Source organism: Pseudactinotalea sp. HY160 (assembly GCF_009372055.1).
In the GTDB taxonomy this organism is placed as follows: domain Bacteria; phylum Actinomycetota; class Actinomycetes; order Actinomycetales; family Beutenbergiaceae; genus HY158.
Map to the genome: position 1 here is coordinate 1 of NZ_WHMT01000011.1, position 100,269 is coordinate 100,269.

A 100,269-nucleotide genomic window follows, 5' to 3' on the forward strand; every position below is an offset into this window, starting at 1 on the left:
CGGCGGAGTGCCCGTGGCCGAGGCGACGTTGTGCACGCTGCCCGCATCCACATCCGCCTGCGTCAGCGTGTACGTCGCCGTCGCGGTGACGGACTCACCCGGAGCCAGCACACCCTCGCCGGTCGCGGCCGACCAGTCATAGGACAGCTCCGACAGACCCGCCAACGGATCCGTGATCACGACGTCGGTCAGGGTCACGTTCCCCGCATTCGACGCGGTGAAGGAGTAGGTGACGACGTCGCCCACGTTGCCCTGGCCCGCGAGGTCGGCGTCCTTGACCAGCGTGATCGCCGGCGCCGGATCCGTCGTCGGAACCGTGGCCGGGTCCTCATCCTCGACCGGATCGGAGGGAATCGGCGTGCCCGGGTCCTCCGGATCGAACGTCGGCGGCGGGGTGCCCGTGGCCGAGGCGACGTTGTGCACGCTGCCCGCATCCACATCCGCCTGCGTCAACGTGTACGTCGCCGTCGCGGTGACCGACTCACCAGGCGCCAACACACCCTCACCGGTCGCAGCGGACCAGTCATAGGACAGCTCGGACAGACCCGCCAACGGATCGCTGATCTGCACATCCGACAGGGTCACGTTCCCCGCATTCGTCGCGGTGAAGGAGTAGGTGACGACGTCGCCGACGCCATTCCCGTCGGTGGTCTCACCCGACTTGATCAGCGTGATCGCCGGCTGCTGGTCGAGGGGGACGGAGGCCGTGTCCGTGTCGTCCACGTCGGGTCCGGACGGCGGCGTGCCGACGACCGTGGCGGTGTTGTCGATCGATCCCGCATCGACGTGTTCCTGGGTGACGATCAAGGTCGCCGTCGCCGTCACCGTCTCCCCCGGCGCCAGCTCACCGGGCGCGCCCGGCCAGTCGGAATAGGTGAGGGTCGACAGCCCCGGCAACGGGTCGCTGATGTCGACCCCGGTGAGGAGCACGTTGCCCGTGTTCTCGGCGGCGAAAGTGTAGGTGACCGTGTCCCCGACGACGAGCGCGCCACCGTCGGAGACGGTCTTCGTCAGCGCGATCGACGGCGCGTGCGCCTCGTTGGTGATCGTGCACACGACGTCGGCACCGGCCAGCGCGGAGGGTTGGGTGACGGTCCAGGACGGCGCCTCGCCGCTCGTGCTCACCGTGCCTTCGGTGGCTGCGTCGACACAGGAGATCGTGCTGATGTAACCGGCGAGGTCGGCGCCGCCGGCGGCCGCTTCGGAGAGCGTGAACTCGTCTCCGGGCTGAGCGAAGAACGCGCCGACGGTCTCGGCCTGAATCCCGGGCGAATCACCCGTGGTGGTCGCCGTGGAATCGCTCGGCAGATACGGCTGACCACTCGCGCTCAACTCGAACTGGTCCCCCGGGTTCTGGCGGTCCCCGTCGATGTTCTTCTGCAGGGTGAGCATGCTCGGCGACGAGCAGCTGGCCATGTCCGTGGGGCTGAAACCGGTCGGCATGTCTGTCGAATCGACCTGCACGCCGGTTGCCGGGTTGACCTCGTAGATCTTCGATGACGTCGAGATGAACAGGTTTCCCTGGGCGCCGAACGCGATCCCGTTGCCCTCCGTGCCTTCCGGGAGATCCGCGAGGAACGTGGTGCTCAGGTTGCCGGTCCCGGCGGCCGTGGGCATGGCGCCGTTGACGCGATAGATATTGCGATCGGCGACGATGATGAGCTGGCCGCTCGAGGTGAAGGCGAGGTCACCGTTCGCACCGTTCATTCCGGTGATCCAGCCGGCCTGGAAGCTTGCGCCGGTGCTCGGGTCATAGGCCCCGAGGAACACCGGCCCACCGCCCACGCCCGGCGTATCGGTGTAGTAGTAGATGCCCGTCTGGGGGTTGACGCCTCCCCGGATCAGATAGCGCGCGTCGGCGCCGTCCGTGAGCGTCACATCCGGAATGAGAGTGGTCCCCGTGACCTGGTCGTGGACGCGCAGACCCTTGGCGGTTCCCGCGGGGACATTGTCGGCCGTATAGACGTAGCGCCCCTCGGCGGAGACCCCCAGGCCGTTGTTCTTCTGACCGGTGATGACGGCGGCCGCGCCGAGGGTGCTGGCCGTCGTGTCGAACGCCCGGACGTTCCCGAAGTCGTCCTGCACATAGACGGTCGAGCCGTCGCAGACCAGCGGATCCGCGGCATACGCCGGCTCCGCATTCATGACAGTCCCGACGGCGACGAACGAGGCCGCGACAACTGCCGTCGACGCCGCCATCCCCACCAGCTTCTTCAGCAATCTTCCCCGATTGCGCGTGAAATTATGCAAGGCACAGCCCTCTCAACCCTCGGATCCCGCCGATTTATACTGCGAGCGTAGCAGTTCGCAACGGTTCGTCCAGCTTGCATTCGGTTTGAGAACTGTCAAGGACGGTTGAGAATCGTTAAGAACCGGGAGCGAAATCCGGTTCGAGGCTCGCCGCGAGCGCGAGCAGGAGATCCTCCCGGCCCGTGCGGGCGCCGAGCATGGCGCCGAACGGGAGCATCGGCCCGGCGGGTTCGGCAGGTTCGGCAGGTTCGACAGGGCCGGCCGCACCGCCGCCGACCCGGGCCCGGTGCACGGGCAGGGAGATCGCCGGGGCGCCGAGGATGTTCCAGGTCGAGGTCCACGGGGTGTAGGCGCACTGGTCCTCGAAGTCCCGGGCCGGATCGGCGTCGTTGCGGATCGAGCCGATCAGCGCGGCCGGCTGGGCGAGCGTGGGTGAGAGCACGAGGTCGACGTCCGCCCAGGCGGAGGCCGCCTGCCGCTGGAGCTGCTGGCCGTTCGCGATCGCGTTCGCGTAGGCGACGCCGCCGACGCCACGGCCCCGCTCACGCATCCACCGCGTCAGCGGCACGAGCAGGTGCTCCCGCTCGGGCGGGATGGGGGCCTGCGCGGCCATGACCGACCAGACGTCCTTGAAGGGCTGCCACTGCTCCGCCGGGAACGGCACGCCCACCTCCTCGACCCGGTGACCCCGGGCCTCGAGGAGCGCGATCGTCTTCTCGACGGCGCGGATCGCCTCGGGGTGCACGGGCGCATCCGGGGTGATGAACGGGGTGAGCACGACCCCGACGCGCAGCTGCCCCGGGTCGGTGTCGCAGGCGGCGAGGAACGACCCGGCGGCCGGGCGCGGCAGCAGCCGGTCGTCACCGGGCCAGGGTCGGGCGAGCACGTCGAGCGCGAGCGCGGTGTCGCGCACGTCCCTGGTGAGCACCCCGCTCGTGGCCAGCGCCGCGCCGTCCACCCCGTTCGGTCCCGTGCTGATCCGCCCGCGCGAGGGCTTGAGCCCCACGAGACCGCACGCAGCGGCCGGGATCCGGATCGATCCGCCCCCGTCGCTTCCCTGCGCGATCGGCACCATCCCACCGGCGACGGCCGCCGCGGCGCCGCCGGAGGAGCCGCCCGGGGAACGGGTCTCATCCCACGGGTTGCGCACCGGCGGGGCGATGTCGGTCTCGGTGTACGGCGGCAGCCCGAGCTCGGGGGTGGCGGTCTTGCCGACCATGACCGTGCCGGCCTCGCGCAGGAGCGTGACCACGCCGTCGTCGACCGGAGCCACGAAGTCCGCCAGGGCCGCACTGCCGGCGGCCATCGGCACCCCGGCGACCATGTTCAGGTCCTTGATCGGCACGGGCACGCCGAGCAGCGGCGGCACGGGCCCGTCCCCGGCGGCCGCGAGCAGCCGGTCGGCCGCACGCGCCTGGGCGAGCGCGAGCTCGGGCGTGACGCGAACGAAGGCCGCGAGGGCGCCGTCCCTGCGCTCGATCCGCTCGAGGGCCGCCTCGGTGGCCTCGACGGCGCTCGCCTCGCCCACGCGGATCGCCTCGGCGAGCCGGCGGCCCGTGAGATCCATGAGTTCGCTCATGCCCCGAGCCTACGTCGCAGCTCAGTCGTCGAGGATGAACGTGACCTCGAGAACCACGTGGTAGGTGGTGACGATGCCGTCGACGAGTTCGACCTTCTGCTCCTTGACCCAGGCGCCGGAGATGTTCCGGAGGGTCTCGGCGGCGCGTTCGACCCCCTCGCGGATCGCGTCGTCGAAGCCGACGTCGGAACGGACGGTGATCGTGGTGACGCGGGCGACGGAGACGGCCATGGATCCTCCTTGATCGGGCCCCCATCCTGGCCGGTCCGCGGGCCCGGCGCAATGGGACTACAGGAGGCCGGCGGCGTCGAGCGCCAGCTCGCAGAACATCATGTTCGCCCAGGAGAACCACTCGCGGGTGAACGTCGACGGGTCCCCGGCGTCGAAGCTCTCGTGCATCCAGCCCGTGCCGCCGTCGGTGTCGATGAGCAGGTGCAGGAGCCGCCGCTTCTCGGCCTGGTCGGTCGTGGTCAGCCCCTGCACTGCGAGCGCGATCGGCCACACGTGCCCAGGCGGGGTGTGCGGGCTGCCGACGCCGGCCGCGGCGGGCCCGGAGACGAAGTGCGGGTTGGCCGTGGACAGCACCCGGCGGCGGGTGTTCTGGTAGATCGGGTCGCTCACCCGCAGGTCGCCGAGAAGCGGCAGGCCGAGCAGGCTGGGCAGGTTCGCGTCGTCCATGAACAGCGCGCCGCCGAGACCGTCGACCTCGTACACGAGGTGGGCCCCGGGTTCGCCGTGGATCCGGCCGTCCGTCACGCGGCCTGGGCTGAGCTCGGCCCCCTCGTACAGGCCGTGGCGAGCGACGCCGTCCAGAATCTCGAGACGAAGGTGCTGCGCCTCGGCCGCGAGCGCCGAATCGGAGAAGCCGAGCACGGCCAGATCCGCGATCTGGCGCAGCGCGCGGGCGGCGAAGAGCTGGGCGGGGATGTTGTAGCCGTAGGTGCAGGCGTCGTCGGAGGGCCGGAAACCCTGCCAGGTCATGCCGGTGTGGGCGACCGGGGTGCCGCGACCGTCCCGGGCGAGGGTCTCGGTCGGGGGCATTCCGGCGCGCACGAATCGGTACGCGGAGGCGTCGTGGCGCTGCTCGAGGCGCCACGTGCGCACGATCGCGAGGATCGCCTCGTGCAGGGTCGGGGTGAAGAACTCCGAGGGTCGGATCACGTGCCCGATGAGGTGCCAGGTGCGGTGGGCCAGGTCGACCGGGAACGCGAGGGAGTCGATCTCGTACTTGCGCTCCCACAGGTGCGGATCGGAGTCGAGGTCGCCGGGGTGATAGGCGGCGCCGGTGGGGCCGTCGTTGAACGCGTTCGCGTACGGGTCGTGGCAGATGAACCCGAACTGGCTGCGCAGCACCCCCTGCACGAGTTCGCGGGCCTGGGCGCTCGCGGCCATGAACGGCAGCAGCGGCCACAGTTGGGCGCTCGAGTCGCGCAGCCACATCGCCGGGATGTCGCCCGTGATCACGAAGACGCGGCCCGCGTCGCCGGCGGTCATCGTGCGTTCGACCGTGTCGCGCGTGTAGGTGCTGAACCGGGCGGCGATCTCCGCGCCGAGCCGCGGGGCGTCCGGCCATGCCTGCTCGATCCGACCGGCCGCGCGATCCAGTTCGCGGGCGAGGTCTCCTTCGATGTGCACTCTTCACCTCATAGCTTGCGGCACGGGTCTCGGCCGCGCGGGTGGATGGGGCCGGGCTTCGACCATGGCAGGCTACCTGAGAGAGTAGTGCCAGCACTGGGCCGCCCGGCGGCCGTCGCCATCCTGAGGTCGTGAGGAGACCCGCGTGAACGCACCCCGCTTCGGAGTCAACTACACCCCCCGCTCGGGCTGGTTCCATCACTGGCTCGACTTCGACGCCGCCGAGGTCCGGGCGGACCTCGAGGTGATCGCCGCACTCGGTATGGATCACGTGCGGATCTTCCCCATCTGGCCGTACGTGCAGCCCAATCGCACCCTCATCCGCCCGCGCGCCCTCGATCAGCTCGCGGAGGTCGTGACGATCGCCGGTGCGGCGGGCCTCGACGTGAGCGTCGACGGCATCCAGGGCCACCTGTCCAGTTTCGACTTCCTGCCGGCGTGGACCCAGACGTGGCACCGGGCGTCGATGTTCTCCGATCCGGCGGTGATCTCCGGGCTCGCCGCCTATCTCGAGGCGATCGCGGGGCGGCTCGCGGACCTGCCGAACTTCCTCGGCATGAGCCTGGGGAACGAGGTGAGTCAGTTCTCCTCGACCGAGCATCCCGAGCCGCACATGGCGACCCCGGCCCACGCCCACGCGTGGGCCGAGCGGATGCTCGCGGCGTGCGAGGCGGGCGCGCCCGGCAGGGAGCACCAGATCTCCGAGTACGACCGGGCCTGGTTCTCCTCGGACCATCCGTTCACGCCGGCGATGGCGGCCCGGCTCGGGTCGGCGACCACCATCCACTCGTGGGTCTTCAACGGCACGGCCGCCCGGTACGGCAACCTGTCCGAGGAGAGCGTGCGCCTGGCCGAGTACCTCATCGAGCTCGGCCGGGGCTGGGCCACCGACCCGGCGCGGCCGATCTGGCTGCAGGAGATCGGGGCGCCGATGCCGCCGCTCGCGGCGGACCAGCCCGTGGAGTTCCTCGAGCGCAGCCTCGCCCACGCCCTCGACACCGAGCGGCTGTGGGGCGTGACCTGGTGGTGCTCCCACGACGTCTCCCGCGAGCTCGCGGACTTCCCGGCGCTCGAGTACGACCTCGGGCTCATCGACTCGCAGAACCGGGTCAAGCCGGTCGGGCGCGCGTTCGCGGCGGCCGCGGCCACCGCCCGGAAGCAGGCCGCGGTCCCGGCCCCCCGCAGCACCGCCGTCGTGCTCGACGTGCCCGACCTGGAGCCGGGGGCCGGGTACAGCGCGAACGGGCGGGAGGTCTGCGCCCCCGGCGGGGAGTTCTTCGAGGCGTGGATGCGGCTGGCGATCGCGGGCGGGCGGCCCACGGCCGTGCTCGCTTCGCGTGTGGACGACGCAGCTCACCTCGCGCAGCGAGGCATCACCGAGGTGGTCCACCCGGCCGATCTCGGCTGAGATGACCGGCGGGCTACTCCCACACCATCACGAAGCAGTCCGGCCGCCCCTCGCATTCGGCAGGCAGGTCCCAGGCGGCCGAGGGGGGCCCGTGAGCGCCGCCCGCCGTCAGGCTGTGCCCGAACCTTCAGCCCGTGCGGGCGGGCGTCCTGCTCGTCGAACACGGGCGCGACGACGGCGCCCGGCGCGCGGGCCTACGGCCGGCGACTGTCGTCGTCCGAACGCCCGAACATCCCGGTGGCGATCCAGGCGAGCGCGACGATCGCCCCGCCGACGGCCGGATAGCCGTCGACGTCTCGGAACAGCGTGAAGCCCGCGCCGTAGAGGATCGAGATCGCGAGGGCGACGAAGGCGAGGATGCGACGGCTCATCCATCCATTCTCCCGCACTAGTGTGACGTGCGTGAGTGATCCCTTTGCATGGCTGGAAGACGTCGACTCGGACGAGGCGCTCGCGTGGGTGCGCGAGCGGAATGGTGAGCGGGCCGCCGAGCTCGCCGCCGGGGCGGGGTTCGCCGCGCTGCAGGAACGGATCCTCGGGATCCTCGACTCGCGGGACAAGATCCCGAGCGTGTCGAAGATCGGCGAGCACTACTACAACTTCTGGCGCGACGAGGACCACGAGCGCGGGCTGTGGCGGCGCACGAGCCCCGAGTCGTACGCGAGCGAGGATCCCGACTGGGAGGTCGTGCTCGACCTCGACGAGCTCGGCCGGGTCGAGGGCGAGAACTGGGTGTGGCACGGCGCCTCCGTCCTGCGGGGGGCGGGAGAGTACCGGCTCGCACTCGTCAGCCTCTCCCGGGGCGGCTCGGACGCCGACGTCACGCGCGAGTTCGACCTCGTGGCCAAGGACTGGGTCGAGGGCGGGTTCCACCGCCCGGAGTCGAAGGGCGGCATGGGGTGGATCGACGCGGACACCGCGTTCGTGTACACCGACACCGGCCCCGGCTCGATGACCGCCTCGGGGTATCCACGCCTCGCACGGCGGTGGACGCGCGGCACCGACCTCGCCGCGGCGCCGATCGTGTACGAGGGCACGCCGGAGGACATGTACGTCGCGGCCCTGCACGACTCGACCCCCGGGTTCGAGCGGGACCTCGTGGTGCGGACGATCGACTTCTACTCCTCCGAGGCGTTCCTGCTCGCGGGCGGGCGGTTGACGAAGATCGACGTGCCGGACTCGGCGGAGATCGACCTGCATCGCGAGTGGCTCACGGTGGAGCTGCGGGAGGAGTGGGCCCCGGGCGGCGAGGCCGGCGCGCCGGTCCACGCGGCCGGCTCACTGCTCGCGATCCCGCTCGAGGACTTCCTCGCCGGGGCGCGGGACTTCCGCGTGATCTTCGCGCCGACTCCGGCCACCGCCCTCGTGGGGGCCGCATGGACCCGGTCCCACCTCGTGGTCAACGTGCTCGAGGACGTGAAGACGCGGCTGCACGTGTGGACCCCGACCGGCGGCGCGTTCGTGCGGGGCGAATTCCCGGGGGTCCCCGACGTGGGGACCGTGGGGGTGCGGCCCGTGGACGAGAAGTTCAGCGACGACGTCTGGGTGGTGACGACGGACTTCCTCACCCCCACGACGCTGCAGCTGGCGACGGTCGGCGGGGCGCCGAGCCCGCTCAAATCCCAGCCGCGCTTCTTCGACGCCTCGGACCTCGTGACCACGCAGCGGTTCACTCGCTCGGCCGACGGTACCCGGGTGCCCTATTTCCTCATCCACCGCCGCGAGATGCCGCTCGACGGGTCGACTCCCACGCTGCTCTACGGGTACGGGGGCTTCGAGATCTCGTTGACTCCGTCCTACTCGGGGGTACTCGGGGCCGCGTGGCTCGAACGGGGCGGGGCCTACGCGCTCGCGAACATCCGCGGCGGCGGGGAGTACGGCCCCACGTGGCACCAGGGCGCACTCCGGGAGAACCGGCACCGCGCCTACGAGGACTTCGCCGCGGTCGCCCGGGATCTGGTGGCCTCGGGGCTCACGTCGCGGGAGCACCTGGGGATCCAGGGCGGGTCGAACGGCGGCCTGCTCACGGGGAACATGCTCACCGGGTACCCGGAGCTGTTCGGTGCCGTGGTGATCCAGGTGCCGCTGCTCGACCTGAAGCGCTATTCGCACCTGCTCGCGGGGGCGTCGTGGATCGCCGAGTACGGCGACCCCGATACCGACGACTGGGAGTTCATGGAGTCGTTCTCGCCGTATCACCAGATCGATCCCGAGCGCGCGTATCCGCCCGTGCTGCTCACCACCTCGACCCGCGACGACCGGGTGCATCCGGCGCATGCCCGCAAGTTCGCGGCGGCCCTGGCGGCGGCCGGGCAGGACGTGACCTACTTCGAGAACGTCGAGGGCGGTCACGGGGGCGCCGCCACGAACGCGCAGGCGGCGCACATGGCGGCCCTCGCCTACGAGTTCCTCGCGACCCGACTCGGGCCGGTCTGATCGACGCGTCTGCGGGGCACGATCCGTCGGCACCTCGCCGCTGCTGATCACCGAGCGGGGAGGATCCACCACTCGCGCGGTGGCGAATCCTCCCGACTGCGGGTGGTCAGGAGCGGTGGGCCGCGCGACGACGCAGCGTGAACACGGCTCCGGCGATGAGCAGGAGGGCCGCGAGCGCGATGCCCGTCGGTTGTACTCCCGTGTCGGGCATGGCTCCCGGCGCCGGATCGGCCCCGTCGTCCACGCCCTCGGCCGCATCCGATCCGGCGTCCGCGCTCGTGGCCGCGGCTGCCGCCTCGGTGCCGCCGGACTCGGGATCGGCGCCCGTCTCGGTGCCCGCAGCGTCTGCGCCGCCCGAATCCGCGCCACCCGAATCCGCGCCGGCACCCGCGTCCGAGCTGCCGCCGGCATCCGAGCCACCCGTGCCCGCGTCGCCGTCGGCGCCGGTATCAGTGTCGCCGCCGTCCTCGGCGGCCACCTCGATGATCACGGTGCCCGCGACCTCCCCGACCGGCACGGTCCCGCGCACGGCGAGCTCGTAGGTCCCGGCCTCGGCGAACTCCGGAAGCTGGGCGTATACCTCGATGAGCGAATTCATCACGCGGCCGGTCGTGCGGCCCTCGTCGGTGTAGTGGAACCCCCGCTCCATCGCGAGCCGCACGGGAACGTCGACGCCCGCGAGCGTCGCGGTGACGGTCGCGTCCGCCACCTCCGCGGTTCCGGGGGCGGCGACGTAGCCGACGAGTACCTCGCCGCCGGCCTGAGACACGTCCGCGACCGGCGCGGGGGCGAAGCTCGAGTACCAGTCGGTGACCTCGGGCACGAGTTGGAACGTCGCGTCCTGGGTCAGCAGCGACACGCCCGCGGCCGGGACGCGACCGGTGAAGTCGGCGAAGCTGCGCCGCGCCTGCGGCGTCCAGCCGACCTCCGCGTGGGCGAGGAGCCGGGGGAACACGAGGAACTGCAGGTCGTGCAGGGTGCGCAGGTGCTCGGACCACATGGGCCCTTCGACCCCGAGCACCCCGGCCTCGTCGACCCCGGCCATCGAGGTCGGGTTCCAGTTGTAGAAGTCGTCGATCCCGCACGCGGTGCCGCCGCAGGCCCAGCTCGGCCCACTCAGGTCGGTCGTGGGGATCTGCGGGTAGTAGGCGTTGCCCACCTGGGACAGGAGGATCTTGCCGCCGCGATTCTCGACGAGATCCCGGGTGCCCTGGCTGATCCCGCCGTTCCACTGCTGCACCACCGTGCCGTCGGGCAGGGCATCGGGTGTCGAGGTCGCCTCGTTCCACACGATCGGAAGCCGACCGGTCTCCGTCACGATCTCGGTGACCCGCTCCATGTAGTGCGCGTAGTCGTCCCCGGTCGTCGTGGCCGACTCGTCCCCGCCGATGTGCAGGTACGGCGATGCCGGAGCGAGCGCCGCACCGGCGCCCTCGGCTGCGGCGACCCCGGCGATCGTGTCGTCGACGAGCTGGGAGAGCACGTGCGTCAGGAACGTGTAGGTGGCCTCCGAGCGGGGGTCGAGCGTGGTCTGCGCGAAGGTCGACTCGTCGAAGGCGTCGACCCGGGTGTTCCCGGCGGCGGGCTTGGGGAAGGCCCCCGCGGTGTTGAGTTCGTCGATCGCGTGGAGCATCGAGTTCGCGTGGCCGGGCCCGTCGATCTCGGGCACGACCATGACGCCGCGCTCGGCCGCATAGGCGACGAGTCCGCTGAACTCCGCGCGGGTGTAGAAGCCGGTCCGGCCCGCCGCGGGCGCGTAGTTCGACTTGCCCGCCATGTAGGCGGTCGCACCCGAGCGCTCGGTCAACTGGCTGTAGTCGATCGTGTCGGCGTCGGCGCGGCCCTCGTTGTCGACCGCGATCCGCCAGCCCTGATCGTCGGAGAGGTGGACGTGGAGCACGTTGAGCTTGAACTGGGAGATGAGGTCGATCAGCTCCTCGACCTCCTCGACCGGCCAGAACGAGCGCGCGGGGTCGAGCATGAGTCCGCGCCAGGCGTACCGCGGAGCGTCCTCGATGTGCACCGCCTCGAGCGTCGGCGCCACGTCGAGGGCGACGGGGGCCTGGGCCCACGGTCCGAGGAGTTGCACGAGCGTGCGCACGGCCCAGAGAGCGGCTCGGGGGCTGTGCGCGACGATCCGCACGCCGTTCTCGTCGACGTCGAGGGTGTACGCCTCCTCGTCCCGCCCCGCTCCCACGCTCAGCGACTCGTCGATGGCCAGGGAGACGGCGCAGTCCTGCCCGGTCGGCAGGGTGAGCCCGGTCGAAGTGCCGATGGCCTCCCGGAGCCGGTCCGCGACCGCCTCGAGGGAGGCGTCGGAGAGGGAGAGGCACGAGTCCGCCGCGAGGGTGAAGCCGGTGCCGCCGGTCGCCGTGGCCTCGAGCGGCAGCGGCACGAGGGAGGCGTCGAGCGGCACCGCATCGACCGGGGGCTGCCCGATCGGCGTGCCGAGCACCTCGATCTCCCATATCGCGAGCGCCCACTGCTGGCTCTTGCCCGAGATCTGCAGGCGCAGGTGGCTCCCGGTCGCGGGCTCGTCGAGCTCGGTCACCACGATGCCGTCGCGCACACCCGTGATCCCGGTCGCGATCTCCTCCCAGCGGACCCCGTCCTCGGAGATCGAGAGCGCATAGGGGTCGCCGAAGGTGTTTCCCCAGTCGACCGCGACCTCGGAGACCGCGGACTCCTGGGCGAAGTGGATGTCGATCCACGCGTCGTCGGAGTTGTTCGCGCTCCATCGGGAGGAGTCGGGCGCATTGTGCACGGTGGGATCGGAGCGGTTCTCCGCGGGCCCGTGGTCACCGTCGATGGTCAGCCGGGGCCCCCACCGGTCACCGACCTCCTGGCCGGAGGCGGTGACGATCGAGGCGAGGGACAGGTTCTCGGGATCGCCGGTGTCGGCCGCCGCCGGGATGACCATCGCTCCCGCGAGGGCGAGGCTCGCAGTGGCCGCGAGCACCACGGTCGAGGCGCGGCCATGAGCGATCTCCGCGCGAAGTGTCTGGTTCGTCATTGAAGAACTCCGTTTCAGGCGCGCCACTACGATGCGCCGCGATCTAAAACGATCATAACTGCTCAGGAATGACCGATGCAACCTGCGCAGTCGGCCCGTGACCCACGGGCGTTCGCGAGCGTTTGCGGACTCGTCGCGGGTACGGGCGCGACCATATGCGCCGGCGCGCCGGCGCGACGGCGCAACCGTCCTACCGTCCGCCGCGAGGCCGCCCACCGCAACGCGCACGCGATCCGGACCGGGCGCCGTCCACGCGCACGTGCGGATCCGCGCGCGACGGCACGGGATCGACAGCGGCGACGGCGCGGCGATCGCTAACGGATGGCGCGCTGCCCGGAGACGTCCCACCAGTGATGCACGAGGTCGTGCAGGGCGTACTGCAGCAGGGTGACCACGGTGAACCGGGTGCCGTCGCTGCGCAGGCCGGTGCGCTCGTACTCACTCGCCGGCACGGCGTGGATCGCGACGGCGAGGGCGTGCGCGGAGTGCTGCAGCTCCTCGGCCACGGCCCGCGGCGCGCGGCTGCCGTAGCCGCCGTCGACGGCCGCCCGGTTCTGGTCCCAGTCGGGGAACTCCGGGTCCACCCGGATGAGGATGAGGCCGAGTCGGCGGTCGAACACCTGACACACCTCAGCGACGTGGGCCGCGTACTCGATCGGCGACCAGACCCCGGGTGCCGGGCGCCGGTGCAGATCCGCGCTCCCCGAGGTGAGCAGGCCCTCGAACGCGGCGGCGATCCGTGTGGCCGCGTCGGCCACCTGAACGGGCTCGAAGTCGGCCGACGTGAGCCCGCAGTCCGGGCAGGTCCGGCTCAGCACCCAGGTCCAGTCCTGCGTGTCGACCGGGACCTCGGGGCCCTGGGCGTGCTGGGGTGTGTCGGCGCTCATGCCGCCCAGCGTAGAACGATCGGCGCGGCCACGGTAGGGCACGGGCGGGCACGGCGGGGCTGCTCGGGGCGGTCAGCGCCCCTGACGCCACACGACGAGGGCCCGCGAGGCCCCCTCGGCGCGCCGCAACCGCGTTCCGAGCGGGAGGGCCACGACGTCGCCGCTGCTGCTCGCCGCGAACACCCGCTGTGAGGTCGCCTGCCGCTCCCGCAGCCGGGCGTTCTCGAGCTCGAGTTCCTCGTTGCGGACGGCGAGCTCGAGGATGCGCTTGATGCCGGCGAGGTTGATGCCCTCCTCCTGCGAGAGCCGTTGCACCTCCCGCAGCACGTCGACGTCGCGCGGGGAGTACCGCCGTCCCCGCCCGGCGGTGCGCTGGGGCACCACCAGGCCGAGGCGGTCGTAGCTGCGCAGGGTCTGCGGGTGCATCCCGGCGAGGTCGGCCGCTATCGAGATGAGGTAGATCGGGGCGTCGTAGCGAGCCATGGGACGACCCTCAGGCCTGCGCCGCTTCGGCCAGGCCGACCCGCGGGTCGGTGCCGTCGCCGGCGGCCTCGAAGTCCGCGAGCGCGCGCGCCGCATCCTTGCCCAGCTTCCGGGGAACGGCCACCTCGACGGTGACGATCAGGTCACCGGCGCCCTTGGCCGACTGCACGCCCCGGCCCTTGACGCGCAGCCGGGTGCCCGACTGGGTCCCCGCGGGCACCTTGAGCCGGACCGGCTCGCCGCTGAAGGTCGGCACCGAGATCTTCGCCCCGTTGACCGCCTCCGGGAACGTGATCGGCACCGTCATCGTCAGGTTGCGGCCGTCGATCCCGAACACGGGGTGCGGGTCGACGGCGACCGTGACCACGAGGTCACCGGCCGGTGCACCGCCGCTGCCCGGGCGGCCCTTACCCCGCAGACGGATCCGCTGGCCGTCGTGCACGCCCGCCGGGATCCGCACGTTGAGGGTCCGGCCGCCGCTCATGGTCAGCGCCACCTGGGCGCCCTCGACCGCCGCACGGAAGCCGAGCGTGGTCGAGGCGGCCATGTCGGCCCCCCGCTGCGCCCCGAAGCCGGCGGGCGCGCCGCCGCCTCCGAAGAGGCCGCCGAGGAGGTCGTCGATCGGGACGCCGCCGCCGGTGGAGTAGCCCATGCGGCTCCCCCCGTGCGCGCCGCCCGCGAACATTCCGCCGAAGAGGTCCTCGAAGCCGCCGGCGGCCCCGCCGGGGCCGGAGGCGAACCGTGGTCCGCCCCCGGCCATGGCGCGCAGGGAGTCGTACTGCTGGCGCTGCTCGGCATCGGAGAGGACGGCGTACGCCTCGCCGATCTCCTTGAACTTCGCCTCGGCCGCCTCGTCACCCGGGTTCTGGTCCGGATGGTACTGGCGCGCCAGCTTGCGGTACGCCTTCTTGATCGCGGCGTCGTCGGCGTCCTTGGGCACGCCCAGCGAGGCGTAGAAGTCCTTCTCGATCCAGTCCTGGCCGGTCATGCCCCACCTCCTGCTCGCATCACGTTCACTCCGGTCCGGCGACCCCGACCCGCGCGGGCCGGACGACCCGGTCGCCCACGCGGTAGCCGGGCTGCATCACGACGTCGATGACGTCGGTGGCGACGTCCTCGCTCGCGCGGTGCATGAGCGCCTCGTGCACGGTCGGGTCGAACTCCTCGCCGACCTGCCCGAACCGTTCGACGCGGTAGCGCTGACTCAAGGTGGTCTCGAGCTTCTCCGCGATCGACGCGAACGGGCCGTGCAGCTCGTCGTGCCGGCGTGCGAGCTCGATGTCGTCGAGCACCGGGATGAGCGCCTCGACGGCGTCCGCCTGCCCGCGCCCGAAGGCGTCGGCGGCATCGGCCTTCGACCGCTGCACGTAGGTGTTGAATCGCTGGTCGAGGTTGTACAGGTCGGCCTTCGCCCGCGCCAGGTCGTCGGCGAGGTCGAGCGCCTCGGCCCGCACGGTGGCCAGTTCCTCGGACTCGGGTGCGGCATCCTCCGCGCCGGCGGCCCCGGGGGCGGTGGCGCCGCCGGCTGCGGCGGCGCCACCCTCCCGAAGTTCGCCGGTCACGGGGTCCAGCTTCCGCTTGTCACGGATGACCGGCTCCTCCTGATCGGCTGGGGTCACTTCTTCTCCTCGTCCTCATCCACGATCTCGGCGTCGACGACGTCGTCATCGTTGCTGCCACCGGCGGGGGCCTCCCCCGTCGCGCCCTCGGCTCCCGCCGCACCGTCCGCGCCCTCGGCCTGACCGGCGGCGTAGAGCGCCTCACCGATCTTCTGGGACTCGGTGGTCAGCTCGCTCTGGGCGGTCTTGACCGCCTCGAGGTCCTCGCCCTTGAGCGCTTCCTGCAGCTTGGTGACGGACTCGCGAACGCTCGCTGCGACGTCCTCAGGCAGCTTGTCGGCGTTGTCGGTGAGCAGCTGCTCGGTCGAGTAGACCTGCTGCTCGGCCGTGTTGCGCACGTCGGCCTCCTCGCGGCGCTTGGCGTCCTCGGCGGCGTGGGCCTCGGCCTCGGCGACCATGCGGTCGATCTCCTCCTTGGGCAGGGCCGAGCCACCGGTGATGGTCATCGACTGCTCCTGACCGGTGCCGCGGTCCTTCGCCGACACGTGCACGATGCCGTTCGCGTCGATGTCGAAGGCCACCTCGATCTGCGGCATGCCGCGGCGGGCCGGGGCGATGCCGGTGAGCTCGAAGGTGCCGAGCGGCTTGTTGTCGCGGGCGAACTCGCGCTCACCCTGGAACACCTGGATGAGCACCGAGGGCTGGTTGTCCTCGGCGGTGGAGAACACCTCGGAGCGCTTGGTCGGGATGGCCGTGTTGCGCTCGATCAGCTTGGTCATGACGCCGCCCTTGGTCTCGATCCCGAGGGAGAGGGGGGTGACGTCGATGAGCAGCACGTCCTTGCGCTCGCCCTTGATGACCCCGGCCTGGAGGGCCGCACCGACCGCGACGACCTCATCCGGGTTGACGCCCTTGTTGGGGTCCTGGCCACCGGTGAGCTCCTTGACGACCTCGGTCACGGCGGGCATGCGGGTGGAGCCGCCCACGAGGACCACGTGGTCGATGTCGCTCAGCGCGATGCCGGCGTCCTTGATCACGTTGTGGAACGGGGTCTTCGTGCGCTCGAGCAGGTCCTTGGTCATGTCCTGGAACTGCGCGCGGGTGAGGCGCTCGTCCAGGTGGATCGGGCCGTTCTCGCCCATGGAGAGGTACTGCAGCGAGATCGTGGTCGAGGTGGCCGAGGAGAGTTCCTTCTTCGCGGTCTCGGCGGCCTCGCGCAGGCGCTGGAGGGCGATCTTGTCCTTGCTCAGGTCGACCCCGGTGCCGTTCTTGACCTGGGTCACGAGCCAGTCGACGACGCGCTGATCCCAGTCGTCGCCGCCGAGGCGGTTGTCGCCGTTGGTGGCGCGGACCTGGATCGTGGAGAAGTCGTCCTCGTCCTTGCCCACCTCGAGCAGCGAGACGTCGAACGTGCCGCCGCCGAGGTCGAATACGAGGATGAGTTCGTCCTCCTTGCCCTTCTCGAGGCCGTAGGCCAGGGCCGCCGCGGTGGGCTCGTTCACGATGCGCAGCACGTTGAGGCCGGCGATCTGCCCGGCGTCCTTGGTCGCCTGCCGCTCGGCGTCGTTGAAGTAGGCCGGCACGGTGATGACCGCGTCGGTCACCGGCTCGCCGAGGTAGGACTCGGCGTCCTTCTTGAGCTTGCCGAGCACGCGCGCCGAGATCTCCTGCGCGGTGTAGGTCTTGTCGTCGATGTCGACGCTCCAGTCGGTGCCCATGTGGCGCTTGACCGAGGAGATGGTGCGGTCGACGTTCGTGACCGCCTGGCGCTTGGCCACCTCGCCGGTGAGCACCTCGCCGGCCTTGCTGAATGCGACAACCGACGGCGTCGTTCGGGCGCCCTCGGCATTCGCGATGACGGTGGGTTCGCCACCTTCGAGAACGGCGACCACGGAGTTGGTGGTGCCGAGGTCGATTCCGACCGCTCGTGCCATGTTGCGTACTCCTTGTTGCTTGACTGTCGGGGGATTGAGTGTGTGTCACTCAAGTCTTGAACTGCGTTCAGTGTGCGCCCTGAGTCGGGTGCTGTCAACTCGAACCTGAGTCCACTCGGCTCAACCCTGACTCGCGGGGGACTATTCCCGTGTCGACGTCAGACCCCGGGCTTGAACACCATCACCCAGGTCGCGACCGCAAGGAGCGCGACGATCACCCGGCTACCCCAGGACCAGCGGCGCAGGTGGCGCCCGGCCTCCTCGAGCCGGTCGGCCTCCGCAGCCCGCTGCGCTGCGATCGCGGCACGGCTCTGGAAGACGGCCCCGACCAGGAACGCCGCCCCGAAGAGCACGAAGGACGCCGCGATCCACCCCTGCCCGAACGTCACCGAATCGCTCAGCAGCACGATCCACACCCCGAGACCGATGACCAGGATCGGCGCCGGAGCGAACACCGCGGGCCCGATCACCCTCAGGCTCGCGATGAACCTGCCCACCCCGGAGCCCTCGCGCAGGACGTGGGTGGCGAGGGCGCTGAGCGTGAGCGCCCCTCCGACCCAGACCATCGCGGCGATGATGTGCACGAACAAGAGCCAGCTGTACATGTGGATTCCCTTCCTTGCGTTGAGCGTGTGTCGGGGCGATCGGGGCACGCGGGTGCGCACGGAGGCGCACGGACACGTGCGGGTACGCACGGATGCGTGCGGCCGGACCGCGGCAGGTGCTGCCCCTCGATCGGATCAGGGCCGGTCGCGCGTATCCGGTCGATCTGTGGCGGCTCGTCGGTGCGTGTCGCCCGGGGCGAGGCCACGCAGTGCGGGGATGGCGGCCGCGAGGATTGCGATCGTGTCCTCACTCCAGGCGCCCGGAGCGATCACGACCGCGTGCTCGATGCCGAGTGCGGCCAGCTCGGTGCAGCGGCGGATGAACTGCTCGGGGGTTTCGCCGGGAGAGAGCCGGGTGCTGACGGTCTTGTCGATCTGGTCGTAGGGTCGGCCGACTGCTCGGCAGTGGTCCGCGAGCACGTCGAGCTTGTGGGTGAGCGTCGTTCCGCCGTCGGGAATGTCGAACAGGTTGCAGGCGTCGGCGTAGGCGGCGACGAGTCGCAGGGTCTTGCGCTCCCCCATGCCGCCGACCAGGATCGGTGGATGCGGCCTGGTGAGCGGCCTTGGGCTGGCGATGGGCCGTGCGAGCTCGTAGTGGTCGCCGCTGAAGGCGGCCGCATCGCCGGCGAACATCTGTCGGGCGAGCCGAAGCACGTCCTCGAGGCGTTCAAATCGTTCGGCGACCGCCGGCAGCGGAAGGCCCATCGCGCGGGCTTCGTCCTGCTGATATCCGGCCCCGAGCCCGAGCCACGCACGCCCACCGGAGAGAACGTCGAGGGTGATCGTGGCCTTGATCAGCAGCGCGGGCGGCCGGTAGGTCGCGGCGCTGACCATCGTGCCGAGCCGGACCCGCCGAGTCTGACCGGCGAGGAAGCCGAGCGTGGTGTAGGCCTCGAGCATCTCCGCATCGGGGGTGCTGTTCGGGTCGGCCTGCACGAGGTGATCGGCGACCCAGACCGTGTCGACTCCGGCGGCATCGGCCGCGCGCACGACCGTCGTCAGTTCCTCCGCGAGTCGCCCGCGCCACGAATAGTCGGTGATGTTCACGCTCACGCGCATCATGCACCCGTCCCGGTCCCGGCCGTGGGCACCAGCCGGTAGAACACGGGCATCGGCCCGACGTCGTTGGCACGCAGGTTCGACAGCACGTAGCTGCGGAACGTCCGCTTGCCGAATTGGCGGATCGCGAACACCGGCAGGCTGACATCCCAGCGCGCGAAATTGACGAGCGGGTAGTCCCCCGGGCCGACCGGCATCAACGGCGTGGAGTTGTCCATCCCGGTCTCGGCGACGTACCAGGCCGCGAGCCGCTCCCACAGGGCCAGGGCCAGGTCTGGATCGGCCCCGGCGAAGTAGTTGAACAGGTACAGGCCCGGACGGGTGGTGTCGACGTCCGCGATCCGGCGCGGGCACCGTGCGGCCATGACGTGGCTGTCGGTCGCTGCGGCGCCGACCGCATCGAGGAGCCGGCGGTAGGCCCCGGCCCCCTGCACCCGCGCGAGGCCGTCGAGCGAGACGGTCTCGATCAGCACCGCGACGTCGTAGCGGGCCAGGTGGGCGTTCTGTCGACGCGCGATCGCGGTCGGCGGCGGCATGAAGATCGCGCGGAAGAGGGTCACGCGGGTCACGTCATCGAGACGCTCCAGATCGGGAACGAGGCCCGTGAGCCGTTGCAGCAACGCGGCGCGGCGCCGACTGGGGCGCACGAACGGCGGCCCCTTCCCGGGCGGGTCGACGGCCGCGGCCACGTGCAGGAATCCCGCGGAGGGCGACTCGAGGAACGGCGGCGTGCCGTAGCGCGGGTCGGGGTTGACGATGGTCGGCCGATGCTCTGCTGCGTAGTGAACCATCAGTCATTCTAATCACTCGAACCGTTCGCGTACAAAGGGTTCGTTCACGATGCGATACGCTGCGTGCGTGACCGCCCCCGAACACTCCCCGATCGGCCGCGACCTGACCCGCGTGGCGAAGCTGGTCGGCCGCTCCTTCGACGACGCGCTCACTGCGGTCGGCGGCTCGCTGCCGCAGTGGCTCATCCTCATCGCCCTCAAGTCCGGGCGCGCGGCCAGCCAGCGCGCGCTCGCCGACGACATCGGAATCGGGGGCGCCACCCTGACCGTCCACCTCGACGCGATGGAGGCCGACGCCCTCCTCACCAGGCGGCGCGACCCGACCAACCGGCGTGTCCACCTCGTCGAGCTCACCGATCGCGGCGAACAGGCCTTCCGTCGGCTGCGTCGCGCCGCCGGCGATTTCGATCGCCGACTCCACGCCGGGCTCAGCGAGGCCGACATCACGACCTTGCGACGCCTGCTCGCGCAGCTGCAGCACAACGTCCGGGCGGCGGACGACCAACGGTCGCCTGAGGGGCCGGTCCGCGGCGGGAGCGTGCGGTGAGAACGCCGAGGATCCGGGAGGGTTGCGATGCGCGATCACCGCGGTCGAGAGTCGCCACCGAGACGCCCGCACGATTGGCCCGTCCAGCCGGTGCGGCGGCCCGATCACGGCCCCGGCCCGCCCCGCGTCCGCGGTGTGGATGCTCGGCGGGGATCTCGTGCAGGTCCGGGCGCCCGGGGGTGCCCCGCCCATGCGCTCGCCGTCGCACTTGATTGACTGCCGTCATGACTGCTCATGGACGGCGCCGCTCACGCCCGCGCACCCTGTCGGCCCTGGCGGTGGTCGTCGGGGCGGGGCTGGCCCTGCAGACAGTGCGCCATCTGGCCGGATCGGACGTGGCGGGCACCGTGCTCTTCGCCGTGGCGGCGGTGCTCCTCGTGGCCGCGCTGCTGCCGCGACTCGGTGCCGCCGGCGCCGCGACCCTCGGCGCCGGCATCGCGCTCGCCGTCGAATTCGCGCAGCTGACGCCGCTGCCCGGGCTCGTGGTCGACCGCGTTCCCATGACCCGGCTCGTCCTGGGCAGCTCCTTCGATGTGGCCGACACGCTCGCCCTGCTCGCGGGCGGGATCGTGGCCTGGCTGCTCGTGCGCACACTCGACGGCCGTTCCCGACGCGCATCCGCGGCGCCCTCGACCTGAGCCCCGGCTCCATCCCGACCCGGGTCCCGGTGGGGCCGGATCCCTACCCGACGACGTCGTAGGTGCGCAGCCGCCGCCTATCGGCCTTCGCGGTGGAGTTCTGCAGGCTGAGCAGCTCGGCGTAGATCCCCCCGGAGGCGGCGAGCTCGGCGGGCGGGCCGAGCTCGTCGATCCGGCCGTCGCGCAGGGTGATGATCCGATCGACACCCGCGATCGTCGAGAGCCGGTGGGCGATGATGAGGGAGGTGCGCTCGGCCATGAGATCGTCGAGCCCCACCTGCACGAGCCGCTCGGACTTGGTGTCGAGGGCACTCGTGGCCTCGTCGAGCACGAGCACCGGGGCGTCCTTGAGCATCGCGCGGGCCACGGCGATCCGCTGCTTCTGCCCGCCCGAGAGCTTCATTCCGCGCTCGCCGATCACGGTGTCGAAGCCGTCGGGGAACTTCCGCACGAATTCGTCCACGGCGGCCCGGCCCGCCACCTCGGCCACCTCCTCGTCGCCGGCCCCGGGCGCCCCGTAGACGATGTTCTCGCGGATCGTGCCGGAGAAGAGCGACGCGTCCTGGAACACGACGCCGATACTGCGGCGCACCTCGTCCAGATCCGCGGTCGCGACGTCGAGGCCGGCCACCTCGATCCGCCCGGAGCGCATCCGGTAGAGCCCGAGCAGCAGGTTGACGATCGTCGTCTTCCCGCCCCCCGACTCCCCCACGAGCGCGATCTTCTCCCCGGGCGCGACCTCGAAGCTGATGCCATCGATCACGTTCGGGTCCGTGTCATAGCCGAACCGGACGTCGTCGAAGCTGATCATGGACGCTCCGGACCCACCGGAGCCGCCGGACGTGCGGGCCTCACCCTCCTCGACGAGCGCGGGCTCGGCGAGGGGCGCACCCGAGGCGGGCTGCGTCGTCCCCACGCTCGCGGGAAGGGCCGCGGCGAGAACGGCGGGATCGAGTTCCATGACCTCGAAATAGGACTTCGAGCCGGCGATCGCGCGCTGGGCGGAGTCGACGACCCAGCTCAGGCTCGTGACGGGGTCGCGGGCCATCGCCATGAGCTGCACGAGCATGACCATCTGCCCCACGCTCAGGTGGCCGCCGACGGTGCGCACGAAGATGAGCGCATAGAGCCCGAAGAAGATGACGTTGAGCACGCCGCGGCGCAGGGCGTCCATCCGGTGCCAGTACACGGACTGCTCGCGGGTGAGATCGACGGTCGCGTCGAAGTGATCGGTGAAGCCGGCCAGCTCGCTTCGCTCGCGCGTGAAGGACTTGACCACCCGGATCTGCCCGACCACCTCGTTGAAACGGCCGGAGGCGAGGTCGACGTGGGAGTTCTTGCGGCCCTCGAGGCGTTGCCAGCGGCGGGAGGTGAGCGCCGTGAGCCACAGGTACACGGGGTAGGCGATCGCGAGCAGGACGGCCAGCGGCCAATAGTGCCAGGCCGAGATCGCGAGCACGGCGATCGTGGTGAGGGTGAGGGTGGCGAACATGTTCGAGACCGTCTTGGCGAAGTTGGCGATCTCGTTGATGGAGCGGTTGAGGCGGGCGACGATCGTGCCGGTGAGCTCGTTGTCGAAGTAGCGCTGCGGCAGGCGCAGGAGCTTGTCGTAATAGCGCACCGAGAGGATCGTGCGCATCCGCGCGCTCATGACATCGCCCCAGTAGCCGCCGATGTTCGAGACGACCGAGTTGAGCAGCTCGGCCGCGAGCACGGCGGCGGCGATGAGCACGACGGTGCGGACCGCGGCGCCGACCTCTCCGTCGCCGTCGATGGTGGCCACGATGACGTCGGTCGCGTGGCCCGTGAGGAACGGCACCGCCAGGGCCGCGCCGGTCGTGATCGCGGCGACGATCATGATCCCGATGTAGTAGGGAGTGAGCGAGCGCGTGAAGCGCAGAATGCGCGCGAGTGCAGACAAGACGATCCCTCCTCGATGCCGTGACCCAGCGTAGGCGAGCGGGCCGACACCGGCCGGCACAGCATCGCACGCGGTGCGTCCTGTGAGCCGTTCGGGGGTGGCGAAAACGCGTCCCCCATGACAAGATAGTTGAGAATTTGACTAGATGGGAGTGCGAGATGGGCGAGCAGGCCACCTACGTCGAGTCCGGCAAGGAGTTCACGCGGGACATGAACTACATCCCCGACCGGATCACGGCGACCCCGGGGGTCTCGGCCGACCCCCTCGACGAGACCGCCGATCGCGGGTCCGCCCGGATCGACGTGCCGACCTGGCCGGTGGAGCCGGGGCGCTATCGGCTCGTCGCCGCGAAGGCGTGCCCGTGGGCGAACCGCTCCCTCATCGTTCGTAATCTCCTCGGCCTGCAGGACGTCGTCTCGGTCGGGATGCCCGGGCCCACCCACGACGCCCGCAGCTGGACCTTCGACCTCGACGAGGGCGGGGTCGACCCGGTGCTCGGCATCGAGCGCCTCCAGCAGGCCTACTTCGCGCGCTACCCCGACTACCCGCGCGGCATCACGGTGCCGGCGATCGTGGACGTCCCGACGGGCCGGGTGGTCACGAACGACTTCCCGTGGATCACCCACGACTTCTACTTCGAGTGGCGCGAGCACCACCGCGCCGACGCCCCGGACCTGTGGCCGGTCGAGCAGCGCGAGGAGATGGAGCGTGTCATGCGCCGCGTGTTCACCGAGGTGAACAACGGCGTGTACCGGTGCGGTTTCGCCGGGTCGCAGGAGGCGTACAACGACGCCTACGACCGGCTGTGGACGGCGCTCGACTGGCTCGAGGATCGGCTGCGGGGGCGCACCTACCTCATGGGCGAGAACCTCACCGAGGCCGATATCCGCCTGTTCACCACGCTCGTGCGCTTCGACGCCGTCTACCACGGGCACTTCAAGGCCAACCGGAACAAGCTGACCGAGATGCCGAACCTGTGGCGCTACGCCAAGCACCTGTACAACATCCCCGAGTTCGGCTCCACGGTCGACTTCGACCAGATCAAGGAGCACTACTACGTGGTGCACCGCGACGTGAACCCCTCGGGCATCGTGCCGAAGGGTCCCGACCTGAGCGTGTGGACGGCGTAACACGCCTCGCTCGGGGAAGCCTGCTGGTCCGGGACGACAGCCAGTCTCCCCGGGTGCAGCCACGCACCACGGCCGGGGAAGCTTGCTGTTCCGGGGCAACAGTCAGTCTCCCCGGGTGCGGCCACGCACCACGGCCGGGGAAGCCTGCTGTTCCGGGGCAACAGTCAGTCTCCCCGATCGGCGTGACGTCGCGCTCCGGCACGTGGTCGCGGGCCGGAAGGATGCTCAGCGCCGGCGGGGGCGCAGCGTCACCGCCGGCAGCTCCGGGCCGGGGATGTGATCGCCACCGTGACCGGGCACGGTTCCGAAGCGGCGCGGCCGGCGGGCCGGATCGCCGGCGGGTACACCGGTCGGGCCCGGGGCCGCATCCGGGCCCGCGGCGCCGCCGTCCCAGTCGGCCGCCCAGTCCGCACTCGCTCGGGCGACGTCGTCGTGGGAGCGCCCCACGAAGTTCCAGAACATGACGACCGGCTCCTCGAAGGGCTCGCCCCCGATGAGGATCACCCGGGCGCCCTCGTCGCCGGCCGTGAACTCCAGGTGGTCCCGGTCGCCACCGAAATAGACGAGGTTCCCCGCGCCGATGCGGCCCCGGAGCACGTCGGCGCCCTCGCCCTCATCGACACCCGCCCCGACGGCACCGCCACCAACGCCGTCGCCGCCCCGGGTTCCCGCACTGCTCTGGGCGCCGCCACCACCGACCACCCGGCCGGACGGGGAGCGGTCCGGGACGTACTCGTCGACCGGCTCGGCCGGCTCGATCCCGCCGGCGAAGACGAGCAGGCCGTGCTCCCAGCCGCGCTCGACGGCGAGGCGCACGGACGCGCCCGGCTCGATCACGCCGTCGGCACCCACGAGCGGGCTGAACACTCGCGCGGGCGAGCGGGCACCCGCGAGTTCACCGATGAAGACCTCGAACCGGTACCCGGCTCCGGAGACGGCCGGCAGCTCGGTCACCTGCTCGAAGTCGGGCGGCCCCGAATCCGGCCCGCTCGGGGAGGCGAGCCACAGCTGCACCCCGGCCAGGGGGCTCCCCGCCTCGGAGAACTCCGAGTGGGAGACGCCGCGGCCGGCGGTCATGAGGTTGAGCTCCCCCGGGTTCACGTGCACGTCGGATCCGAGCGAGTCGCGGTGGCGGATCCGCCCGGCGACCGGCCACGTGACCGTCTGCAGTCCGGTGTGGGGATGCGGCAGTACCGTCATCGCCGCGGCGCCGTCGCCGCCGTCGAACTGGTCGAGGAAACACCAGGCGCCGATCGTGGGCAGCCGGCGGTGCGGGAGCGTGCGCCGCACCGGGATCGCGCGGATGCCCCCGAGCGGCACGGTCCGCGGGGCGAACACCTGCAGCTGCCTGGGGCAACGCACGTCCGGCTCCGCGACCGTCTCGCCCGGATGCGCCTCGAGGTTCGTCATGGCCTCAGACTGCCACGCCCGCCCGGGCCGGCTCGAGCCCGCGCGGGCGGATCTCGATCAGGGTGGCCCAGGGGTCGCGCACCTGGAGGCTCCCGTCGACGGTGCGATGATCGACGCCGTTCCGGCCGAGCCGGTGCGCGATCCGCTCGATCTCCTCGCCGGCGGGGACCTCGATCGCGACCTGCCCGAGGCCCAGCGAGGCGGCGCGCGGTCCGGCGCCCCGGGAGTTCCAGCTGTTCAGGCCGATGTGGTGGTGGTAGCCGCCGGCCGCGACGAACAGGGCCTGCGATCCGAATCGGCTCGTCACCTCGAAGCCGAGCACCCCGGCGTAGAAGTCGCGGGCGAGGTCGATGTCGCCGACCTGCAGGTGCACGTGGCCCACGGATGCGGCCGCGTGCTGAGCGCCGGTCATGCCCGCGTCGTCGAGGTGATCCTGCAGGTAGGTGTTCGGGTCGAGGAGGTTCGTGGCCATCCGGACCGAGCCGTCGGCGGCGTAGGTCCAGCTGCTGCGCGCACGGTCGGTGTACAGCTCGACGCCGTTCCCCTCGGGGTCGTCGAAGTAGAACGCCTCCGAGACGAGGTGGTCGGCCGAGCCGGTGAACGCGGCCGGGGCGTGCCGCACCGTGGACAGGACGGCGGCGGCCAGGTCGGCCTGCGTGGGATAGAGCACGGCCGTGTGGAAGAGCCCCGCGTCGCCCCGGTCGAAGTCGGGCAGATCGGACTCACGCGTCAGGCGGACGACCGGATTCCCGCTCCGGCCGAGGGTCACGGTCGGCCCGGCCTGGCCCAGAACGGCGAGGCCGACGCCGGCGGTGTAGAAGGCGACCATCGCATCCGGGTCGCGCACGAGCAGGTCGACGACGCCCATCGAGGTGTCCGGAGCCAGTGTCCGAGTCATGAGGCCTCCCAGTAATTAAGTCTTCAACTATTGTACCGGATGGATGCTCCGATGGCACGAACCTAGGCCGCGAACACGTCCCGGCCCGGGAGATCGCCGCGCACGCGCCGGAGGCGACGCCCCCGGCCCACTGGGTGACCCGCGGCGTATCAGCCCTCGAGAAGGACGACGCCGAGGGGGTCGACGTGGACCTGGACGACGTCGCCGGGCGCCGGGCGATCGGGGCCCCCCGCGGACGCGGGCCGCAGCAGCGCCCGCACCGTGCCCCACCCCGGCACGTCGAGCCGGGCGGCCGGCTCGCCGCGCTGGAAGCCGAGCGAGCGGATGCGGCCCGTGCGCGGGGCGATCGGGCCCGCGGCCGGCGCGGACGACTCACCCGGCGCGGTGACCCAGAGCGCGCGTGGGCCGAGCGCCCAGGTGCGGTCGTCGTCGTCGGAAATCACGGCGAAGCCGAGGAAGGCGGCGACCGGGGCATCGGCCGGGCGGCTCCAGATCTCGGCCGGGCGGCCGACCTGCACGAGCCGGCCGGCGCGCATGATGCCGACGCGATCGGCGATCGTGAAGGCCTCGTCGTGGTCGTGGGTGACGTACAGGGCGGTCGCCGCGGCCCTGCGCAGGATCGTGGCGAGTTCGACCGTGAGCCGTTCGCGCAGGGAACGGTCGAGGGCCGAGAGTGGTTCGTCGAGGAGGAGCAGCCGGGGCCGGGGTGCGAGCGCGCGCGCGAGAGCGACCCGCTGCTGCTCGCCCCCGGAGAGGGTGGCGGTGGGCCGGTCGCCGTAGCCCGCCAGGCCCACCAGATCGAGGAGCTCGCGCACCCGTTCGCGGCGCGCGGCCCGCGGAACGCGGTCCATGAGGAGTCCGAACTCGACGTTGCCCGCGACGCTGCGATGCGGGAACAGCTGCCCCTCCTGGAACATGAGACCGAAGCCGCGCCGATACGCGGGCACGCCGGCGAGGTCGCGGCCTGCCCAGGCGATCGTGCCGGCGCTCGGGAGCTCGAGACCGGCGATGGCCCGCAGCAGGGAGGACTTGCCGCATCCGGACGGCCCCAGGAGCGCGAGCACCTCACCCGCGCGGACGTGCAGATCGACCGTATCGACGGCGGGGCTCGCCGCCCCGGGGTAGCGCACCTCGACCTGTGCGAGCCCGAGCGCGATCGGCGGGTCGGCGGTCGCGGCCGGATCCGGGGAGGCGGCGGGGCCGGCGTCCGAGCGCGCCGAGGGCATCGGCGGACGGACCGGCGGACGGGGGCCCTGGGGGTCCGGGGCGGGCACGGTGTCGTCCATGGCGGGCACGGTGCGGGTGGGTTCAGAAGTCACTGGAGTGCTCCCCTCGCAGGCGTTCGGCGAGCGTCATGATGGTGGCGGTGAGGATCGCGAGGATGACGGCGGCGGCGAGCGCCATGCCGTAGTTCTGCTCGCCCGGGCGGCCGATGAGCCGGAAGATCACCACGGGCAGGGTGGGACGTTCGGGCCGGGAGAGGAAGCTCGTGGCCCCGAACTCCCCGAGTGAGACGGCGAACGCGAACCCGATCGCGGGACCGAGGGCGCGCAGCAGGAACGGTCCATCGACGTAGCGCAGCACCCGGCCCGGGGCGGCACCGAGCACGGCCGCGGCCTCCCGCAGGCGCGGGTCGATGGCGCGCAGCACGGGGGCGACGGTGCGCACCACGAGCGGGATCGCCACGACCGCCTGCGCGATCGGGATGAGGATGAGACTCTCCCGCAGATCGAGCGGCGGCCGGTTCAAGGTGATGAGGAATCCGAAGCCGACGGTCACCGCCGAGACCCCGAGCGGCAGCATGAACGCGGCGTCCAGCCCGGCGGCCCCGCGCCGCAGCCACGGCCGGCGGGGGGACCGGCTGACGACCACGGCCACGAGGGTACCGATCGTCACCGCGAGGAGGGTCGCATCGACGGCGACCCGCAGCGAGTTCGCGGCGGCCTGCCACACGCTCACCGAGAGCGCCGAGTGCTCCCCGGTGCCACCGAGGGCGAGGTAGTTCCCGAGCCCCCAGCCGTCCGGGGTGCGCAGCGAGGCCAGGAGCAGATGCGCCATCGGCAGCACGTGCAGGATCGCGACGGTCACGGCGGTCACGGCGATCGCGGCACCGTCCCCGCCCCGCCACCGCAGCGGCCGGGGCGCGACCGTGAGCCCGGTGAGGCGCAGCGCCACCTCCCGCCGGCGGCGGGCGACGTTCGAGCCGATGAGCGCGCCGATCACGATGACCACCTGGAGCACGGAGAGCACGGCCGCGGCCCGCAGGTCGAGGAACTGTGTCGTCTGGATCCAGATCTCGGTCTCGATCGTGCCCACCCGCGGGCCGCCGAGCACGAGCACGATCCCGAACGCGGTGGCGCAGAAGAGGAACACGAGGCTCGCTGCCGACGCGATCGCGGGCACGAGCGAGGGCAGGGTCACGGTCCGGAACACCCGCCACGGGCTCGCACCGAGCGCCGCCGCCGCCTGTTCGGCGCGCGGATCGAGCCGCTGCCACAGGGCACCGACGCTGCGGACCACCACGGCGTAGTTGAAGAACACGAGCGCCGCGATGACCGCGGTCACGGTGCCGTCGAGACCGAGGAAGCCGAGCGGTCCCCCCTCGGCGAGCAGCGCCCGGAACGCGACGCCGACCACGACCGTCGGCAACACGAACGGCACCGTGACCAGGGCGCGCGCGACGCCCTGGCCGCGGAATCGCCGTCGATACAGCACGTACGCCCCCGGCAGTCCGAGGGCGACCGAGAGCGCCGTGCCCACGAGCGCCTGGCCGAGGGTGAGCCCGAGGAGCCGCCAGGTGCGGGAGCGGCCGAGCACGTCGGCCACTCCGCCCAGGTCGAGGTGGCCCTCCGAGACGAAGCCGGTCGCGATGAGCGTGCCCGCCGGATACACGAAGAAGATCGCGAGGAACACGGTCGGCACGGCCACCGCGACCGTCCACGCCGGCACGCCCAGCCGGCCGCGAGCGAACCCGCGGGGCCGGCCCGGCCGCCGGTCCGGCTCCTGGCCCGACCCTTGGCCGGGCCGCTTGCCAGGCCCCTGATCGGGCCCCGCCGGCGGCCCGGTCCGGGTGGGTGCGGCGGTCATCAGCCCACGACCTGCTCCTGCCAGGTGCGCAGCCACTCGTCCAGATGCGCATCGATGTCGGCCTGGGGCACGGTGATGGGATTCGGCGCGAGCGGGGCGTGCGCGACCCAGTCGGCGGGCAGGCGGACCGTGTCGTCCACCGGGTACATGAACATCTGCCCGGGGATGTCGGCCTGCACGGGCGCGCTCAGGAGGAAGTCGAGGAACGCCTGGGCGCCTGCGGGATTCTCGGCGCCCGCGAGCACACCGGCGTATTCCACCTGCCGGAAGCAGGTCTCGAGCAGGGCGCCCGTGGTGGAGTCGCCGTCGTCGGTGAGCGTGAAGGCGGGCGAGGTGGAGTACGACAACGCGATCGGGCGCGTGCCGCCCGCGCCCTCGGCGGCGGTGAAGTCCGTGTAGTACACGTCCGACCACGAGTCCACGATCTTCAGGCCGTTCTCGTCGAGCCGCTGCCAGTAGTCCACCCACTGATCGCCGTACTCGCCGATCGTCGCGAGCAGGAACGCGAGCCCGGGCGAGGAGCGCGCGGGATTGGAGACGACGGTCAGGTCGGCGTACGCAGGCAGCGTCAAGTCGTCGAGGGTGACCGGTTCGTCGAGGTCGTGGTCGGCGAACCACTGATGGTCGACGTTCATGCACACGTCGCCCACGTCGATCGGCGTGAGCGCGGCCGAGTCGCCGTCGACCGCGTAGGCGGCCGCCGAGGCGGGCAGGTCCGCCGGGGTGTAGTCGGCGAAGACGTCCTCGGCGAGCGCCCGGCCGGCGAAGGAGTTGTCGATGCCGAAGGCGACGTCCCCGAGCGGGGAGTCCTTCGTGAGGATGAGCTGATTCACGAGGGTGCCGCCGTCGCCCGGCGCGGAGAACTCGAGCGTGTATCCCGTCTCCGCCTCGAAGGAGTCGAGCAGGGCCTCGTCGAGATTGAACGAATCGTGGGTGACCACGCGGACCGTCGTGGGCTGGGAGACGGATCCGGCGGGCTCGGGTGCGCCGCCGCCGGCCAGCGAGCACCCGGCGAGGGCCGCTCCGGTGAGCGCGGCAAAGGCGGGCAGGGCCACCCGGGTGCCGAGTCTTCCCTGGTGTCCGCCGGGGTGACGGCCGGGGTGTGGGTCGGGGTGACGGCCGGAGTGTGGGTCGGGGTGACGGCCGGGGTGATGTCCCGCGTGTCGGACCTCGTGTCCGTTCTCGTGACGGTTGAGGTGTCGGCGTCCACGCCGGGGATCCGACGCCACCACCTGCGGGGCGGATGACGCTGCGGGGGCTGCTGCGGCAGGCGCGGCGGATGGTGTGCTGTCCGGCTGAGGCCGGAAGTCCTGGGTCATGGGTTGAATCCTCCTCAAGTGATGAGAAGGGGTTCCGGATGGAAGAGAAGGCTCGACTCCCTTCGCCGGTGCTAGCCGGATCAGGTTCGAGGGTCTGCGGGTTGCTCCGCACTCTCAGCGCTCTGGGGCGCTCCCCTGTCGTTGTTCTGGGAAGTCTACATCGGTGGGCAGCACCGGCCCATCTCCTCTAGGCTGGGCGTACGGCAACGGGGAGGACAAGCGTGAATTCGCAGAAGCTCATCAATATGGCCATCGTGATGGGAGCCGGCTTCGCGGCCACGAAGGCGATCTCTCTCGCGTGGAAGGGGGTCACCGGTCACGAGCCGCCGAAGGAAATCGACGACGACGGCGAGATCTCGATCACCGAGGTCGTCATCTTCGCGGCCGTCTCGAGCGCGGCCGCTGCACTCGTCAAGGCCTACGCCTCGAAGGGCGCCAAGCACCTCACGGCCCGCCCCGCCGACCGCTGACCCGGAGCTCGGGCTCGGGTTCAGGCGATCCGTGGGTCCGGTCGTCACGGCACGTCCGCCCCGGATTCCGCTCTCGGTTCGATCGCCGCTGTCGCCCGAACCGGCTACCGCTCTGCCATCGGCTCAGCCGCCGCCCGAGCGCATCCCTCGCCGCCGCCACTGCTGCCCGCACGCGTCCCTCGCTGCCGCCGCTTGCACGCATCCTTCGCCGCCGCCCGCACGCATCCCTCGCCGCCGCCCGCACGCATCCTTCGCCGCCGTCGGCACTGCCGCCCCGCCGAGCAGGGTGAATCCCGTGAAATCGGACCACGATCCAGCGGTTTCGCCCTGGTCGACGCGGACACCGGAGGTTTCGCCCTGGCCGACGTCGATGCCGGCAGTTTCGCCCTGGTCGACGTCCAACCGATCACCCGCCGCACCGCCACCGGCCACCGGCTCCCTCGCAACTACCGCCATCTGCCCTGTCGCCGTCACCGAGCAGGGTGAATCCCGTGGAATCGCACCACGATCCAGCGGTTTCGCCCTGGTCGACGCGGACACCGGAGGTTTCGCCCTGGCCGACGTCGATGCCGGCAGTTTCGCCCTGGTCGACGTCCAACCGATCACCCGCCGCACCGCCACCGGCCACCGTCTCCCTCGCAACTACCGCCATCTGCTCTGTCGCCGTCACCGAGCAGGGTGAATCCCGTGGAATCGCACCACGATCCAGCGGTTTCGCCCTGGTCGACGCGGACACCGGAGGTTTCGCCCTGGTCGACATGGAAACCGGAGGTTTCGCCCTGGTCGACGTCCAGGCGATCACCCGCCGCACCGCCACCTGCCCTCGCCCCGTCGCCATCGGCGCCGCCGCCACCATGGGCTCCACCGCCGAGCAGGGTGAAGTCGGCGGAATCGGACCACGATCCAACGATTTGGCCCTGGTCGACGCGGAAACCGGAGGTTTCGCCCTGGTCGGCACGCAGACCGGAGGCTTCGCCCTGGTCGACGCGCCAGGGTGAAGCGGCGGCGGCCCGCGGCCGTCAGCTGGAGGAGTCCGGCTCCCGGGCCGCGTCGAGGTCGTCGCGCAGTTCGTCCACGATGAGCAGGTCGGAGGGGATCTTCTTCGTGCGGTAGCCCGAGCGGCCCACGAGGTGCGCCGAGACCGGTGAACTGATCATCTGCAGGGCCACGACGAGCACGACCTTCCAGGCGACCTGCACCTCCTGGAACGAGAGCGCGAGCCCGCTCATGAGCAGCGTGATGCCGAGTACCTGGGGCTTCGTGGCGGCGTGCATGCGCGACAGCAGGTCGGGGAAGCGCACGAGGCCGATCGCCGCGACGAGGGTGAGCAGGCTGCCGGTGATGAAGCAGATCGCGGCGAGCACCTCGATGATCTGGTCGATCATTCGCGCGGCCTCCCCTCGGGACCCATCCGGCGCCGGGCGTCACGCTGCTCGGACTCCATCCGGGCGCGCACGCGGGCGAGCCGCTCCCGGACGGCCTCGATCCGCGCCGCCTCGGCGTCCTCGACGGAGGGCGGATCGACGGCGGCGAACCGGGCGAGGGTGACCGAGCCGATGAAGCCGACCGAGGCGAGCACCACGAGGATCACCGTGAGATCCCGCCGGCCCGTCGACGCCGACCAGATGGTGAGCGTGGCGATGACCACGGCGACGAGCACGTCGAGGGCCACGATGCGATCGAGCATCGAGGGGCCGCGTTCGAGCCGGAACAGCACGGTGAGCGCGGCGGCCGTGAGCAGCACCCCGCAGACGATCATGACGATCTCGTTCATTCCCTCGCTCCCTCCCGCGGCCTGGCCACCCGGAACACCCCGCGCGGCGGATAGCCGGCGGCCTCGATCTCGGCGTCGGAGGCCAGCGCGTACATGATCCGCCGTTCCTGCTCGAGCACGGTGGCCTTCGCCGCCTCGATCCCGCCGGAGATCTCGGCGTCGAACACGTGCACGTACACGACGCCGCTGAGCCGGTGCGCCTCGACGACCACGGACCCCGGCACGAGCGAGGTGAACTGGGCGGTGATCGTGAGCAGCACATCCGAGTGGGTCCGCAGCCGCACCCGCACGACCGCCCCGTGCGGGGTGGGATCGCGCCGGAGGGCGTAGGAGGCGATCTGGTAGGAGGCCACGACCACCTCCCACGCGAACCTCGACAGCAGCACGAACACGCCCGGCAGCCAGACCCGGCCGTCGAAGCCGACCTTCGGCATGGGCAGCAGCCACATCGTCAACACGGCCAGCACGAGGCCGGCGGCGATGTTCCCGGGCGTGAACGACCCCCACAGCAGCACCCAGACCACCGTGAGCCACAGCGCCATCGGCCACCGGGTCCACCAGCGGCGGCTCACCTCCTGCGGGCGCGGATGGGTGGCGGGGCTCATCCGCCCTCCTCCGCGGTCAGGTCACCCGCGCCGCCGAGCACGGCCGTGATGTAGGGGCTGCGGGCCGTCAGGTCGGCGGCGGCGTGATCGGTGTAGTTGTAGAGCGGCCCGGCCGCGACCGCGATGATCAGGCCGAGCGAGGCGAGCACGGCCGTGGGGCCGAACATCGACCGCGGCACGTGATTGCGCGGCAGGTCCGCCGGGGCCGACTGCCAGAACGCCTTGTTCCATGCCTTGACGATCGCGTAGAGGGTGAGCAACGACGTCAATAATGCCGCCGCGACCGTCGCATAGGCGAGGCCGCTGCCCACGGCCGCCCCCGCCTCGATCAGCCCCATCTTGCCGAGGAACCCCGACATCGGCGGGATCCCGGCGAGGTTCATCGCCGGCACGAAGAACACGATCGCCAGCGCCGGGGCGAACTTCGCGAGCCCGCCGAGCCGTTCGAGCGAGGTGGTGCCGCTGCGGTGCTCGATGAGCCCGGCCACGAGGAAGAGCGCCGTCTGCACGGTGATGTGGTGGATCACGTAGAAGATCGCCGCCGACAGGCCCGCCTGGTTGGCGAGCGACATCCCGAAGACCATGTAGCCGATATGGCTCACGAGGGTGAACGAGAGCAGCCGCTTGAGGTCGTCCTGCGCGACGGCCCCGATGATCCCGATGACCATCGTCACGAGCGCCGCGATCATGAGCAGCCGGTCCATCCGGGGGTCGTCGAAGAGGAGGGTCTGGGTGCGGATGATCGCGTACACGCCGACCTTCGTGAGCAGTCCCGCGAAGACCGCGGTGACCGGGGCGGGCGCCGTGGGATAGGAGTCGGGCAGCCACGCCGACATCGGGAACACCGCGGCCTTGATGAGGAACGCGATGAGCAGCATCGCCTGGAGCACGAAGGCGATGTCGGGATCGATCTCGCCGAGCCGCACGGACAGGTGGGCCAGGTTCAGGGTGCCGGTGGCGGCGTAGATGAGCGCGATGGCGATGAGGAACAGCACCGAGCTGAGCAGCGAGACCACGACGTAGATCGACCCGGCCCGGATCCGCTCCCCGGTGCCCCCGAGGGTCAGCAGCACGAAACTCGCCGCGAGCAGGATCTCGAAGCCGACGTAGATGTTGAACAGGTCCCCGGACAGGAACGCGTTCGCCACGCCCGCCGCGAGCACGAGATAGGTCGGGTGATAGATCGCGACCGGCGCGCCCTCGTGGCCCTCCTGCAGCCCCTCGGCCAGGGAGTACAGCAGCACGCACAGGATGACGATCGCCGAGACGAGGAGCATGAGCGCCGAGAGCCGGTCGGCCACGAGCGCGATCCCGATCGGCGCGTCCCAGCCGCCGACGCTCATCACCTGCGGCCCCTCGGTCTCGGCCAGCACGACGAGCGCGGCGGAGGTCACGAGCATGATCGTGATCGCCGCGACCGAGATGACGCCCTGCGCCTTGGACCGCCGGCCGAGCGCGAGCGCGAGGCCCGCACTCACGAGCGGGACGACGACGGGCAGCGGGATGAGCCAGGTCATCGCTTCCCCTCCTGCGTTCCGACGACGTCGCTCTCCTCGGTCTCGTCCCTCGCCTCGGCCGCTTCTGTCTCCAGGTCGGAGTCGTCGGTGCGGGTGTCCACCTCGGCGCCCTCGAGCAGTCGGGCCGCGAGCCGGCGATCCTCGAGGTCGTCCTGCACCTCGTCGTGGCCGTGCAGCTGCCAGGAGCGATAGGCCATCGCGAGCACGAAGGCGGTGAGGCCGAGGGTGATGACGATGGCGGTGAGCACCATCGCCTGCGGGAGGGGATCGGCCATGTCCTCCGCCGGCCCGGAGCCGTTGAGCGGGGGGCCGCCGGCCCGGCCGCCGGCGATGAGGAAGAGCAGGTTGACGCCGTTGCCGATGAGCGCGATGCCGATGATGACCCGGGAGAGGCTCCGTTCCAGCAGGAGGTAGACGCCGGTGCCGACGAGCACGCCGACGGCCACCACGAGCGCGAGACTGGGAGTCATGTCGCATCTCCTCCAGGGGCTGACGGCGGGGCGGACGGCGGGGCTGCCGGCGGAGTGGACGACGCGGCGACCGCGGGTGGGCGGGCGTCGTCGGCGGTCACGCGGGGCGAGTCGTGCGGGATCTCCGGGGCGGACTGGCCGGCGGCCTCGCCGTGGCGGTCGACCTCCGCCCCGAGGGAGCGGAGGATGTCGAGCACGAGTCCGACGACCACGAGGTAGACCCCGACGTCGAACACGAGGGTCGAGACGAGGTGGATGTCACCGAAGATCGGCGCGGTGAGGTCGAGCTTGAACGACTGGAGCATCTGGCCCCCGAAGAACATCGGCACGATCCCGGCACCGACCGAGAGGAACAGGCCGCCGCCGAGCAGCGCACCGGGAAGCACCGGGGCCGCCTCCCCCAGCTCGTAGCGCCCACCGGCCAGGTACCGCAGCGTGAGCGCGATCCCGGCGACGATGCCGCCGGCGAAGCCCCCACCGGGCGCGTTGTGCCCCGAGAACAGCAGGAACAGGCTGAACACGAGCATAGTGTGGAACACGAACCGGGTCGTCACCTCGAGGATGACGGACCGGCGATACGGGGTCATGCCCTGCGGGCCGGCGAGCCAGCGCCGCCCGCGGCCGGCACGCAGCTCGCCCGGAGGCGTCCGCCAGTACACGCCGCGCGGGTCCCGGGCGGCGGCGGCGTCGGGCCGGGCCTCGGCCAGGTCGCGGGCCCGGTCCACGTGCCCGGAACGGGACCGGATGAACACGAGGGAGGCGACCCCGGTCGCGGCCACGAGCAGCACGGAGATCTCTCCCATCGTGTCCCAGGCGCGGGTGTCCACGAGCGTGACGTTGACGATGTTCCGGCCGTAGCCGAAGTCGAGGGTGACGTCGGGGAACGCGGTCGAGATGGGCTCGGCGATCCGGAACGCCGGCACGGTCAGGGCCAGGTACATGACCAGCAGCGCGACCGAGACGGCCACGAGCACGCGCCACCACCGGTCCCCGCGCAGCCACCGGTGGGAGAAGTAGGGGGGCAGGCGCCGCAGCACGAGGATGAACACCACGAGGGTGACGGTCTCCACGAGCGCCTGCGTGAGCGCGAGGTCCGGCGCACCGTGGAGGGCGAACAGGCTCACCACCCCGTAGCCCGTGATCCCGAGCAGCACCGCCGCCTTGAGCCGGCGCCGGGACCGGGCGGTGAGGATCGCACCGATCGCGATGACGACGACGATGACGGCCTGGGGCAGGTTGTCCCACGGCCGGACCCCGTCCGGGCGGACCCCGCCGGCCAGGAGGGTCCCGGCGGCGAGCGCGACCGTCGTGATGAGGATGAGCGCGAGGTACAGCGGCAGGGAACCGCGTTGAGTGCGCGCGGTGATCGTCACGGCCACGCGGTCGAGGCGGCGCATGAGGCCGCGATAGGTCAGGTCCGCGTCGGGCCCGCCCGCGACGGCGCCCTGCGCCCGCTCGACGTGCCTACGCCCGGCCGCGAGCGCCGTCCCCACGCCGATGACGACCGCCGTGAGCGCGAGCGGCAGGCCGAACCCGCCCCAGAGCGTGAGGTGGCCCGGCTCCCCGGCCGCGTAGGTGGCGGCGTAGGGCCCGAGGAGGCGCTCGCCGAGCCCGGGCAGCAGGCCCGCGACGAGCCCGGCCAGGGCGAGGACGTTCGGCGAGACGAACAGCCCGGGTGCCTCCGGGGTGAGCGGGGTCGGGGCGATGCCCGGCTTCGTGGCGAAGGCGCCCCACAGGAACCGCATGCCGTAGGCGAAGGTGAGGACCGAGCCGACGACCACGGCGACGAGGAGCACGATCCCCGCGGGATCGGCGGTGCCCGCGAGCGCCTCGAGCACGGCCTCCTTGGCCACGTAGCCGGCGGTCGGCGGCAACCCGACCATCGAACAGACGGCGAGCACCCCCGGGATCGTGGCCCACGGCAGTCGCCGGGCGAGGCCGGACAGCTCGCGCACGTCACGGGTGCCGGCGGCGGCGTCGATCGCCCCGACCGTGAGGAACAGGGCGGCCTTGAACATCGCGTGGGCGCCGATGAGGGCGAGGCCGGCGAGGGCCACGGCGCGGTCGCCCTGACCCACGAGGAGGATGAGGAAGCCGAGCTGGGAGACCGTGCCGAAGGCGAGCAGGAGCTTGAGGTCGTCCTGGCGCAGGGCCCGGTACCCCCCGATGATCAGGGTGGTCGCGCCGAGGCCGAGCACGAGCCAGCGCCACACGGGATCGTCGGCGTAGCCGGGCGCGAACCGGGCCACCAGGTACACGCCCGCCTTGACCATCGCGGCCGCGTGCAGGTACGCGGAGACGGGCGTCGGGGCGGCCATCGCCGACGGCAGCCAGAAATGGAACGGCACCTGCGCCGACTTGCTCAGCGCCCCGAGGAGCAGGCACGCGAGCGCCACCGGCACGAGCGAGGAGTCCACGGGGTTCGCCACGAGCTCGCTGATCGAGTACGAGCCGCCCTCGGCCTCGCCGAGGATCGCGATGCCGGCGAGCATGGCCAGGCCGCCGAACGTGGTCACGATGATCGCCTGCATGGCCGCGCGGCGCGAGCCCTTGCGCTCGAAATAATGCCCCACGAGCAGGTAGGAGAACACCGTGGTCAGTTCCCAGAACACGTAGAGCACGATCGTGTTGTCGGTGGTGACCAGCCCGAGCATCGTGCCGGCGAAGGCCACGAAGATCGCCGCGAATCGGCCCAGCGCCTTGGCGCCGGACGCGAAGTACCAGGCGCAGTAGGCGAGCACGAAGAAGCCGATGCCGCCGACGAGCAGCATCATGAGCCAGGAGAGCACGTCGAGGCGGAAATCGAGGTTCATCCCGAGGGAGGAGACCCACTCGACCTGGACCGCGGGCCCGCGCCCGTCGAGCACGCGGGCCGTGTTCGCGAGCGCCCAGATCGCCACCGAACCCGGCACGAGCGCCAGCACGAGGAACCCCTTGCGCCCCAGCCGCCCCATCAGCCACGGCGCGACAAGAGCCGCGACGAGGTGTGCGATGAGAAGCTGCAGCACGTCCGCTCCGGGGTGGGCGTGAATGTGGGTGGCCGAATGCCGCGGGCCAACCCGTGTTCACCCGCAACGAAGCGGCTTCAGTCTATCCGGTCGCCGCGGTCCCTCCCGGAGGCGCTCCGCGGCGGCGGCCCGTTAGGATCGGGCCATTATGCCTGAACAACGCCGTCGTGCCGGCATGGTCCTGCCGTTGCTCGGGATCCTCCTCGTGGCGATCAACCTGCGGCCCGCGATCACCTCGGTCGGGCCCGTGCTGCCACTGCTCGGGGACGACCTCGCGCTCGACGCCTCCGCGCTCGGGCTGCTCGGCGCGCTGCCGGTGGCCGTGTTCGGGATCGTCGCGGTGGTCGTGGCCCCGCTCGTGCAGCGCTTCGGGGTGGAACGCACCACGGCCGGGGCCCTCGCCCTCCTGACCGTGGCGACCGTGCTGCGCTCCTGGCCCGGCCCGAGCGCGAACCTGTGGATCGGGACCGTGCTCATCGGGGCGGCGATCGCGGTCGGGAACGTCGTCGTGCCGGTGATCGTCAAGACCTCCTTCCCGCGGTCCACGGCCCTCGTGACCGCCGTCTATGTGGCCGTGCTGGGGATCTTCGCCGGGCTCGCCGCGGCGCTGGCCGTGCCGCTCGCGGAGGGCTCGCGGCTGAGTTGGCGATTCTCGCTCGGCGTGTGGGCGATCCTCACGTTCGCCGGGCTGTGCTTCTGGACGGCGCGCGCCCTCCGCGCCCGGTCACCCGGCGCCGGCGGCGTGCTGCCGGTCGGCGCGGCGGGTTCCGCGAGTGCAGAGCGCCCAGCGCACCCTGCGCTGACGGAGCAGCGGGCCCAGGAGGCGCAGAAGGCGGGTGGGGCGGGCGTGTGGCGACGCGCGACGGCCTGGCAGATCTCGGTCTACATGGGCGTGCAGTCGAGCGTGTTCTACGTGGCCCTCACGTGGCTGCCGACCGTGGAGCAGGAGCTCGGCGTGGACCCGGTGGCCGCCGGCTGGCACATGTTCATCCTCCAGGTCGCCGGCGTGGTCGGCAACCTCGCGGCCCCCGCCCTCATGCGGATCGGCGGGGACCAGCGCGTCGCGGCCGTACTCCCCGGGATCGCCCACCTCGTCGGGCTCGCGGGAATCGTCTTCGCCCCGGGCTTGATCGTGTTGTGGGTGGCGATCCTGGGGCTGGGTACCGGGAGCGCGTTCGTGGTGGCGCTCAGCCTCATCGCGATGCGCGCCCACGACCTCACCACCGCGGGCCACCTGTCGTCGATGGCCCAGGCGGTCGGCTACGTGATCGCCGGCCTGGCCCTCTTCGTGGCCGGGCCCGTGCAGAGCTGGAATTCACTCGCGGTGCTCGGCGTCATCGCCCTCGTGGCCGTGGGGGTCCTCGTGTCCGGAGCCCTCGCCGGCCGGCACCGGATGCTCACCCCCCGGGAGGTCACGCCGCAGCAATCCGACTGAACTCGCTGAACCCGCTGGGCCGACCGGGCCCAGTGGGCCGATCGGGCCGGCTCGCCCAGGCGATCAGTCCGGGCGATCAGCCCAGGGTGACGAGGAACCCGTCGTCGTCGCACACGATCGCCCGCTCCACGCCGCCGAGGGCGCTGCGCACGGCCCAGGCGCAGTTCTCGATCACGGCCACGACCGCCGGGTTCGCGAGCGATTCCTCCTGGGCCGCGAGCCACGCCGCCCGCTCCTGCGGCTCGAGCTCCGGGACCGGTGGGGGCGCGTAATACCGCACCTCGTAGACGTACGCGGTCGCCCCTGCCCAGGCGGCATCCGCCACGACGATCGGCGTGACCGGCGCCTCATCGACCGTGAGCACGACGAGACCGCCGTCGGCCTGCGGCGCGTGCACGGAATAGGACTCGCTCCCCGGCCCCGGCTCGGCCAGCGCGTGGGCGTCGAAGGCATCCGCCTCCGCGTGCAGCCAGCGCCGGTGACCGTCGTCGAGCCCGTGCTCGACCACCTCGGGAACGGTGGGCCGCGGCGGGGGGCCCGCGGCGTCGTCCCCACGGACCGTGACGAAGGGAGCGAGCGCGGCCCGCGCCGCGGCCGGCTCGAGCCGAGTGTCGGAGAAGAGCAGCAGATCGGGGATCGGCGGGGCGCCCACGAGTCGGCCCGTGCTCGTGCGCACGGCACCGCCGAGACGCCGCGCGAAGGCCATGATCAGCGCGACCGTGTCGCGTTCGAGGCCGATCGGCTCGCCGTCGGGGAACGCCGCGAGGATGCTCCCGGCCGTGCGCAGTTCGGGTGGGATCGGGCCGCCCCGCTCGGCCGGCACGCGGAACTCCACGACGTGGCGCACCCAACCGGGCACGTGGTCCGCGGGCGCGGGCGGCCGCGGGCCCGTGCACGTGACCGCGCCGGACCAGGCGAGCGTGCGGGGATCGGGCCGGAACACCTGGTGCACGCGGGAGAGCGCGAGCGCCTCGAGTTCCGCGGCGCTCACGTCCTCGGCGAGCAGGAGCAGGTGGATCGCGGTCATCGCATCACTCGTCGGGCGTGATCCGGGTGCGGTGGAAGTTCAGGTGGGAGCGGGAGGCGGTCGGACCGCGCTGGCCGAGGTAGCGCGAGCCGGTGGCGCCCGCCCCGTAGGGGAGCTCCGAGGCGCTCGTGAGCCGGAAATAGCACAGCTGGCCGATCTTCATCCCGGGCCAGAGCGTGATCGGCAGGGTGGCCACGTTGCTCAGCTCGAGGGTCACGTGACCGGAGAATCCGGGGTCGATGAACCCGGCGGTCGAGTGCGTGAGCAGGCCGAGCCGCCCGAGCGAGGACTTCCCCTCGAGCCGCGCCGCGAGGTCGTCGGGCAGCGTGACGACCTCGAGCGTCGAGGCGAGCACGAACTCCCCGGGGTGGAGCGTGAACGACTCCTCGGGGTCGACCTCGACGAGCCGGGTCAGCTCGGGCTGCTCGGCCGCGGGGTCGATGACCGAGTACTTGTGGTTGTCGAACAGCCGGAAGTAGCGGTCGAGGCGCACGTCGACGGACGCGGGCTGGACCATCTCCGGCTCGAACGGGTCGAGCCGGATCCGCCCGGCCGCGATCTCGGTCCGGATGTCGCGATCTGAGAGCAGCACGCAGTCAGCCTACTTGCCGTCGATCAGGGACGACGCTCGGCCAGGTATCGCTCGATCGCCGCCTTCGTGGAGGCGTCCTGCCCGTCGAGTGCCGCGGCATCGCCGGAGAGGGCGGGGGTGATCTCCTGCGCGAGCTGCTTGCCGAGCTCGACGCCCCACTGGTCGAAGGAGTCGATGCCCCAGACCGCCCCCTGGGTGAAGGTGATGTGCTCGTAGAGGGCGATGAGCTGGCCGAGCACGCCCGGGCTCAGCTCCGGGGCGAGGATCGAGGTCGTGGGCCGGTTGCCGGTGAACACCCGAGCGGGCACGATCTCCTCGGCGGTGCCCTCGGCCCGCACCTCGTCCGCGGTCTTGCCGAATGCGAGGGCCTTGGTCTGGGCGAAATAGTTCGCCATGAACAGGTGGTGGACGTCCTGATCGCCGTCGGCGAGCGCGTGGGCCGGATTGGCCACGGCGATGAAGTCGGCCGGCACGATCCGGGTGCCCTGGTGGATGAGCTGGTAGAACGCGTGCTGGCCGTTGGTGCCCGGCTCCCCCCAGAACACCTCGCCGGTGTGGGCGGCCACGGGGGCGCCGTCATAACGCACGCCCTTGCCGTTCGACTCCATCGTCAACTGCTGCAGATAAGCCGGGAACCGGTGCAGGTACTGGGAGTAGGGCAGCACGGCATGGGTGTGGGCGCCGAGGAAGTTGACGTACCAGACGTTGATCAGGCCCATGAGCAGCGGCAGGTTCTCGGCCGGCGGGGCGGTGCGGAAGTGGTCGTCGATCGTCGCGAAGCCCGCGAGGAAGTCGGCGAAATTCTCCGGGCCGATCGCGATCGCGAGGCTGAGCCCGACGGCGGAGTCCACCGAGTAGCGGCCCCCGACCCAATCCCAGAAGCCGAAGGCGTTCGCGGTGTCGATGCCGAACTCGGCCACCTTGTCCAGGGCGGTGGAGGTGGCCACGAAGTGCTGGGAGACCGCGCCGGTGTAGCTCTCCTCGTTCGCCTCGATCACGCCCCGCTCGTGCAGCTTCTCGAGCAGCCACGTGCGGGCGAGCCGGGCGTTCGTCAGGGTCTCGAGCGTGGTGAAGGTCTTGGACGCGACGATGAACAGCGTGGTCTCGGGGTCGAGGTCCCACAGCGCCTCGGAGATGTCGGTCGGGTCGATATTCGACACGAACCGGCACTGGAGGCCGAGCTGCACGGAGGGCTTGAGGGCCTCGTAGGCCATGACCGGCCCGAGGTCGGAGCCGCCGATCCCGATGTTCACTACGGTCTCGACCCGCTTGCCGGTCACTCCGGTCCACTCCCCCGAGCGCACCCGGCCCGCGAAGTCGTAGAGCCGCCCGAGCACGGCGTGCACGTCGGCGTCCACGTCCTGGCCGTCCACGACGAGGGGGGCGGCCGGGTTCGCCGGGCGGCGCAGGGCGGTGTGCAGCACCGCGCGGTCCTCGGTCGTGTTGATGTGCGCACCGGCGAACATGTCGTCGCGGCGGGCGGTCACCCGGGTCTGCTCGGCGAGGTCGAGCAGGAGCCGCAGCGTGTCGGGCGTGAGGAGGTTCTTCGACAGGTCGACCCACAGATCGCCGGCCTCGCGGGTGAATCGGGCGGCCCGGCCGGGGTCGGCGGCGAACCAGCCGCGCAGGTCGGGCCGCAGGTTCTCGGCGTGGGCGCTCAGCGCGGCCCAGGCGGGCGTGGTGGTCGGGTCGATCGATGCGGTCACGGCTTCTCCCTCGCGGATGCACTCGGCTGGGCCACTGCGGCTCCGCTCAGCCTAGTGGCGCGCGTGCAGGACGGGCGAGGACTCCGGCGGCCTACTCACCCGGGGGCGCGACCAATTGGTCGAGGGCCCCGATGGTCGAGGGCCCGGCGGATCATTCGGTATGCTGGGCGGTGTCCGGTGCTCCATCGGGCGCTGCGGGTGTAGTTCAATGGTAGAACTTCAGCTTCCCAAGCTGATAGCGCGGGTTCGATTCCCGTCACCCGCTCCACATCGGTGACTTCCCGGTCCGGCCCGTCCGCCTCTATCAGGCTCCGTCCGACCCGCGGGGTACGGCACGGGCCGGCGCCACACGGCACAATGGCCGCATGCCCCACGTCGCCGCGCTCTACCGCCACCCGATCAAGGGGTTCACGCCCGAGTCCGCCGACCACCTCGACGTGCAGACCGACGGCCGCATCGCCGGCGACCGCGTGCTGGCATTCCGCTTCCCGGACGCCCTCTCTCCCGAGGACCGCGACGGCCTCGACTACTGGCCCAAGGGCGGCGGCCTGTGCGTGCGAGACTTCCCCTCGCTCGTGCGCCTGCGCCTCGGCCACGCCGCCGGGCGAGTCCGGCTCGAGGCCGGGGGCGAGGTGCTCGCCGAGGAGCGTGTGGACGACGCCGGTCGCCTCCGCCTGACCGCTGCGGTCACGCGTTTCCTCGCCGGGACCGAGGACGCCGACCGGCTGGAACGCTTCGGCCCGCTCACGCTCGTGGGCGACGGTCGCTCCGCCCGGTTCCAGGACCGCCCCCAGGGTTTCGTCAGCGCCCACTCCCGCTCGAGCCGGGACGCACTCGCGGGGGCCATGGGTACCGACCTGGACGAGCGGCGGTTCCGATCGAACGTCTCGGTCGCGGGGCTGCCCGCATGGGCGGAGGACGACCTCATCGGCCGGTGGGTCCGCCTCGGGGAGGTGCGCTTCGCCGTCCATGCGCCGATCAACCGGTGCCTGGCCACGCACGCGAATCCGGTCTCGGGTGAGCGGGACGCGCCCGTGCTCACCACCCTGACCCGGGTGCTCGGGCGGCCGCAGCCGAGCTTCGGGATCCTCCTCGTGGCGGACGGGCCCGGGCGGATCAGCGTGGGCGACCGGGTCGAGGTCCTCGGGTAGTCACGGCCACCCACATGGGTGTGCATGAGACGACTGGGGCCATCCGACCACCCCACAGGTAGTCCGGGCCACCCACATCGCCGGGCATCAGACGACTGGGGCCATTCGACCACCCCACAGGTAGTCACGGCCACCCACATGCATCAGGCGATCCCGAGGGCACGCAGGCCCGCGGTGGCCGCCGCCGCGACGAGCAGCACGACCGGCAGCGGGGCGCCGCGCCAGGCGAGCAGACCGGAGAGCGCGACCCCGGCGGGACGGGCCCACCCGGCGAAGGACTGACCGTCGGTCAGCGCGCTCGTGGCCATGACCGAGGCGAGGATGAGCATCGCGGCGTCCTCGACGGCGAGCTGGAACCTGGGATAGGCCGCGATCCGGTCGCCGATCTCGCCACCGCCGGCGCGCATCGCGTACGTGCCGATGCCGAGCAGGAGGCCGCCGAGCAGGATCTGGGTCAGCTCACCCATCGGCGCCGTCCTCGGCCCGACCGGACGGAACGGCCGGACCCGTACCCGCTGCGCCCTCCTCGCCCGCCCGTTGGGCGAGCGCGTCCCGGGTGCGCCACACGGCGAGCGGCAGGGCGAGCAGGCCCGCGATCGGTCCGAGCCCCTGGGGAAGCAGCAGCGCCGCGGGCACCGAGAGGAGCACGGCCACGACGATCGCCGGGCGCATCCGGGCGCGCTTGAGCGCGGGCAGCACGAGCGCGAGGATGACGGCCGGGAAGATGGCGTCGAGACCGAAGGCCTCCTGGTCGATCCCGCGGCCGAGGAGGCCCCCGACGAACGCCCCGGTCGGCCAGGATATGAGCACGGCGATCCCGGCGAGACCGTAGGTGCGCTTCGCCCGCTCCGGCTCACGCTCGGCGAGCGCGAAGGCCACGGACTCGTCGTTCATCACGTGCGAACGCCACGCACGGGTGCGGCCGTGGCCGAGGTAGCGGCGCACCGCCATGCCGTAGGGCACGTGCCGCACGTTCACGAGGAGCGCGGCGGGCAGGGCGAGCCACGGCGAGGTCGCGGTCGCCAGGCCCACGTAGAGCATCTCCGAGGATCCGGCGAGCACGATGACACCGAGCACGGGCGCGACCCACACGGGCAGGCCGACGCCGACCGTCATCGCACCGTAGGCCACGCCCACGAGCGCCATGGCGCATCCGAGCAGCACGACGGCGCGGATCGTGTCCACGTCGCGGCGGCCCGCAGCTGCTCCCATGAGTCGACATGCTTCGGCACGCCGCCCGGCCTTGGCAAGTCGACCCGGGCGCGTCTTGGGATCGGGGAGACGCAGCGCACAGGGCGATCCGGAGACTCGTCGTGCCGGCACGAGGAGGGGCCGCGCGGACGTCGGTCACCTCGGGGCGGGCAGGTCGGGCGGGTGGGCGAGCAGCTGCTGGATCGGACGGAGCGCGAGGTCGATGCTCACGAACCGCATGACGACGTCGCGCGCCACGGCGAGGGGCAGGCTCGTGCGGCACATGAGGGAGGCGAGCCGCCGGGACGTGTCGTGGGCGGCGGTGACGCGGGGGCGCTGGGCACGCTCGTAGGCGGCGAGCCGGCCGTCGAGGTCGGCGGCGCCGGGGGCGTGGGCGTGGGCATGGGTGAGGTGGCGGGCCAGCACCCAGGCGGATTCGATCGCCATCCCGGCCCCGATGCCGGCCGTGGGCAGGAAGCCGGCGGCCGCGTCACCGAGGAGGACCGACCGGCCACGCACCCAGCTGCCGGCGCGCGCGTCGACCAGCGGCCACCAGAACGGGTCGGGGTCGTCCACCAGCGCCGTGAGCACGCGGTCGATCCGTTCGGGCACCACGCGCAGGGCCCGCCGCACCCGTTCGGCGTAGGCGGCGGGGCCGGCGTCGCGGATGGCGCGGGGGCCGCCGAGGAAGGCGCCGAGCGCGCCGAGCACGGGGTAGGCGCCGACGAGGAAGCCGTCTCCCCACAGTTCACTCCCCAGGCCCGGGTCGGCGTCCGGCCGCGCCCAGACCACCCAGCCACCCCAGCCGGTGTCGACGGAATCCACCGGCTCCCCGTCGTGGAGGAGGCCGCGGGTGGTCGAGCCGATGCCATCGGCGGCGACGATGAGGTCGACCTCGAGTTCGGCGGGCCGTGCGCCGGCGAGGCACACGCGGAGGGGAGCTGCGTCGTCCCCGCGCTCGACGGCGCTCACGGTGGTGCCGTGGGCGACCTCGCACGTGGCGGTGGCCCCGGCGAGGCAGTCGAGCAGCGCGCCGCGGTCGATGCCGCGGTAGTCGCCGTAGCGGTCGAGGAGGCCGGCGATCGGGTCGGTGCGCAGCATGCGGCCGCGGTGGGAGTGGATGCGGTAACGGTCGAACCGCTGGGAGCGCCGGCGGTAGTCGGCGCCCGCGCCGAGCTCGTCCAGGGCCGAGTCGACCATGGGCATGAGCGCGAGCATGTAGCCCCGGTCGGCGTGGGCGTCGGCCTCGTGGCGCTCGATGAGCACGGGGTGGCGCCCGGCCCGGCGGAGCAACTGCGCCAGGGTCGTGCCGGCGATCCCGGCACCGACGACGAGGATGCGTGGTTCCCCCGGATCGGCGCGGTCCAGCTGGTCCGCGGCGGGGGTCTCGACGATCATCTCCACTCCTTCCGACGAGCGTTTGGACCGGGTGGTCCAGAAGCGTAGCAGCGATTGGACCACCCGGTCCAGGCCCGGGTAGGCTTCCGGCATGTCGAGCGACCGGATGCCGCCCGAGCGGCGCGCGCGGCTCGTGCGGGTGGCCGCCACGGAGTTCGCCGCCGGGTACGAGGCCGCCTCCCTCAACCGGATCATCCGGGAGTGCGGGCTGAGCAAGAGCTCCTTCTATCACGCGATCTCCTCCAAGCGGGAGCTCTTCGACCTCGTGGTCGACGACCTCGCCGCGGCGGTGTCCGCAGCCGTGCCGCTGCCCACCCCGGAATCCCTGGGCTCGACGGACTCGCCGGCGGGGGCACCGGACGGGGACTTCTGGGGCGGCGCGCGGGCCCTCATGGGAACGCTCGTCGAGGCCGCCACGCGGGTGCCCGCCTTCGCCGCACTCGGTGCGCTGTTCTACGTCTCCGACGCGCCGACGGGCAGCCGGCTCACCGAGTTGGACCGCGCCATCGACGCCTGGGTCGGCCGAGCACTGGAGCTCGGCCGGGCGAGCGGCGCCGTCCGGACGGACCTGCCCACAGATCTGCAGTACCGGCTCGCGCTCGCCGCGCTGCGCGCGCTCGACCGGTGGAGCCTCGAGCACCTCGAGGAGGTCGTGGGCGCGGGGGCGCTCGCCGAGGCGCAGCTGGACGCCGTGCGCCGGCTGCTCGAACCCTGAGTCGACGGCGCGCGACGCGACCGGGCAGACGGGCCGGCGCGACTCAGGCCTCCTCGCGGGCCGCCCCCGGTTCGCCGGGATCGGCCCGCCGGGCCTCGCGCCGCTTGGCCACGACGGCGATGCGGCGCGCGACCGGCTCGGCGAGTCGGGCCAGGATCGGCCCGACGACAGCCATGATCATGACGTACGTGGCCGCGAGCGGGCCGATGCCCGCGATCCCCGCGGAGGTGGCCAGGCCGGCGATGACGATGCTGAACTCCCCCCGGGGGACCATCATCGCGCCCGCGCGCAGCTGCCCGGGCCGGGCGATGCCGGCACGGCGGGCCGCCCAGCCACCCACCCCGACTTTCGTCAGGATCGTGACGAGGGCGAGCGCGAGGGCGACCCCCAGCACGTCCGGGATCTCGGCCGGATCCGTGCGCAGGCCGAAGAAGACGAAGAACACGGCCGCGAACAGGTCCCGCAGCGGGGAGAGCACGAGCCGGGCGCTCTCGGCGACCTGCCCCGACAGCGCGATTCCCACGAGGAAGGCCCCGACCGCCGTGGACACGTGCAGCTCCTCGGCGAAGCCCGCGACGATGAGCACGAATCCGAGCAGGCCGAGCAGGAGGAGCTCATCGCTGGCGGAGAACAGCAGCCTGTTGATGAAGCGGCCCCAGCGCAGCGCCACGAACATGACCAGGGCCACGGCGACCACGGCGCCGACGACGCTGATCGTGCCGCCGACTACGCCGACCCCGAGCAGGAGCGCGGTGAGCACCGGCAGGTAGATCGCCATGAGCAGGTCCTCGAAGACCATGAGGGAGAGCACGACCGGAGTCTCCCGGTTCCCGAGCCGTCCGAGGTCGGTGAGCAGCTTGGCCACGATGCCCGAGGAGGTCGCGTAGGTGACGCCCGCCATCGCCACGATCCCGGCGGCCGGCCAGCCGAGCAGCATCCCCACGAGTGCCCCCGGGGCGGCGTTGACCACGAAGTCGACGACGCCGGCGGGCGACTGGGTCCGCAGGTTCGCCAGCAGCTCGTCGGCGGAGTACTCCAGACCGAGCATGAGAAGCAGCAGAATGATGCCGACGTCGGCGCCCACGGAGACGAAGGCCTCGCTCGTGGCGAGCGGCAACAGTCCGCCGACCCCGAACACGAGGCCGGCGAGCAGGTAGAGCGGGATGGGCGAGATGCGCACGAGGGCGGCGAGCCGCCCGAGCAGACCCAGTCCGAGGATGATCGCGCCCAGTTCGAGCAGACCCCTCGCCGAACTCATGCCTACCCGTTGATGATCTCGTCGACGGCGGCGATCGCCTCCTGTGTTCCCACGACGATGAGCTGGTCGCCTGCGGCGAGCTCGAAGCCGGGGGTGGGCGAGGGGATCGCCTCGCGATCGCGCAGCACCGCCACGATCGAGGCGCCCGTGCGGGTACGCACCTCGGTGCCGCCGAGGGTGTCGCCCCCGAAGCGGGAACCGGCCGAGATCGGCACCTTGGCGGTCTGCAGGCCCGCGACCTGCTCGGTCAGCCGGGCGAGGCGCTCGGTCACGCGCCGGGTGGCGAGGAACTCGGCGAGGGTATCGGCCTCCGCCGGGGGTGAGCGCGACGGTCTCGACGCAGGCGTCGGGATCGTCCTCGGCATAGATCACCAGGTCGCGTCGGCCCGTGTGATGGGAGACGACGCCGATCCGGCGGCCCGCGACCGTGCGGAAGTCGTCACGCAGGCCGATCCCGGGCAGGGGCGCCTCGTTCACCTCGATGGATTCCTCGGCGGGAAGCCCGCCTCCCGAGGAGAACGTGCCGGGCATGAGGCCTCCAGTAGAGAACGGTCACGCGCCGCATGTCGGCCGGACGCGACGCCGCCATGCTACGCCTCGCCGCCGCGCGATGGTGGGCCGGGCGCGCTCCGGTCCGGCGAGCGGCGTCAGTCGAAGAGCCCGCGCACGTCCTCGGCCGTGAGTGCCCGGGCGAAGGGCTCCTCCGAGTCCATGACGGCGGAGAACAGGGCCGCCTTCCTGCGCTGGAGGGCCATGACCTTCTCCTCGATCGTGTCCTCTGCCACGAGCCGGTAGACCATGACGTTCTTCGTCTGGCCGATGCGGTGCGTGCGGTCGACGGCCTGGGCCTCGGTCGCGGGGTTCCACCACGGGTCGAGCATGAACACGTAGTCGGCCTCGGTCAGCGTGAGCCCGAAGCCGCCGGCCTTGAGGCTGATGAGGAAGACCGGCGCGGCCCCCGAGCGGAACTCCTCGATCACCTTCGGCCGCGAGCGCGTAGATCCGTCGAGGTAGACGTAGTCGATCCCGAGCGCCTCGCAGCGGTCCGCGGCCATCCGCAGGAAGGACGTGAACTGGCTGAAGACCAGTGTCCGGTGCCCCTCGGCGACGATCCCGGGGAGCACCTCGGCCAGGGCGTCGAGCTTGCTCGACCCCAGGCCGGCATGCTCCGGGGCGATGAGCTCCGGCGCGAGGGCGAGCATGCGCAGCAGCGAGATCGATCGGAACACGATGAAGCGGTTGCGATCGAGGTCCTCGACCAGGTCGAGCACCTTCTGCCGTTCCCGCTGGAGCGTCGTGTCGTAGAGCTGACGATGCCGGGCGGACAGGTCCACCCGGATCACCTGCTCCTGCTTCGGGGGCAGCTCCCGGGCGACGGCCTCCTTCGCGCGGCGCAGCATGAACGGGCGCAGCCGGCGGCGCAGCCGGTCGAGCCGCTCCGGGATCGCGCCCGATTCGATCGGGCGCACGTACTCCTCCCGGAACCGGCGCGCCGACGGGAACAGGCCCGGGGCGGTGAGGGAGGCGAGCGCCCACAGATCGGTCAGGGAGTTCTCCAGCGGAGTGCCGGTGATCGCGAGCCGGAAGGGTGCCCGGATCCGGGCGATCTCGCGGTGGGCGCGGGTGGCGGGGTTCTTCACGAACTGGGCCTCGTCGAGCACGAGGCCGCTCCAGTCGGCGGCCGTAAACTCCTCGGCGTCGAGCCGGGCGATCGCATAGGAGGTGACCACGAGGTCCGCGCCCGCGACCTCCTGGGCGAGCGAGGTGCCCCGCTTCCCCCGGGTGGCGGTGATGGCCCGCGCCTGCAGCTGCGGGGTGAAGCGCGCCGATTCGTTCAGCCACGTGCTCACGACCGAGGTCGGGGCGATGACCAGGAACGGCGGATCCACCTGCCCGCCGGCGGCAGCGTCGCCGCCGGTGCGCGCGTGGGCGATGAGGCTGAGGGTCTGCAGGGTCTTGCCCAGGCCCATGTCGTCGGCGAGGATCCCGCCGAGGCGGTGCCGCCACAGGAAGGCGAGCCACCGGAAGCCGTCGAGCTGATAGGGCCGCAGCACGGCCCGGACCGAATCCGGCTGCGGCCGGGCCTCGATCGAGTCGAGGTCGCGCAGGCCGGCGACCGACTCGCGCCAGCTCCGGGCCTCGACGGTCTCGTCGGCCAGGTCCTCGAAGTCCGCCCACAGGTCCACCTGGTAGCGGGAGAGGCGGGGCCGGTCGGGCTCCCATTCGGGCAGCGCCTCGGCCTCGGCGAGGAGCTCGCGGAGCTGGTCGAAGGCGGGATGCTCGAGTGAGAAGTAGCTGCGGTCGACGAGCAGGAGCTTCTTGCGGCCCCGGCTCAGCGCCTCGAACAGCCGCACGAACGGGATCTCCCGGCCCTCGACCGTGATGAGGAAGCCGAGGTCGAACCAGTCGGTGCGCTCGGTCTCGACCGTCGTCACCGTGACGCTCGGCTCGCCCGTCAGCTCCTCGAAGGCCGGGCGCCGCCCGAGCACCTCCACCTCGAGGCCGGCCTGTCGTTCGAGGGCGGGCAGGATGCGTGTGGTGAACTCGGCCGTGGACACGTCCGTCAGCTCGTGGGTGGCGCGCCCGGTGCCCCCGGGCCACAGCGACTCGGCCACGGCCACGAGTTCGGCCTCGCGGGCACGGTCGCGCGGCCCCGCGAGCGCGGACCCCGGCGCAGGCCCCGATGCAGGCCCGGGCTCCGGCTCGAAGGGCAGCAGCCGGGGCGGGTCGTGGTAGTGCCACTGCCACGTGAGGGTCACCCGGTTGCGGGAGCGGAAGGCGGCGGCGAGCCGGAGGGTCGCGGGCTCGATCGGCGGCAGCGTCACCGCGTCGTCGCCGGAGCGCACGGGCATGGCCGACCGCAGCCGCGGATAGTAGGTGGCGTAGAACTCCGGGACGTCCGCCGGCGGGATCTCCAGGGCGCCGGCCTCGACGAGCCGGCGCTGCTCGGCACCGAAGGGGGTGGCCGTGGGCGTGAGGACGACGCGGACGGAGCGATCCTCGAGCCGCGCCGCCCACAGGCCGTGGTCGCCGATGGGCGACCAGGTCGCGAGCTCGCGCCCCTCGACGCCGACCCGAGGCTCGAGGCGCAGGCCGCCGTGGGAGCCGGGCAGCGCCGTCCATTCGACCACCGCGCCGGCCCCGGCGGCGACGGAAACGGTCACGGCGCGGTCCATGCCGACGAGCTCGATCCCGGCGTGCTCGGCGTCGGCGAGGAGGGTCCACAGCAGCGGGCTCCGGAAGTCCGCCAGCGGCAGGCCCTCGGTGTCGACCCCGGCATAGCTCGTGCGGGTCGCGTCGTAGAGGCCGAGCAGCTGGCTGAACCACAGCAGCTGGTCGGGATCGAGCGAGAGCCGGTGGATCTGGTGGGCGAGCGTGCGCCAGGTGAGGTTGCCCTTGATCCAGGCGCCGGACTTGCCGCGGCGCAGCGGGCGCACCGTGAGCGCGAGGGCCTCCCCCGCGGCGACGAGCTCGCGCACCGGGCGGACCGAGGCGAACCGGTCGGCGCGCAGCGCGAATCCGAGCGCGAGCGGGGAGCGGTCGCGCGCCTCCGCCCCGCCGATGCCCGCGAGCCGGCCGCGCCAGGAGTCGGCGATCGCCCCCTCCCCACCGGCAGCATTCGAGTCGGGGCCCGGGCCCGACTCGAGCGCGCGCCAGTGGCAGCTGAGCATCGTGGCCACGGCGTGCTTGCAGGCGGAACCCACCGGGCAGCTGCAGGCCATGAACGCGGGCGACCAGGCGCCGTCCCCACGCTCGAGATCGACGCGGCAGCGGTACGGCGCGGCCGAGTTGCCGAGGACGACCGAGGTGAGCACGCCGTGCTCCGAGGACCAGGTCAGGCCCGCGACGGCGCCCTGGCCGGCGTACTGCTCGCCGCGGTCGAAGCTGCCGCGGTCGACCCGGGCGCGCACCGCGTCGACGTCGATCAGGGGCAGGGGGTCGGCCACCCGGACATGGTCTCACGGTCCCCCTAGGCTGGCACCATGACCGATCCCGCCGATCTCGTGAGCCGCTTCCACGCCACCTACTCGCTGCCGGTGCGGCAGGGCCCGCCGACGGCCGACCTCGAGCGGATCCACCTGCGCATGGCGCTCGTCGCGGAGGAGTTCGCCGAGCTCGTGGGGGCCGTGTACGGCGAGGCGGCCGAGGCCGGGATGGTCGAGGCGTTCGAGCGCGCGCGGGCGGCGGACGCGGGCACGCGCGACGTGGTCGCCACCGCCGACGCACTCGGCGATCTCGTGTACGTGATCTACGGGATGGCGCTCGAGTGCGGGATCCCGATGGACCGTGTGCTCGCGGAGATCCAGGCCTCGAACCTGTCGAAGCTCGGAGCCGGCGGCGAGCCGATCCTGCGCGCGGACGGGAAGGTTCTCAAGGGGCCGGACTACTTTCCGCCGCGGATCGATCGTGTGCTCGCCGAGGCCGCGGATCCGAGCTGACGCCCGCCGGTATCACGAGTCCTGACCGGCTCACACGTCCCGTCGGGCTCACCCTGTCAGCGGGGTCGGCCGCTCCGCCCGCGCGTGAGGACGGCGACCAGGAAGCCGCTCTCGGGCGTGAACGGGCGTAGGTCCCAGCTCTCGTAGCGGCTCTCGACGTCGAGGCCGGCGGCGCCGACGTCGGTGAGGAAGTCCTCGATCAGGTAGCCGCGGCCGGCACCGAAGCCGGTGGCGATCCGCCCGCCGGGGGCGAGCTGGTCGCGCAGCCGGGAGAGCACGCCCACGCGGGTGCTCGGCGCGAGGAAGGGCATGACGTTCCCGGCCGCCACGATCGCGTCGAAGCCCGCCGGGACGCCGGCGGCCGGCAGGTCGAGCTCGGCCAGGTCGCCGACGATCCAGGTGCCGCCGGGGTGGTCGGCGCGGGCCGCCTCGATGAGGACCGGGTCGACGTCGACGCCGACGACCGTGTGCCCCTGGGCGAGGAGGTGCGGGGCGAGCCGGCCCGAGCCGCAGCCGGCGTCGAGGATCCGCGCGGCCCGTGGCACGAGGGCGTCCACGAGCCGGGCCTCGCCGGAGACGTCCTCCCCGGCGGCCGCCTTGGCGCGGAACCGCTCGACGAACCAGCGGGAGTGATCGGGGTTCTCGGTGACAATCGTCTCCCAGCGCGACTTCTCGACCATGCCCCTCAGGCTACGGCGCCCGTGCACGCACGACCGGGCGGAAGGTCCCATCGGCCGCACCCGGCAGCTACCCGGTACCGTCGGTACGGGGAACTGTGCCCGGAACCACACCGCTCCTTGCCCCGACCCGGCCCACACTCGCGTGCTCCCGGCGTAGATTCGTGCGGTCCGTAGTGCTCAACCGGCGCCGGCGCGCCGTTCGAGGAGTGTGCCCATGTCCCCCGAGTCTCCCGCCGAGCCCACCAAGCCCACCGAGCCCACCGAGCCCACCGAGGCGATCGGGCCGGATTCGCCGACCGAGGCGAGCGCGCCGACCGTAGCGAGTGCGCCGACCGAAGCGGATGCGCCGGCTGAGCCCACCGACCCGACCGAAGCGGATGGGCCGGCCGGGCCGGATGCGCCCACCGAGCCGGAGGTACCGGCCGAACCGGACGCACCGGTCGAGCCGCAGCCCGCCGTCCGGCTCGAGGGGGCCGGACTGCGCGGCGGCCGCGGCTGGGTGTTCCGAGACGTCTCGTTCACGGCGCACACGGGCACGATCACGACCCTGACCGGCCCCTCGGGCAGTGGCCGCTCCACCGCGCTGCTCGCATGCGCGGGGCGACTCGACCTGACGACGGGGAGCGCCGTCGTCCATCCGCCGAGGCGGCGGGTGCGCGATCACGTGAACGTGGCCCGGATCGCGGGCGTGATCGGGCTGGATCCGCAGCTGAGCGTCGCCGACAACGTGAACGACGCCGCCGACTGGGCCCGGTTGCGACGGACGCAGGCCCGGGATCTGCTCGCCACCTGGCGCAGCCGCCTCGACCTGCAGTTGCCCTCGCGGCTCCCGGCCGGCGAGCTCGCCGCCGACGAACTCACGCTGCTGCACCTGCTGTGCGCCACGCTCGGGAACCCGCGGGCGATCGTGCTCGACGACTTCGACGCCAACCTGACGATCCCCCAGATCGCGCGCCTGTGGAAGCTCACGGCTCGGGTCGCCGCGGGCCGCGTGAGCGCGCCGTCGGCCGTGATCGTGAGCACGGTGGCCGCGCTGCCGCCGGCCGGGGAACGAGTGATCCACCTCGGCGACGCGAACGGAGCGGCCGCATGAGAACCCTGCGCCTGGCGATGACCGAGATCACGCGCCATCACCGCCCGCTCCACCGCCTCGCGGTGCTCTTCCTGCTCATCGTGCCGAGCCTGTACGGCGCGCTGTACCTGTGGTCGAACTGGGACCCGTACGGGCGCCTCGACGATGTGCCGGTCGCCGTGGTCAACCACGACGTGCCGGTGACCGTCGACGGCACCGAGGTCGCTGCCGGGGACCAGCTGGTCGAGAACCTGTTCGCCGACCCCGTGTTCGGGTGGGAGCTGACCGACGAGGCAAGCGCCGCCGACGGGCTCGCCCGGGGCGACTACTACCTGACGATCACGATCCCGGCCACGTTCTCCGCGGACCTGGCCTCCGGGGCCGAGGGCACCCCGCGCCGGGCGGTCGTCGACATGCGCCGCGACGACGCGAACGGCTTCGTGGTCGGCATCATGGCCGAGACCGTGCAGAAGCAGCTGCACGACCAGATCAACTCGGCCGCCACCCAGGCCTATTTCGAGTCGGTCTACGGCGATCTCGACGCGCTCCGCGGCGGCCTCGTGCAGCTTCAGGACGGCGCCCACGACCTGGCCGCGGGCCTCACCGACGCCGTGGACGGCTCGGCGGAGTTGGCCGGCGGGCTCACCGACGCCGTCGACGGCTCGGCGCAGCTCGCCGACGGGGCGGCCCAGGTCGCCGACGGCACCCAGCAGATCGCGGACGTGATCAACCCGGTCGCCGACGTCATCGCCCCCGCGATCCCGGGGATCGCCGCCGAGTCCGAGGACCTCGCGGGCAGTGCCGCGGAGCTGACCGGCCTCGTCTCCGGTGCCGGTGACACGCTCCACTCCCGCACCGAGGCCGTGACCGGCGCCCTGACCGACTACCTCGCCGCCCATCCGGAGGCGGGCGAGGACCCGCTCTTCGCCGCCGTCACCGATGCGGCCACCCGGGTGGAGGAGCGCACCGGCGAGATCGCCGGCGTCGCGGACGACGTGGACGAGGGGGCCCGGACGATCCACGACGCGACCCGCGAGATCGTGGCCGCCGCCCCGAACCTGCAGGCCGAGGTGACCGACGGCCGGGCGCGGATCAACGACCTCAACGACGGCGCCCACCAGGTCGCCGACGGGGCCGCCGAACTCGCCTCGCAGCTCCGGCCCGCACGCGACGGCGCGGGCGAGCTCACCGCCGGGCTCGCCGAGGCCGGTCCGGGCTCGGCCGACCTGGCCGCGGGGGTGGACCACCTCGTGGCCGCCGTGCCCGCGCTCGATCCGCAGACCCGGGAGGCGAACGCCCAGATCCTGGGGAACCCGACCGAGGTGAACCTGGCCGTGGACAACCCGGCGCACGTGTACGGGCGCGGGCTCGCGCCGTTCTTCTTCGCGATCGCGCTGTGGGTGTTCGGGATCGTCGTGTTCCTCGTGCTGCGTCCGACCACCGGGCGGGCGCTGGCGAGCCCGGCGAACCCGGTGCGGATCCAGCTCGTGGGCTGGCTGCCGATCCTCGGGCTGGGGCTCGTCGGCTCCTATCTGCTGCTGGCGATCTCGTGGTTCGCGCTCGGCCTCGATCCGGTCGACCCGGCCGGATCAGTGCTCGTGGTCACCGTGACCGTGGCGCTGTTCACCCTCATCGCCCACCTGGCCCGCAACGCCCTCGGGCTCGTGGGATCCGCCGTGCTGCTCGTGCTGCTCATGCTGCAGCTCATCTCCTCCGCAGGGATCTATCCCGTGGAGACCCTGCCCGGGCTGCTCCAGGCGATCCATCCCTACCTGCCGATGAGCTACGTGGTGGACGCGTTCCGGATCGTGTTCACGGGCGGCTCCGGGGCCAAGCTCGCCCAGGACCTGGCGATCCTCGCCGGCCTGGCCGCGGTGGTCTTCGCCGCCGGGTCGCTGCTCGTCGCCCGCAAGCGCACGTGGTCACTGCTCACGGTGCATCCGCCGCTGGCCGAATGACCCGCCCCGAGCGGTGGAGGCCGATCGCCACTCGGCTGCGGTTCCACCGCTCGGAGCGTAAAATGCGGGCAGGAGAGGCGGCGTCGTCGCAGCCACGCGAAGGGGAGGCCATGACCAACCTTCTGGCCGCATATCAGGCCGGCACCCGGCCGCCGGCGGCCGCGCACGACGAACTGCTCGACGCCAGCGCCGCGGCCCGGTCCGCCTGGGACCTGCTCGCCACCGACCCCGGGCTCTCCTCCCCGGCCGCGCTCGCCCAACGGCAGGCCGACCTGACCGGGATCCTCGTGGAGGAGGGGGTGCGGGCCGGGGTCGCCGACATCCGCGACTGGACCCTCGACCCGCTCCCGGTCATTCTCGACGAGCAGGAGTGGCAGCACCTGGCCGCGGGCCTGGCCCAGCGCGCCGAGCTGCTCGACGCGATCCTGACCGACCTGTACCGCGAGCGCCGGCTGCTCACCGAGGGGGTGCTGCCGGCCGAGCTCGTGCTCGGCCACCCCGGGTTCCTGCGGGCGGCCGACGGGATCAGGGTGCCCGGCCCGCACCAGCTGTTCATGACCGGCAGCGAGATCGCCCGGCGCGACGACGGCACCTGGCTCGTCACCGAGATCGGGACCGACCTGCCCCGGGGCCTCGGATTCGCCCTGACGACCCGGCGGGCGGTCTCGCGGGTGCTCGCCGAGGGCTACCGGCACATGCCGATCCGCCGCGTCGGGCCGTTCTTCCGCACGATCCGCGACTCCCTCGGCGCCCTCGCCCCGCACGGCGCGAAGCGGCCCCGGATGGCGATGCTCGTGCCCCAGCCGCCCGGGCTCGACCAGTTGCACCTGGCGGACGCCCTCGGCCTGCCCGTGGTCGACGCCGGCGACCTGCACATGGCCGACGGGCGGGTGTGGATGCGCTCGGTCGGCGACATGGAGCCGGTGGACGTGCTGCTGCGCCAGGTCGACTCCGCCCGCAGCGACCCGGTCGACCTGTACAGCCAGTCGGTCTCCGGGGTGCCCGGCCTGCTCGAGGCGGCCCATCACGGGGCCGTGAGCGTGGTCAACCCGATCGGATCGGCCGTGCTGGAGAACCCGGCGCTGCTCAGCTACCTGCCGGCCGCCGCCCGCACCCTCCTCTCCCAGGAGCTGCTGCTGCCCTCGGTGCCCACGCACTGGTGCGGGGAGCGGGAGATGGGTTCGCACGTGATCGCCCACCTGCACGAACTCGTGGTCACGTGCACCTCGACCGGGCACCAGTACCGGGGCTGGGAGCTGAGCACCGCCGAGCGCACCGATCTCGCCGTGCGGATCGCGGCCATGCCCCACGACTGGGTGGGCCAGGAGCCGGTCGAGCTCGCGACCACCCCGATGCTCGGACCGCTCGGGCTCACCCCGGCCGTCACGAGCATCCGCACGTTCACCGTGGCCACCGCCGCCGGGTTCGAGGTGCTGCCCGGGGGCGTGGCCACGACGGGGCCGCTGCCCGGCCGGCTCACGGGCTCGGGGCATGCGAAGGACGTGTGGGTCCTGTCCGCCACCCCGCCCGACGACGCCCTCGAACCCGGGCTGCTCACCGGCCCGATCCCGCTGAGCGCCGCCTCGGCCGGGAGCCTCTTCCGGTTCGGCGTGCTGCTCGAGCGCACCGAGGCCCAGCTGCGGCGCCAGCGGGCCGCCGTCGAGGACGAGGCCGCCCTGACCGGGCTCATCGACGCCGCCCCGGAGGCGACGGCCGCCGCCCTCGGGCGCCTCGGCCGGGCCGCCCAGGCCGTGCGGGAGCACCTCACCCCCGAGGCCTGGCGCACCCTCACGATGCTCGACGAGCCGGGCGCGATCGCCGACCGGCTCGTCGCCATGGCCGCCTTCTCCGGGGTGCTCGCCGAATCCGTCGTCCGCGACGACGGCTGGCGCGCGCTCGATATGGGACGGCGCCTGGCTCGCTCCGAATTCCTCGTCACCTCCGTCGCGGCCGTGCTCGTCACGCCCGCCGACTACTCGCTCGAGGCGGACCGGATCGCGGCCCTCGCGCGGATGCACGACATCGCCCTGTCGCATCGGCGTCAGAGTCACGAGCACCCGCCGCTGCCGGCGCTGCTCGACCTGCTGCTGGCGGACCGCACGAATCCGCGCTCGCTCACGTATTCGCTCGAACGTTTCGGCGAGGACCTCGAGCGGCTGCCGCGACCGCACGAGGCGAGCGGCGTCGTCCAGGAGCAGCTCTCGAGCATCCTGCGCGAGCTCACCCGGGAGATCGACGGCGCCTGGCTCGCGGAGGCGGACTCCACGGGGCGGCTGCGCCACCTGGAGGACCTGACCGAGTCGGTGCGCTGGCGGGTGGGGGCGCTCATGAGCACGCTCGACCGCTGGTCGCCCGCGGATGCGGTGCTGTGGTCCGGGGGAGGCGACGATGACTGAGGGCGTCTTCTTCGCCATCACCCACCGTGCGGATCAGCGGTACCGGCGGCCGGTCACCTCGGCGTACGGGCGGTTGCTGCTCACGCCCCGGGCGGGCGGCGGGCAGCGGGTGCATGCGGCCGCGGTGACGATCGATCCGGAGCCCGATCGGCGGCAGGTGCGCCGGGACTTCCACGGCAACATGTCCACGTTCATCCAGCTGACCCAGCCGTACGACCGGCTGACCATCTCGGCCGAATCGATCGTCGAGCTGACCCGGCGCCCACCCGACCCCGCCTCGCTGCCGCGGCTGAGCTGGGAGCACACGGCCCAGGCGGTGCGCACCGTGCTCGACGCGGAGGGGACCGGCCACGCGGGCAGCGTGAGCGCGGCGCTCGCCGTCGCCGAATCACGACTCGGCTCCCCGCTCGTGACGCCGAGCGAGGAGTTCCGGGAGTTCGCGGCGCCCTCGTTCCGGCCCGGGCGCCCACTGGTCGACGTCGCGGGGGAGCTGAGCATGCGGGTGGCGGGCTCGGTGCGGATCGTCCCCACGGCCCGTGCGGGCCCGCAGGGTGCCTCGACCGCGCTGCGGGAGGCGACGGGCACGGTGAACGACGCCGCCCATCTGCTCCTCGCCGCGGCGCGGTCGATGGGGCTCGCGGCCCGGTATCTCACGGGCTATCGCTTCGATCAGGCCTCGGGCGCCGGCGAGCTGCACGCCTGGGCGTCGCTGTGGGTGCCCGGGGGCGGGTGGATCCACGTGGATCCGAGCCGGGGCGGGTTCGTCGACCTCGACTACGTGGCGCTCGGCTGGGGTCGGGACGCCTGGGACGTACTGCCGCTGCGGGGGGTGGCCTACGGCTCGGAGCTCGCGGGACGCCCCGAGGTCGAGGTGACCATGCGATCCCTCGGCCCGGAGGAGGCGGCCGAGCTCGCCGTCGGGGTGCGCACGGGATCGCGGTGAGGCCGCCCGGCACGGACCTCGAGACCCCCGGCCCGGGCATGGGGCCGGGTCGAGACTCCGGGTCGAGACTCCGGGTCGAGGTTCCGGGCATGGCGACGGGGTGGCAGCGGAGCGCCGCTGCCACCCCGTCGTCACGGCCCGCTCAGGGCGACCCGGGTGAGCCAGGGTGAGCCCGGGTGAGCCAGGGGCCTAGCGGCCGATCTGCGAGCGGGCGGCGGCCCGCAGGATCGCACCGACCTCCCGCTGGGTGAGGATCCCGTCGTCGGCGAGCGGCCGAACGACGTCACCGACATGACGCACGAACTGGCCGTGGTTCTCGTAGTCGCCGGCCTCGTCGATGAGATCGTTGATCGTGCACCCGTCGCCGAGGTCGGCGTTCGCCACCCCGGTGTCGATGCCGTCGATCGTCACGGTCGCGCGGCCGTCCGGGCAGTCGCCGGGCTCGCCCTCCTGGACGATCGTGAAAGAGACGCCACCCTCGGCGGTGTTGCCCGCGACGTCCGTGGCCCGGTAGTCCACCGTGTGCCCGCCGACCTCGGTGACCGCCACGGGTCCGTCATAGGCGAGGAACTCCCCGCCGTCGAGGCTGTACTCGACCGCGTCGACCCCGGAGCCCTCGTCCGTGGCCGTGATGGCCACCTCGACCGAGCCGACGTAGTCGCCGTCGTCGTTCCGCTCACCGGCCACCTCGGCACCGACCTCCGGAGCGGTCGTGTCCGGGTCCGGCCCGGCCTCCTCGACGATCGTGAACGAGACGCGACCCTCGGCGGTGTTGCCCGCGACGTCCGTGGCCCGGTAGTCCACCGTGTGCCCGCCCGCCTCGGTGACCGCCACCGGCCCGTCATAGGCGAGGAACTCCCCGCCGTCGAGGCTGTACTCGACCGCGTCGACCCCCGAGCCCGCGTCCGTGGCCGTGATGGCCACCTCGACCGAACCGACGTAGTCGCCGTCGTCGTTTCGTTCACCGGCCACCTCGGCACCGACCTCCGGAGCGGTCGTGTCCGGGTCCGGCCCGGCCTCCTCGACGATCGTGAACGAGACGCCGCCCTCGGCGGTGTTGCCCGCGACGTCCGTGGCCCGGTAGTCCACCGTGTGCCCGCCGACCTCGGCGACGACGACCGCCATGTGGTAGTGCGTGTATTCGCCGCCGTCGAGGCTGTACTCGATCGCCGCGACCCCGGAGTCCGCGTCCGTGGCCGTGATGGCCACCTCGGCCCAGCCGACGTAATCGCCGTCGTCGTTCTGCTCACCGGTCACCGCCGCGGCGACCTCCGGAGCGGTCGTGTCCGGGTCGGCGTCCTCGACGATCGTGAACGAGACGCTCCCCTCGGCGGTGTTGCCCGCGACGTCCGTGGCCCGGTAGTCCACCGTGTGCCCGCCGATCTCGGTGACCGCCACGGGTCCGTCGTAGGCGAGGAACTCCCCGCCGTCGAGGCTGTACTCGACCGCGTCGACCCCCGAGCCCGCATCCGTGGCCGTGATGGCCACCTCGGCCGAGCCGAGGTAGTCGCCGTCGTCGTCCTGCTGACCGGTCACCGCCGCGGCGACCTCCGGAGCGGTCGTGTCCGGGTCCGGGTCGCCTCCGTCGGCGGTGACGACGAGCTCCCCCACCATCATCCCGTGGCCCGGGATCACGCAGTGATATCGGTACGTCCCCGGGGTGAGCGTGATCTCCGCCTCGTAGTAGCCGCCGTTCTCGTCATAGGGGTTGGCGGTGATGTTCAGGTCGACGTCGTGGTTGTAGCCGGGCGTGGTCGTGTCGAAGGTCAACGTGTGCGGCATCCCGGTGGTGTTCCCCGCCGCCCGGCTGTTGTCGAAGATGACCGTGGCGGTGCCGGCGACCGCCGTGGCGGGTGCGGAGAGGTACTGCGTCACGCTGTTGCCCGCGGTCCAGGTGAGGACCTGCTGCTGAGCGGTCGCGGCCGTGGGCACGATGAACAGGCCGATCATCGCACTCAGGAGGCCGATGACGAGTCGCCGAAGCACTCCCCAGCTCCTGGCCCGGGGGCGGAAAGAGGTCACGTGGTGGAACATGAGAGCGGTGCACCTTTCAGATTGCGGCGTGCTCAGAGGCAGGGGGCCGGTGCGGCGACAGTTGCTGCGCGCCGCACCGGCCCGAGATGGCGCCCCGGCGTGGGGCGATGACCTAGGACAGGTCCTGTACGCGGATGTTGCGGAACTCCATCCGGTCGCTGTTGCTGTGGTTCTGCAGCCCGATGAAGCCACGCTCGAACTGGCGCAGATCCGTGGGCGGGTCACCGGCGCGCGAGGACTCCTTGCCCGGAGCGTTCTCGAACTCGTTGATCACCACCCCGTTCCGAACGATCGTGTAGTGCTGGTCCACGACGCGGATCTCGTAGTCGTTCCACACGCCCTTCTCGGTCAGACCGGCGTCCTCCCGCGCGACGGGCTCGAAGTTGTACACCGATCCCGTCTTCTGCGGTTCCCCGGTCGGTCCGTCGTAGAGCTGGATCTCGTGGCCACAGCTGATGGCCACCCAGGCCTGGGACTGCCCCCGACCGCATTCGGGCTGGTCCTGCGCGGTCGGATCGGGGAAGCGCACGAACACCCCGCTGTTGGCGTAGGTCGTGCCCTCGGAGACGTCTCGGAACTGCAGCTTGAGCGAGAAGTCCTCGAACTCCTCCGCCTCGTACCAGAGCATCCCCAGGCCGCCCTGTGACAGCAGCGATCCGCCCGGGAGCAGCTCGAAGTGGCCGCCCGGTGCCTGCCGCCAGCCGTCGAGCGAGGCCGAGGTCCCGTCGAAGAGCCAGCGGTAGCCGGCGTCGCCGGGGGTGCCGACGTCGGAGCGGGCGGCGCCGTTGGTCAGCCGGCCGATGTCGCGGCCGCTGATCACGTCGTTGTCCCGCAGCTGCCGGATCACGTCGTTGACGTGGCGGATGAACGCCCCGTGGTTGTCCCATTCGCCCTCGTCGTCGATGAGGTCGGCGATGGTGCAGCCGCCGAGGTCCGTGTTCGTCACGCCCGTGTCCTCGTCGCCGATCCACACCGTGTCCCGCGAGTCGGGCACGGCGCACTCGATCACGGCGTCCGTCCCGACGGTCTCGACGGTCCCGTCCGCATAGGTCACGGTGAGGGTGACCTCGTAGGAGTCGACTCGGTCGTAGGTGTGGCGCGGGTCGGCCTCGGTCGAGGTGGTGCCGTCGCCGAAGTCCCATTCCCAGGCCACGCCGCCGGAGCGGGATCCGTTGAACTGCACCGTGAGGGGGCTGCTCTGGATGCTCGTGGCCGTCGCCGCGGGCGCCGGGGTCGCCGGGCCGCCCGTGTAGACGATGCGGATGAGCTTCTGGTTCTGGTGCAGGGTGAAGAATCCGCTGCCGTAGTCGAGCATGTACAGGGCGCCGTCCGGCCCGAACTCGGCGTCCATCCAGCTCTGCAGCTGGTTGTCGCCTCCGCCGGCGCGGATGATCTGGCGCAGGTCCTCGGCGAAGACCGGCGGTGCGGCCTCGTCGACCGCGTCCGGGTCGACCGTGATCGCCATGCGGTTGTTCGGGTTGGACTGGTCGCCGATGAGCCACTTGCCCTCCCAGTACTCGGGCCAGGCGATGTCGCTGCCGGAGTCCACCTGCGAGGACCGGTAGGTCGGGCCGGACATGACGGCCTGGCCCCCACCACGCAGGTAGGGCTCGCTGTAGGTGGCCTCGTCCTCCTCATAGCTGGGGACGCCGTTCTCGTCCCGGGGGAAGTCCGGGCCGCCCCCGCTCGGGGAGTACCAGATCATGTTGTCGCGCGCGTCGGGGATGTCGACGAGGCCGGTGTTGCGGGGCGAGTTGTTCTCGAGGTCGTCGCAGTCGTACCAGTCGGTCAGGATGCTCGCGTCCTCGTTGCTGCGGTCGCGGTACGGCTGACGATTGCCCATGCAGTAGGGCCATCCCTGGTTTCCTGCCGAGGTGATGATCGTCGCCGTCTCGTACTTCGCGGGTCCCAGTTCCGGATCCGGCAGGAAGGCGTCGGGTCCGACCCAGGCCGCCGTGAGCCAGTCGGTGTCCGCGTCGATCTGGATGCGGGAGGGATTGCGCACGCCCATGACGTAGATCTCGGCGCGGGCCTTGTCGCCCCCGCCCTCCTCGCCCGTGAACAGGTTGCCCTCGGGGATCGTGTACGTGCCGTCCTCCTCGGGGTGGATCCGCAGGATCTTCCCGTTGAGGTTGTTCGTGTTGCCGGCGGTGCGGCGGGCGTCCTGGAAGGAGATGCCGGCGTACTCCTGGGTCCAGTTGTTGCCCGAGTAGCCGCTCGAGCCCTGGGAGGAGTTGTTGTCCCCCGTGGAGACGTACAGGTTGCCGTCGTCGTCGAACGCCATGCCGCCGCCCGCGTGGCAGCAGCTGTGGATCTGCGTCTGCCATTCGAGCAGGTCGACCCGGGTGTCCTGGTCGATGGTCACGTTCTCACGGTCGTAGGTGAACCGCGAGACGGTCCGCATTCCGGTGCGGTTCTCGGTGTCGATCGAGTCGTAGGGCATCCAGTAGACGTAGAGCCAGTCGTTCTCCGCGAAGTCCGGGTCGGGTTCGATCCCGAACAGACCCTCCTCGGTCTTGACGAGCTCGCCCCCGCTGCCGCGGTTGCCGAACACGTCGAGCACCGTGAGCAGCGTGGCCTCGCCCGTGTCCGGGTCCCATTGGTGGATGGTTCCACAGCCGAGGCCCACGTTCTCCGCGTCCCAGGACGGGATCGCCCCCGTGGCGCAGGCGCCGCGGCCGACGTAGAAGACCGTGCCGTCGTCCGTCGTGACGAGGCCGTGGGGCTCACCGATCTGGTCGAGCTCGCCCGGGCTGTTCTGCGTCGTCAGTCGCTCGATCTCGTAGTTCGAGCCGATGGTCGCCTGGCAGTCGGCGCGGACGATCCCGGTCGACCACTGGATGGCACCGAGCAGGTGGCTGCGGAAGCCGTCCTCGGAGTAGCTCTCCGCCGTGCCGCCCATCCCCGTGTAGAAGGACCGGCCGCCGTCGTAGTCGCGGCACCAGGAGATCGGGTGGAACGCGCCGTTGGCGGTGTCGCCGGCGTCGTAGTCCCATTCCTGCACCTGGGCGATCGTGTGCACCTGGCCGATCGGGTTCGTCTCCCAGTTGTACCACTTGTCGGAACGGGTCCAGTTGAGGGGAAGGCCCTCGTTGGCCACGTGCCGGCGGTCGACGACGTTGACCGTCGCCTCCTGCGTGGGCACCTCGACGTCGGGCGGGTTGACGGCCTCCTCGGTGAACAGGAGCCAGTCGGCGAGCTGGGTCGCCGACTCCCCGCCGTTCTCGCGCACCTCGAGCTGGAAGTACTGGTATTCCGTGCTGTTGTCGATCTCGTAGCTCTTGCGCAGGAAGCGTTGGGAGAAGTCGTCACTGCGGGTGTCGAGGTCGGTCCAGCTCTCACCGTCGGTGGAGCCGCGCACCGTCCAGGCCCCCGGGTCGCGACCGGGGAAGTCGTTGGCGGAGACCATCGCATACTCGGTGATGACGGCGGGCTCGACGAGCTCGTAGGTGACGGTCGCGACGTCGTCGAACGCGAGCCACTTGGTGTTCTCGTCCCCGTCGGTGAGGTTCGCGGCGGTCTCCCGCGGCGGGTTCTCGCCGGTGGCCGTGACGTCGGCGACCTCCTCCGGGGTCGGCCGGATGCCCGCGGGGCGGGCACCGACGAGGCCGGTGAACCACTGCGAGCTCTCCTGGGCCTTGGCGGCGTCGCGGATGCCGAGGAAGCCGCCGCCGTCGTTGATGAACTCCTCCAGCGCGCCCTCCTGGTCGCCGTCGAGTTCGCTGCCCACGGCCGAGAGGAAGACGACGCCGCGGTAGCCGTCGAGGTTCTCGTCGGTGAAGTCCGCCGGGTCGCTCGTGGAGGTCACGGAGAAGCCCTTCGCGGCACCGAGCTCGGCGATCGTGTTCGCCGCTTCGAGCACGGGGTCGTCCTGCTCGGCTGGGTCGCCGTGGAAGACGAGGACCTCGACGTCACCGGTCGGCGTCGCCTCCTCGTTCGCGGTGACGACGGCGTCGCCGGACCGGGCCGCCTCGGCCTGACCGGGCGGGCCGGCGATGGCGGGGGCGACGCTCATGGTGGCCATGAGCGCGGCGCTCGCGGTGAATATGCCGGCCTGCTTGAGCCGGCGGGCTCGGCCAGCAGGGCTGCTGGCGGGTGGTCGTGGTGTCGTGCTCACTTCTCCCCCTTTGGAGTAGGTCATCGCCGGCCGGGTGGCCGGAGGCCGAGCTCGTCAGTTGCCGTGGCCCCCCTCGTGTTCGTGGAATCGGTCGATGGCGGCCTGGGCGCCCGCGGGCATGCTTCCGTCCTCGTTGCGCACGAGGAAGACCCCGGCCATCCCGCCGTCGGAATGGAACTGGACGTGGCAGTGGTACATCCACGCGCCGGCTCCGACGCCCTCACCGGCCACGACCTGGAATCCGAAGGACGAGCCGGGGTTGAGGTCCTTGTTGTCGATGACCTCGCTCGAGTCCCGCGGGCCCTCGAGATATCCCGTGCGGGTATTCGCCCACCGGTGGGCGTGCAGGTGGAACGTGTGGAACATGTCGCCGTGGCCGATGCAGATGAACTCGACCGTCTCGCCGAGGCGCGCCTCGAACATCGGGGTGTGCGGCGCCGACGCGTTGTTGATGAGCATGCCGTTGAACACGACCGTGAACTGCCGGTCGGGCAGGACGTCCCCGCGCCGGCGCACGATGAGCGCGCCGTAGAGTCCCGCCTGCAGGCCTCCCGTGCCGTGCGGGGTGCCCATCGCGTGGTCGTGATAATGCCAGTAGCCCGCGCTACCGGGGCGGCTCACCCGGCCCATCGACGTCTCGGTGGTGGTCCGCCAGACGTAGGTGCGGGTCTCGCCGGGCCCGTTGAAGGAGTCGTTGAACGGGGAGCCGTCCGACGTGGTCTCGTACAGCACGCCGTGCGGATGGATCGAGAGCGACCGGTCGGTCGTGTTGACCAGCGTGATCTCCATCGTGTCGCCCTCGTACATCTCGAGCACGGGGCCGGGGATCGTCGCCTGCCCGGGCGCCAGGCCGTAGCCGACCCGACCATCGCCCAGGTCCTCCGCATACATCGTGATCCGGTGGGTCTCGCCGGCGCCGCGGCCGCCCGGTGCGGCGAGGGCCGACGTCCCGGTCAGCGCCACCGCCGCGGGGGTGAGCACTGCCGCCGCGGCCCCGGCCAGCATCGTCCGGCGAGGCAATCCGCCCGGGAGGGGGCGTGGACTCGCGCTGTCTTCGGTCATGGTTCTCCGTCCGGCTTGCACACCAGAACTCCCCACGCCTGACGCGCTCCCGCCTGCGGCGCCGCTGAGGACGACGTCGGCACGGCTCACTCGGCTCAGAGGCATCGGCGCGTGAGCGTGTGAGGGGGTTCACTGATTGGTCGCTACGTTAGACACACTTCTGAGATCGGTCAAGCAAAACCTAACAAATAGACGAAGGTATCTAAGCCTTGAGCCATCCGAACATGGGAATCACTCCTTCGTCTTCTGTTCGCGGTTATACCGAAAGGGCTTGATGTTTTTCGTAATAGGCGCTTGACTCTCTCCCGGGGGTTGCCCTGACAGAGTCGTCGTCCATGGAAGAAGTCGCAGATGCGAGCAGCGAGCGTGCGCACGATGCGCATGGCGCGCACGGTGCGCATCGGTCCGGCGCAGCTCGTCGATGAGCGGCCTCGTGCACGGCGGCACCCCCCGTCCGCCCCCAGCGCGCGCGTGATCGACGGTGCGCGTCCGGGCATTCCGCCTCGACACAAGGAGTAGACATGAAGAAGAGACTGACCACGGTGCTCATCGGAGGAATGGCGATCGCCGGATTCGGCGCCGTCGGGCCCGCGCCCGCCCAGGCCGCGCTCACCACCCACTGCGTGGGCGAGGCCGACGGGGTGACCGTCCCCGGCGACCTGCTCGTTCCCCGCGGGAAGGCGTGCTCGCTGACCGACATCACCGTCACGGGTGACGTGCGCGTCGCCGCCGGTGCCGACCTCGTCGCCGACGGCCTCACCGTCGAGGGCAGGATCGTCGTGCAGAGCGACGGCTACCTCGACCTGACGGGATCCACGGTGGCGGGCAATGTGGTCAACCGCGGATCGTTCGGGGTCTACCTCGACGACACCGACGTGAGGGCCTACACGGCCACCGCGAACGTCAACCCCGACACGTTCCTGTGGACCGACGAGGCCGAGTTCTCCGGCCGCATCGCCGCCACCGGAGGTTCGTTCCTGCTGGAGAGCTCCACCGCCGATCGCGCCGTGCAGACCACCGACACGCAGTACACCGACATCATCGACTCCGTCGTGGGCGGCACCCTGACGGTCACCGGCGCCCAGTTCGGGGCGATGGTCTGCGGCAGCGAGGTCGACCGCCACGCGACCTTCGCGAGCACGGGCGTGGGCGTCCAGCTCGGAGCCGGCGGCGCACTCGCCGACTGCGATCTCGGCCCGAGCGTCTGGGGCGGGAACGTGCTCGTCTCCGGCACGACCGGTGCCGTGCAGGTCTCGGACAACATCATCCGGGGCAACCTCGACGGCACCGGAAACGACTCGGTCACCGCGAGCGACAACCGTGTGCGCGGCGACCTCAAGGGCCAGTTCGCCGAGCAGGCGGCCCGGCCCATGATGCGGATGCAGCTCGACGCGGCACCGACCCTCGAGCGCGGCGACGCCTCGGCCGAGCGGGACGCGCTCGAGCAGCTGCGTGACGACCGGCTCGGGATCGCGGAGCAGCTCGCCGAGGAGGCGGGCCCCGCGAATCTCTGATTCGCCCACGCCGCACGCGTAGCGCCGGGCGCCGCCGCCCGGCGCTACGCGTACAGGTGAAGCCGCCGCCCGGCGCTACGCGTACAGGTGCACACGGCCGGCCCAGTGAGCACAGTGGGCCGAGCGAGCCGAGCGAGCCGAGCGAGCCGAGCGCGAGATTCTGCACGGGTCAGCGCAGCACATCTGCACGGAATCCCGCGCCCGGACGCGCGGGGGTAGCGGACCGTCTCGAGCAGCGCCCTTCGGACTCAGTCGCGGGCGGTCAGCACGACGGGTCCGTCGTGGGTGATGGCGATCGTGTGCTCGCTGTGCGCGCCGCGCGACCCATCGGCGCTCCGCAGGGTCCAGCCGTCGGCGTCGGTGAAGAGCTCCGCCGTGCCGATCATGAACCAGGGCTCGATCGCGATCGTCAGGCCGGGCCGGAGCGGCAGGCCGCGCCCGGCACGCCCGTTATTGGGGATGTGCGGCTCGCCGTGCATCGTGCGCCCGACGCCGTGGCCCCCGAAGTCGGTGTTGACGCCGTAGCCGTAGTCCGCAGCCACCGCACCGATCGCGGCGGAGATGTCGCCGACCCGCCTGCCCACCCGGGCGGCCTCGATCGCCGCCTGCAGTGCCTCCTCGGTCGCTGTGATCACGCGCTGGTCCTCGGCCCGCGGCGCGCCCACGATCATGCTCACGGCCGAATCGGCGACCCAGCCGTTCAGCTTGGCCGCGAAGTCGACCGAGAGCAGGTCGCCGTCGGCGAGCGTGTAGTCGTGGGGCAGCCCGTGGAGCACGGCGTCGTTGACGGAGGTGCACAGCACCTTGCCGAACGGGCTGGCGCCGAAGGAGGGGTGGTAGTCGATATAGCAGGACTCCGCGCCCGCCTCGCGGATCATCCGGTGCGCCAGCGCATCGAGCTCGAACAGCCCGACCCCGACGGCGGCCTTCTTCAGGAGGGCGTCCAGCACGGAGGCCACGAACGCCCCCGCGGGGCGCATCTCGTCGATTTCGGCCGGGGTCTTGAGTTCGATCACCGCACCACTGTATCCGGGAGTGGGTCGACGCAGCGCTCAGGGCCGGCCCCGGACCCCACGGACCGGCGGGCCCCACCGGATGCGCCGGACCGGTCGACCCGGGCGTGACCGGTCCCGGCCAGGGCCGTCGGTGTTCGACGGTGGGCGTTGCTGTTCGATCCAGGCCGCACCCGGGGGACCGGTGGGGCGACTGGGGAGGCAGGGGCTCCCGTGACTCGACGATCGACCAGGCGGGCTCCATCCACAGGGCGTGTCCACAGGCCTGGGGATAACCCTGTGGAGGATGTGGACAGCCCGCCCTCGTGCCGCCCGCCGCCACCGCCGCCGCGCCGGTCCGGCCGGCGCTCCGCGGCCCCCGCCGGTCACCGATCGATATACCAGAAAATGGCCGTGGGCATTTTCGCGCGGGAATTCGCCGATTCGACAGAATCTGCCGCGCCCGGGTCGACGATTCCGCCACGCTGCCCACGGCGTGACGCACTGGGGCCGGCCACCCGCACCAGGCGGGCCGCGCCGCCTCCTGTCATCGACGAGTCGGCCGCGTTCCGTTCGTTTATCCACAACCGGGTCGGGCCGTTGTCGATCGAGGGCGCCCTGCCCGCCGACGCCTGTTGGCCCCGCCGAGGCCTGTCGACACTGCCGGCACTGCCGGGCTCGGTCCGATCGCATCGTGCCGACCGGACGGCGCCGACGCCCCGGCCCCGCTGCCGGACGCCCCGATTCACCACATTCGCACCGCCCCGTCACGGCCGCGGATGGGCAGGCGGCCGTCCGCGCACCCGCGGCTGCGTGTTCGCACGCTGGATTCGACGCCGTGTCCCCGTCCGGCCGTCCGCGCACCCGCGGCTGCATGTGTCGACCCCGTTCGCCGCGACCGGGTGGATCCCGGCCCCTATGATGCAGGCGTGATCTCGCCCGATGCCCCGCGCCTCATCGTCGCCGCCGCGATCGTCGACCACCTCGAGCGGCCGCGGACGATCCTCGCCGCCCGCCGCAGCGCGCCCAAGTCCCTCGCGGGACGCTGGGAGTTCCCCGGTGGCAAGATCGAGGCCGGCGAGACCCCGCAGGCCGCCCTTCATCGCGAACTGGCCGAGGAACTGGGCGTCGAGGTGAGCCTGGGCGACCGGCTGCCCGGCCCGGAGTCCGGCTGGCCCGTGGCCAACGGCTACCGCATGCACGTGTGGTTCGCGCGGATCACCTCCGGGGTGCCCGCACCCCTGCAGGATCACGACGAACTGCGCTGGCTCACCCTGCCGGAGGCCTTCTCCGTGCCCTGGCTCGAGCCCGACGTGCCCATCGTCACCGCGCTGCTCGACGAGCTCTCGGCCTGACACCCACGACTGCCCCTGACCCAGGGCCGACGACGACCCGACGACGGTCCGACCACGGGGGGCTCGGTCGCCTCCGCGCACCAGCCTGTCGTCTAGATCACGACTTATTCGGCATTTTCGTCAGGAACTGGCATAGTGGACGCGTGCCCAAGATCATCGGTTCCACCCTCGCAGAACATCGACAGCAGGTCCGCCAGAAGCTCTTCACGGCCCTGGCCGAACTCATGGGCGAACGCGGTTTCGACTCGGTCACGCTCGCCCAGATCGCCGCGCGGGCCAAGGTGGGGCGGACGTCGGTCTACAACCACTTCCCCGACAAGGAGGCGCTCCTGCTCGCGTTCATCGAGCACGAGACCGGTGAGTTCGTGACGAATATGCGGGCGGCCCTCGTCGGCGTGGAGGACCCGGAGGAGCAGCTGCGGGTCTACGTCCGCGCCCAGCTCCTCCTCCAGCACCCCTACCACTTCGCGCCCGGCCCCTCCCTCGCCTCCGTCGTCTCCCGGGACACCGTGGCCCGGCTCGGCGAGCACGTGCGCGAGGTCGCCCAGCTGCTCCGGAGCATCCTCAGCGCCGGGATCGAGCACGGCGGCCTGCCCGAGCAGGACGTGTCCGCCGTCGTACCCCTGATCCACTCGTGCCTGCAGTCCCGCACCCTGCCGCTCAACCCGGTCGAGCGCGAGCAGGCGATCGAGACGATCACCGCCTTCGTGCTGCGCGCGGTCGGGGCGCGGGAGGTCACCGCGGCCTAGAATCGGCACGAGCGGCGCCCCGGTCCGAGACGGCGCCCAGCCGAGCGAGCGAGCCCCATGTCCCAGCCCACCAGCCACGTCCTTCCCCGCCCCGGCGGGGACCTGCCCGTGCTGCGGTGGCACCCCGCCGGCCTCGACACGAGCCCGGCCGCCGGGGTCGTGCTCGTGCAGGAGATCTTCGGCGTCACCGACTACATCCGCACCCGGGCGGCGGATCTGGCCCGGGCCGGCTACACGGTCGACGTGCCGGTCCTCTTCTTCCGCGAGTCGAGCGAGCCCGTGCCCGAGGACGCCCCCGACCTCCTCGAGCGCGGCCTGGCGCTCGCCGCCGCGACCGACTGGGACACGGCCGTCGCCGATACCCGCGCCACCGTCGCGCGCCTGAGCCGCGACCTCGCGGCCGCGGGTCCCGACTCTCCGCCGGTGACGTTGCTGGGCTTCTGCTACGGGGGCGGACTCGCCTATGCCGCCGCGGCCGAGACCGCCGAGACGCCCGCCCCCCGAGAGCCCGCTGAGCACACGGAGCCCCCGGCCTCGGCCCTCGTGTCCTATTACGGCTCGGCCCTGCCCGCGCTCACGGCCGAGCCGACCCTCCGCGTCGAGCGCCCGAGCCTGCATCACTTCGGGACGGCCGACGCCTACGTCCCCCTCGAGGCGGTCCGCGCGATCCGCGAGCGGGTCACGGCCGCCCGCGCCCCGGTCGAGTTCCACCTGTATGACGGCGCGGGGCACGCCTTCGACAATCCGATCCCCCGCTTCCACCACGCCCGCGCCTCCGCCGAGGCATGGCGCCGCACGCTCGTGTTCCTCGATCGCGTGCGGACGGCGTAGCTCGCCATGGCACGGACCCGCGCCCGAGCGACGCGCCGCCGATGGCTCCTCCCGCTCGTGCTCGTCGCGCTCGTGGTCGCCGTGGCCGTCGCCGGGGAGGCGATCGCCCGGGCGCAGGTGCACGCCCGCGTGGCCGGCGCCATCGACAGCGAGCTTCCGGGCTCCACGGGCGTCTCCACCTCACTTCCCGCCCACCCGATCCTCATCGACCTCGTGCGGGGCCGGCTGACCGACCTGGAGATCCATGCCGATCGCGTGCCGCTCGAGTCGGTCCTGGCCGAGCCGTTGAGCGTCACCGCGGTCGACGTGCGGATCGGCTCGGCGAGTCTGACCTCGCCCATGACCGTGCACGACGTCACGGCGAGCGCGACCGTGCCGATGTCCGATCTCTCGGCCCTGGCCGCCGCGCGCCTCGGCCACGGGGGCGTGCTCGGCGACCTCCGCGTCTCCGGCGGGGCCGGGGAGCTCACCGTGTCGGCCCGGGTCGCCGGCGCCCTGCCCGTCGAGATCGCCCTGCGCCCCGAGGCACGGGAGCGGGAACTTCGCCTCGTTCCCACCCGCATGACCATCGCCGGCGCCGACGTCGGGCTCACGTCGCCCCGGCTTGCCGAGTGGGGGATCGATCCGGCCGCACTCGGCGTGCGGATCGGTCTCGACGACGCTCCCCCGGGGATCGAGCTCCGGTCCGCCGAGGTCACCCCCGACGGACTGCGCGTCACGCTCACCGCCGACCGGCTGGTCGCCGACGGCGCATCGGGCGACGGTCACGGGATGACGGGGACGCGGACCCGATCCGCTCCCAGCGCTTCCGGTTACTATGCGCAATCGTGACCTGAGCGAACTTGACAGCGCCGAAACGTCCGATGTTTGATGGTCGACATTGGTAGCTCGTCCCGATCCCAAGGAAGTGGTCTCATGCCCGCTCGCGTATCCCCCGCACGGCCGTCGTCGCGGACCCGGCGTGCCCGTGCGGCCGGGCCGGAGCCGCGAGCATGACCGGGACCGACACACTGCTCAGCCTCGAGGGAGTCTCCAAGGGATTCCCCGGCGTGCAGGCACTCGACAACATGCGTCTCGACGTGCGCTACGGCGAGGTGCTCGCGCTCGTCGGCGAGAACGGCGCGGGCAAGTCGACCCTCATGAAGCTGCTCTCGGGCCTGTACACCCCCGACTCCGGCACGTTCACGCTCGACGGCGAGGACTACACGCCCTCCGGCCCCCGGCACGCCGAGGAACTCGGCATCAGCATCATCCACCAGGAGTTCCACCTCATGCCCGACCTCTCGGTCGCGCAGAACATCTTCATCGGCCGCGAGCCCCGCCGGGCCGGGCTGTTCACCGACGACCGGCGCCTGAACGAGATGGCGCGCGAACTCCTCGACCGGCTCGGACTCGACCTCGATCCCCGCGAGCCGGTCCACCGGCTCACCGTGGCCAAGCAGCAGATGGTCGAGATCGCCAAGGCGCTGAGCAGCTCCTCCACCAAGGTCCTCATCATGGACGAGCCGACCGCGGCCCTCAACGACGCCGAGGTGGCGACGCTGCACGAGCTCATCCGCCGGTTCATCAGCCCGAGCACGGCCGTCATCTACATCTCCCACCGGATGGACGAGCTGAGCGCCATCTCCGATCGCATCACCGTGATCCGCGACGGACTGTACGTCACGACCGTGGAGACCGCCACGACGTCGATGCCGGAGGTCATCGCCCACATGGTCGGGCGCGAGATCGACACGAGCGTCGGCCCCCAGAACGTCCGCGCCGACCGTGAGGTGATTCTCGCGGTCGAGGGGCTGCACACGAAGGAACTGCTCCAGGACGTCTCCTTCGAGCTGCGCAAGGGTGAGATCCTCGGCTTCGCCGGGCTCATGGGCGCCGGCCGGACCGAGGTCGCCCGCGCGATCGTCGGCGCCGACCCGATCACCGACGGCACGATCACCCTGCACGGCAAGCCCGTGCGGATCCCCCACCCGGCGCGGGCCGCCGAGTACGGGATCGGCTACCTCTCGGAGGACCGCAAGCGGTTCGGGCTCATGCTCAACCTCGCGGTCTCGAACAACATCGCCCTGTCCTCCCTCTCGGAGCACTTCAGCGCCGCCGGCTTCGTGCGCGACCGCGACATCAACCGGGTCTCGCGCACGCACGTGGACACCCTCGGCGTGCGCACCCCGTCCATCAAGCAGGTCGTGGGGAACCTCTCGGGCGGGAACCAACAGAAGGTGGTCATCGCGAAGTGGCTCGCCAAGGACTGCGACGTGCTCATCTTCGATGAGCCCACCCGGGGGATCGACGTCGGGGCGAAGGACGAGATCTACCGGCTCCTCAACGAGCTGGCCGCCGCCGGCAAGTCGATCATCATGATCTCCTCCGAGCTCCCGGAGGTGCTGCGGATGGCCCACCGAGTGGTCGTCATGAGCGAGGGCCGGGTCACCGGCGAGCTCGAGTCCGGCGACGTCACGCAGGAGAACGTGATGCACCTGGCCACCCTCCGCCCCGAATCCGAGAGCAGTCGCGGATCCGTCACTACCGAGGCAGGACTAGCATGACCACACCCACCACGACCGAGGTGCGCTCCTCGACGGCCGGCACCGGCGCGGGACTCATGGGCCACCTGCGCACCGGCCTGCAGCAGATGCTCGCCTTCGCCGGACTCATCGTCATCATGATCGTGTTCTCGCTGGCCTCGCCGGTGTTCTTCACGTTCGACAACATCGTGGGGAACATGCTGTTCTCCGCGGTGGTCATCGGCACCCTCGCCCTGGGCACGACCTTCGTCATCATCACGGCCGGGATCGACCTGTCGATCGGCACCGGGATGGCGCTGTGCGCCGTCATGGCCGGCAACTTCATCACGAACATCGGCCTGTCCTGGCAGCTCGGGGTCGTGCTCGCGATCGCGTTCGGCGGGCTCGTCGGGCTCGTCAACGGGGTCTTCATCGCCGTGGCGAAGCTCCCGCCGTTCATCGCGACCCTCGCGATGATGATGGTCGCCGAGGGCCTCGCCCTCGTGTTCTCCGACAGCGCCCCGATCTACGTCGACCGGGACACCGACGGCGGCTTCATGGACCTGTCCACCGGCACCCTCATCCCGCAGGTGCCCAACGCCGTGCTCGTGCTCATCGGTGCCGCGATCATCGCCGGGATCGTGCTCAACCGCACCGTCCTCGGGCGCTACACCTACGCGATCGGCTCGAACGAGGAGGCCACGGCGATCTCCGGGGTCAACGTGACCAAGTGGAAGATCCTCATCTACACGTTCGCGGGCCTGTTCACCGGCCTCGCCGGCGTGATGATCGCCGCCCGGCTCGGCTCGGCCCAGCCCGCGATCGGCATGGGGTACGAGCTCCAGGCGATCGCCGCCGTGGTCATCGGCGGCACCTCCCTCATGGGCGGGAAGGGCTCGATCGTCGGCACCGTCATCGGCGCGCTGATCATCTCCGTGATCAACAACGGCCTCCAGCTCATGTCGGTGCCGCAGGAATGGCAGAACGTCATCCTCGGCGCCGTCATCCTCGCGGCCGTGTTCGCCGACACCGTGCGCCAACGCACCACCACCTGAGACCCCCCGCAGCCGAGCCTGCGGGACCCGGGCGAGCTACGCCGTCCGAAATCGATGAACCCACGTCAGATCACACCCCGCTCTCACGGGTGAGAGCCACAATGAAGGAGTATCACCATGCGCAGACGGACTCTGCTGATGGGCGCTGCCGCCTCCGCCGTCACCGTCGGACTGGCCGCCTGCTCGAGCGGCGACGACACGGGTAGCGCCGACGGCGGCAACAACGACGGCGGCGGCGAGGGCGGCGGCGACGACCTGCCCTACATCGCGATCGTCTCCAAGGGCTTCCAGCACCAGTTCTGGCAGGCCGTCAAGAACGGCGCCGAGGACGAGGCCGAGGGCAAGGCGACGATCACGTTCGAGGGCCCGGCCACCGAGGCCGACGTCGAGGACCAGATCAACATGCTCCAGACCGCGCTGGCCAAGAGCCCGGCCGCGATCGGCTTCGCCGCCCTCGACTCCAAGGCCGCCGAGGGGCTGCTGCAGCAGGCGCAGACCCAGGACATCCCGGTCATCGCGTTCGACTCCGGCGTGGACTCGGATGTGCCGCTGACCACCGCCTCGACCGACAACAAGGCCGCCGCCGCGGAGGCCGCCAAGCACATGGCCGAGCTCATCGGCAACAAGGGCAAGGTCGCGATGGTCGTGCACGACCAGACCTCCGGTTCCGGTCAGGACCGCCGCGACGGCTTCATCGAGTGGATGGAGGCCAACGCCCCCGACGTCGAGCTCATGGAGCCGCAGTACGGCGACGGCGACCAGAACAAGTCGGCGAACATCACCAAGTCGATCCTCACCGCGAACCCGGACGTGGCCGGCATCTACGGCTCGAACGAGGGCTCGGCGATCGGCGTGGTCAAGGGCGTCGAGGAGGCGGGTGCCGGCGGCGACGTCGTGGTCGTCGGCTTCGACTCCGGCAAGGCGCAGATCGACGCGATCCGCTCCGGGCTCATGGCCGGGGCGATCACGCAGAACCCGGTCGGCATGGGTGCCGAGGTGGTCAAGGCCGCGCTCAAGGCGATCGCCGGCGAGGAACTGCCCGAGACGATCGACACCGGCTTCTACTGGTACGACGCGAGCAACATCGACGACCCGGAGATCGCGGCCGTCCTGTACGAGTGACGCGCTGAGGCCCCCGAGGCCGTCACGGCGATGCCCCCGCAGGAGTTCCTGCGGGGGCATCGCCATGTTCCCGTGGCGCTGCGCGCGCTAGTTTGAGAGCGACGCGGCGAGGCAGCGGAGGTGTCCGATGGCGACTGTGACCAGGGGCCCGGGAGCACCGCGGAGATGAGCGAGCCCCCGGAGGTCGCCTCCCAGGATCGCCCGGACCGCGCCCGGGCGACATCCGCCGAGGACAGGGCCACCCGCGCGGGCGGCTCCCGGCGGGTCCTGTTCCTGCTGGCCGTGCTCGGGGTGGTCTACGGCGACCTGGGCACGAGCACGATCTACGCCCTGCGGACCGCGTTCTCCGGGAGGGTGGTGACGCTCGAGGCCACCGCGGCGAACGTGCTCGGCATCCTCTCGCTCGTGCTGTGGACCCTCATCGTCGTGGTCTCGATCAAGTACATGGGCGTGATCCTGCGTCTCGACAACCGCGGTGAGGGCGGATTGTTCGCACTCATCGCGCTGCTGCGGCCGTGGCGGGCACTCGGGCGGATTCGGCGGCGAGCCCTGGTCCTGCTCGGGCTGGCCGGCGCGGCGATGCTCTACGCCGGCGTCATGATCACCCCGGCGATCTCGATCCTCAGCGCCGTCGAGGGTCTCGAGATCGCCGCACCGGGGACGGGCCGCCTCGTCGTGCCGATCACGATCGCCATCCTGGTCGCGCTCTTCCTCGTGCAGCGATTCGGTACGGCGCGGATCGGGGCGGCGTTCGGGCCGGTCATGGCGCTGTGGTTCGCCTCGATCGGAGCGCTCGGGCTGTACGGGATCACCCGGGCACCGCAGGTGCTCGCCGCGATCGATCCGCGCCGCGCCGCGGGCTTCCTCGCCCAGGCACCGGTGACCGGCCTCGTCGTCCTCTTCGCCGTGTTCCTCGTGACCACCGGCGCCGAGGCCCTGTACGCCGACCTGGGCCACTTCGGGACCCGGTCGATCCGCCGGCTGTGGTTCGCGTTCGTGCTTCCCGCGCTTCTGCTCAGCTACCTCGGGCAGGGGGCGGGGCTGCTCCGCGATCCCTCCTCGTCCGAGTCCCCGTTCTTCCGCCTCGTGCCGACCGCCCTGCTCGTTCCGATGGTGGTACTGGCCACGGTCGCCACGATCATCGCCTCCCAGGCGGCCATCACCGGAGCGTTCTCGCTCACGCGCGCGGCCGGACGGCTCGGGATGATGCCGCCGCTGCGGGTGGTGCAGACCTCCGCGGAGAGTCCGGGCCAGGTGTATGTGCCGGCGATCAACCGGATCCTCATGAGTGCGGCGATCGTGCTCGTGCTCACCTTCCAGACCTCCGAGCGCCTGGCCAGCGCGTACGGGATCAGCGTGAACACCACGATGGTCGTGACCACGGTCCTGGCGTTCGTGATCACCCGGGAGCGGCTCGGTTGGCCGAGGTGGCGGGCGGGTGTGGTGTTCGGAGCGTTCCTCGTGGCGGAGCTGGCCTTCCTCGGCTCGAATCTGCTGCGGGTTCCCCACGGTGGCTGGTTCCCGGTGCTGGTCGGCGCCGGGTTCTTCGCCGTCCTGTCCACCTGGCGCCGGGGCGGGGAGCTGCTCGCCGGCAGGACGACCGCGGACTCCCACCCGATCGAGACCGTGCACACCCGGCTGCGGGAGGAGGACGTCGCCCGGGTGCCCGGCGCGGCCGTGTTCCTCACGCCGTGGCTCACCGGCACGCCGCCCTCGCTCACCCATCACGTGCAGCGCACGCGCGCGCTGCAGCGCCGGGTCGTGCTCCTCGGTGTGCTCGTCGAGGACGTCCCGCGCACCACCGCAGACGAGCGGATCCACGTCGACGACCTCGGCGAGGGATTCGCCCGGGTCGTGCTGCACTACGGCTACCTGCAGCGGGTCAACGTGCCCTCCGAGCTCAACCGGTGCCGGGGCCGACTGGGCATCGACCTCGACGAGGTGACCTACTACATCGAGCACGAGCAGCCGCTGCAGGGCCACGGCCGCCGCCGCGGGCTGGCCGCCTGGCGCGAACGTCTCTACGCCGTGCTCAAGCGCAACGCCCTGGATCCGACGACGCGGTATCAGATTCCCAGCGACAGGATCGTCGACCTGGGGCTGCGGATCAGGATCTGAGTCCCGTCGGGCTCGGTGGGACCCCGAGCACCGCTCGGCCGCGCTCGCCGGCGTCCTGAGACAGCACGCATCACCGATGTCCCGATGCGGAACTGTCACCCATGGCCCGATACAGGAGACATCTCCGGCGTGGGTGGAGGTCCCCGCTCAGGAGCCGGCGGCCGTCACCGGGTGGGCGAGTGCGAGGAGTCCTCGGGCTCCTCGTCGGCGAGGCGGGCGAGCATCGCGTTGTACTCGGCGAGTTCGGCCCCGCCGTCGCGGTCCGCCTGGCGGTCCGTGCGGCGGGCGGTGCGTTCGTCGGTCTTGGCCCACATGAGGGCGAGCGTCACGGCGAGCGCGAGGGAGGGGAGTTCCCCGATACCCCACGTGATCTGCCCGCCGGTGTACTGGTCGGCGAGCGCGTCGACACCCCACGGGAGCCCGAGCCGCCCGAAGTAGTCGGCGCCGATGAGGTCGGTCATCGACATGATCGCGAGCGCGAAGAAGGCGTGGAAGGCCATCGTGGCGAGCAGCAGCACGAGCCGTAGCGGGTATCCGGGCCGGGTCGGGCCCGGGTCGATGCCGATGAGCACGTTGACGAACAGATACCCGATGAGGGTGAAGTGCACGATCATGAGCACGTGCCCAATATGGGTGGTCATCGCGAACACGATGAGCGGGGTGAAGTAGAAGACGGCCATCGACACGATGACGTTCCCGGCCGCGACGATCGGGTTCGACAGGAAACCCGCCCATCTGGAGTGCACGATCGCGAGCAGCCATTCGCGCGGCCCGCGGGAGCCGTCGTGGCGCGCGGGCAGGGCGCGCACCGCCAGGGTCACCGGTGCCCCGAGCACGAGCAGGATCGGCAGGATCATGACGAGGCTCATGTGCGCGATCATGTGTGCGCTGAAGAGGATGTGCCCGTATACGGCGGCTCCGCCGAGGTTGAGGTAGCCGAATCCGAGCACTCCGAGCAGCCAGGGAACGGTGCGGCCGAGCGGCCAGGAGTCCCCGCGCCGACGCAGGCGCAGCACCCATCGGATGTAGACGACGGCCATGACCACCGTCAGGGCACCGAACAGCAGGTCCGGGTAGAACTCACTGAACCAGCGACCGAAGGTCGGCGGCAGCGGCACGTCCCGCTGGGAGAGCACCTGGGCCGGACTCGGAGCCTCGATCGGGTCCTGCGGAACCGGCGGGGCGGTCGAGGCGAGCACGACGGCCAGCCCCATCGCGGCGGCCATGACGAACAGTTCGCCGCCGGCGAGGCGCCAGAAGGCGCGCGGCCGCTCGGCCAGCGCCGCGATGGTCGAACGGCGGTGCCAGGCCCCGGCGAAGCCGAGCAGCCCGAAGGCGACGATCTTCGCGATGAGCAGGGACCCGTACGTGGTGCCCAGCCCGCTCAGATCGCCCAGGCGCAGCACGGCGTTCGCGATCCCGGAGACGGCGACGCCCACGTAGCACCACGCGGCGATCGTGGAGAATCGGGCGGCGGCGCCCGTGACGTCGGGGCCCGCGGTCGACAACTCCCGCCCGCCCCGCGGCCTCCCGGCCCGGTCGCGACCGGGTCGCTCCGTGGCAGAGGGATCGTTGCCGCCCCGGTGACGCTCGCCCCGGTCACTGCCGGCCCGGGCCGCGGCTCCGGCCACGGCTCCGGCCGCCCGGCCCGCCGAGAGCACCGGACGCACGAGCATGAGCACGAGGAGTGCCCCGACCCAGATTCCGACGGTGACGATGTGGATGAATCCGGCGTTCATCGCGAGGTCGTGGTTCTGGGCGCCGGCGGCGTGCCCGAGCACGGCGATCGGGATGATCACCGAGACCGACATGACGAGCGTGAGCAGCGCACTGCCCCAGCCGGCGATGGCGACGGCGGCGACGGAGGTGAGGGCGGCGAGGATGAGCGTGACGAGCCGGGCCTTGCCGGCCCCGAGCTCGGTCAGGTAGTAGGCCAGCTCGTTCCCGAATCCGGGTTCGCCGATCGGCCTCCCGGACACGGCCGCGTAGGTGAACACGAGTTGAGCGGTGAGCGCGATCGTCCAGACCGTGGCGGCCGCCGCGACCACCGTGCGCGCCCGCTCCCAGGCGGGGGTGCGCACGGCGAGCACGAAGACCAGGAGCATCGAGCCGCCGATCGTGACGGATGCGGCCAGGTCCGCCAGGCCGTTGATGATCGGACGGCCCCATCGCACGAGTACGCCGGGGTCGGCCAGCAACGTCGCCTCGGCGCTGCCCGAGAGGGCCAGCGCGAGCGCGGCCGCGACCACGAGGGTGCCGGCGATCCCGGCCACCCACCACACCATTCGTTGCCACTGCGTTCGCGCCACGCCTCGAGCCTAACCGGCCGCGCCGACACCGGCCCCCTCCGGCCCCTGTGACCTGCGACCCTGCGCCCCTGCGCCCCTGCGACCCTGTGAGCCTGTGAGCCCGCGTTCGAGCTGGAGCCGGGAGCCCGATCGACCAATCGACCGGCCGTTCAGGCCGGTGTCAGATCGATGAGGCATAATCGCTGAGTCATTGCAGCCACCGCACTGGCACGGCACCCGTGACACCGAGGAGACTCCCGAGTATGACCACCGCCGCACCCAGCCGTCTGGCGCCGCGCACCTCCCCGATCTCGTTCGACGAGGGGCAGCGGGCAACCGACCTGCTCGGCCGGATGGTGCGGGTGTTCGATCAGCGCATCGTGGGCCAGGAGGCCCTGCGCACCGCGCTCATCAGCTCGCTCGTCGCCGGCGGGCACGTGCTCCTCGAATCGGTGCCCGGCCTCGCCAAGACCACCGCCGCGGAGACCCTCGCCGCCTCGGTCGGCGGGAAGTTCCACCGCATCCAGTGCACGCCCGACCTCATGCCCAACGACATCGTCGGCACTCAGATCTACAACTACGGCACGGGCGAGTTCTCGACCCAGCTCGGCCCGGTGCACGCCAACCTCGTGCTGCTCGACGAGATCAACCGGTCCTCGGCCAAGACACAGGCGGCGATGCTCGAGGCGATGCAGGAGCGCCAGACCTCGATCGGCGGCACCAACTATCCGCTGCCGAAGCCGTTCATGGTCATGGCGACCCAGAACCCCATCGAGGAGGAGGGCACCTACGTGCTGCCCGAGGCCCAGATGGACCGGTTCCTCATGAAGGAGGTGCTCTCCTACCCCAGCCCCGAGAACGAGGTGACGATCCTCGACCGCATCTACACCGGGTCGATGGAGGCGCCCCTGACGGGATCCCCGATCACGCTGGAGGACGTCTCGTTCCTGCAGCACCTGACCACCAAGGTCTACGTCGACACGGCGATCAAGCAGTACATCGTGGCGATCATCAACACGACCCGCGGCGGCGGACCCCGCCCGCTGCCGGACTTCACCAAGCACGTGCGCGTCGGCTCCTCCCCGCGCGGGGGCATCGCGCTCATGCGGATCGCGCAGGCCGTCGCGTTGCAGGAGGGCCGTTCGTACGTGGTGCCCGACGACGTCAAGTCGTTCCGGCACGCGATCCTGCGTCACCGCCTCGTGCGCACCTACGACGCCCTCGCCAACAACGTCGCCCCCGAGGCCCTGATCGACGCGATCTTCGCGGCCGTTCCGAGCCCGTGACGCCCCCGCAGCGGTGACGACCCCCTCCCCCATGACGCCGAACTCCCCCTCGCGGCTCGCGAAGGTCCGCGCGCGGCTGGACCTGCCGACGGTCCGCCGCGCCTCCGGCCTGCTCTCGGGACGGCACCGCTCGATCTACTCCGGGCACGGCCAGGACTTCGACGAGATGGCCCTCTACCAGTACGGCGACGCCATCTCCGACATCGACTGGAAGGCCTCGGCCGCCTCGGGCATCCCCGTGATCCGCCGGTTCGTGCGCGAGTCGAACCTCGCGATGGTCCTCGCCCTCGACACGGGCCGGAACATGAGCGCCACCGCCCGCGACGGCGACCCGAAGAGCGCCGTGGCCCTGTTCGCCGCGGAACTCATCTGCTACCTCGCCCGGGCCCGCGGCGACACGGTCGCGCTCGTGGCCGGGGACTCCGAGCGGCTCATCCAGCTGCCCGCCCGCGGGGGCCTCTCGCACATGGAGATGCTGCTCTCCCGTGCGGAGGCGATGTGGACGCGGCAGGCGCCCGCCTCCGACCTCGTGCGCGTGCTCGACCGCACCCTCGCGTGGTTCACGCGCCGCTCGCTCGTGGTGGTCATCACCGACGAGGCCCGGCCCACCGACGAGCACGAGGCGGCGCTGCGCCGGCTGCGCACCCGACACGAGGTCATGTTCGTGCAGGTCGCGGACGCGCTGCCGACCATCGACGAGCATCTCGCCGTGGACGATGTGGACCATCACCTCGACATCCCCCAGTTCCTGCGCGCGAGCCCCGGGCTGGCGGAGCAGGCGGCGGCGTACGTGGCCGAGCGCCGCGCCCGCACCCAGGCGCTGCTACGGCGCCGGGGCATCGAATCGGTCACCGCCACGAGCATCGACGACCTGATCAACCAGCTCATCGACCTGTTGGGGAGGCAGAAGCGTGTCCATCACTGACCTTCCCGCCCGCCTCGCCGCCCTGATCGACCTGGTCAACCCTGTCGACTCGGCCGGCCCGAGCGTGCCGCCCCCCGCCCTCGGCGAGGCGCCCGCGGGGGCGAGCGCCGTCGTCCATACGCTTGCGGTCGACATCCACGAGCCGGTGATTCCCGCGAGCTACTCGACCTGGGTGTGGGTGGTGGGCCTCGCGCTCGTCGTGGCCGTGGCCGCCTGGTACGGGTGGGTGCTGTGGTGGACCAGGCGCCGCCCCGCCCCCGATCCGCACGCCGACCCGGCCCAGTGGACCTCGCTGCGCGCAACCACGCTGGCCCGCGTGGACGAGGCCGAGCAGCGATTCCGCGACGGCGAGTCGGACCTGCGTGGCCTCGCCCTCGGGCTCAACCGGATCATGCGCGAGTTCTCGACCGCCCGGCTCGGCCAGGACACGACCTCCCTCACCGTCTCGGAGATCGCCGACCTCGACGGCACCGACCGGCTCGCCGGGCTGCTGCGGGGCTACGAGGAGCCCGCCTTCGCGTTCGACAGCGACGCCGAGGCCCTGACCGCCACCGGCCGCGCCCGGGAGGTGATCGCGGCATGGTGAGCCAGGTGCTGCTCCAGCCGTGGGCCCTCGCGGCCGCGGTCGCGCTCGTGGTCGCCCTGGGCGTGGCGGGCTGGTGGGCGCGTCGTCCGCGTATGGACGACGCCCACGTCACCTGGATCGCGAACGCCGAGTACGTCCCGGGCCTGCGGAGCTTCCAGAGCCAGCTGCGGGTCTACCGCACGGGGATGGTCTCGGCGGCGGTCCTGGTCGTGGCCACGACGCTCGCGGCGGGGGTCGTGGCCTCCCGGCCGGTGGAGCAGGCGGTCCGATCCGACGAGCTCGCGACCCGCGACATCGTGCTCTGCCTCGACGTGTCCGGCTCGATGATCGGCTACGACGAGGAGATCGTCGACCGGTTCCTCGAACTACTGCCCTCGTTCCACGGGGAACGGGTGGCGCTGTCGATCTGGAACTCCACCTCGCGCACGGTGTTCCCGTTGACGAACGACTACGAAATGGTGCGCGAGCAGCTGGAGGAGGCACGCTACGTGCTCTCCTTCGACCTCGACTCCTTCGGGCTCGGGATGGATCAGCACAAGTACGAGCGGCTGCTCGACTTCATCCAGGGCACCTACCTCGAGTCGCTCGACTCCGCCTCGCTCGTGGGCGACGGGCTGGCCAGCTGCGGGCTGCTGTTCGACGAGTCGGACACGGAGCGCTCGCGCTCGATCATCTTCGCCACGGACAACGACGTGCAGGGTGAGCCGCTGTACACGCTGACCGAGGCCACCGACAAGGTCTCGGACCAGGGCGTGAAGCTGTTCGGGCTCTACGCCGGCGAGACGACCGCCTACTCCGAGGGCCTGCGCGACGAGTTCCAGCGGGTGTTCACCGCCCACGGCGGCTCGTTCTACGAGGCGAGCAACCCGGACCTGGCCGACGACGTGGTCGATCAGATCGCGGCCCAGCAGGCCGCGGACCTGGACGCCACCGAGAAGGTGATCACGACCGACCGCGCCACGAACGCGTTCGGCTGGCTGGCGGTGCTGCTCGGCGGCTACCTGATCGTGATGTGGAGGTTGCGCTCATGAGCCTGCAACCGTTGTGGCCGATCTGGCTCCTCGCGGTGGTGTTCGTGCCGCTGGCGGCGCTGGCGGTGTGGCAGCTCGCGCGCAGCCGGGGCCCGCGCCGGATGGACTGGATCCGGCGGTGCGCGCTCCTCGCCGTCGTGGTGTTCATCGGGCTCGGCCCCTCGACGCAGGCGCGCATCCCGGACGGGCTCACCTCGAATGCGGAGCTGTACTTCGTGGTGGACCGGACCGGTTCGATGGGCGCGCTCGACTATTCCGGCGACGAGCCGCGGCTGGCCGGGGTCCGGGCCGACATGGAGGCGCTCACCGACGTGTTCCCCGCGGCGAGCTACTCGATCCTCGCGTTCGATTCGACCGCCACCCAGCAGTTGCCGCTCACGACGGATGCCCGCGCGGTGCGCAGTTGGGCCGAGACCGTGACGCCCGAGCTCTCCGCCTATTCGGCCGGGTCCTCGATCGACCGGCCGCTCGAGGCGCTCACCACCACGCTCGAGCGGGCCGCGACCGAGCGGCCGGAGAACGTGCGGCTCGTGTTCCTGCTGAGCGACGGGGAGAACACCCGCGCCTCCGGGTCCAATCCGGACACCGTGGCCTCCTTCACCCCGCTCGCGCCCCTCGTGGACGGTGGCGCCGTGCTCGGCTACGGCACGAGCGAGGGCGGGCAGATGCCGCTCGTGACCGGCAGCGGGAGCTCGAGCAGCGAGCGGATCATCGACCCCGCCACCGGCGAACCGGCGATCTCCCGGATCGACGAGAACGCCCTGCGGACCGTGGCCGCCGACCTGGGCATCGAGTACCTGCACCGCATCGACGACTCCTCGCTCGACTCGCTCGCCGACGACGTCGACCTCTCGACGATCACCGGCGACGGGCGCCGCGACATCCTCACCTACGAGGGCTTCTACTGGATCGCCGCCCTCGCGGTGGCCGGGCTGCTCGGGTGGGAGGCGTGGAGCCTCGTGCGGGAGGTGCCCAAGCGCTCGTGGATGCGGGGCCGGGCCGCGCGGTCCCGGGCCGCGTCCGGCGGTGCCGGTGGCCACGGCGGTGCCGGTCGCAGCACGGACGGCGGCGGGATCGGCTCCGGACCGTCCGGCGGTCTCGACACCGCACCGTCCGCGGCGGCGTCCCACCTCGTGGGCGAGTCGCGGCAGATGGCGGGGAGACGACCATGAGTTCGACGCTCACACCACCGGCCTGGCTGCCCGAGCCGGGCACGTTCACCACCCCGGCCGAACGCCGGGACGCGCTCTTCGCGAGCAGGCTGGCCGCCCGCCGCAGGCGCCTGCTGCTGTGGTCGGCCCCGCTCGTGCTCCTCGCGCTGCTCGCGAGCGCGAAGCTGCTCTCGGCCACCCTCATCAACATGGCGGGGTCGAGCGCCTATTCGAGCGCGAGCTACGCCACCGCACAGGACCGCTACGAGGACCTCAAGTTCTTCAACGTGATCGAACCGTGGAAGGCGTACTTCAACGAGGGCACGGCCCGGTACGCCGCCGGAGAGTTCTTCCTCGCCACCCAGCAGTTCGATCCCGCCCTCGACCTCGTTCCCCGGGCCCCGGAGGGTGAGCCGCGGGAGCCGCTCGAGTGCGCGGTCCGCACGAACTACTCCCTCTCCCTCGAGGGGCTGGGCGACGAGAGCCTCGCCGCGAACGATCCGGGCATGGCCACGAACTACTACGACCAGGCCCAGGAGATGCTCGCCGACTGCGGCACCTCCGGCGGCGGGGGCGAGGCGGCCGAACAGGCCGAGGAGCGTCAGCAGCAGCGCCAGGAGGAGGCTCAGAACCAGCAGGAACAGCAGCAGGGCGGCGACCCGGACAGCCCTGAGAACCCTGCGAACCCTGACAGCCCTGCCAACCCCTCGGACTCTCCCAGTGCGGGCGATCCGACCCCGGGTGAGGAGTCGCCGACCCCGGGCGATGAGGGCGGCGATCCCTCCGAGAGTCCGAGCGAGGGTGAATCCGGTGGCCAGGACCCCTCCCCGACGCCGTCCGAGGGCGGCCCGGGTGAGGGCACCCCGTCGGCGGAGCCGAGCGGGCGGCCGACCGATCCGAAGGAGCAGGAGCTCCAGGACCGCAACGACGAGGCGAACGAGACCGGCGAGCAGGAGACCGGCAGCGGGCTGGGCAGCGGACAGAACTGGTAGCGGACCGGGCCGGGAACAGGCCGAGCCCGGCCGAGCCGAGGGCACGGCGTCTTTGCCGGGGCCGGGCTACGGGTGCCTACCGAGTGGGATGGCCCCCGGGTGCAGCGCCACACAGACTGAGCCGGGTGCGCGTGCCTCACGGGAGGAGCGTGAACGCGTCGACATGGGCCGGTCGCACCACGGTGAAGTGGCGTCGATCGACGGTCGCGATCTCGCTGATGTCGAGGCGTTCGGCAGTGGCCACGACCGACGCGTCGACGGTGCCCAGCGGTAGATCCCGGTAGCGCGCGACCAACTCGGCGATGCGTAGCCAGTCCGCTGCCGCAACGGGCTCGACGCTGAACGAGCCGCCCGCCAGATCGCCGAGGAAGCGAATCTCCGGACCTGTTCCGAGTCGAGTGGCCAGCAGGTAGACCACCTCGGTGATGACCAGCGTGGGGACGACGAGCGGGCCGGCATGGGTTTCGAGAAGTTCCAGGGCCGCACCGTGGTGCGCATCATCCGCGTCGACGTAGGCGTAGAGCGGTCCAGCGTCGACGACGAGCGCCGCTACTGTCCGACCTCGGAGGCGAGGATCTCTTCGATCCGTTCGGAGACGTCGCTGCGCCCACTTCGGCCGGCTGCGGCTGCACCGAGCCGGCGACCCGTCGAGGGCCCCCCGAGGTAGGCCTCCAGCGCTTCACGGCTGATCTCGGCAATGGTCGTTCCGCGGCGTTCCGCTTCGTGCCGCAGCCGGGCATCGAGCGCATCCGGAAGCTTGATCGTCGTTCTCATCATGTATGCCAGCATATTCGGCGAGGGTCGGCGGCGCCAGGGTTCCTCGCTCGAGTCGCGGAACACGGGACCCTGTGGAGGTCGGTCGCCGGGGCCTCGACACAATCCCGCGTTCGAGCCGGCGCCGGCTCAGGACTCGCGCCGCACGAGGGCGTTGGCGAGGTTGTCCCGGGCGACCTGGGTCGTGGGATGGTCCGGGCCGAGGGCGCGTTCGGCGTCGGTGGTGAGCCGGCTGTACATCTCGATGGCGTCGTCGAGCCGGTTCGCGGACTCGAAGGCACCGGCGAGGTTGTTCCGACACGTGAGGGTGTTCGCATGGTCGGGCCCGAGGCTGCGCTCCGCGCCGATGAGCGTGAGCTCGTACTGCTCGATCGCCTCGTCCACCCGGCCGACGGCCTGATAGGCGTAGGCGAGGTTGTTCCGACTCGTCAGGGTGTCGGGGTGGTCGGCGCCGAGCGCCTGCTCCCGGTCCGCGAGCGCCTGCTCGTAGGAGGTGATCGCCTCGTGCAGCCGGCGCGCGGTCTCATAGGCGTGGGCGAGATTGTGCCGGCTCATGAGGGTGGCCGGATCGTTCGGGCCCAGCACCCGCTCCCGGGCGGACACGACCCGCTCGTACAGGTCGATCGCCGCCTCCGGGCGCTCGGCCGACTCGTAGGTGTATGCCAGGTTGTTGCACGTCGTCAGGGTCGCCGGATCGTCCGGGCCGAGCACCCGCTCCCGATCGGCGAGGGTGCGCTCGTACAGCGCGATCGCCTCGTCGTAGCGACCCGCGGACTCGTACACCCCGGCGAGCGCGCTGCGGCCGGTGAGCGTGTCGGGATGGTCGGGTCCGAGCTCCCGCTCCCGCTCCGCCACGGCCCGCTCGTAGCGGGTGACCTCGTCCACCTGTTCCATGCTGCCCACCCGCGTTCGTATCGCCCAGATCGTCTCGATCATCGATATCGTCCAGATCGCCCGGCTCGTGCCCGGCACCGTCATGCTACGGCGCCCGGCGGCCCCGATCCCGGTCCAACGGTCCTACGCGGGCCGGCCGGCCCCAACCGTTCCCGGTCAGCCCCAGACCAGGCCCCGCGAGGGGTCGGACATGATCGCGGCGACGTCGGCCAGCACACGCGAGCCGAGTTCGCCGTCCACAAGCCGGTGATCGAAGCCCAGGCCGAGCTGGGTGACCCACCGGGGCTTGACCTTGCCCTTGTGCACCCACGGCCGCTGCTCGACCGCGCCGAAGGCGAGGATCGCCGACTCGCCGGGGTTGAGGATCGGGGTGCCGGTGTCGATGCCGAACACGCCGACGTTCGTGATGGTCACCGTGCCGTCCTGCATCGAGGCCACCGGGGTGCGGCCGGAGCGCGCGACCCGGGTGAGCTCGCCCAGGGCCACGGCGAGCTCGAGCAGGCTCATCCGGTGAGCGTCCTTGATGTTCGGCACCACGAGGCCGCGGTTCGTGGCGGCCGCGATGCCGAGGTTGATGTAGTGCTTGTAGACGATCTCCTGGGTGGCCTCGTCCCAGGCGGCGCTGATCTCCGGGTGCCGGCGGATCGCGAGGATGAGCGCCTTGGCGGCGATGAGCAGCGGGGTCACGCGCACGTCGGCGAACTCCCGATCGGCCCGCAGCCGCTCGACCAGCTTCATCGTCTTGGTCACGTCGATCGTGGTGAACACCGTGACGTGGGGCGCGCTGAACGCGCTCGAGACCATCGCCTCGGCGGTGCGGCGGCGCACGCTGCGCACGGGCACGCGGGTCTGGCGGCCGTCGCGGGAGACCGTGCCGCCGTCGAGCCAGGGCCGGTCGTCCTCGGGGTGGACCACGAGCCGTTCGGCGCGGGAGGTCTCGACGGCGTCGAGCACGTCCTCGCGGGTGACGAGATCGCCCGGCCCCGTGCCGCGGACCCGCGTCAGGTCGACCCCCAGGTCCTTCGCCAGCTTGCGCACCGGCGGCTTGGTCAGCACCGGCACGCCGGTGGGGTGGACCGGCTCGTCCACCTCGACCGCGACCGCCTGCGGCGGTGCGAGCTTGTCATGGACGACGCCCGGCCGAGTCGCCCGGTCCGGCTGGGACGGGTGCGTGGCCGGGGCGGGCTGCCCTGCGGGCCCAGCGGGCGCAGGCGTTCCGGCCGTCGCCGCGGGCGCGGGTGACGGGGTGGACCCGGTGGCCGATGTGGACCCGGTGGCCGGCGTGGGCGGCATGGACCCGGTAGGCCGTGTGGTTCCAGTGGGCCGGGCCGGCTGGGTCGATGACTGTCCCGCCGGACGCCCCGCCGGCTGGGCCGCCGACTGGGCCGCGCCGCGCCGCGCGCGCCTGGTCGCGGGCGCCTTCGCGGTGCCGTAGCCGACGAGCACGTCGCCGCTGGTCTCGTCCTCGTCCGCGGACGTGCCCGTGCCGACTGGGTTCGTCGACCCCGTCGAGTCCGTCGAGCCGGCCGGAGCTCCCGAGCCGTCGGGGTCGACGTCGAAGGTGATGATCGGTGTGCCCACCTCGACCGTGTCGCCGACCGCGGCGAGCACCTCGGTCACGCGACCCGCGTGCGGGCTGGGCAGCTCCACCAACGACTTCGCGGTCTCGATGTCGACGAGCGGCTGGTTCACGGTGACGATGTCACCGACGGCGACCTTCCATTCGACGATATCGGCCTCGGTCAGGCCCTCGCCGACGTCGGGGAGGGGGAACGACACGAACGTGGGCATGCTCGATCCTCTCAATCCACCGGCTCAGTACGCCAGCACACTATCGACCGCCTGCAGGATACGGTCGAGGTTGGGCAAGTAGTGAGACTCGACCTTCGACACGGGGTAGGGCATGTGGAACCCGCCCACCCGGTGCACCGGGGCCTCGAGGGAGTAGAAGCACTCCTGACCGATGCGGGCGGCGATCTCGGCGCCGGCCCCGAAGAAGATCGGCGCCTCGTGCACGACGACCAGTCGGCCGGTGCGGCGCACGGATTCGGCCACGGAATCGAAGTCGATCGGGGAGATCGACCGCAGGTCGAGCACCTCGATGCTGCGCCCCTCGGCCTCGGCCACCTCGGCGGCCGCGAGGGCCGGCTTGACGCTCGGCCCATAGCCGACGACGGTCACATCGGTGCCGTGGCGCAGGAGCCGGGCCCGCTGGAGGTCGTCCTGCCCGTCCTCCGACAGCACGCTCCGCCCGCTCACCGGCGCGATGCCCAGGTCCGCGTCCGTGGCCGAGGTGGCGACGTCGTCCTTGTCCCAATAGCGAGCCTTGGGCTCGAAGAAGATGACCGGATCCGGGCTGGCGATCGCCTGCTGGATCATCGTGTAGGCGTCGGCGGCGTTGCTCGGGCTGAGGATCCGCAGCCCGGCGGTGTGCGCGAACAGCGCCTCGGGCGACTCGCTGTGGTGCTCGATCGCGCCGATGCCGCCGCCGTAGGGGATGCGGATGACGACGGGCAGCTCGAGCGCGCCGCCGGTGCGGTAGTGGAGCTTGGCGAGCTGGGTGGTGATCTGGTCGTACGCGGGGAACACGAAGCCGTCGAACTGGATCTCGCACACGGCACGGTAGCCGGCGTAGGCCAGCCCGATCGCGGTGCCGACGATCCCGGACTCGGCGAGCGGGGTGTCGACCACCCGCTCGGGCCCGAAGTCCTGCTGGAGCCCCTCGGTCACACGGAAGACGCCGCCGAGGGCGCCGATGTCCTCGCCCATGAGCAGGACCGTGGGATCACGCTCCATCGAGCGGCGCAGGCCGGCGTTGATCGCCTTGGCCAGGGCGAGCCGTTCACTCATTCCGCCTCCTCGAAGCCGGCCTCGTAATCATGGAACCAGGCCCGCTCGCCCTCCACGAGGGAGTGCCGGCCGGCATAGACGTGATCGAACATCGACTCCGGGGCGGGCGACTGCAGGGAGCGGCAGAAGTCGCGGGCGCTCGCCCCGAGCTCGTCGGCCTCCTGTTCGAGCTCCGCGAAGAACTCCGCTCCCGTGCCATCGGCCTCGAGATGGGTGCGCAGCCGCTCGAGCGGGTCGAGACGGCGCCAGCTCTCCTCCTCCTGCGCCGTGCGGTAGCGCGTGGGGTCGTCGGAGGTGGTGTGGGCACCCATGCGATAGGTGACCGCCTCGATGAAGGTGGGGCCGCCGCCGCCGTGTGCGCGCTCGACCGCCGCGGCGGTCACCGCGTAGCTGGCCAGCACGTCGTTGCCGTCGACCTGGATCGAGGGGATGCCGAATCCGGTGCCGCGATCGACGATCGGGCCGGGCGACTGCACGGCCGTGGGCACCGAGATCGCCCACTGGTTGTTCTGGCAGAAGAAGATGACCGGCGCGTTCGCGGAGGCGGCGAAGACCATCGCCTCGCTCACATCGCCCTGGGAGCTGGCGCCGTCGCCGTAGTAGGTGATCACGCAGCGGTCGCGGCTCGGGTCACCGGTGCCGACGTCGCCGTCGCGCTGGATCCCGAGTGCGTAGCCGGTGGCGTGCAGCGTGTGGGAGCCGATCACGAGCGAGGGCGTGGCGAAGTTGTTCGCGAAGGGGTCCCAGCCGCCGTGCTGCTGCCCGCGGTAGAGCAGCAGCAGCGTGTTGAGGTCGAGGCCTCGGACCCGGGCGACCCCGTGCTCGCGGTAGGAGGGGAACACGAAGTCCTGCGGGGAGAGCGCGTGGGCCGAACCGACCTGGGCGGCCTCCTGCCCCTGGCTCGGCGGCCACAGCCCCAGCTCCCCGTGTCGCTGCAGGGCGGTCGCCTCGGCGTCGAACCGGCGCACCAGCGCCATGTCGCGATACATGGTCTCGAGTTCGGTCCGACCCAGATGGCTCACGCGGTCCGCGTAGTCGCCATCGGTTCGCCTCGTGCCCGTGGGTGTGAGCAGCTGAACCATGTCCGTTGCCCCGGGGGTCTCCCGGTCGCCGTCGGAGGTGATCACACCGAACTCCTTGTCCTCGTGCCGCGGCCGCCGAGGCGACGACCTGCAACCTACGCCAGCGTAGGCTACGGGAGCGTAGGTTTCGGTGGGCAATATCTCACACTTGTCGGCGTCGACCTTTGTGGGGTTCTCACAAAGCGCGGCGGATAGCGCCGACACGCAGCCGACTTGGAGCCGACATGGAGCCGGTGCAGCACGGGCAGCACGGGACTGGGTGCCCCGAACACCACCAGGAGTGGTCCAACACACCCAGAGGGCACCCAGTGCTCCCGGGGCACGTCTCGACCGGGTCACCGAGGGCGGCGGCGGAGGTCCCTCAGCGCCAGCGGGCGGCGAGCGCGATGGCGAGGTCGTTGGCCTCGGGCTCGCCGATGCTCACCCGCACGCCGTCGCCGTCGAAGGGGCGCACGGTGATCCCGGCATCGAGGGCCGCGCTCGCGAACGCCGTGGCGCGCTCGCCCAGCCGGAGCCAGTAGAAGTTCCCCTGCGGATGGCCCAGGTCCCAGCCCTGCCCGCGCAGGGCCGCCACGACCCGTTCCCGCTCCCGCACGACGTCGTCGACGATCTCGTCGATCGCCGGCTGCTGGGCGAGCGCCACCCGGGCGGCGCGCTGGGCCACGGCGTTGACCGCGAAGGGGGTGGCGGCGGCCCGCAGCGTGCGCACGATCCGGGGGCGCCCCACGAGGTAGCCGACCCGCAGCCCGGCCAGGCCGTACGCCTTGGAGAAGGTGCGGGCGAGCACGAGGTTCGCGTGCTCGGCGAGGAGCGCGCGCCCGTCGAGCCGGTCGGCGGTGCGGTCGAAGTGCACGTACGCCTCGTCCAGCAGCACGAGCACGTCCTTCGGCACCCGCGGCAGGAACGCGGCCAGCTCGGTGTGTGTGAGCGCGGCCCCGGTCGGGTTGTTCGGGGTGCACACCATGACGACCCGGGTGGCCGGGGTGATCGCCGCGAGCATCGCCTCGAGGTCGTGTCCGCCGTCGGGCCGGTTCGGCACCGGCACGCCGGTGGCGCCGCTCGCCTGCACGAGGATCGGGTAGGCCTCGAAGGACCGCCACGGATAGACGACCTCGTCGCCGTCGGCCGCCGCGGAGCGCACCACGAGTTCGATGAGCGCCACGGATCCGTTGCCGGCGAGCACCGCATCGGCGTCGACCCGGAGCCGCTCGGCGAGGTCGGCGCTCAGGTCCTCGGCCGCCATCTGACCGTACCGATTGACGTCCACGGCGGCGTCGGCGATCGCGGCGACGACGGCGGGCAGCGGCGGATGGGCCACCTCGTTGGAGGAGAGTTTGAACACGCGCGGCCCCTCGGCCCGCTTCCCGGCGACGTAGGCGGGCAGGCCCTCGAGCGCCGGTCGGAGTCGGACGTGCTCGCGGGGATGTCCGGCGGGGGGCTGCTCAGGGGTCATGGTGCAAGCATGCCGCACGGGCGGTGATGCAATAATCGCCCGATGCAGTTCGTGTTGAGAGTCCTTGCCAACGGGGTGGCCATCTGGCTCGCCTCCGAACTCCTCGCCGGTGTCGCGGTCAACTCCGACGAGACCTGGCAGTCGACCGTGCTCGTGATCGGGATCATCTCCCTCATCTTCACGCTGATCAACAGCATCGTGAAGCCGGTGGTCAAGATCGTCACCTTCCCGCTCTACATCCTCACGCTCGGCCTGTTCTTCGTGATCGTCAACGCCGCGATGCTCCTCCTGACCAGCTGGATCAGCTCCCACACCCGGTTCGGGCTGAGCATCGACAACTTCGGCACGGCCGTGCTCGGTGCCCTGATCATCTCGATCGTGTCGGCGATCATCATCGCGATCCTGCCCGACCGCCGCCGGCGGCGGCAACGCTGACCCCCGCTCACCCGGCTCACCCGGCTCACCCGGCCCACTCCACTCCCTGGAAGTAGCGCGTCTCCACGGCGACGCCGGCGGGCGCGATCTCCTCGAGCAGGTCCTTCACGCCTCCCAGGAGCGGGTCGTCGGAGGCGTCCACCCGTTCGGCGGTGCGCAGATAGGCGGGCAGGTCGTGTGAACCGCGCGCGTCCGTGATCGCCCGATCGAGCGGATCCGCCGACTCGTGCAGCGAGCGCTCCACCGTGACCATCCCGGGCTCCACGCTGTTCGAGTCGTCGTCGAGGCCGGGCACGGGATCCTCCGTGTGCTCGAGGGCGAGGGTCTGCGCGTCGGGCGCCGCCAGGTCCGAGATCGGGCTCCCGGCGGTGATCACGCCGGCGATGTTGAAGTTCCTCGCCTCGGGGTGGTTGGCCACGTTGACCGCGACCATCCCGCCCTGGGAGTGGCCGGCGATGACCACCGGGTCCGTCGGCCCCACCCCGGCCCTCCGCATCCCGGTGAGCACCATCCGGGTCGCCGCCGAGTCCATCCCGATCAGGGCCGCCGGGTTGTTGCGCCAGCTGAGCGGGTTCGTCAGGCTGATGCCGTCCTGGCTGCCCGGCACGAACACCTCCCAGGCGACCGAGCCGTCCGGAGCCGTGAGCTTGTCGATGCGGAACTGTCCGGAGACACCGCCCGACCCCGGGTAGAGGGGCTGAATCGCCGCCACGGCGCCGGCGACCGTGGACACGGGGGCCGCCGCCGGGCCGGTCCACTCGCGCACGGCCACGGTGGTCGACGGGCCGAGCGCGAGCGCGACCGTCCGCGCGGCCTGGGCCTCGGGATCGGGGTGGAACGGGAAGACGGCGCGGGTGACCTCCCGCAGGATCTTCCCGCTCCCGGCGCCGCCGGGATGGACCTGGCCCATCGCCATTCCCTCCGCCTGCCCGCCGACGACCCCCTCCGCGAGGCCGAGCACGTGTCCGAAGGGCAGGAGTGGCCCCGGCAGCATCGCCGCCGGGTCGAGCCGGCCTCCACCCGGAAACAGGATCCGCCCGGCCTGCGCCCAGGGTGCGTGGTCGAGTTCGGGGCTGTGCATGCGCTCCGAGATCACGCGCAGCGGGCGGATCGGATTCGGCACGAGCGGCCCCCGCAGGCCGAAGACGCCGGGCCCGGGGATCCGCGCCCGCGCCGCGGCCTCGGCCCATTCGTAGCGTGCCACGGCGATCCGCGCGCTGCTCGCGATCTTCGCCGCCTCGTGCCGGTGGGCGAGGATCCGCCCGCAGGCCTCGGACAGCGCCGCCAGCACGGTCGACCCGCCCGGGGCCAGGTGCGCTCGCGGCGTCAGGATCGCCCGGGCCCGCTGGAGGGAGGCCGTGACGGTCGCCAGTCGGGCGACGACCTCGTCGATCTGGCCGGCCCGCCGGTGGACGAGTTCGGTGTCGACGCCGTAGGCGCTCGTGCCGATCGGCGCGCCGTAGACGATGAGGCCCCCGTGATCGTCCGGCATCAGCGGATCCCTCCCGACAGCGCCGCCGCCGCCTCCGCGAGCGCCAGCTCGTGGCCATAGGCGATCCGCCCGACGTGGCGCAGGTCGCCCCGCAGCCGCACGAGCTCCGCACACAGCCCGATGAGCCGGTCGCGGCAGGCGTCCCCGGCCACTCCGACCCAGTCGGACAGGTCGATCCGGGCCACGTCGGTGGCCACGGCGTCGACCTCGTCCGCGGCCGCGAACACCGCCGCCGAACCCAGATGATCTGCCATCGTCGCCTCCTCACCGGCGGGCCCGCGCCCAAGCCGTTCCGCACGTGTTCGCCGACAGTAGGAGTCGCGGCCGGGGAGCGGCCACGCCCGTCGTCGCCGCTGTGGATCCGGACTCAGCCTGTGGACGACGCAGCCTCGCCCGGCCGCGCGGGCGAGGCCCGGGTCTGATGGCCGGGATGGTCGGCCCCGTCCCGGGCCGCCCGGCCACGCCGGCGAGGCCTGAGTGCCGCGCGGGTGTCGGGCGGATGTCGGGCGAGTTCCGCCAGGGTGCAGGGTGGGTGCAGCCCGGTGCAGCCGGGATGCGGCCTGAGTGGGCGTCGGCGCGTGCATCCGGGCGCGGAGTGTGCTGACAATGGGTCATGGCCTCCTTGTACGCGATCAGCGTGGTCTGCACCGGAAACATCTGCCGCTCCCCCATGGGCGAGGTCATCCTCCGCGAGGCCGTCGCCTCGGCGGGGCTGGCCGACCACGTGCGCGTGGTCTCGGCCGGGACCGGCGACTGGCACGTCGGCGACGGCGCCGACCACCGGGCCGCGGCCGTCATGGCCGACCACGGGATGAGTCTCGCCGAGCACCATGCCGCCCAGTTCACCGCGGCGGACTTCGCCCGCGTCGACCTCGTGCTCGCCCTCGACGCCGGCCACGAGACCTACCTGCGCCGGCTCGCCCCCTCCCCGGCCGACCGGGACAAGGTGCGGTTGCTACGCAGCTTCGACCCCGTCTCGGTCGCCGACGACGACCTCGAGGTCGCCGACCCCTACTTCGGGGACCGCCGGGACTTCGAGATCACCTACGAACAACTCCGGGCCGCGGTGCCGGGAATCCTCGAGCACGTGCGGGCCGCCCTCGCCGTGCACGCCACCCGCTGATCCCGTCGCCCCCTCCGCGGCTCACGGCCCCGGGCCGGGCGGGGCCCCATCGACGGCGAGGTGGGCCCATCGACGGCGCGGTGGGTGTCGAGGGGGTGAGAGCGGTCGGGTGCCGGCGCGGCCCCGCCCGGGCGGCGCCGGGGCGGAGGAGCCGGCCGGGTCTGGAAGAATCGGGCCCATGACGCGCGTGGACCTGGCATCCCTCACCCCTGCCCTTGCCCTCGGGCCCCTCGACGGCCGCTACCGCGGCGCGGTGGCCCCACTGGTCGACCACCTCTCGGAGGCCGCGCTCAACCGGGCCCGCCTCGAGGTCGAGGTCGAATGGCTCATCCACCTGACCAGCACCGGCGCCCTGCCCGGTGCGCCCCGGCTGTCGGCGGCGGAGCAGGGGTACCTGCGCGGGCTCGTCGACGACTTCGGCGCCGACGAGATCGCCGAGCTCGCCGAGATCGAGGCCGAGACCCGCCACGACGTCAAGGCGATCGAGTACTTCCTCAAGCGTCGCCTCGCCGCCGCCCCGCAGGCCCTCGGCAGCGATGGCGGCATCGACGGCGAGCACACGAACCTTCCCGCCGTGAGCGAGATCGTGCACATCTTCTGCACGAGCGAGGACATCAACAACCTGAGCTACGCGCTCACGGTGCGCGACGCCGTCCACAAGCAGTGGCTCCCGGCGGCGACGGCGGTGGCCGACGCCGTGGCCGACATGGCCCGCGCGAGCGCCGAGGTGCCGATGCTCGCCCGCACGCACGGCCAGCCCGCCACCCCGGTCACGCTCGGCAAGGAGCTCGCGGTGCTCGCGCACCGGCTGCGGCGCCAGCTCCGGCGGATCGAGGGCGCGGAGTTCCTCGGGAAGATGTCCGGGGCGACCGGCACGTACGGCGCGCACACGATCTCGGTGCCGGGCACGGACTGGCAGCAGGTGGCCGAGTCGTTCGTGACCGGGCTCGGGCTCACGTGGAACCCGCTCACGACCCAGATCGAGTCGCACGACTGGCAGGCGGAGCTGTACGCGGACATCGCGCGCTTCAACCGCGTGCTGCACAATCTGGCCACCGACGTGTGGACCTATATCTCGCTCGGCTACTTCCGGCAGCGGCTCTCGGCGCAGGGCTCGACCGGGTCCTCCACGATGCCGCACAAGGTCAATCCGATCCGGTTCGAGAACGCCGAGGCGAACCTCGAGATCTCCTGCGCCCTGCTCGATTCGCTCGGCGCCACGCTCGTGACCTCCCGGCTCCAGCGCGACCTGACCGACTCCACCACGCAGCGCAACATCGGGGTCGCGTTCGGGCACTCGATGCTCGCCCTGGACAACGTGCGCCGCGGGCTCGCCGGCCTCGACGTGGACGCCGCCGCCATGGCCGCCGACCTCGACGCGAACTGGGAGGTGCTCGGCGAGGCGGTGCAGTCGGCGATGCGCGCCGCGGCCGTCGCCGGGGTCGAGGGCATGGCCGACCCGTACGAGCGGCTCAAGGAGCTCACCCGCGGCCGCCGGGTCGACGGTCCCGCCATGCGCGAGTTCATCGCCGGCCTCGGACTGCCTGCGGACGTCGCAGCTCGCCTGCTCGACCTCACTCCCGCCTCGTACGTCGGCCTGGCGCCGCAGCTCGTGGCGCACCTGGCGTAGCGGCGTCCCCCTGGGGTGCCCTCCTGCGCGGGGAAACTCATCGGTGCCGGAGACCAGAAAGTTGCCCCACCCGATGGGGCGCCTCCTGCGCGGGGAAACTACTCGGCGCCGGACACCAAAGAGTTTCCTCACCCCGCGGGGCGCCCCTTGCGCGGGGCACATCGGTGGTGCCGGAGAACAGAAAGGCTCCCCAGCCCCGCGATGCCCCCATGCTGGGGAAACTTCTTGGTGCCGGAGACCAGAAAGTCTCCCCACCCGATGAGGCGCCTCCTGCGCGGGGAAACTTGCCGGTGCCGGACACCATGTTATGTCGCAGGACATCGGTGACAGTTCTGCATCAGGACATCGGTGACAGTTCGAGGGGTCTTGGTGGTGACACTTCAGCGGGTTTGATGAGCGGATGCCTGCGAATGAGCCTGTTGATGCCCGT

The 100,269-nt window shown here is 71.8% G+C and carries 83 protein-coding genes, 1 tRNA gene, 1 pseudogene and 1 riboswitch; of the genes and pseudogenes, 34 read left to right on the forward strand and 51 right to left on the reverse strand.

Going from position 1 to position 100,269, the window contains the following annotated elements:
* The 4 genes from GCG21_RS11005 to GCG21_RS11020 form a co-directional block, all read right to left on the reverse strand.
* A partial coding sequence (locus GCG21_RS11005) for a DUF11 domain-containing protein (RefSeq protein ID WP_152909742.1) occupies positions 1-2,199 on the reverse strand: 2,199 nt, incomplete at its 3' end.
* Between the two features lie 166 nt (positions 2,200-2,365).
* Complete coding sequence (locus tag GCG21_RS11010) at positions 2,366-3,829, reverse strand: amidase (RefSeq protein ID WP_152909743.1); 1,464 nt, start codon at positions 3,827-3,829, stop codon at positions 2,366-2,368.
* Between the two features lie 21 nt (positions 3,830-3,850).
* Positions 3,851-4,060 carry a dodecin family protein gene (locus GCG21_RS11015; protein ID WP_152909744.1) on the reverse strand — a complete coding sequence of 70 codons (210 nt, stop codon included), beginning with the start codon at positions 4,058-4,060 and terminating at the stop codon, positions 3,851-3,853.
* A 57-nt stretch (positions 4,061-4,117) separates the two neighbouring features.
* Positions 4,118-5,464: a glycoside hydrolase family 125 protein gene (locus GCG21_RS11020; RefSeq protein ID WP_370517459.1), complete on the reverse strand. Its 1,347-nt coding sequence runs from the start codon at positions 5,462-5,464 to the stop codon at positions 4,118-4,120.
* Positions 5,465-5,609: 145 nt separating this feature from the next.
* On the opposite strand from GCG21_RS11020, the gene GCG21_RS11025 reads away from it, so the two are divergent.
* Complete coding sequence (locus GCG21_RS11025) at positions 5,610-6,872, forward strand: glycosyl hydrolase (protein WP_370517460.1); 1,263 nt, start codon at positions 5,610-5,612, stop codon at positions 6,870-6,872.
* Between the two features lie 194 nt (positions 6,873-7,066).
* On the opposite strand, the gene GCG21_RS16285 is transcribed toward GCG21_RS11025, so the two are convergent.
* Positions 7,067-7,243 (reverse strand): hypothetical protein, encoded by a 177-nt coding sequence (locus GCG21_RS16285; protein ID WP_194165051.1) that lies wholly within the window; start codon positions 7,241-7,243, stop codon positions 7,067-7,069.
* 31 nt (positions 7,244-7,274) lie between these two features.
* Here GCG21_RS16285 and GCG21_RS11030 point away from each other — a divergent pair, with 31 nt between their 5' ends.
* Positions 7,275-9,308: a prolyl oligopeptidase family protein gene (locus tag GCG21_RS11030; protein WP_370517461.1), complete on the forward strand. Its 2,034-nt coding sequence runs from the start codon at positions 7,275-7,277 to the stop codon at positions 9,306-9,308.
* Positions 9,309-9,414: 106 nt separating this feature from the next.
* Here GCG21_RS11030 and GCG21_RS11035 read toward each other — a convergent pair whose 3' ends face one another.
* The 9 genes from GCG21_RS11035 to GCG21_RS11075 all read right to left on the reverse strand — a co-directional run bounded on the left by GCG21_RS11035 (position 9,415) and on the right by GCG21_RS11075 (position 19,639).
* Complete coding sequence (locus GCG21_RS11035; protein WP_152909746.1) at positions 9,415-12,321, reverse strand: family 20 glycosylhydrolase; 2,907 nt, start codon at positions 12,319-12,321, stop codon at positions 9,415-9,417.
* Between the two features lie 314 nt (positions 12,322-12,635).
* Positions 12,636-13,208 (reverse strand): DinB family protein, encoded by a 573-nt coding sequence (locus GCG21_RS11040; protein ID WP_152909747.1) that lies wholly within the window; start codon positions 13,206-13,208, stop codon positions 12,636-12,638.
* A 72-nt stretch (positions 13,209-13,280) separates the two neighbouring features.
* Positions 13,281-13,691 (reverse strand): heat shock protein transcriptional repressor HspR, encoded by a 411-nt coding sequence (locus tag GCG21_RS11045; RefSeq protein WP_194165052.1) that lies wholly within the window; start codon positions 13,689-13,691, stop codon positions 13,281-13,283.
* Positions 13,692-13,701: 10 nt separating this feature from the next.
* Positions 13,702-14,679, reverse strand: a complete 978-nt coding sequence (locus GCG21_RS11050; RefSeq protein WP_152909749.1) for a DnaJ C-terminal domain-containing protein — start codon at positions 14,677-14,679, stop codon at positions 13,702-13,704.
* Positions 14,680-14,704: 25 nt separating this feature from the next.
* The gene (locus tag GCG21_RS11055; protein WP_153878951.1) at positions 14,705-15,310 is read right to left on the reverse strand and encodes a nucleotide exchange factor GrpE; all 606 of its coding nucleotides are present in this window, start codon (positions 15,308-15,310) and stop codon (positions 14,705-14,707) included.
* Entirely contained in the window at positions 15,307-17,184 is a 1,878-nt protein-coding gene (dnaK, locus tag GCG21_RS11060) for a molecular chaperone DnaK (RefSeq protein ID WP_152909750.1), read from the reverse strand. The genes GCG21_RS11055 and dnaK overlap by 4 nt, the downstream gene beginning before the upstream one ends.
* 158 nt (positions 17,185-17,342) lie before the next feature.
* A complete protein-coding gene (locus tag GCG21_RS11065; protein ID WP_152909751.1) occupies positions 17,343-17,789 on the reverse strand; it encodes a DUF2269 family protein in 447 nt (148 codons plus the stop codon).
* Positions 17,790-17,924: 135 nt separating this feature from the next.
* Entirely contained in the window at positions 17,925-18,848 is a 924-nt protein-coding gene (locus GCG21_RS11070; RefSeq protein WP_152909809.1) for a TIGR03560 family F420-dependent LLM class oxidoreductase, read from the reverse strand.
* Positions 18,848-19,639, reverse strand: a complete 792-nt coding sequence (locus tag GCG21_RS11075; RefSeq protein WP_152909752.1) for a hypothetical protein — start codon at positions 19,637-19,639, stop codon at positions 18,848-18,850. Before GCG21_RS11075 ends, GCG21_RS11070 begins: the two co-directional genes overlap by 1 nt.
* Before the next feature lie 67 nt (positions 19,640-19,706).
* Between GCG21_RS11075 and GCG21_RS11080 the strand changes: the two genes are divergently transcribed.
* Both GCG21_RS11080 and GCG21_RS11085 read left to right on the forward strand, forming a co-directional pair.
* Positions 19,707-20,186, forward strand: coding sequence for a MarR family winged helix-turn-helix transcriptional regulator (locus GCG21_RS11080; RefSeq protein ID WP_370517462.1), 480 nt, complete (start codon positions 19,707-19,709; stop codon positions 20,184-20,186).
* A gap of 224 nt (positions 20,187-20,410) precedes the next feature.
* On the forward strand, positions 20,411-20,824 hold the full coding sequence (locus GCG21_RS11085) for a DUF2809 domain-containing protein (protein WP_152909754.1): 414 nt from the start codon (positions 20,411-20,413) through the stop codon (positions 20,822-20,824).
* A 43-nt stretch (positions 20,825-20,867) separates the two neighbouring features.
* Here the strand turns inward: GCG21_RS11085 and GCG21_RS11090 are convergent, their stop codons facing one another.
* On the reverse strand, positions 20,868-22,745 hold the full coding sequence (locus GCG21_RS11090) for an ABC transporter ATP-binding protein (protein ID WP_152909755.1): 1,878 nt from the start codon (positions 22,743-22,745) through the stop codon (positions 20,868-20,870).
* A 158-nt stretch (positions 22,746-22,903) separates the two neighbouring features.
* On the opposite strand from GCG21_RS11090, the gene GCG21_RS11095 reads away from it, so the two are divergent.
* The gene (locus GCG21_RS11095) at positions 22,904-23,875 is read left to right on the forward strand and encodes a glutathione S-transferase C-terminal domain-containing protein (protein ID WP_152909756.1); all 972 of its coding nucleotides are present in this window, start codon (positions 22,904-22,906) and stop codon (positions 23,873-23,875) included.
* A 225-nt stretch (positions 23,876-24,100) separates the two neighbouring features.
* On the opposite strand, the gene GCG21_RS11100 is transcribed toward GCG21_RS11095, so the two are convergent.
* The 5 genes from GCG21_RS11100 to GCG21_RS11120 form a co-directional block, all read right to left on the reverse strand.
* Entirely contained in the window at positions 24,101-25,285 is a 1,185-nt protein-coding gene (locus GCG21_RS11100) for a pirin family protein (RefSeq protein WP_152909757.1), read from the reverse strand.
* Between the two features lie 4 nt (positions 25,286-25,289).
* Positions 25,290-26,183 carry a VOC family protein gene (locus GCG21_RS11105; RefSeq protein ID WP_152909758.1) on the reverse strand — a complete coding sequence of 298 codons (894 nt, stop codon included), beginning with the start codon at positions 26,181-26,183 and terminating at the stop codon, positions 25,290-25,292.
* Between the two features lie 149 nt (positions 26,184-26,332).
* The gene (locus GCG21_RS11110; RefSeq protein ID WP_370517463.1) at positions 26,333-27,502 is read right to left on the reverse strand and encodes an ABC transporter ATP-binding protein; all 1,170 of its coding nucleotides are present in this window, start codon (positions 27,500-27,502) and stop codon (positions 26,333-26,335) included.
* Entirely contained in the window at positions 27,492-29,270 is a 1,779-nt protein-coding gene (locus tag GCG21_RS11115) for an iron ABC transporter permease (protein WP_152909759.1), read from the reverse strand. The genes GCG21_RS11110 and GCG21_RS11115 overlap by 11 nt, the downstream gene beginning before the upstream one ends.
* Positions 29,270-30,325: a thiamine ABC transporter substrate binding subunit gene (locus GCG21_RS11120; RefSeq protein ID WP_370517464.1), complete on the reverse strand. Its 1,056-nt coding sequence runs from the start codon at positions 30,323-30,325 to the stop codon at positions 29,270-29,272. Before GCG21_RS11120 ends, GCG21_RS11115 begins: the two co-directional genes overlap by 1 nt.
* 304 nt (positions 30,326-30,629) lie before the next feature.
* Positions 30,630-30,736, reverse strand: a riboswitch (TPP riboswitch).
* Between the two features lie 74 nt (positions 30,737-30,810).
* Here GCG21_RS11120 and GCG21_RS11130 point away from each other — a divergent pair.
* Positions 30,811-31,059, forward strand: coding sequence for a DUF4235 domain-containing protein (locus tag GCG21_RS11130; RefSeq protein ID WP_152909760.1), 249 nt, complete (start codon positions 30,811-30,813; stop codon positions 31,057-31,059).
* Between the two features lie 123 nt (positions 31,060-31,182).
* Here GCG21_RS11130 and GCG21_RS11135 read toward each other — a convergent pair whose 3' ends face one another.
* Positions 31,183-31,461, reverse strand: coding sequence for a hypothetical protein (locus GCG21_RS11135; protein WP_152909761.1), 279 nt, complete (start codon positions 31,459-31,461; stop codon positions 31,183-31,185).
* Between the two features lie 89 nt (positions 31,462-31,550).
* Between GCG21_RS11135 and GCG21_RS11140 the strand changes: the two genes are divergently transcribed.
* Complete coding sequence (locus GCG21_RS11140) at positions 31,551-32,057, forward strand: hypothetical protein (RefSeq protein ID WP_152909762.1); 507 nt, start codon at positions 31,551-31,553, stop codon at positions 32,055-32,057.
* A 21-nt stretch (positions 32,058-32,078) separates the two neighbouring features.
* Here GCG21_RS11140 and mnhG read toward each other — a convergent pair whose 3' ends face one another.
* The 6 genes from mnhG to GCG21_RS11170 are packed head-to-tail and all read right to left on the reverse strand — an operon-like array spanning position 32,079 to position 38,433.
* Positions 32,079-32,444, reverse strand: coding sequence for a monovalent cation/H(+) antiporter subunit G (gene mnhG, locus GCG21_RS11145; RefSeq protein WP_152909763.1), 366 nt, complete (start codon positions 32,442-32,444; stop codon positions 32,079-32,081).
* Complete coding sequence (locus tag GCG21_RS11150) at positions 32,441-32,833, reverse strand: monovalent cation/H+ antiporter complex subunit F (protein ID WP_152909764.1); 393 nt, start codon at positions 32,831-32,833, stop codon at positions 32,441-32,443. The genes mnhG and GCG21_RS11150 overlap by 4 nt, the downstream gene beginning before the upstream one ends.
* Positions 32,830-33,438 carry a Na+/H+ antiporter subunit E gene (locus GCG21_RS11155; RefSeq protein WP_152909765.1) on the reverse strand — a complete coding sequence of 203 codons (609 nt, stop codon included), beginning with the start codon at positions 33,436-33,438 and terminating at the stop codon, positions 32,830-32,832. Before GCG21_RS11155 ends, GCG21_RS11150 begins: the two co-directional genes overlap by 4 nt.
* Entirely contained in the window at positions 33,435-34,955 is a 1,521-nt protein-coding gene (locus tag GCG21_RS11160) for a Na+/H+ antiporter subunit D (RefSeq protein WP_152909766.1), read from the reverse strand. The genes GCG21_RS11155 and GCG21_RS11160 overlap by 4 nt, the downstream gene beginning before the upstream one ends.
* On the reverse strand, positions 34,952-35,425 hold the full coding sequence (locus GCG21_RS11165) for a Na(+)/H(+) antiporter subunit C (protein ID WP_152909767.1): 474 nt from the start codon (positions 35,423-35,425) through the stop codon (positions 34,952-34,954). Before GCG21_RS11165 ends, GCG21_RS11160 begins: the two co-directional genes overlap by 4 nt.
* Positions 35,422-38,433, reverse strand: coding sequence for a Na+/H+ antiporter subunit A (locus GCG21_RS11170; RefSeq protein ID WP_370517465.1), 3,012 nt, complete (start codon positions 38,431-38,433; stop codon positions 35,422-35,424). The genes GCG21_RS11165 and GCG21_RS11170 overlap by 4 nt, the downstream gene beginning before the upstream one ends.
* A gap of 148 nt (positions 38,434-38,581) precedes the next feature.
* Between GCG21_RS11170 and GCG21_RS11175 the strand changes: the two genes are divergently transcribed.
* A complete protein-coding gene (locus GCG21_RS11175) occupies positions 38,582-39,868 on the forward strand; it encodes an MFS transporter (protein WP_152909768.1) in 1,287 nt (428 codons plus the stop codon).
* Positions 39,869-39,944: 76 nt separating this feature from the next.
* Here GCG21_RS11175 and GCG21_RS11180 read toward each other — a convergent pair whose 3' ends face one another.
* Genes GCG21_RS11180 through pgi form a run of 3 tightly spaced genes read right to left on the reverse strand, consistent with a single transcriptional unit; the run spans position 39,945 to position 43,193 of the window.
* Positions 39,945-40,895 (reverse strand): hypothetical protein, encoded by a 951-nt coding sequence (locus GCG21_RS11180; RefSeq protein WP_152909769.1) that lies wholly within the window; start codon positions 40,893-40,895, stop codon positions 39,945-39,947.
* A 4-nt stretch (positions 40,896-40,899) separates the two neighbouring features.
* Positions 40,900-41,487, reverse strand: coding sequence for a dCTP deaminase (dcd, locus tag GCG21_RS11185; RefSeq protein WP_153878989.1), 588 nt, complete (start codon positions 41,485-41,487; stop codon positions 40,900-40,902).
* Positions 41,488-41,510: 23 nt separating this feature from the next.
* Entirely contained in the window at positions 41,511-43,193 is a 1,683-nt protein-coding gene (pgi, locus tag GCG21_RS11190) for a glucose-6-phosphate isomerase (RefSeq protein WP_370517466.1), read from the reverse strand.
* A gap of 194 nt (positions 43,194-43,387) precedes the next feature.
* Between pgi and GCG21_RS11195 the strand changes: the two genes are divergently transcribed.
* A tRNA-Gly gene (locus tag GCG21_RS11195) sits at positions 43,388-43,461 on the forward strand.
* A 97-nt stretch (positions 43,462-43,558) separates the two neighbouring features.
* Complete coding sequence (locus GCG21_RS11200; RefSeq protein WP_152909770.1) at positions 43,559-44,344, forward strand: MOSC domain-containing protein; 786 nt, start codon at positions 43,559-43,561, stop codon at positions 44,342-44,344.
* A 143-nt stretch (positions 44,345-44,487) separates the two neighbouring features.
* Here GCG21_RS11200 and GCG21_RS11205 read toward each other — a convergent pair whose 3' ends face one another.
* The 3 genes from GCG21_RS11205 to GCG21_RS11215 all read right to left on the reverse strand — a co-directional run bounded on the left by GCG21_RS11205 (position 44,488) and on the right by GCG21_RS11215 (position 46,933).
* Positions 44,488-44,811 carry an AzlD domain-containing protein gene (locus tag GCG21_RS11205; RefSeq protein WP_152909771.1) on the reverse strand — a complete coding sequence of 108 codons (324 nt, stop codon included), beginning with the start codon at positions 44,809-44,811 and terminating at the stop codon, positions 44,488-44,490.
* Positions 44,804-45,556, reverse strand: coding sequence for an AzlC family ABC transporter permease (locus tag GCG21_RS11210; protein WP_152909772.1), 753 nt, complete (start codon positions 45,554-45,556; stop codon positions 44,804-44,806). The genes GCG21_RS11205 and GCG21_RS11210 overlap by 8 nt, the downstream gene beginning before the upstream one ends.
* A gap of 135 nt (positions 45,557-45,691) precedes the next feature.
* The gene (locus GCG21_RS11215) at positions 45,692-46,933 is read right to left on the reverse strand and encodes an NAD(P)/FAD-dependent oxidoreductase (protein WP_152909773.1); all 1,242 of its coding nucleotides are present in this window, start codon (positions 46,931-46,933) and stop codon (positions 45,692-45,694) included.
* Positions 46,934-47,024: 91 nt separating this feature from the next.
* Between GCG21_RS11215 and GCG21_RS11220 the strand changes: the two genes are divergently transcribed.
* Positions 47,025-47,648, forward strand: coding sequence for a TetR/AcrR family transcriptional regulator (locus GCG21_RS11220; RefSeq protein WP_152909774.1), 624 nt, complete (start codon positions 47,025-47,027; stop codon positions 47,646-47,648).
* A gap of 43 nt (positions 47,649-47,691) precedes the next feature.
* On the opposite strand, the gene GCG21_RS11225 is transcribed toward GCG21_RS11220, so the two are convergent.
* The 3 genes from GCG21_RS11225 to GCG21_RS11235 form a co-directional block, all read right to left on the reverse strand.
* Complete coding sequence (locus GCG21_RS11225; RefSeq protein WP_152909775.1) at positions 47,692-48,906, reverse strand: cation:proton antiporter; 1,215 nt, start codon at positions 48,904-48,906, stop codon at positions 47,692-47,694.
* 2 nt (positions 48,907-48,908) lie between these two features.
* Positions 48,909-49,271 (reverse strand): cation:proton antiporter regulatory subunit, encoded by a 363-nt coding sequence (locus GCG21_RS11230; protein ID WP_227993693.1) that lies wholly within the window; start codon positions 49,269-49,271, stop codon positions 48,909-48,911.
* A 282-nt stretch (positions 49,272-49,553) separates the two neighbouring features.
* On the reverse strand, positions 49,554-52,853 hold the full coding sequence (locus tag GCG21_RS11235) for an SNF2-related protein (protein ID WP_370517467.1): 3,300 nt from the start codon (positions 52,851-52,853) through the stop codon (positions 49,554-49,556).
* Positions 52,854-52,889: 36 nt separating this feature from the next.
* On the opposite strand from GCG21_RS11235, the gene GCG21_RS11240 reads away from it, so the two are divergent.
* Entirely contained in the window at positions 52,890-53,345 is a 456-nt protein-coding gene (locus GCG21_RS11240) for a nucleoside triphosphate pyrophosphohydrolase family protein (protein ID WP_152909776.1), read from the forward strand.
* A 56-nt stretch (positions 53,346-53,401) separates the two neighbouring features.
* Here the strand turns inward: GCG21_RS11240 and GCG21_RS11245 are convergent, their stop codons facing one another.
* Positions 53,402-54,025 carry a trans-aconitate 2-methyltransferase gene (locus GCG21_RS11245; protein ID WP_152909777.1) on the reverse strand — a complete coding sequence of 208 codons (624 nt, stop codon included), beginning with the start codon at positions 54,023-54,025 and terminating at the stop codon, positions 53,402-53,404.
* A 214-nt stretch (positions 54,026-54,239) separates the two neighbouring features.
* Here GCG21_RS11245 and GCG21_RS11250 point away from each other — a divergent pair, with 214 nt between their 5' ends.
* The 4 genes from GCG21_RS11250 to GCG21_RS11265 all read left to right on the forward strand — a co-directional run bounded on the left by GCG21_RS11250 (position 54,240) and on the right by GCG21_RS11265 (position 60,394).
* A complete protein-coding gene (locus GCG21_RS11250; protein ID WP_152909778.1) occupies positions 54,240-55,118 on the forward strand; it encodes an ATP-binding cassette domain-containing protein in 879 nt (292 codons plus the stop codon).
* Entirely contained in the window at positions 55,115-57,055 is a 1,941-nt protein-coding gene (locus GCG21_RS11255) for a YhgE/Pip domain-containing protein (protein WP_152909779.1), read from the forward strand. Before GCG21_RS11250 ends, GCG21_RS11255 begins: the two co-directional genes overlap by 4 nt.
* A gap of 110 nt (positions 57,056-57,165) precedes the next feature.
* The gene (locus GCG21_RS11260) at positions 57,166-59,451 is read left to right on the forward strand and encodes a circularly permuted type 2 ATP-grasp protein (RefSeq protein ID WP_152909780.1); all 2,286 of its coding nucleotides are present in this window, start codon (positions 57,166-57,168) and stop codon (positions 59,449-59,451) included.
* The gene (locus GCG21_RS11265) at positions 59,444-60,394 is read left to right on the forward strand and encodes a transglutaminase family protein (protein WP_194165054.1); all 951 of its coding nucleotides are present in this window, start codon (positions 59,444-59,446) and stop codon (positions 60,392-60,394) included. The genes GCG21_RS11260 and GCG21_RS11265 overlap by 8 nt, the downstream gene beginning before the upstream one ends.
* Positions 60,395-60,583: 189 nt before the next feature.
* On the opposite strand, the gene GCG21_RS11270 is transcribed toward GCG21_RS11265, so the two are convergent.
* From GCG21_RS11270 to GCG21_RS11280, 3 genes are all read right to left on the reverse strand, one after another.
* Positions 60,584-62,380, reverse strand: coding sequence for a copper-binding protein (locus GCG21_RS11270; RefSeq protein ID WP_227993696.1), 1,797 nt, complete (start codon positions 62,378-62,380; stop codon positions 60,584-60,586).
* A 160-nt stretch (positions 62,381-62,540) separates the two neighbouring features.
* Positions 62,541-66,545 carry a ThuA domain-containing protein gene (locus GCG21_RS11275; protein WP_370517468.1) on the reverse strand — a complete coding sequence of 1,335 codons (4,005 nt, stop codon included), beginning with the start codon at positions 66,543-66,545 and terminating at the stop codon, positions 62,541-62,543.
* 54 nt (positions 66,546-66,599) lie between these two features.
* Complete coding sequence (locus GCG21_RS11280) at positions 66,600-67,607, reverse strand: multicopper oxidase domain-containing protein (protein WP_227993698.1); 1,008 nt, start codon at positions 67,605-67,607, stop codon at positions 66,600-66,602.
* 521 nt (positions 67,608-68,128) lie between these two features.
* On the opposite strand from GCG21_RS11280, the gene GCG21_RS11285 reads away from it, so the two are divergent.
* Positions 68,129-69,121, forward strand: coding sequence for a hypothetical protein (locus tag GCG21_RS11285; protein ID WP_152909783.1), 993 nt, complete (start codon positions 68,129-68,131; stop codon positions 69,119-69,121).
* A 248-nt stretch (positions 69,122-69,369) separates the two neighbouring features.
* On the opposite strand, the gene map is transcribed toward GCG21_RS11285, so the two are convergent.
* Positions 69,370-70,137: a type I methionyl aminopeptidase gene (gene map / locus GCG21_RS11290; RefSeq protein ID WP_153879005.1), complete on the reverse strand. Its 768-nt coding sequence runs from the start codon at positions 70,135-70,137 to the stop codon at positions 69,370-69,372.
* A 905-nt stretch (positions 70,138-71,042) separates the two neighbouring features.
* Between map and GCG21_RS11295 the strand changes: the two genes are divergently transcribed.
* From GCG21_RS11295 to GCG21_RS11330, 8 genes are all read left to right on the forward strand, one after another.
* The gene (locus GCG21_RS11295) at positions 71,043-71,468 is read left to right on the forward strand and encodes a (deoxy)nucleoside triphosphate pyrophosphohydrolase (protein ID WP_305071545.1); all 426 of its coding nucleotides are present in this window, start codon (positions 71,043-71,045) and stop codon (positions 71,466-71,468) included.
* A gap of 143 nt (positions 71,469-71,611) precedes the next feature.
* Positions 71,612-72,217 (forward strand): TetR/AcrR family transcriptional regulator, encoded by a 606-nt coding sequence (locus GCG21_RS11300; protein ID WP_153879007.1) that lies wholly within the window; start codon positions 71,612-71,614, stop codon positions 72,215-72,217.
* A gap of 57 nt (positions 72,218-72,274) precedes the next feature.
* Entirely contained in the window at positions 72,275-73,048 is a 774-nt protein-coding gene (locus tag GCG21_RS11305) for a dienelactone hydrolase family protein (protein ID WP_152909785.1), read from the forward strand.
* Between the two features lie 6 nt (positions 73,049-73,054).
* Complete coding sequence (locus GCG21_RS11310) at positions 73,055-73,879, forward strand: DUF2993 domain-containing protein (RefSeq protein WP_152909786.1); 825 nt, start codon at positions 73,055-73,057, stop codon at positions 73,877-73,879.
* A gap of 161 nt (positions 73,880-74,040) precedes the next feature.
* On the forward strand, positions 74,041-75,594 hold the full coding sequence (locus GCG21_RS11315; protein WP_152909787.1) for a sugar ABC transporter ATP-binding protein: 1,554 nt from the start codon (positions 74,041-74,043) through the stop codon (positions 75,592-75,594).
* Entirely contained in the window at positions 75,591-76,607 is a 1,017-nt protein-coding gene (locus tag GCG21_RS11320; protein ID WP_152909788.1) for an ABC transporter permease, read from the forward strand. The genes GCG21_RS11315 and GCG21_RS11320 overlap by 4 nt, the downstream gene beginning before the upstream one ends.
* Positions 76,608-76,724: 117 nt before the next feature.
* On the forward strand, positions 76,725-77,729 hold the full coding sequence (locus GCG21_RS11325) for an ABC transporter substrate-binding protein (protein ID WP_152909789.1): 1,005 nt from the start codon (positions 76,725-76,727) through the stop codon (positions 77,727-77,729).
* Positions 77,730-77,894: 165 nt separating this feature from the next.
* Entirely contained in the window at positions 77,895-79,847 is a 1,953-nt protein-coding gene (locus GCG21_RS11330) for a potassium transporter Kup (protein WP_152909790.1), read from the forward strand.
* 164 nt (positions 79,848-80,011) lie between these two features.
* Here the strand turns inward: GCG21_RS11330 and GCG21_RS11335 are convergent, their stop codons facing one another.
* The gene (locus tag GCG21_RS11335) at positions 80,012-82,156 is read right to left on the reverse strand and encodes a cytochrome c oxidase assembly protein (protein WP_370517469.1); all 2,145 of its coding nucleotides are present in this window, start codon (positions 82,154-82,156) and stop codon (positions 80,012-80,014) included.
* A 242-nt stretch (positions 82,157-82,398) separates the two neighbouring features.
* On the opposite strand from GCG21_RS11335, the gene GCG21_RS11340 reads away from it, so the two are divergent.
* The 6 genes from GCG21_RS11340 to GCG21_RS11365 are packed head-to-tail and all read left to right on the forward strand — an operon-like array spanning position 82,399 to position 88,106.
* Positions 82,399-83,421 carry a MoxR family ATPase gene (locus GCG21_RS11340; protein ID WP_152909791.1) on the forward strand — a complete coding sequence of 341 codons (1,023 nt, stop codon included), beginning with the start codon at positions 82,399-82,401 and terminating at the stop codon, positions 83,419-83,421.
* A gap of 31 nt (positions 83,422-83,452) precedes the next feature.
* Positions 83,453-84,346, forward strand: a complete 894-nt coding sequence (locus GCG21_RS11345; protein WP_152909792.1) for a DUF58 domain-containing protein — start codon at positions 83,453-83,455, stop codon at positions 84,344-84,346.
* Positions 84,333-84,932, forward strand: coding sequence for a DUF4381 family protein (locus GCG21_RS11350; RefSeq protein WP_152909793.1), 600 nt, complete (start codon positions 84,333-84,335; stop codon positions 84,930-84,932). The genes GCG21_RS11345 and GCG21_RS11350 overlap by 14 nt, the downstream gene beginning before the upstream one ends.
* The gene (locus GCG21_RS11355) at positions 84,926-85,963 is read left to right on the forward strand and encodes a hypothetical protein (protein ID WP_152909794.1); all 1,038 of its coding nucleotides are present in this window, start codon (positions 84,926-84,928) and stop codon (positions 85,961-85,963) included. Before GCG21_RS11350 ends, GCG21_RS11355 begins: the two co-directional genes overlap by 7 nt.
* The gene (locus GCG21_RS11360; RefSeq protein WP_152909795.1) at positions 85,960-87,135 is read left to right on the forward strand and encodes a VWA domain-containing protein; all 1,176 of its coding nucleotides are present in this window, start codon (positions 85,960-85,962) and stop codon (positions 87,133-87,135) included. Before GCG21_RS11355 ends, GCG21_RS11360 begins: the two co-directional genes overlap by 4 nt.
* A complete protein-coding gene (locus GCG21_RS11365; RefSeq protein ID WP_152909796.1) occupies positions 87,132-88,106 on the forward strand; it encodes a hypothetical protein in 975 nt (324 codons plus the stop codon). Before GCG21_RS11360 ends, GCG21_RS11365 begins: the two co-directional genes overlap by 4 nt.
* A 136-nt stretch (positions 88,107-88,242) precedes the next feature.
* Here GCG21_RS11365 and GCG21_RS11370 read toward each other — a convergent pair.
* From GCG21_RS11370 to GCG21_RS11400, 7 genes and pseudogenes are all read right to left on the reverse strand, one after another.
* Positions 88,243-88,635: pseudogene (locus tag GCG21_RS11370) on the reverse strand (type II toxin-antitoxin system VapC family toxin); the annotation flags it as partial.
* A gap of 20 nt (positions 88,636-88,655) precedes the next feature.
* The gene (locus tag GCG21_RS11375; protein ID WP_227993700.1) at positions 88,656-88,883 is read right to left on the reverse strand and encodes a CopG family transcriptional regulator; all 228 of its coding nucleotides are present in this window, start codon (positions 88,881-88,883) and stop codon (positions 88,656-88,658) included.
* Between the two features lie 126 nt (positions 88,884-89,009).
* The gene (locus GCG21_RS11380) at positions 89,010-89,816 is read right to left on the reverse strand and encodes a tetratricopeptide repeat protein (protein ID WP_194165055.1); all 807 of its coding nucleotides are present in this window, start codon (positions 89,814-89,816) and stop codon (positions 89,010-89,012) included.
* Positions 89,817-89,930: 114 nt separating this feature from the next.
* A complete protein-coding gene (locus tag GCG21_RS11385) occupies positions 89,931-91,565 on the reverse strand; it encodes a 2-oxo acid dehydrogenase subunit E2 (RefSeq protein WP_152909799.1) in 1,635 nt (544 codons plus the stop codon).
* A gap of 24 nt (positions 91,566-91,589) precedes the next feature.
* Positions 91,590-92,624, reverse strand: coding sequence for an alpha-ketoacid dehydrogenase subunit beta (locus GCG21_RS11390; protein ID WP_152909800.1), 1,035 nt, complete (start codon positions 92,622-92,624; stop codon positions 91,590-91,592).
* Positions 92,621-93,706, reverse strand: a complete 1,086-nt coding sequence (pdhA, locus tag GCG21_RS11395) for a pyruvate dehydrogenase (acetyl-transferring) E1 component subunit alpha (protein ID WP_152909821.1) — start codon at positions 93,704-93,706, stop codon at positions 92,621-92,623. Before pdhA ends, GCG21_RS11390 begins: the two co-directional genes overlap by 4 nt.
* Positions 93,707-94,067: 361 nt before the next feature.
* Positions 94,068-95,159 carry a histidinol-phosphate transaminase gene (locus GCG21_RS11400; RefSeq protein WP_152909801.1) on the reverse strand — a complete coding sequence of 364 codons (1,092 nt, stop codon included), beginning with the start codon at positions 95,157-95,159 and terminating at the stop codon, positions 94,068-94,070.
* Positions 95,160-95,201: 42 nt separating this feature from the next.
* Between GCG21_RS11400 and GCG21_RS11405 the strand changes: the two genes are divergently transcribed.
* The gene (locus tag GCG21_RS11405; RefSeq protein WP_152909802.1) at positions 95,202-95,594 is read left to right on the forward strand and encodes a phage holin family protein; all 393 of its coding nucleotides are present in this window, start codon (positions 95,202-95,204) and stop codon (positions 95,592-95,594) included.
* A gap of 25 nt (positions 95,595-95,619) precedes the next feature.
* Here GCG21_RS11405 and GCG21_RS11410 read toward each other — a convergent pair whose 3' ends face one another.
* Together GCG21_RS11410 and GCG21_RS11415 are read right to left on the reverse strand one after the other, a co-directional pair.
* Positions 95,620-97,086, reverse strand: a complete 1,467-nt coding sequence (locus GCG21_RS11410) for a hypothetical protein (RefSeq protein WP_152909803.1) — start codon at positions 97,084-97,086, stop codon at positions 95,620-95,622.
* Positions 97,086-97,340 carry a hypothetical protein gene (locus GCG21_RS11415; protein ID WP_152909804.1) on the reverse strand — a complete coding sequence of 85 codons (255 nt, stop codon included), beginning with the start codon at positions 97,338-97,340 and terminating at the stop codon, positions 97,086-97,088. The genes GCG21_RS11410 and GCG21_RS11415 overlap by 1 nt, the downstream gene beginning before the upstream one ends.
* A gap of 359 nt (positions 97,341-97,699) precedes the next feature.
* On the opposite strand from GCG21_RS11415, the gene GCG21_RS11420 reads away from it, so the two are divergent.
* Together GCG21_RS11420 and purB are read left to right on the forward strand one after the other, a co-directional pair.
* Positions 97,700-98,209, forward strand: a complete 510-nt coding sequence (locus GCG21_RS11420; RefSeq protein ID WP_152909805.1) for a low molecular weight protein-tyrosine-phosphatase — start codon at positions 97,700-97,702, stop codon at positions 98,207-98,209.
* 178 nt (positions 98,210-98,387) lie between these two features.
* On the forward strand, positions 98,388-99,839 hold the full coding sequence (gene purB, locus GCG21_RS11425) for an adenylosuccinate lyase (protein WP_152909806.1): 1,452 nt from the start codon (positions 98,388-98,390) through the stop codon (positions 99,837-99,839).
* Positions 99,840-100,269: the final 430 nt, after the last annotated feature.

Coding starts and splice junctions, on each gene's coding strand:
- GCG21_RS11010 (WP_152909743.1), bottom strand. CDS start 3,829: ATGAGCGAACTCATGGATCTCACGGGCCGCCGGCTCGCCGAGGCGATC.
- GCG21_RS11015 (WP_152909744.1), bottom strand. CDS start 4,060: ATGGCCGTCTCCGTCGCCCGCGTCACCACGATCACCGTCCGTTCCGAC.
- GCG21_RS16285 (WP_194165051.1), bottom strand. CDS start 7,243: ATGAGCCGTCGCATCCTCGCCTTCGTCGCCCTCGCGATCTCGATCCTC.
- GCG21_RS11035 (WP_152909746.1), bottom strand. CDS start 12,321: ATGACGAACCAGACACTTCGCGCGGAGATCGCTCATGGCCGCGCCTCG.
- GCG21_RS11040 (WP_152909747.1), bottom strand. CDS start 13,208: ATGAGCGCCGACACACCCCAGCACGCCCAGGGCCCCGAGGTCCCGGTC.
- GCG21_RS11045 (WP_194165052.1), bottom strand. CDS start 13,691: ATGGCTCGCTACGACGCCCCGATCTACCTCATCTCGATAGCGGCCGAC.
- GCG21_RS11050 (WP_152909749.1), bottom strand. CDS start 14,679: ATGACCGGCCAGGACTGGATCGAGAAGGACTTCTACGCCTCGCTGGGC.
- dnaK (WP_152909750.1), bottom strand. CDS start 17,184: ATGGCACGAGCGGTCGGAATCGACCTCGGCACCACCAACTCCGTGGTC.
- GCG21_RS11065 (WP_152909751.1), bottom strand. CDS start 17,789: ATGTACAGCTGGCTCTTGTTCGTGCACATCATCGCCGCGATGGTCTGG.
- GCG21_RS11070 (WP_152909809.1), bottom strand. CDS start 18,848: ATGCGCGTGAGCGTGAACATCACCGACTATTCGTGGCGCGGGCGACTC.
- GCG21_RS11075 (WP_152909752.1), bottom strand. CDS start 19,639: ATGGTTCACTACGCAGCAGAGCATCGGCCGACCATCGTCAACCCCGAC.
- GCG21_RS11085 (WP_152909754.1), top strand. CDS start 20,411: ATGACTGCTCATGGACGGCGCCGCTCACGCCCGCGCACCCTGTCGGCC.
- GCG21_RS11095 (WP_152909756.1), top strand. CDS start 22,904: ATGGGCGAGCAGGCCACCTACGTCGAGTCCGGCAAGGAGTTCACGCGG.
- GCG21_RS11100 (WP_152909757.1), bottom strand. CDS start 25,285: ATGACGAACCTCGAGGCGCATCCGGGCGAGACGGTCGCGGAGCCGGAC.
- GCG21_RS11105 (WP_152909758.1), bottom strand. CDS start 26,183: ATGACTCGGACACTGGCTCCGGACACCTCGATGGGCGTCGTCGACCTG.
- GCG21_RS11115 (WP_152909759.1), bottom strand. CDS start 29,270: ATGACCGCCGCACCCACCCGGACCGGGCCGCCGGCGGGGCCCGATCAG.
- mnhG (WP_152909763.1), bottom strand. CDS start 32,444: ATGATCGACCAGATCATCGAGGTGCTCGCCGCGATCTGCTTCATCACC.
- GCG21_RS11150 (WP_152909764.1), bottom strand. CDS start 32,833: ATGAACGAGATCGTCATGATCGTCTGCGGGGTGCTGCTCACGGCCGCC.
- GCG21_RS11155 (WP_152909765.1), bottom strand. CDS start 33,438: ATGAGCCCCGCCACCCATCCGCGCCCGCAGGAGGTGAGCCGCCGCTGG.
- GCG21_RS11160 (WP_152909766.1), bottom strand. CDS start 34,955: ATGACCTGGCTCATCCCGCTGCCCGTCGTCGTCCCGCTCGTGAGTGCG.
- GCG21_RS11165 (WP_152909767.1), bottom strand. CDS start 35,425: ATGACTCCCAGTCTCGCGCTCGTGGTGGCCGTCGGCGTGCTCGTCGGC.
- GCG21_RS11175 (WP_152909768.1), top strand. CDS start 38,582: ATGCCTGAACAACGCCGTCGTGCCGGCATGGTCCTGCCGTTGCTCGGG.
- GCG21_RS11180 (WP_152909769.1), bottom strand. CDS start 40,895: ATGACCGCGATCCACCTGCTCCTGCTCGCCGAGGACGTGAGCGCCGCG.
- GCG21_RS11200 (WP_152909770.1), top strand. CDS start 43,559: ATGCCCCACGTCGCCGCGCTCTACCGCCACCCGATCAAGGGGTTCACG.
- GCG21_RS11205 (WP_152909771.1), bottom strand. CDS start 44,811: ATGGGTGAGCTGACCCAGATCCTGCTCGGCGGCCTCCTGCTCGGCATC.
- GCG21_RS11210 (WP_152909772.1), bottom strand. CDS start 45,556: ATGGGAGCAGCTGCGGGCCGCCGCGACGTGGACACGATCCGCGCCGTC.
- GCG21_RS11215 (WP_152909773.1), bottom strand. CDS start 46,933: ATGATCGTCGAGACCCCCGCCGCGGACCAGCTGGACCGCGCCGATCCG.
- GCG21_RS11220 (WP_152909774.1), top strand. CDS start 47,025: ATGTCGAGCGACCGGATGCCGCCCGAGCGGCGCGCGCGGCTCGTGCGG.
- GCG21_RS11225 (WP_152909775.1), bottom strand. CDS start 48,906: ATGAGTTCGGCGAGGGGTCTGCTCGAACTGGGCGCGATCATCCTCGGA.
- GCG21_RS11230 (WP_227993693.1), bottom strand. CDS start 49,271: ATGCCGAGGACGATCCCGACGCCTGCGTCGAGACCGTCGCGCTCACCC.
- GCG21_RS11240 (WP_152909776.1), top strand. CDS start 52,890: ATGACCGATCCCGCCGATCTCGTGAGCCGCTTCCACGCCACCTACTCG.
- GCG21_RS11245 (WP_152909777.1), bottom strand. CDS start 54,025: ATGGTCGAGAAGTCGCGCTGGGAGACGATTGTCACCGAGAACCCCGAT.
- GCG21_RS11250 (WP_152909778.1), top strand. CDS start 54,240: ATGTCCCCCGAGTCTCCCGCCGAGCCCACCAAGCCCACCGAGCCCACC.
- GCG21_RS11255 (WP_152909779.1), top strand. CDS start 55,115: ATGAGAACCCTGCGCCTGGCGATGACCGAGATCACGCGCCATCACCGC.
- GCG21_RS11260 (WP_152909780.1), top strand. CDS start 57,166: ATGACCAACCTTCTGGCCGCATATCAGGCCGGCACCCGGCCGCCGGCG.
- GCG21_RS11265 (WP_194165054.1), top strand. CDS start 59,444: ATGACTGAGGGCGTCTTCTTCGCCATCACCCACCGTGCGGATCAGCGG.
- GCG21_RS11280 (WP_227993698.1), bottom strand. CDS start 67,607: ATGACCGAAGACAGCGCGAGTCCACGCCCCCTCCCGGGCGGATTGCCT.
- GCG21_RS11285 (WP_152909783.1), top strand. CDS start 68,129: ATGAAGAAGAGACTGACCACGGTGCTCATCGGAGGAATGGCGATCGCC.
- GCG21_RS11305 (WP_152909785.1), top strand. CDS start 72,275: ATGTCCCAGCCCACCAGCCACGTCCTTCCCCGCCCCGGCGGGGACCTG.
- GCG21_RS11310 (WP_152909786.1), top strand. CDS start 73,055: ATGGCACGGACCCGCGCCCGAGCGACGCGCCGCCGATGGCTCCTCCCG.
- GCG21_RS11315 (WP_152909787.1), top strand. CDS start 74,041: ATGACCGGGACCGACACACTGCTCAGCCTCGAGGGAGTCTCCAAGGGA.
- GCG21_RS11320 (WP_152909788.1), top strand. CDS start 75,591: ATGACCACACCCACCACGACCGAGGTGCGCTCCTCGACGGCCGGCACC.
- GCG21_RS11325 (WP_152909789.1), top strand. CDS start 76,725: ATGCGCAGACGGACTCTGCTGATGGGCGCTGCCGCCTCCGCCGTCACC.
- GCG21_RS11330 (WP_152909790.1), top strand. CDS start 77,895: ATGAGCGAGCCCCCGGAGGTCGCCTCCCAGGATCGCCCGGACCGCGCC.
- GCG21_RS11340 (WP_152909791.1), top strand. CDS start 82,399: ATGACCACCGCCGCACCCAGCCGTCTGGCGCCGCGCACCTCCCCGATC.
- GCG21_RS11345 (WP_152909792.1), top strand. CDS start 83,453: ATGACGCCGAACTCCCCCTCGCGGCTCGCGAAGGTCCGCGCGCGGCTG.
- GCG21_RS11355 (WP_152909794.1), top strand. CDS start 84,926: ATGGTGAGCCAGGTGCTGCTCCAGCCGTGGGCCCTCGCGGCCGCGGTC.
- GCG21_RS11360 (WP_152909795.1), top strand. CDS start 85,960: ATGAGCCTGCAACCGTTGTGGCCGATCTGGCTCCTCGCGGTGGTGTTC.
- GCG21_RS11365 (WP_152909796.1), top strand. CDS start 87,132: ATGAGTTCGACGCTCACACCACCGGCCTGGCTGCCCGAGCCGGGCACG.
- GCG21_RS11375 (WP_227993700.1), bottom strand. CDS start 88,883: ATGATGAGAACGACGATCAAGCTTCCGGATGCGCTCGATGCCCGGCTG.
- GCG21_RS11380 (WP_194165055.1), bottom strand. CDS start 89,816: ATGATCGAGACGATCTGGGCGATACGAACGCGGGTGGGCAGCATGGAA.
- GCG21_RS11385 (WP_152909799.1), bottom strand. CDS start 91,565: ATGCCCACGTTCGTGTCGTTCCCCCTCCCCGACGTCGGCGAGGGCCTG.
- GCG21_RS11390 (WP_152909800.1), bottom strand. CDS start 92,624: ATGAGTGAACGGCTCGCCCTGGCCAAGGCGATCAACGCCGGCCTGCGC.
- pdhA (WP_152909821.1), bottom strand. CDS start 93,706: ATGGTTCAGCTGCTCACACCCACGGGCACGAGGCGAACCGATGGCGAC.
- GCG21_RS11400 (WP_152909801.1), bottom strand. CDS start 95,159: ATGACCCCTGAGCAGCCCCCCGCCGGACATCCCCGCGAGCACGTCCGA.
- GCG21_RS11405 (WP_152909802.1), top strand. CDS start 95,202: ATGCAGTTCGTGTTGAGAGTCCTTGCCAACGGGGTGGCCATCTGGCTC.
- GCG21_RS11410 (WP_152909803.1), bottom strand. CDS start 97,086: ATGCCGGACGATCACGGGGGCCTCATCGTCTACGGCGCGCCGATCGGC.
- GCG21_RS11415 (WP_152909804.1), bottom strand. CDS start 97,340: ATGGCAGATCATCTGGGTTCGGCGGCGGTGTTCGCGGCCGCGGACGAG.
- GCG21_RS11420 (WP_152909805.1), top strand. CDS start 97,700: ATGGCCTCCTTGTACGCGATCAGCGTGGTCTGCACCGGAAACATCTGC.
- purB (WP_152909806.1), top strand. CDS start 98,388: ATGACGCGCGTGGACCTGGCATCCCTCACCCCTGCCCTTGCCCTCGGG.